Origin of the sequence: Georgenia soli, assembly GCF_002563695.1 — a bacterium.
In the GTDB taxonomy this organism is placed as follows: domain Bacteria; phylum Actinomycetota; class Actinomycetes; order Actinomycetales; family Actinomycetaceae; genus Georgenia; species Georgenia soli.
The window spans coordinates 1,881,552-1,996,894 of sequence record NZ_PDJI01000004.1 but is presented as its reverse complement, the minus strand read 5'-3'; the positions used below and the strand labels follow the sequence as shown (position 1 = coordinate 1,996,894).

General features: G+C 71.6%; 93 protein-coding genes, 3 rRNA genes, 1 pseudogene and 1 riboswitch (2 of these 98 cut by a window edge). Of the genes and pseudogenes, 64 read left to right on the top strand and 33 right to left on the bottom strand.

All coding sequences use genetic code 11. The annotated features are described in order from the left end of the window. Nucleotides 1-214: the 3' portion of a hypothetical protein gene (locus tag ATJ97_RS10305; protein WP_143426987.1), read on the top strand. Its footprint begins 380 nt before the window's first position; only the last 214 of its 594 coding nucleotides appear in the window; the start codon falls outside the window, past its left edge; the stop codon is at nt 212-214. A 9-nt stretch (nt 215-223) separates the two neighbouring features. Continuing rightward, nucleotides 224-928: a PspA/IM30 family protein gene (locus ATJ97_RS10300; protein WP_098483667.1), complete on the top strand. Its 705-nt coding sequence runs from the start codon at nt 224-226 to the stop codon at nt 926-928. Between the two features lie 27 nt (nt 929-955). Here the strand turns inward: ATJ97_RS10300 and ATJ97_RS10295 are convergent, their stop codons facing one another. After that, nucleotides 956-1,684 (bottom strand): alpha/beta fold hydrolase, encoded by a 729-nt coding sequence (locus ATJ97_RS10295; RefSeq protein WP_098483666.1) that lies wholly within the window; start codon nt 1,682-1,684, stop codon nt 956-958. On the opposite strand from ATJ97_RS10295, the gene ATJ97_RS10290 reads away from it, so the two are divergent. Together ATJ97_RS10290 and ATJ97_RS10285 are read left to right on the top strand one after the other, a co-directional pair. Beyond that, complete coding sequence (locus ATJ97_RS10290) at nt 1,683-2,780, top strand: metallophosphoesterase family protein (RefSeq protein ID WP_098483665.1); 1,098 nt, start codon at nt 1,683-1,685, stop codon at nt 2,778-2,780. The two genes, ATJ97_RS10295 and ATJ97_RS10290, sit on opposite strands and share 2 nt — an antisense overlap. A gap of 102 nt (nt 2,781-2,882) precedes the next feature. After that, a complete protein-coding gene (locus ATJ97_RS10285) occupies nt 2,883-3,662 on the top strand; it encodes an alpha/beta fold hydrolase (RefSeq protein ID WP_098483664.1) in 780 nt (259 codons plus the stop codon). Between the two features lie 54 nt (nt 3,663-3,716). Here ATJ97_RS10285 and ATJ97_RS10280 read toward each other — a convergent pair whose 3' ends face one another. Further along, on the bottom strand, nt 3,717-3,989 hold the full coding sequence (locus tag ATJ97_RS10280; RefSeq protein WP_245862831.1) for a dihydroxyacetone kinase subunit DhaK: 273 nt from the start codon (nt 3,987-3,989) through the stop codon (nt 3,717-3,719). Between the two features lie 189 nt (nt 3,990-4,178). After that, a complete protein-coding gene (locus ATJ97_RS10275) occupies nt 4,179-4,724 on the bottom strand; it encodes a DoxX family protein (protein ID WP_098483662.1) in 546 nt (181 codons plus the stop codon). 265 nt (nt 4,725-4,989) lie between these two features. Between ATJ97_RS10275 and ATJ97_RS10270 the strand changes: the two genes are divergently transcribed. After that, nucleotides 4,990-5,745 carry a ZIP family metal transporter gene (locus ATJ97_RS10270; RefSeq protein ID WP_098483663.1) on the top strand — a complete coding sequence of 252 codons (756 nt, stop codon included), beginning with the start codon at nt 4,990-4,992 and terminating at the stop codon, nt 5,743-5,745. A 137-nt stretch (nt 5,746-5,882) separates the two neighbouring features. Here the strand turns inward: ATJ97_RS10270 and ATJ97_RS10265 are convergent, their stop codons facing one another. Continuing rightward, nucleotides 5,883-6,428 carry a DoxX family protein gene (locus ATJ97_RS10265; protein WP_098483662.1) on the bottom strand — a complete coding sequence of 182 codons (546 nt, stop codon included), beginning with the start codon at nt 6,426-6,428 and terminating at the stop codon, nt 5,883-5,885. 343 nt (nt 6,429-6,771) lie between these two features. Here ATJ97_RS10265 and ATJ97_RS10260 point away from each other — a divergent pair, with 343 nt between their 5' ends. The 5 genes from ATJ97_RS10260 (at nt 6,772) to ATJ97_RS10240 (ending at nt 13,504) form a co-directional block, all read left to right on the top strand. Continuing rightward, entirely contained in the window at nt 6,772-8,727 is a 1,956-nt protein-coding gene (locus ATJ97_RS10260; protein WP_245862367.1) for a glycoside hydrolase family 3 protein, read from the top strand. A 249-nt stretch (nt 8,728-8,976) separates the two neighbouring features. Beyond that, nucleotides 8,977-10,365, top strand: coding sequence for an exo-beta-N-acetylmuramidase NamZ family protein (locus ATJ97_RS10255; RefSeq protein WP_098483660.1), 1,389 nt, complete (start codon nt 8,977-8,979; stop codon nt 10,363-10,365). A 3-nt stretch (nt 10,366-10,368) separates the two neighbouring features. After that, on the top strand, nt 10,369-12,156 hold the full coding sequence (locus ATJ97_RS10250) for a serine hydrolase domain-containing protein (RefSeq protein WP_098483659.1): 1,788 nt from the start codon (nt 10,369-10,371) through the stop codon (nt 12,154-12,156). A 124-nt stretch (nt 12,157-12,280) separates the two neighbouring features. After that, nucleotides 12,281-12,949 carry a LysE family translocator gene (locus ATJ97_RS10245; protein WP_098483658.1) on the top strand — a complete coding sequence of 223 codons (669 nt, stop codon included), beginning with the start codon at nt 12,281-12,283 and terminating at the stop codon, nt 12,947-12,949. Between the two features lie 144 nt (nt 12,950-13,093). Then, nucleotides 13,094-13,504 carry a VOC family protein gene (locus ATJ97_RS10240; protein ID WP_098483657.1) on the top strand — a complete coding sequence of 137 codons (411 nt, stop codon included), beginning with the start codon at nt 13,094-13,096 and terminating at the stop codon, nt 13,502-13,504. A gap of 9 nt (nt 13,505-13,513) precedes the next feature. On the opposite strand, the gene ATJ97_RS10235 is transcribed toward ATJ97_RS10240, so the two are convergent. Beyond that, nucleotides 13,514-14,428, bottom strand: coding sequence for a cation diffusion facilitator family transporter (locus ATJ97_RS10235; protein WP_245862364.1), 915 nt, complete (start codon nt 14,426-14,428; stop codon nt 13,514-13,516). 162 nt (nt 14,429-14,590) lie between these two features. Here ATJ97_RS10235 and ATJ97_RS10230 point away from each other — a divergent pair, with 162 nt between their 5' ends. Both ATJ97_RS10230 and ATJ97_RS10225 read left to right on the top strand, forming a co-directional pair. Further along, a complete protein-coding gene (locus tag ATJ97_RS10230; protein WP_211287163.1) occupies nt 14,591-14,872 on the top strand; it encodes an ArsR/SmtB family transcription factor in 282 nt (93 codons plus the stop codon). A gap of 19 nt (nt 14,873-14,891) precedes the next feature. Beyond that, nucleotides 14,892-15,266: a VOC family protein gene (locus ATJ97_RS10225; RefSeq protein ID WP_098485378.1), complete on the top strand. Its 375-nt coding sequence runs from the start codon at nt 14,892-14,894 to the stop codon at nt 15,264-15,266. 4 nt (nt 15,267-15,270) lie between these two features. Here ATJ97_RS10225 and ATJ97_RS10220 read toward each other — a convergent pair whose 3' ends face one another. Then, complete coding sequence (locus ATJ97_RS10220) at nt 15,271-15,975, bottom strand: helix-turn-helix domain-containing protein (RefSeq protein ID WP_098483654.1); 705 nt, start codon at nt 15,973-15,975, stop codon at nt 15,271-15,273. An 89-nt stretch (nt 15,976-16,064) separates the two neighbouring features. On the opposite strand from ATJ97_RS10220, the gene ATJ97_RS10215 reads away from it, so the two are divergent. Beyond that, entirely contained in the window at nt 16,065-17,327 is a 1,263-nt protein-coding gene (locus tag ATJ97_RS10215) for a vWA domain-containing protein (RefSeq protein WP_098483653.1), read from the top strand. A 326-nt stretch (nt 17,328-17,653) separates the two neighbouring features. Next, a complete protein-coding gene (locus ATJ97_RS10210; protein WP_098483652.1) occupies nt 17,654-19,126 on the top strand; it encodes an ADP-ribosylglycohydrolase family protein in 1,473 nt (490 codons plus the stop codon). On the opposite strand, the gene ATJ97_RS10205 is transcribed toward ATJ97_RS10210, so the two are convergent. From ATJ97_RS10205 to ATJ97_RS10180, 6 genes are all read right to left on the bottom strand, one after another. Further along, nucleotides 19,113-20,141: a proline racemase family protein gene (locus ATJ97_RS10205; RefSeq protein WP_098483651.1), complete on the bottom strand. Its 1,029-nt coding sequence runs from the start codon at nt 20,139-20,141 to the stop codon at nt 19,113-19,115. The genes ATJ97_RS10210 and ATJ97_RS10205 overlap by 14 nt on opposite strands. Beyond that, nucleotides 20,138-21,616, bottom strand: a complete 1,479-nt coding sequence (locus tag ATJ97_RS10200; protein WP_098483650.1) for an aldehyde dehydrogenase (NADP(+)) — start codon at nt 21,614-21,616, stop codon at nt 20,138-20,140. Before ATJ97_RS10200 ends, ATJ97_RS10205 begins: the two co-directional genes overlap by 4 nt. Then, nucleotides 21,613-23,130 carry an FAD/NAD(P)-dependent oxidoreductase gene (locus ATJ97_RS20565; RefSeq protein WP_098483649.1) on the bottom strand — a complete coding sequence of 506 codons (1,518 nt, stop codon included), beginning with the start codon at nt 23,128-23,130 and terminating at the stop codon, nt 21,613-21,615. The genes ATJ97_RS10200 and ATJ97_RS20565 overlap by 4 nt, the downstream gene beginning before the upstream one ends. After that, entirely contained in the window at nt 23,123-23,380 is a 258-nt protein-coding gene (locus ATJ97_RS10190) for a (2Fe-2S)-binding protein (RefSeq protein WP_098483648.1), read from the bottom strand. The genes ATJ97_RS20565 and ATJ97_RS10190 overlap by 8 nt, the downstream gene beginning before the upstream one ends. Beyond that, complete coding sequence (locus tag ATJ97_RS10185) at nt 23,377-24,516, bottom strand: NAD(P)/FAD-dependent oxidoreductase (protein ID WP_098485377.1); 1,140 nt, start codon at nt 24,514-24,516, stop codon at nt 23,377-23,379. Before ATJ97_RS10185 ends, ATJ97_RS10190 begins: the two co-directional genes overlap by 4 nt. Before the next feature lie 79 nt (nt 24,517-24,595). After that, on the bottom strand, nt 24,596-25,597 hold the full coding sequence (locus ATJ97_RS10180) for a proline racemase family protein (RefSeq protein WP_098483647.1): 1,002 nt from the start codon (nt 25,595-25,597) through the stop codon (nt 24,596-24,598). Nucleotides 25,598-25,665: 68 nt separating this feature from the next. Between ATJ97_RS10180 and ATJ97_RS10175 the strand changes: the two genes are divergently transcribed. The 7 genes from ATJ97_RS10175 to ATJ97_RS10145 all read left to right on the top strand — a co-directional run bounded on the left by ATJ97_RS10175 (nt 25,666) and on the right by ATJ97_RS10145 (nt 32,625). Continuing rightward, a complete protein-coding gene (locus ATJ97_RS10175; protein WP_245862361.1) occupies nt 25,666-26,397 on the top strand; it encodes a GntR family transcriptional regulator in 732 nt (243 codons plus the stop codon). A 173-nt stretch (nt 26,398-26,570) separates the two neighbouring features. Next, on the top strand, nt 26,571-27,752 hold the full coding sequence (locus ATJ97_RS10170; RefSeq protein ID WP_098483645.1) for a branched-chain amino acid ABC transporter substrate-binding protein: 1,182 nt from the start codon (nt 26,571-26,573) through the stop codon (nt 27,750-27,752). A gap of 103 nt (nt 27,753-27,855) precedes the next feature. After that, complete coding sequence (locus ATJ97_RS10165; protein ID WP_098483644.1) at nt 27,856-28,749, top strand: branched-chain amino acid ABC transporter permease; 894 nt, start codon at nt 27,856-27,858, stop codon at nt 28,747-28,749. 128 nt (nt 28,750-28,877) lie between these two features. Then, complete coding sequence (locus tag ATJ97_RS10160; protein ID WP_483866846.1) at nt 28,878-29,915, top strand: branched-chain amino acid ABC transporter permease; 1,038 nt, start codon at nt 28,878-28,880, stop codon at nt 29,913-29,915. Continuing rightward, nucleotides 29,912-30,769 carry an ABC transporter ATP-binding protein gene (locus tag ATJ97_RS10155; RefSeq protein WP_098483643.1) on the top strand — a complete coding sequence of 286 codons (858 nt, stop codon included), beginning with the start codon at nt 29,912-29,914 and terminating at the stop codon, nt 30,767-30,769. Before ATJ97_RS10160 ends, ATJ97_RS10155 begins: the two co-directional genes overlap by 4 nt. Next, nucleotides 30,766-31,479 carry an ABC transporter ATP-binding protein gene (locus ATJ97_RS10150; RefSeq protein WP_098483642.1) on the top strand — a complete coding sequence of 238 codons (714 nt, stop codon included), beginning with the start codon at nt 30,766-30,768 and terminating at the stop codon, nt 31,477-31,479. The genes ATJ97_RS10155 and ATJ97_RS10150 overlap by 4 nt, the downstream gene beginning before the upstream one ends. Nucleotides 31,480-31,680: 201 nt before the next feature. Then, on the top strand, nt 31,681-32,625 hold the full coding sequence (locus tag ATJ97_RS10145; protein WP_098483641.1) for a dihydrodipicolinate synthase family protein: 945 nt from the start codon (nt 31,681-31,683) through the stop codon (nt 32,623-32,625). A gap of 361 nt (nt 32,626-32,986) precedes the next feature. Here ATJ97_RS10145 and ATJ97_RS10140 read toward each other — a convergent pair whose 3' ends face one another. Both ATJ97_RS10140 and ATJ97_RS20560 read right to left on the bottom strand, forming a co-directional pair. Further along, nucleotides 32,987-34,123: an MFS transporter gene (locus ATJ97_RS10140; protein WP_098483640.1), complete on the bottom strand. Its 1,137-nt coding sequence runs from the start codon at nt 34,121-34,123 to the stop codon at nt 32,987-32,989. Between the two features lie 80 nt (nt 34,124-34,203). Continuing rightward, nucleotides 34,204-35,079 carry a DUF4870 domain-containing protein gene (locus ATJ97_RS20560; protein WP_098483639.1) on the bottom strand — a complete coding sequence of 292 codons (876 nt, stop codon included), beginning with the start codon at nt 35,077-35,079 and terminating at the stop codon, nt 34,204-34,206. A 224-nt stretch (nt 35,080-35,303) separates the two neighbouring features. Here ATJ97_RS20560 and ATJ97_RS10130 point away from each other — a divergent pair, with 224 nt between their 5' ends. Together ATJ97_RS10130 and ATJ97_RS10125 are read left to right on the top strand one after the other, a co-directional pair. Beyond that, nucleotides 35,304-36,200 carry a universal stress protein gene (locus ATJ97_RS10130; RefSeq protein ID WP_098483638.1) on the top strand — a complete coding sequence of 299 codons (897 nt, stop codon included), beginning with the start codon at nt 35,304-35,306 and terminating at the stop codon, nt 36,198-36,200. A 169-nt stretch (nt 36,201-36,369) separates the two neighbouring features. Continuing rightward, entirely contained in the window at nt 36,370-36,588 is a 219-nt protein-coding gene (locus ATJ97_RS10125) for a hypothetical protein (RefSeq protein ID WP_098483637.1), read from the top strand. Nucleotides 36,589-36,630: 42 nt separating this feature from the next. Here the strand turns inward: ATJ97_RS10125 and ATJ97_RS10120 are convergent, their stop codons facing one another. Continuing rightward, entirely contained in the window at nt 36,631-37,251 is a 621-nt protein-coding gene (locus tag ATJ97_RS10120) for a hypothetical protein (RefSeq protein ID WP_098483636.1), read from the bottom strand. Further along, nucleotides 37,251-37,847 (bottom strand): dihydrofolate reductase family protein, encoded by a 597-nt coding sequence (locus ATJ97_RS10115; protein ID WP_098483635.1) that lies wholly within the window; start codon nt 37,845-37,847, stop codon nt 37,251-37,253. Before ATJ97_RS10115 ends, ATJ97_RS10120 begins: the two co-directional genes overlap by 1 nt. Before the next feature lie 266 nt (nt 37,848-38,113). On the opposite strand from ATJ97_RS10115, the gene ATJ97_RS10110 reads away from it, so the two are divergent. Together ATJ97_RS10110 and ATJ97_RS10105 are read left to right on the top strand one after the other, a co-directional pair. Beyond that, nucleotides 38,114-39,013, top strand: a complete 900-nt coding sequence (locus ATJ97_RS10110) for a universal stress protein (protein WP_170037363.1) — start codon at nt 38,114-38,116, stop codon at nt 39,011-39,013. A 193-nt stretch (nt 39,014-39,206) separates the two neighbouring features. Continuing rightward, the gene (locus ATJ97_RS10105) at nt 39,207-40,118 is read left to right on the top strand and encodes a universal stress protein (RefSeq protein ID WP_098483634.1); all 912 of its coding nucleotides are present in this window, start codon (nt 39,207-39,209) and stop codon (nt 40,116-40,118) included. Between the two features lie 66 nt (nt 40,119-40,184). On the opposite strand, the gene ATJ97_RS10100 is transcribed toward ATJ97_RS10105, so the two are convergent. After that, complete coding sequence (locus ATJ97_RS10100; RefSeq protein ID WP_143426983.1) at nt 40,185-44,552, bottom strand: beta-galactosidase; 4,368 nt, start codon at nt 44,550-44,552, stop codon at nt 40,185-40,187. A 381-nt stretch (nt 44,553-44,933) separates the two neighbouring features. On the opposite strand from ATJ97_RS10100, the gene ATJ97_RS10090 reads away from it, so the two are divergent. The 6 genes and pseudogenes from ATJ97_RS10090 to rrf all read left to right on the top strand — a co-directional run bounded on the left by ATJ97_RS10090 (nt 44,934) and on the right by rrf (nt 56,859). After that, the gene (locus ATJ97_RS10090) at nt 44,934-48,200 is read left to right on the top strand and encodes a DEAD/DEAH box helicase (RefSeq protein ID WP_211287158.1); all 3,267 of its coding nucleotides are present in this window, start codon (nt 44,934-44,936) and stop codon (nt 48,198-48,200) included. Between the two features lie 125 nt (nt 48,201-48,325). Continuing rightward, nucleotides 48,326-50,325 (top strand): annotated as a pseudogene (locus ATJ97_RS10085) (APC family permease). Between the two features lie 209 nt (nt 50,326-50,534). Continuing rightward, nucleotides 50,535-50,720 carry a hypothetical protein gene (locus ATJ97_RS10080; protein ID WP_098483632.1) on the top strand — a complete coding sequence of 62 codons (186 nt, stop codon included), beginning with the start codon at nt 50,535-50,537 and terminating at the stop codon, nt 50,718-50,720. A 968-nt stretch (nt 50,721-51,688) separates the two neighbouring features. Continuing rightward, nucleotides 51,689-53,217 (top strand): 16S ribosomal RNA (locus tag ATJ97_RS10075). Nucleotides 53,218-53,526: 309 nt separating this feature from the next. After that, nucleotides 53,527-56,634 (top strand): 23S ribosomal RNA (locus tag ATJ97_RS10070). A 108-nt stretch (nt 56,635-56,742) separates the two neighbouring features. Beyond that, nucleotides 56,743-56,859 (top strand): 5S ribosomal RNA (rrf, locus tag ATJ97_RS10065). Together the 16S, 23S and 5S rRNA genes form the textbook arrangement of a ribosomal RNA operon. 238 nt (nt 56,860-57,097) lie before the next feature. Here the strand turns inward: rrf and ATJ97_RS10060 are convergent. Continuing rightward, entirely contained in the window at nt 57,098-58,084 is a 987-nt protein-coding gene (locus ATJ97_RS10060; RefSeq protein ID WP_098483631.1) for a diaminopimelate dehydrogenase, read from the bottom strand. A gap of 139 nt (nt 58,085-58,223) precedes the next feature. Between ATJ97_RS10060 and ATJ97_RS10055 the strand changes: the two genes are divergently transcribed. From ATJ97_RS10055 to recD, 4 genes are all read left to right on the top strand, one after another. Further along, complete coding sequence (locus ATJ97_RS10055) at nt 58,224-58,979, top strand: ArsR/SmtB family transcription factor (protein WP_098483630.1); 756 nt, start codon at nt 58,224-58,226, stop codon at nt 58,977-58,979. Nucleotides 58,980-59,132: 153 nt separating this feature from the next. After that, entirely contained in the window at nt 59,133-62,510 is a 3,378-nt protein-coding gene (recC, locus tag ATJ97_RS10050; protein WP_098483629.1) for an exodeoxyribonuclease V subunit gamma, read from the top strand. Nucleotides 62,511-62,563: 53 nt separating this feature from the next. After that, nucleotides 62,564-65,911, top strand: coding sequence for a UvrD-helicase domain-containing protein (locus ATJ97_RS10045; RefSeq protein ID WP_098483628.1), 3,348 nt, complete (start codon nt 62,564-62,566; stop codon nt 65,909-65,911). Beyond that, nucleotides 65,908-67,881: an exodeoxyribonuclease V subunit alpha gene (recD, locus tag ATJ97_RS10040; RefSeq protein WP_170037360.1), complete on the top strand. Its 1,974-nt coding sequence runs from the start codon at nt 65,908-65,910 to the stop codon at nt 67,879-67,881. Before ATJ97_RS10045 ends, recD begins: the two co-directional genes overlap by 4 nt. Before the next feature lie 48 nt (nt 67,882-67,929). On the opposite strand, the gene ATJ97_RS10035 is transcribed toward recD, so the two are convergent. Together ATJ97_RS10035 and ATJ97_RS10030 are read right to left on the bottom strand one after the other, a co-directional pair. Further along, nucleotides 67,930-68,454, bottom strand: a complete 525-nt coding sequence (locus tag ATJ97_RS10035) for an MSMEG_6728 family protein (RefSeq protein ID WP_170037357.1) — start codon at nt 68,452-68,454, stop codon at nt 67,930-67,932. Then, complete coding sequence (locus ATJ97_RS10030) at nt 68,454-69,224, bottom strand: Fpg/Nei family DNA glycosylase (protein WP_098483626.1); 771 nt, start codon at nt 69,222-69,224, stop codon at nt 68,454-68,456. Before ATJ97_RS10030 ends, ATJ97_RS10035 begins: the two co-directional genes overlap by 1 nt. A 258-nt stretch (nt 69,225-69,482) precedes the next feature. Between ATJ97_RS10030 and ATJ97_RS10025 the strand changes: the two genes are divergently transcribed. From ATJ97_RS10025 to ATJ97_RS10000, 6 genes are all read left to right on the top strand, one after another. Next, nucleotides 69,483-70,676: an NAD(P)/FAD-dependent oxidoreductase gene (locus ATJ97_RS10025; RefSeq protein ID WP_098485373.1), complete on the top strand. Its 1,194-nt coding sequence runs from the start codon at nt 69,483-69,485 to the stop codon at nt 70,674-70,676. Nucleotides 70,677-70,860: 184 nt separating this feature from the next. Then, nucleotides 70,861-71,382, top strand: a complete 522-nt coding sequence (locus ATJ97_RS10020) for an SRPBCC domain-containing protein (RefSeq protein WP_098483625.1) — start codon at nt 70,861-70,863, stop codon at nt 71,380-71,382. After that, the gene (locus tag ATJ97_RS10015) at nt 71,379-71,885 is read left to right on the top strand and encodes a TetR/AcrR family transcriptional regulator (protein ID WP_098483624.1); all 507 of its coding nucleotides are present in this window, start codon (nt 71,379-71,381) and stop codon (nt 71,883-71,885) included. Before ATJ97_RS10020 ends, ATJ97_RS10015 begins: the two co-directional genes overlap by 4 nt. 225 nt (nt 71,886-72,110) lie before the next feature. Beyond that, nucleotides 72,111-72,953: a siderophore-interacting protein gene (locus ATJ97_RS10010; RefSeq protein ID WP_098483623.1), complete on the top strand. Its 843-nt coding sequence runs from the start codon at nt 72,111-72,113 to the stop codon at nt 72,951-72,953. 260 nt (nt 72,954-73,213) lie between these two features. Then, on the top strand, nt 73,214-74,128 hold the full coding sequence (locus tag ATJ97_RS10005) for a sugar phosphate isomerase/epimerase family protein (RefSeq protein WP_098483622.1): 915 nt from the start codon (nt 73,214-73,216) through the stop codon (nt 74,126-74,128). 123 nt (nt 74,129-74,251) lie between these two features. Then, nucleotides 74,252-74,548, top strand: a complete 297-nt coding sequence (locus tag ATJ97_RS10000) for an antibiotic biosynthesis monooxygenase family protein (RefSeq protein ID WP_098485372.1) — start codon at nt 74,252-74,254, stop codon at nt 74,546-74,548. Here the strand turns inward: ATJ97_RS10000 and ATJ97_RS09995 are convergent. The 3 genes from ATJ97_RS09995 to ATJ97_RS09985 all read right to left on the bottom strand — a co-directional run bounded on the left by ATJ97_RS09995 (nt 74,545) and on the right by ATJ97_RS09985 (nt 76,599). Next, nucleotides 74,545-75,210, bottom strand: coding sequence for a TetR/AcrR family transcriptional regulator (locus ATJ97_RS09995; RefSeq protein ID WP_098483621.1), 666 nt, complete (start codon nt 75,208-75,210; stop codon nt 74,545-74,547). The two genes, ATJ97_RS10000 and ATJ97_RS09995, sit on opposite strands and share 4 nt — an antisense overlap. A 115-nt stretch (nt 75,211-75,325) precedes the next feature. Beyond that, a complete protein-coding gene (locus ATJ97_RS09990; protein WP_098483620.1) occupies nt 75,326-75,886 on the bottom strand; it encodes an SRPBCC family protein in 561 nt (186 codons plus the stop codon). Between the two features lie 119 nt (nt 75,887-76,005). After that, entirely contained in the window at nt 76,006-76,599 is a 594-nt protein-coding gene (locus ATJ97_RS09985; protein ID WP_098483619.1) for a thymidine kinase, read from the bottom strand. An 85-nt stretch (nt 76,600-76,684) separates the two neighbouring features. On the opposite strand from ATJ97_RS09985, the gene ATJ97_RS09980 reads away from it, so the two are divergent. Continuing rightward, the gene (locus tag ATJ97_RS09980) at nt 76,685-77,260 is read left to right on the top strand and encodes a GNAT family N-acetyltransferase (protein ID WP_098485371.1); all 576 of its coding nucleotides are present in this window, start codon (nt 76,685-76,687) and stop codon (nt 77,258-77,260) included. 61 nt (nt 77,261-77,321) lie between these two features. Here ATJ97_RS09980 and ATJ97_RS09975 read toward each other — a convergent pair whose 3' ends face one another. Beyond that, the gene (locus tag ATJ97_RS09975; protein WP_170037354.1) at nt 77,322-78,377 is read right to left on the bottom strand and encodes a NosD domain-containing protein; all 1,056 of its coding nucleotides are present in this window, start codon (nt 78,375-78,377) and stop codon (nt 77,322-77,324) included. Between the two features lie 146 nt (nt 78,378-78,523). Between ATJ97_RS09975 and ATJ97_RS09970 the strand changes: the two genes are divergently transcribed. From ATJ97_RS09970 to ATJ97_RS09915, 12 genes are all read left to right on the top strand, one after another. Next, the gene (locus tag ATJ97_RS09970; protein WP_211287156.1) at nt 78,524-79,300 is read left to right on the top strand and encodes an ABC transporter ATP-binding protein; all 777 of its coding nucleotides are present in this window, start codon (nt 78,524-78,526) and stop codon (nt 79,298-79,300) included. Nucleotides 79,301-79,448: 148 nt separating this feature from the next. Beyond that, nucleotides 79,449-80,189, top strand: coding sequence for an ABC transporter permease (locus ATJ97_RS09965; protein ID WP_211287154.1), 741 nt, complete (start codon nt 79,449-79,451; stop codon nt 80,187-80,189). A 28-nt stretch (nt 80,190-80,217) separates the two neighbouring features. Continuing rightward, on the top strand, nt 80,218-81,306 hold the full coding sequence (locus tag ATJ97_RS09960) for an ABC transporter substrate-binding protein (RefSeq protein WP_143426981.1): 1,089 nt from the start codon (nt 80,218-80,220) through the stop codon (nt 81,304-81,306). A 28-nt stretch (nt 81,307-81,334) separates the two neighbouring features. Continuing rightward, nucleotides 81,335-82,495, top strand: a complete 1,161-nt coding sequence (locus tag ATJ97_RS09955; protein WP_211287152.1) for an FAD-dependent oxidoreductase — start codon at nt 81,335-81,337, stop codon at nt 82,493-82,495. Next, a complete protein-coding gene (locus ATJ97_RS09950) occupies nt 82,492-83,085 on the top strand; it encodes an amino acid synthesis family protein (protein WP_098483617.1) in 594 nt (197 codons plus the stop codon). Before ATJ97_RS09955 ends, ATJ97_RS09950 begins: the two co-directional genes overlap by 4 nt. A gap of 34 nt (nt 83,086-83,119) precedes the next feature. Beyond that, nucleotides 83,120-83,860, top strand: a complete 741-nt coding sequence (locus ATJ97_RS09945; protein WP_098483616.1) for a class II aldolase/adducin family protein — start codon at nt 83,120-83,122, stop codon at nt 83,858-83,860. A 64-nt stretch (nt 83,861-83,924) separates the two neighbouring features. Beyond that, complete coding sequence (locus tag ATJ97_RS09940) at nt 83,925-84,857, top strand: 3-hydroxyacyl-CoA dehydrogenase NAD-binding domain-containing protein (protein ID WP_098483615.1); 933 nt, start codon at nt 83,925-83,927, stop codon at nt 84,855-84,857. A 6-nt stretch (nt 84,858-84,863) separates the two neighbouring features. Beyond that, nucleotides 84,864-85,724 (top strand): alpha/beta fold hydrolase, encoded by an 861-nt coding sequence (locus tag ATJ97_RS09935; protein ID WP_098483614.1) that lies wholly within the window; start codon nt 84,864-84,866, stop codon nt 85,722-85,724. A gap of 12 nt (nt 85,725-85,736) precedes the next feature. Further along, nucleotides 85,737-86,180 carry a YbhB/YbcL family Raf kinase inhibitor-like protein gene (locus tag ATJ97_RS09930; protein WP_098483613.1) on the top strand — a complete coding sequence of 148 codons (444 nt, stop codon included), beginning with the start codon at nt 85,737-85,739 and terminating at the stop codon, nt 86,178-86,180. A gap of 35 nt (nt 86,181-86,215) precedes the next feature. Continuing rightward, nucleotides 86,216-87,004 (top strand): IclR family transcriptional regulator, encoded by a 789-nt coding sequence (locus ATJ97_RS09925; protein WP_211287150.1) that lies wholly within the window; start codon nt 86,216-86,218, stop codon nt 87,002-87,004. 29 nt (nt 87,005-87,033) lie between these two features. After that, a complete protein-coding gene (locus tag ATJ97_RS09920; protein WP_098485366.1) occupies nt 87,034-87,417 on the top strand; it encodes a carboxymuconolactone decarboxylase family protein in 384 nt (127 codons plus the stop codon). A 31-nt stretch (nt 87,418-87,448) separates the two neighbouring features. After that, complete coding sequence (locus ATJ97_RS09915) at nt 87,449-91,087, top strand: hydantoinase B/oxoprolinase family protein (RefSeq protein WP_098483611.1); 3,639 nt, start codon at nt 87,449-87,451, stop codon at nt 91,085-91,087. Nucleotides 91,088-91,658: 571 nt separating this feature from the next. Here ATJ97_RS09915 and ATJ97_RS09910 read toward each other — a convergent pair. Both ATJ97_RS09910 and ATJ97_RS09905 read right to left on the bottom strand, forming a co-directional pair. Then, entirely contained in the window at nt 91,659-94,772 is a 3,114-nt protein-coding gene (locus tag ATJ97_RS09910; RefSeq protein WP_098483610.1) for a DEAD/DEAH box helicase, read from the bottom strand. A gap of 77 nt (nt 94,773-94,849) precedes the next feature. Next, nucleotides 94,850-95,482, bottom strand: a complete 633-nt coding sequence (locus ATJ97_RS09905) for a nuclease-related domain-containing protein (protein WP_245862345.1) — start codon at nt 95,480-95,482, stop codon at nt 94,850-94,852. Nucleotides 95,483-95,958: 476 nt separating this feature from the next. Here ATJ97_RS09905 and ATJ97_RS09900 point away from each other — a divergent pair, with 476 nt between their 5' ends. From ATJ97_RS09900 to nhaA, 3 genes are all read left to right on the top strand, one after another. Next, nucleotides 95,959-96,249: a hypothetical protein gene (locus tag ATJ97_RS09900; protein WP_143426979.1), complete on the top strand. Its 291-nt coding sequence runs from the start codon at nt 95,959-95,961 to the stop codon at nt 96,247-96,249. 92 nt (nt 96,250-96,341) lie between these two features. Then, nucleotides 96,342-97,085, top strand: a complete 744-nt coding sequence (locus ATJ97_RS09895; RefSeq protein WP_098483608.1) for a DUF4386 family protein — start codon at nt 96,342-96,344, stop codon at nt 97,083-97,085. 26 nt (nt 97,086-97,111) lie between these two features. Continuing rightward, complete coding sequence (nhaA, locus tag ATJ97_RS09890) at nt 97,112-99,001, top strand: Na+/H+ antiporter NhaA (protein ID WP_245862342.1); 1,890 nt, start codon at nt 97,112-97,114, stop codon at nt 98,999-99,001. Between the two features lie 34 nt (nt 99,002-99,035). Here the strand turns inward: nhaA and ATJ97_RS09885 are convergent, their stop codons facing one another. Both ATJ97_RS09885 and ATJ97_RS09880 read right to left on the bottom strand, forming a co-directional pair. After that, on the bottom strand, nt 99,036-99,491 hold the full coding sequence (locus ATJ97_RS09885; RefSeq protein WP_098483607.1) for a YbhB/YbcL family Raf kinase inhibitor-like protein: 456 nt from the start codon (nt 99,489-99,491) through the stop codon (nt 99,036-99,038). A 27-nt stretch (nt 99,492-99,518) separates the two neighbouring features. Then, nucleotides 99,519-99,755, bottom strand: coding sequence for a hypothetical protein (locus ATJ97_RS09880; protein WP_098483606.1), 237 nt, complete (start codon nt 99,753-99,755; stop codon nt 99,519-99,521). A gap of 377 nt (nt 99,756-100,132) precedes the next feature. Between ATJ97_RS09880 and ATJ97_RS09870 the strand changes: the two genes are divergently transcribed. Further along, nucleotides 100,133-101,716, top strand: a complete 1,584-nt coding sequence (locus tag ATJ97_RS09870; protein ID WP_143426977.1) for a metallophosphoesterase family protein — start codon at nt 100,133-100,135, stop codon at nt 101,714-101,716. A 13-nt stretch (nt 101,717-101,729) separates the two neighbouring features. Here the strand turns inward: ATJ97_RS09870 and ATJ97_RS19485 are convergent, their stop codons facing one another. Next, nucleotides 101,730-102,212, bottom strand: a complete 483-nt coding sequence (locus ATJ97_RS19485) for a DivIVA domain-containing protein (RefSeq protein WP_143427092.1) — start codon at nt 102,210-102,212, stop codon at nt 101,730-101,732. A 337-nt stretch (nt 102,213-102,549) separates the two neighbouring features. Between ATJ97_RS19485 and ATJ97_RS09860 the strand changes: the two genes are divergently transcribed. Next, nucleotides 102,550-104,478, top strand: coding sequence for a metallophosphoesterase family protein (locus ATJ97_RS09860; protein ID WP_098483604.1), 1,929 nt, complete (start codon nt 102,550-102,552; stop codon nt 104,476-104,478). Nucleotides 104,479-104,530: 52 nt separating this feature from the next. After that, entirely contained in the window at nt 104,531-105,061 is a 531-nt protein-coding gene (locus tag ATJ97_RS09855) for a UDP-N-acetylmuramate dehydrogenase (RefSeq protein ID WP_098483603.1), read from the top strand. A 169-nt stretch (nt 105,062-105,230) separates the two neighbouring features. Here ATJ97_RS09855 and ATJ97_RS09850 read toward each other — a convergent pair whose 3' ends face one another. Further along, nucleotides 105,231-105,707, bottom strand: coding sequence for a hemerythrin domain-containing protein (locus ATJ97_RS09850; RefSeq protein ID WP_170037351.1), 477 nt, complete (start codon nt 105,705-105,707; stop codon nt 105,231-105,233). A 297-nt stretch (nt 105,708-106,004) separates the two neighbouring features. Between ATJ97_RS09850 and ATJ97_RS09845 the strand changes: the two genes are divergently transcribed. Next, on the top strand, nt 106,005-106,856 hold the full coding sequence (locus ATJ97_RS09845; RefSeq protein ID WP_098485363.1) for a cation diffusion facilitator family transporter: 852 nt from the start codon (nt 106,005-106,007) through the stop codon (nt 106,854-106,856). A 54-nt stretch (nt 106,857-106,910) separates the two neighbouring features. Here the strand turns inward: ATJ97_RS09845 and ATJ97_RS09840 are convergent, their stop codons facing one another. Continuing rightward, complete coding sequence (locus ATJ97_RS09840; RefSeq protein WP_098485362.1) at nt 106,911-109,703, bottom strand: cation-translocating P-type ATPase; 2,793 nt, start codon at nt 109,701-109,703, stop codon at nt 106,911-106,913. Between the two features lie 178 nt (nt 109,704-109,881). Here ATJ97_RS09840 and ATJ97_RS19480 point away from each other — a divergent pair, with 178 nt between their 5' ends. Continuing rightward, a complete protein-coding gene (locus tag ATJ97_RS19480; RefSeq protein WP_170037348.1) occupies nt 109,882-112,272 on the top strand; it encodes a glycoside hydrolase family 65 protein in 2,391 nt (796 codons plus the stop codon). 98 nt (nt 112,273-112,370) lie between these two features. Here ATJ97_RS19480 and ATJ97_RS09820 read toward each other — a convergent pair whose 3' ends face one another. Both ATJ97_RS09820 and ATJ97_RS09815 read right to left on the bottom strand, forming a co-directional pair. Further along, nucleotides 112,371-112,997 carry an MBL fold metallo-hydrolase gene (locus tag ATJ97_RS09820; RefSeq protein WP_098483600.1) on the bottom strand — a complete coding sequence of 209 codons (627 nt, stop codon included), beginning with the start codon at nt 112,995-112,997 and terminating at the stop codon, nt 112,371-112,373. 35 nt (nt 112,998-113,032) lie between these two features. After that, nucleotides 113,033-114,127, bottom strand: a complete 1,095-nt coding sequence (locus ATJ97_RS09815) for an S-(hydroxymethyl)mycothiol dehydrogenase (RefSeq protein WP_098483599.1) — start codon at nt 114,125-114,127, stop codon at nt 113,033-113,035. A gap of 162 nt (nt 114,128-114,289) precedes the next feature. Continuing rightward, nucleotides 114,290-114,370, top strand: a riboswitch (TPP riboswitch). Between the two features lie 74 nt (nt 114,371-114,444). Here ATJ97_RS09815 and ATJ97_RS09810 point away from each other — a divergent pair. Both ATJ97_RS09810 and ATJ97_RS09805 read left to right on the top strand, forming a co-directional pair. Next, nucleotides 114,445-115,107 (top strand): YkoF family thiamine/hydroxymethylpyrimidine-binding protein, encoded by a 663-nt coding sequence (locus ATJ97_RS09810; protein WP_098483598.1) that lies wholly within the window; start codon nt 114,445-114,447, stop codon nt 115,105-115,107. Between the two features lie 11 nt (nt 115,108-115,118). Beyond that, on the top strand, nt 115,119-115,343 hold the 5' portion of the coding sequence (locus ATJ97_RS09805; protein ID WP_245862340.1) for an ECF transporter S component. 405 nt of this gene lie beyond the right edge of the window; 225 of the gene's 630 nt are visible here — the first part of the coding sequence; its start codon is at nt 115,119-115,121; the stop codon falls past the right edge of the window.

The following is a 115,343-nucleotide window of genomic DNA, read 5'->3' as shown; positions in this document are numbered from 1 at the left end:
CGACCTCGAGCTGAGGCGGATGTGGCTGAGCTGGCTGGAGGACCAGGTCACCGAGCACCACCGGTTGTGCGCCGACCTGCGCCGTTCCGTCCTCGACGCCACCATGGCCGCCGGGCCGGACCCGTACCTGGCCCGCACCGGCGACCACCTGATGCTCGAGGCCCAGGCGCTCGAGGCCTGGGGCACCAGTTACCGCGCGCGCCGCGCCGCCTGAGGAACCGCGTTGTCGATCCGCAACCGCCTCGGCCGTGTCGTCCGGGCCAACCGCGCCGAGCGCGCCGCCAGGCGACAAGGCCCGGCCGACCCCGTCCAGGCCGTCGAGGCCGCGTACGCCCAGCAGGTCGCCCGCCTTGACCAGGCCCGCCGCAGCGTCGCCGACCTCGCCGCCAACCGACGCCGCGTGGAGGTGCTCGGCCAGCAGGCCCGGGCCGAGGTGGAGCACTGGGACCGGCAGGCCGAGGCCGCCGTCGCCATGGGGCACGACGCCGGAGCCCGGGAGTATCTGCGCCGCTCCATCGAGGCCGGCAAGCGCCTGGAGGGCCTGGCGGCCCAGCACCGCACGATCGACGAGCAGGTGCGCCGGCTGGAGCAGGACCTCGTGCGGCTCGACCACCAGGTGCACGACTCCTTCGTCCGGTTCCAGGCCCTGCGCGCGGACCACGGCGCCGCCCAGGCCGCGCTGCAGATGCGCGAGGCCACCGCTGCCGCCGGCCAGCAGGCCGCCGGTGCCCAGGCCGCGGCGCTGGAGGCCGAGCGGGAGGTCCGCCGGCTGCAGGCGCGGGCGGCCGCGTACGACGAGATCGCCGGGACGGACCCCGACTCCGCGCGGGTGCGCGAGGCTTTCGAGCAGCTCGAGAGCGAGGGCGAGGTGCGCGCCCGCCTCGAGGCGCTCGAGCGGCGCAGGGGCATCGAGCGCCCGCGGCAGTAGGACTCGCCGCCAGCTGCGTCCGGTGCGTCAGCGCGCCGCGAGCTTGATCGCCTCGGCCAGGTCGACGGGCCGGCTGAACATCGGCCAGTGCCCGGTCGGCATGTCGACGTACTGCACCTTGAGCGCCGCCAGCTCCGCCGCCCAGGCCTCGCCGCCCTGCGCCGCCGACTGGAGCACGGCCGCCGGGGCGCTGGTCGAGATGACCGTGACGGGGACCCGCCTCCGCGACTCGTTGCTCACCTGGGACGGCGTGGACGCCACCCGCGCGGGCGTCGGCACCGCACGCTCGCGGAACCGCTGCAGCCCCTCCTCGTCGATGCCCTCGAGGCTGGCCTGGTAGTCCGACTCCAGCTGCTCCCACGTGGGCAGCGGGACGTCGATCTGGTCGGGTGGCAGGTCGGAGAGGACCGCCATACCGGCCGGGAGCGGGAAGGCGTCGACGTAGACGGCGGCGGAGATCCGCTCCGGGACCGCGTCCACGACGGCGCTGACCACCTCCGCCCCGCCGCTGTGCCCGACCAGCACGACCTTCCCGTCCAGGTCCTCGACGAGGGAGCGCACCGCCTCGACGTGGTCGGCGAGGGTGATGTCGCGACGGATCTCCGAGGGCGACCCCATGCCCGGCAGGGTCACCGGGTGGGGCACCAGCCCCGCCTGCTCCAGGGCGGGGACGACCTCGTCCCAGGCCCAGCCGCCGAGCCAGAAGCCGGGGACGAGGACGACGTGGACGGGCTTGTGGTGCAGCACGGGTGTCATGGCTCACAGCCTGCACGTGACCGGTGACATCGGCACCCGGTTCGACGCGGTGGCCCGTCCCGTGCTCCGAGACGAGGAGGCGAACCGGCCACCGCGGCGCCGGAACGCGGTGGACCATGAGGTCATGACGCGACGGCGCACGCTGGTGGCCGTCCTCGTCGTGCTCGTGCTCGTGACGGTGGCCACCGTCTGGGCCCTCGCCACGGGCCTCGGCGCCCCGGGCCGCCCGGCGGGCGACGACGGTGCCCGGCCCGCGCCGTCGGCCGTGGGGACCGCGCCGCCGACCGCCGGGACCGTGCCCTCCGCCGGCCCGACCGGCCCACGCTCGCCGAGCGCCCCCGAGGCGCGGATCGCCGTCGCCGGTGACACCGGCACGGGCGACCAGGAGATCCGGGAGACCGTCGACGCGATGGTGGCCCGGGAGGACCGCCAGGGCCCGTACGACGCCCTGGTGCTGCTCGGCGACATCGTCTACGACGACGGCGACGCGTCCCAGGTGGACGAGCGCGTCACCGATCCCTTCGCGCCCGTCCTGGACACCGGTGCCGAGCTCGTCCCGGTGCTGGGCAACCACGACGTCGCGAGCGGTGAGCAGAACCAGATCCTGGCCGACCTGGGCCGGTCCCGCGGCTGGTACGTCCAGGAGGTCGGCCGCGTGCGCATCGTCGTGCTCGACTCCAACCGCGTGGACGACGCCGGGCAGACCCGCTGGCTGGAGAAGACGCTCGCAGCGGACGTCCCGCCCGGGACCTGGACGGTCGTCGCGCTGCACCACCCGCCGTTCTCCGCGGGCGAGCACGGGTCGGACATGGCGGTGCGCGAGGAGTGGGTGCCGCTGTTCGAGAAGTTCGGCGTGCCGCTCGTGCTCGCCGGGCACGACCACGACTACCAGCGCTCGCGGCCGATCGACGGGGTCACCTACGTGGTGTCCGGCGGCGCGGCGAAGCTGCGGCCCACCGGGCGCGAGGACTTCACCGAGGTGAGCACGTCCACGCGGCACTTCCTCGACCTGGCGGTCTACGGCGACCGGCTCGTCGGCCGGGCAGTGGACCAGTCGGGCAGGGTGCTCGACGAGTTCACGATCCCCGGCCCGTGACCGCTCCACCACCCACCTGCCCGCCGACGTCGAGCTCGCACCGTAGAGTCCGGGGGTCGGTGACGGGTCGGTGCGGACCCGCAGGATTGCCGGGGGGCGAGGGTGCTGCAGGTCGAGGAGAGCGGGGACCGGCGTGGCCCGGCCGTGGTGCTCCTGCACGGCATCGGCACGGCGGGGTGGATGTGGTGGCACCAGGTGGCGGCGCTCGGCGACCACCACTGCCTCGCCGTCGACCTGCCCGGCCACGGCCGCAGCAGTGCCGTTCCCTGGGTGTCCCTCGACGACACCGCCGCGCAGGTCGCGGAGCTGATGCGGCGCCGCACCGCCACGGCGCGCGCGCACGTCGTCGGCCTCTCGCTCGGCGGGCAGGTCGCGCTCAGCCTGCTCGAGCGGTGGGCCGACGTGGCGGAGCGCGTCGTCGTCAGCGGGGTGACCGCGCAGCCGTGGGGGCCGCGGGTCCTGGTCGAGGCGCAGCTGCGGCTCACGGCGGCGATGCTTCGCAGTCCTCGCGCGGTGGACGCGCAGGCGCGGGCGTACGGGCTCCCGCCCGCGCAGCGCGACGCCCTCGCCGAGAGCCTGCGCGTGATGTCACCCGCCACGTACCGCCGGATCGGCCGGGAGGTGTCCCGCTACCGGCTGCCGCCCGCGCTCGCGTCCGTCCCCACGCCCACGCTCGTGCTCGCCGGCGGCGACGAGTCCGAGCTCGTCCGGCGAGCTGTCGCCGACGTCGCGGCGGTGCTGCCCGCCGGCGAGGGGAGGATCGCGCCCGGGCTCGGGCACGGGTGGAACGTCGAGGCGCCCGACCTGTTCGACGCGACCGTCCGTGCGTGGATCTCGGGCGCGCCGCTGCCGGCACGTCTGCTGCCCGTGGGAGGACGCTGAACGGACCCCGCCCGGGCGGGTCCGCCGGCGTCCAGGGTCCGGGCGGCGGGTGCCTCAGAACACGCGGATGGCGATCTCCGCGGGCTCCTCGAGGAGCTTCGTGATCTCGTCGTCGAGCCTGACGAGGGTGAGCGAGGCGCCGGCCATCTCGAGCGAGGTGCAGTACTCGCCGACGTAGCTGCGCCGGACGTTGATGCCCTGGGCGGTGAGCTTCTCGTGGGCGATGCCGTAGAGCAGGTACAGCTCGCTGATCGGGGTGCCGCCGTGCCCGTTGATCATCAGGGCGACGTCGTCCCCGGAGGCGTAGGGCAGGTCGGGCACCAGCACTGACAACTCGGCATCTGCGACTCTAGGCAGGTCCGGCAGGCCCGTCCAGAGAACCGCGAACCGATGTGGGTGCAGCCTGGGGCCGGGCAGCTTCGCGCGCACGGAAAGACCCCGGTCCGACGTCGGACCGGGGTCTGTCGTTGCGAGGGTCGAGCAGTCCGGGGTGCCGGGCGGTCGGCCTTGCGGTGGTCAGCGGAGCCAGCTGTTGCCGACCTTGCCGGCCCACCACTTGCCCAGGCCCCAGGTGTCGCCGGAGAGGGTGACGGCGGAGATGATCAGGACCATGGCCTCGATCCAGTGGCTGTCGGTGATGGGGTTGGTGCCGCCGACGGCCGCGGGGATCATCGCGAGGTACATGAAGAGCATGAGGAGGGAGCCGGTGACGGCGGCGATCTTCAGGCCGGCGCCGGTCATCATCGCCACGCCGATGCCGAGCAGGCCGGCCATGAACAGGACGTCGCCGAAGGGGTTGGCGAAGATCTGGAAGAACCCGGCGAAGGGGCCCTCGATGCCGCCGATGAAGCCCTGGGCGGGGGTGCCGCCGTTGATCCAGGCGCGCTCGGCGGGGGTGGCGAAGCCGAGGCCGAAGAGCTTGTCGACGAAGGCCCACAGGAAGGTCCAGCCGATGATGATGCGGCCGGCGGCGAGGGCCTTGCGGGCGGTGCCGGAGGTGACGATCTGGTCCTGGTAGACGGTGGTCGTGGTGGTGGTCGGGGTGCTGGCGGTGGTGGCCATGACGCTCTCCCTTTTGGGGTGTTTGTGAACTTCTTCGTTGCTACAAGCATCCCGGCCCTATATGTCCAGTTCCTGGGGCTAACGTCCTGACGCCGGCGGGGGCCGGATGTGACCTGGGCCACCCGACGCGCTCGAGCGTCATCTCCGTGGACCCGTCGGTCGGGGCGCTCCGGGTCGGTCCGGTCCGGGCCGGTCCGGTGGCCCGAGGTGCCGCCCAGGGGCATTCCTGGGACCGTCTTGCCATGCCCTCGCTGAGGAGCGGGTCGTGAGCGGGGCCGTCGAGGCGGGCGTATGGGGAGCGGTCGGCGGGCTGGCCCTCGTCATCGGCGCCGCGGTCGCCTGGTTCGTCCGCGTCCCGGCGCAGGTCGTCGCGAGCGTGATGGCGTTCGGCTCCGGGGTCCTGATCTCCGCGCTGGCCTTCGACCTCATGGACGAGGCGGAACAGATCGGTGGACTGCTCCCGGCGGCTGGCGGGTTCCTCGCCGGCGCGGTGGTGTACATGGCGGCCAACGCCCTCCTCGCACGCCGGGGCGCGAAGCACCGCAAGCGCTCTCAGGACCAGCAGCCCTCGGAGGCCGAGCAGAGCGGCAGCGGCCTGGCCATCGCGCTCGGAGCCCTGCTCGACGGCGTGCCGGAGTCGGTGGTGCTCGGTGCGAGCCTGCTCGGCGGTGGCGGGGTGAGCACGGCGGTGGTGGCCGCGGTGTTCATCTCCAACGTGCCCGAGGGGCTCTCCAGCGCTGCGGGCATGAAGAAGGCGGGACGCAGCGCCGGGTACGTCTTCGGGGTGTGGGGCGCGATCGCAGCCGTGAGCGCCCTCGCGGCCGCGGCCGGGTACGCCTTCCTCGGTGCCGCGCCGCCCGAGGTGACGTCGGTGATCACCGCTGTCGCCGCCGGGGCGATCCTGACGATGGTCGCCGACACGATGATTCCCGAGGCGTTCGAGCGGACCCACATGCTGACGGGACTGATCACCTCTGCCGGCTTCCTCACCGCCTTCACCATCAGCCGGACGGGCGGGTAGCGGCCCGACCTGCGCCGGCCCACCGTCATGCTGAGAACGACGAGAACCCCCGGCCCTGGTGGGTCGGGGGTTCTCGGGGGGTGCGGCCCCGCGTAGGGGGTCGCGGTGCCGCGGGGGTCAGGGGGGCGTCCCGGTGGTCAGCGGAGCCAGCTGTTGCCGACCTTGCCGGCCCACCACTTGCCCAGGCCCCAGGTGTCGCCGGAGAGGGTGACGGCGGAGATGATCAGGACCATGGCCTCGATCCAGTGGCTGTCGGTGATGGGGTTGGTGCCGCCGACGGCCGCGGGGATCATCGCGAGGTACATGAAGAGCATGAGGAGGGAGCCGGTGACGGCGGCGATCTTCAGGCCGGCGCCGGTCATCATCGCCACGCCGATGCCGAGCAGGCCGGCCATGAACAGGACGTCGCCGAAGGGGTTGGCGAAGATCTGGAAGAACCCGGCGAAGGGGCCCTCGATGCCGCCGATGAAGCCCTGGGCGGGGGTGCCGCCGTTGATCCAGGCGCGCTCGGCGGGGGTGGCGAAGCCGAGGCCGAAGAGCTTGTCGACGAAGGCCCACAGGAAGGTCCAGCCGATGATGATGCGGCCGGCGGCGAGGGCCTTGCGGGCGGTGCCGGAGGTGACGATCTGGTCCTGGTAGACGGTGGTCGTGGTGGTGGTCGGGGTGCTGGCGGTGGTGGCCATGACGCTCTCCCTTTTGGGGTGTTTGTGAACTTCTTCGTTGCTACAAGCATCCCGGCCCTATATGTCCAGTTCCTGGGGCTAACGTCCTGACCCGCCCCGGAAACAAGAAATGGCTCGACGGCGGAGGAGTGCGGGGCCGCGCCGTCGTCGGCCGGGTGAGTCCGGAGAACGTGTGAAAACGCTTTGCATCGCCTAGGACCTTCTTGGAAGGTCTTGACGCCACCATGGTGTCCCCCTACCGTTCCCGGCAAGACGTAGCCGGGCGAGGTCGCCCGGGTGCGAGGAACTGCCGGGGGGCACAGTTTCCGACCGTCCCCTTGGCGGCACAGAGCAAGGGGACACTGTGAATCTGACCCGTTCCACGTCGGCCCGCGCAGGGCTGACCGTCCTGGCGGCGGGAGGGATGATCCTCGCCGCCACCACCCCCGCCCAGTCCGCCGTCGCCGCACCGCCGCGCGCCGCGGCGCCCGTTGCCACGCCGGCCGGCACTCCCACCGCCGCCGAGATCGACGCGCTCGTCGAGGACATGACGCTCGACGAGCTCATCGGCCAGATGACCTGGACGCACGTCTACGGCTCCTCGGCGCACGACACCTCGATGAAGGCCAGCAACCAGGCCCGCTACGGCGTCGACACCCCCGCCCAGGTCGTCGAGAAGTACGACCTCGGCGGCGTCCTGTACTTCGCGTGGTCGGGCAACACCAAGGAGCCCGACCAGATCGCCGCGCTGTCCAACGGGCTGCAGGAGGCGGCCCTGGGCGACGGCGGACCGGGCATCCCGCTCGCCGTCACCATCGACCAGGAGGGCGGCATCGTGGCTCGCGTCGGCCCGCCCGCCACCGTCCTGCCGGGCAACATGGCCCTCGGTGCGACCTTCGACGCGGACCTCGCCCACAAGCAGGGCCAGATCCTCGGCTCCGAGATGCGCGCCATGGGCGTCAACGTCGACTTCGCACCCGTCCTCGACCTCAACTCCAACCCGGACAACCCGGTCATCGGCATCCGTTCGATGGGCGAGGACCCGGACACCGTCAGCGAGCTGGGCGTGGCCCAGATCCGCGGCATGCAGGAGCACGTGGCCGCGACGGCCAAGCACTTCCCCGGCCACGGCGACACCAACGTCGACTCCCACTACGGCCTGCCCGTCGTCACCTACGACCGCGCCACTCTCGACAAGCACCTGCAGCCGTTCCAGGCCGCCATCGACGCCGGTGTCGACATGGTCATGACCGCCCACATCATCGTCGAGGCGATCGACCCCGACCTGCCAGGCACCCTCTCGCACGACGTCCTGACGGGCCTGCTCCGCGACGACATGGGCTTCGACGGCCTCGTCACCACCGACGCCCTCGACATGGCCGCGATGGCCGCGCACTGGAGCCAGGAGGAGATCGCCGTGAAGACGATCCAGGCCGGCTCCGACATCCTGCTCAACTCCCCGGACGTCGACGCCTCCTTCGCGGGCGTGCGCCAGGCCGTGGCCGACGGTGAGCTCACCGAGGAGCGGCTCGAGGAGTCCGTCCGCCGGATCCTCACCTGGAAGGCCGAGCGCGGCATCCTCGAGAACCCCTTCGCGGACGTCGACGCCGTCGACGACGTGGTCGGCGACGCCGAGCACCTCGCCACCGCGGCCACCATCGCCGACCGCTCCGCCACCCTGCTGCGCAACGAGGCCCGCACCCTGCCGCTGGCCGGGGACGAGACGGTGCTCGTCGTCGGCTCCGGGTCCGGCTGGCCCGAGCGCGTCGGGCCGATGCTCGCCGAGCGCGGCATCGACGTCGTCGCCGACTACGAGAACGGCACCTCGCCGTCGGCCGCCTACCGCGCCCGGGCCGTCGCCCGCGCCTCGCAGGGCGACGTCGACGCCATCGTCTTCACGTCCTACAACGCCACGTCGAACACCGCGCAGCAGCAGATGGTCGCAGAGCTCGCCGAGACCGGCGTGCCCGTGATCGTCATCGCCACGCGGAACCCGTACGACATCAGCGTCTTCCCCGGCGCCGACGCCGTGGTCAACAGCTACGGGTGGAACCTGGTCAACTTCCAGGGTGTCGTCCGGGTGCTGCTCGGGGACATCAACCCCGCCGGTCGCCTCCCCGTGGACATCCCGACCGCCGACGGCGAGGGCATCCTCCTGCCCCTCGGGTTCGGCCTGTCCTACGCCGGCCCGCCCCAGCACGCCGGCCCGCCGGAGCACGCCGGGCCCAAGGACGGCTCGGGGGCCCCGGAGCACGCCGGTCCGCCCGAGCACGCCGGCCCCGCCGAGGGCAACCAGCACGCGCGCGGCCCGAAGGGCTGACCCAGCGGTCCGGCCGGTCGCCGTCGTGGCGGCCGGCCGGGCTGCCCGGGACCGACGTCGCTCGGGCGCGTCCGGTCCTCACGCGCTGTGCCCCACGTACCCGGGCGTCCTGCCCGCACCCGGCGGCTCCCTCCCCGCCGACCCGAAGGATCCGCCGTCGCCCACAAGGGCGGCGCCCCGCCCGCGCCCCCGCGCGCCGGGCCCGACCCGTCCGCGCCCCGCGGGCGGACCACAGAGGAGAGAGCGGTCATGACCGTACGCAGAAGTTCACGGACGGCGGCGCTCGCGCTGGCCGTCTCCGGCGTCGTCGGCGTCAGCGGCGCCCTGGCGGCCACCAACCCCGGCGAGCGTCCGGAGACCCCGCCCGGGCTCGACCAGCAGCTGCAGCTCGGCGTCGAGGTCCTCGTGGAGGACCAGATCGACATGCTCGAGGGCAAGCGTGTCGGCCTCATCACCAACCCCACCGGCGTCACGAGCGACCTCACGCACACCATCGACGCCCTCATCGCCGGCGAGGAGGCCGGCGACTACGAGCTCACCGCCCTCTACGGCCCCGAGCACGGCGTGCGCGGTGGCGTCCCGGCCGGCGCCTACGTCGAGAGCTACACCGACGAGCGCACCGGCCTGCCCGTGTACTCGCTGTACGGCCCGACCCGGAAGCCGAACGCGGAGATGCTGGAGAACGTCGACGTCCTCCTCTTCGACATCCAGGACATCGGCGCCCGCTTCTACACCTACATCTGGACGATGTACTACGCCATGGAGGCCGCCGCGGAGAACGGCAAGACCTTCGTGGTCCTCGACCGGCCCAACCCGCTCGGCGACCGGATGGACGGCCCCGTCCTGGACTACCCGCAGATCAGCTCCTTCGTGGGCCTGCGCGAGATCCCGCTGCAGCACGGCCTGACCGTCGGTGAGCTCGCCACCCTCTTCAACAACGAGTTCCTCGAGACGCCCGCCGACCTGACGGTGATCGAGATGGAGGGCTACGACCCGTCCTCCATCATCGAGGACTGGGACCTGCCCTGGGTGCTGCCCTCGCCCAACATCCCCACCCGCGAGACGGCGATCGTCTACCCCGGCACCGGGCTCATCGAGTCGATCAACGTCTCCGAGGGGCGCGGCACCACCACGCCGTTCCTGTGGTTCGGGGCGCCGTACATCGACGAGACCGAGTCCTACGCGCTCGCGCAGGACCTCAACTCGCGCGGCCTCGAGGGCGTGACCTTCCGGCCCATGTCCGCCACCCCCAGCGCCAGCAAGCACTCCGGGCGCTTCTCCGGCGGCGTGCAGATCCACATCCTCGACGAGGCGGCCTACGAGCCGGTCCGCACCGGCCTGCACGTCCTCGACGCGCTGTTCGACCACATCGACGAGGTCGACTGGCGCGAGGGCGCGAAGTGCCGCACCGAGGCGGACCTGTGCTGGATCGACCAGCTCTCCGGCACCAAGGACGTGCGCGCCCAGCTCGACGCCGGCGTGGACCCCGACGAGATCGTCGCCGGCTGGGCGGAGGAGCTCGCTGCCTTCGACGAGCTCGCCGACGAGTACCGCCTCTACGACGACGGACCCGGCCGGCCGGACCACGCGGGCAAGCCCGACCACGCCGGCAAGCCCGGCCAGGGCCGGAACGGCTGACCGGTGCGCAGGACCCTGACCGCCGCGGCCCTCGGGGCCGCCCTCGTGGGGGCCGCCGTCGTCCCCGCGGGGGCGGCCACCCCGCCCGGCGCCCCCACCGCCATGACTGCCCGCACCGTGCCCGCCGACGCCGGAACCGGGCGCTCCGCCGTCGCCACCGCCGACCCGTGGGACAGGACGACCTCGCCGCCGCGCACGCTCAAGGACGGCAGCCCGAGTCAGGCCGGCCTCGACGCCGCGGCGCTCGCCGCGATCGAGCCCGCGCTGACCGCCGGGCTCACCACGCGACCGAACCCGGTCTACCCGGGGGCCGTCGCGCTGGTCGCCTCGAAGGGCGTGGTCGCCGAGCGCACGGCCGTCGGCCACTCGCTGCGGTGGGCCGACCCGACGACGGAGCTGCCCGCGTCCGAGCAGGTCGAGATGCGCACCGACACGATCTTCGACCTCGCGTCCATCTCGAAGCTGTTCACCGCCGTCGCGGTGATGCAGCTCGTCGAGTCGGGCGAGGTGTCGCTCGAGGACCGGGTGGCGGACCACATCCCCGCGTTCGCCGCGAACGGCAAGGCGGACGTCACGGTGGAGCAGCTGCTCACCCACACCGGCGGGCTGCCCGCCTGGATCCCGCTGTACACCCAGCCGGACCTCGAGTCCCGGCTCGCCGCGGTCTACGCGGTCAGGCCGGCGTACGAGCCCGGCACGGGCTACGTCTACAGCGACCTCGGGCTCATTACCCTCGGCGAGATCGTCGAGACGGTGTCCGGCCAGCGGCTCGACGAGTACGTCGGCGAGCACATCACCGGCCCGCTCGGGATGAGCGACACCATGTACAACCCGCCCGAGGAGCTGCTGCCGCGCATCGCAGCCACCGAGTACCAGCCCGCGCTCGGCCGCGGCCTCGTCCACGGCGAGGTCCACGACGAGAACGCCTGGTCCCTGGGGGGCGTCGCCGGCCACGCCGGGGTGTTCTCCACCGCCGACGACCTCGCCGTCTTCGCCCAGATGCTGCTGAACGGCGGCCGCTACGGGCAGGCCCGCATCCTCGAGCCCGCCACGGTGCAGGAGATGATGCAGGACCGCACCGGCGACATCAGCTCCAACCACCGCGGGCTGGGACCGGAGCTGGAGGCCTGGTTCTACCACGACGCCCTGACGAGCCCGGGCAGCGCCGGCCACACCGGTTACACCGGCACCTCGCTCGTCATCGACCCGTGGACCGAGACCATCGCGATCCTCATGACCAACCGGGTCCACCCGAGCCGGGACTGGGGCAGCCCGAACCCGCAGCGCCGCGCGGTCGCCCGCGCCGCGGGCCTCGCCGCCGCCGACCACCGGTTCACGCAGGGCCAGGCGTGGCACTCCGGATCGGGTGACCGACTGAGGAACACGCTCTCCCTCGACGTCACGGTGCCCGACGGCGGGGCCGAGCTGGCCCTGGACCTCTGGTTCCACACGGAGGAGACGGACCGTCTCGTCATCGAGGCCTCCGACGACGGCGGCGCCACCTGGCAGCACCTGCCCGGCACCCTCGTGGCCGGGCCGGAGGAACGGGCGAGCGACGGCGTCGTCTCGGGCTTCGGCGACCACCGGTGGTGGGACGCCACGTTCCCGCTCGACGGCCTGGCCGGCGACGTCACCGTCCGGCTCAGCTACGTCACCGACGCCCTGTACAGCGGGCAGGGCGTGTACCTCGACCGGGTGCGGGTCGACTCCGACCGTGGTCCTCTGTTCGACGACCGGCGCCCGGCGGACCGGGAGCGCATGGTCGCCGAGGGGTGGACGCTCGCCGAGTGACGCGGGAGCGCCGGGGCTGCCGTGCCGCTCGTGCGGCGCGGCGGCCCCGGCGGTGTCCTGACCGGCCGGTACCTGTGCTGCTGACGTACCCGGCCGGGTCGGCGACCTCTTCTAGTCTGGGTCGGTGACGGTACTCGACGCCCTCCTGGGCTTCGCCGTGGTGGCAGGACTCCTGACCCTCGTACCGGGGCTGGACACCGCCCTGGTGCTGCGGTCCTCCCTCACCCGTGCGCGCCCGTACGCGTGGGCGACAGCCCTGGGGATCGCGACAGGGGCGATGGTGTGGGGCGTCGCCGCGGCCGTCGGGCTCTCGGCACTCCTGGCGACGTCGGAGGTGGCCTACCGGGTACTGACGCTGGCCGGTGCCGTGTACATGCTCTGGCTCGGCGGTTCGATGCTGTGGAAGTCGTTCCGGGACGGCGCTCCTCGGGCCACGGACGACGCCCCCGTGACGGCGGGTGCGCCGTCGGCGCGGCAGGGATGGCTCATCGGCGTCGGCACCAACCTGCTCAACCCGAAGGTCGGGGTCGCCACGATCCCGCAGTTCCTCCCCGACGGCGCGTCACCCTTGCTGATGGGCGCCCTGCTGGCCGGCGTCCACGGCGCGTTGTCGTTGACCTGGTTCGCCGCGCTGATCGTCGGGGGCGCCTACGCCCGTCGCTGGCTGGCCGACCCGCGGTGGCTCGCGGTGATCGACCGGGCCACCGGCCTCGTCCTGGTCGCCTTCGGCGGCAAGCTGCTCGGGGATGCGCTGCCCGTCGGGCCGTCGGCCGTCCTGCCGGCCCGGGCCTGAGGGCTCACTGCCGTCGTCCGCCGCCGGTGCGGGGCGCGGTGCCGCCAGCTGCGTCGTCGTCGCCCCCACGACGCTCGTCGACGGTCCGGCGGTCCAGCCAAAAATCGCGTGCGTGCTGGTGCTCGTCGCGGCAGATTGACCCCGGTGACCTCTTTTGTTTCGCACACCACCGTCGACTGCGCCGACGCCTACGGGCTGAGCACGTGGTGGAAGGAGCTCCTCGGCTACGTCGACCTTGCCGACGACCCGAACAGGCCGGGCGACGAAGAGTGCATGATCGTCGACCCGGACACCGGCCACCGGCTGCTGTTCATCGAGGTGCCGGAGGGGAAGGTCGTCAAGAACCGGATCCACCTGGACCTGCGGCCGCGGGCCGGCACCCAGGAGGACGAGGTACGACGCGTCCGGCGGATGGGCGCCCGGGAGGTCGCGGACCGGCGTGGCGAGTACGGCCCCGGATCGGGATGGGTCGTCATGGCGGACCCGGAGGGGAACGAGTTCTGCATCCTCCTGTCCGTGCCCGAGCGGGACGCCGTGCTGGCGGGCCACGAGTAAGTCGAGTGGTCACCGACCGGGGGCGTGGTCCTCGGCCCGGGACACGGTGAGCACGGCCTCGAGGACCAAGGGGCTCTGCTCGAGCCGGCGCTCCAGCTCCCGCAGGCGGGCGGCGACGCTCGACTCCGCCTCGTCGCCGCTCAGGTCGACGCCCGCGACCAGGTAGACCGCCCGGGGCCCGACGAACTCCATGTGGAGGTAGTTGACGCTGGCCACGCCGGGCAGGGAGCTGAGGTGCTGGAACATCTCCTCGCGGGTGGTCGGGCTGACCTCCACCCCGACGAGGTAGCGGCGGTTGCGGTCGATGAGGACGACGGCGACCACGCCGAGGAGCACCCCGACCACGATGGACCCCACGGCGTCCGGCACCGGGGAGCCGGTCAGGTCGTGCGCGAGCACGCCGGCGAACGCGATGACGATGCCGATCAGGGCGGCGGAGTCCTCGGCGAAGACGGCCCGCAGGGTCGGGTCGGACGTCTCGAGCGCATGCTCGAGCAGGCTGCGCCTGGCCCGCCGGGCCTCGTGCCTCGTCTGCCGCACCGCCTGGAGGAAGGAGATGCCCTCGAACACGAACGCCGCCGCCAGCACCAGGTAGGCGACCGTGAAGTTGGAGGCGGGCGACGGGTGCGCGAGCTCCTGCACGCCGTGGGTGATGGAGACGGCGGCGCCGGCGACGAACAGGCCGAGGGCGGCGAACATCGACCACACGTAGGCCTCACGGCCGTACCCCAGCGGGTGCGCGGCGTCGGGGCGGCGTCGGGAGCGGCGGTCCGCGATCAGCAGCAGGACCTGGTTGCCGGTGTCCGCCCAGGAGTGCGCCGACTCCGCCACCATCGACGCCGAACCCGTGAAGAGAGCCGCGAACGTCTTGGCCAGGGCGACGAGGGCGTTGGCCGCGAGCGCGACGACGACGGTGAGGTTCACGCGCCGAGGATGGACCCGCCGACCGGTCGTCGCACGTCGGCGGGTCTTGCCGTCGGCTGGCCTCCCTGTCGGACGGTGCTCCCGCGGCCGGGTGCGGGGCGCAGCCCCTTTCCCCTCCCGTTCCGCTGACATGCAAGCAGCGCCTTGCGTATGGTGGTGCCCGTGGCAGACGTCTACAGGGCGCTCGCGGACCCGACGCGTCGCCTCATCCTCGACGAGCTTCTGCTCCGCGACGGGCAGACGCTGTTCGAGATCTGCGGCCGGCTCACCATGCGGCACGGGAGCACCTCGACGCGGCAGGCGGTCTCCCAGCACCTCGCGGTGCTCGAGGACGCCGGGCTGGTGCGCTCGCACCGTGACGGCCGCACCAAGATCCACCATCTCGACACGGAGCCCCTGCGCGCGATCATCGAGCGCTGGCCCCTCCACCGAACAGGAGAATGACGTGCCCAGGATCCACGTGATGAGCGTCTTCGTCGACGACCAGCAGAAGGCGCTGGAGTTCTACACCGACACGCTCGGCTTCATGCCCAAGAACGACGTGCCCGCCGGGGCGTTCCGGTGGCTCACGGTGGTCGGCGCCGACGAGCCCGACGGCGTGGAGCTGCTGCTCGAGCCCGACGAGCACCCCGCGGCGAAGGCGTTCAAGGCCGCCCTGATGGAGGACGGAATCCCGGCGGCCTCGTTCGCCGTCGACGACCTCGACGCCACCTACGAGGAGCTGACCGCCAAGGGTGTGCGCTTCACCCAGGAGCCGACCCCGATGGGGCCGGGCCTGAAGACCGCCGTGCTCGACGACACCTGCGGGAACCTCATCATGCTGTCGAGCATGGCCTGAGCGGTCACCCCTCGGTCGCGCGCCGGACCTGCTCCTGCACCATCTCCGCCATCAGCCGGGACTGGACGAGCGCCAGCGCGTCGAGCCGGCTCTGGGGCGGCAGGCGGTGCAGGAGGGTCGCGACGTCGTCGGCCACGGCCTCCAGCTCGCCGGGGCCGGTACGACGGCGTGGCGCCGCGGCCGCGGCTGCGAACGCCGCGCCGGGGACGTGGCCGGCGCCGCCGAGCAGGCTCAGGGGGTCCCGGTCGGCGGGGGCGTGGGGTGCGGCGCGGCGCAGCGCCGCAGTCTCGACGTCGCCGGTGGTGTCCCCGGGCTGGGCGGTGGCCGCGGCGAGGTCCGAGGGCGCCGCTGCGCCGTCTTGCATTATGCCGTCCGAATAGGCGGGGTTGCGGAAGTGTCCCGCTGGGGCGGCCCGCCGCGCGGGAGTCGAGGGCTCGGGCGACCCGGTGAGGTCGCCGCCCGCTGCCCTGACGACCTCCTCGACGGGCAGGTGCAGCGCGTCCGCGAGCTTGCGCGCCGACCCCAGGGACGGCGCGCGATATCCGCCCTCCAGCTGGGACACGTAGGGGTAGGACAGCTTGGTGCGCGTCACGACGTCCCGGCGGGACAGCCCGAGCTCCTCCCGGCGGCCGCGGAGCAGGCGTGCCAGCCCGGAGTAGCGGTCCTTGCTGTTCCGGGAATCGCCGCCCGGTGACTCTTCTATGCCCATGGCATTGACACTCCTATGCAGCCAGCCCTATGCTCTGTGCATCATAGGTCGGTCGGACCCGGTCCGGCCAGGGCACGAAGGAGTTCCTCATGCACCTCACCACCCACCTCGACGTGGACGTCGTCGCCGTCGAGACGGACTCCACCCTCTCCATGCTGCTCGAGATCGCCGCGCCCGCCCCGGACGCCGACGCCGAACGTGCCGCCGCCACCCTCCAGGTGGTCCTGGACCGGAGCGGCTCGATGCACGGCGCCCCCCTCGAGGGCGCCAAGCGGGCGCTGATCGAGCTCGTCGACCGGCTCGACCCGCGCGACCGGTTCGGCCTCGTCGCGTTCGACGACGAGGCGCGCGTCGTCGTCCCCGCCGGACCCGTGACCGACAAGGCGGCGATCCGGAGCGCCGTCGCCGCCATCCACGCCGGCGGGTCAACGGACCTGGCCGCCGGATACCTGCGCGGCCTGAAGGAGGCGCGCAGGGCCGCCACCGCCGCCGGTGCGACTCTCGTGCTGATCAGCGACGGCCACGCCAACCACGGCGAGACCCGGCCGGACGTGCTCGGGGCCGTCGCCGCGAAGGCGCGCACCCAGGGCGTGACCACCTCCTCCCTCGGCTACGGCCTCGGCTACGACGAGCGGCTCCTCTCCGCGCTCGCCCGCTCCGGCGGCGGCAACGAGAGCTTCGCCGAGGACCCCGACGCCGCCGCGCAGGCCATCGCCGCCGAGGTCGACGGGCTGCTCAGCCAGGCCGCCCAGGCGGCCACGCTGCTGGTGACGATGTCGCCGCAGGTCCGTGGGCTGCAGGTGCTCAACGACCTGCCGGCCAATCTCGTGGAGCAGGGCGTGCAGGTGGAGATCGGCGGCCTGTACGCGGGGGAGACGCGCAAGCTCGTGCTGACCTTCGACGTCCCCCGGCTGCCCGTGCTCGGGCTGCTGCAGGTGGCCGAGCTGACGCTCGACTGGGTGGAGCTGCCGAACCTGGAGCAGCACACGGTCACGGTGCCGGTGCACGTCAACGTGGTGCCGGGCGACGTCGCGGCCGGACGGGTCCCGGACCCGGTGGTCCGCACCGAGCTCGCGTACCTCGAGGCGCAGCGCGCCAAGCGGGAGGCCTCGACCCTCCTCAGCGACGGCGACATCGCAGGTGCGCTCCGGCACCTCCAGAGCGCGGGCGGGACGGTCGCCGCGGCGATGGCCAGTGCACCGATGTCGATGCGCGCGAGCCTGCACGAGGAGTCGGCCGTCCTGTCCGAGCTCATCGGGAACGTGCGCGACGGCGCCCACTCCCGGGCCGCCAAGTACACCTCCGCGGACGCTCGCCGGAAGTCCAGCTACTACGGGCGCGGGATGTCCTGACCGGCGCTCGGTCGCCCGTCAGTGCCCCTGCGGTAGGTAAGTCCGCCTGGGACGACTGATCCGCCCAGGTTCGACTTACGCCTCAGTCCTCCGGCCACCACCCACTCGGCGTGTAGTGCGCCTCGCCTCCCGTCAGTGCCCCTGCGGTAGGTAAGTCCGCCTGGGACGACTGATCGACCGAGGTTCGACTTACGCCTCAGCGCCCTGGGCGTCACTGTCGACGGTGCACGCCCGACCCTGACCGACCCGACCCCCGACAAACCCGACCCCGACCGGCTCGCCCTCCGACTTCCGGACCGCGTGCAGCCCCCACGAACGGAGAACGCATGAACCCAGCAACCCTTGACCGCGCCGCAGGCGTGCTCAAGGCCCAGGCGGCCGGCGACGCGCTCGGCGTGCCCTACGAGTTCGCCACCCCGCCGGCCGGTGACGCCGAGATGGCCGGCGGCGGCCTCGGTCCCTACGACCCAGGTGAGTGGAGCGACGACACACAGATGGCGCTATGCATCGCACAGGTGGTCGCCGATGGCAGCGACCCGCGCGATCGTGCATCTCTCGACCGCATCGCCGAACGCTTCCTCGGCTGGCGCCGCGACGGGGCCAGTGACATCGGCATCCTCACCAGCCAGGTCCTCGGCGCCGCCGACCGTGCAGCCCCCGGTCCCTCCGGTACCGGAAGGCCGGCCGAACGCCTGGTTCGGGCGGCCCGCGACTATGACCGCCGCACCGGTCGGTCGGCGAGCAACGGCGCGCTGATGTGCACCGCCGTCGTCGGGCTCACCCACCTGCGGGACAGGGAGGCGACGGCGGAGTCCGCCCGCGCCGTCGCCGAGCTGACCCACACGGACCCGCTAGCCGGGGACTCGTGCGTGCTGTGGTGCGAGGCGGTCCGCGTGGCCGTCAGCGAGCGTCGCCTCGACGTCCGCGCGGGCCTGGACCTGCTCCCGTCCGGGCGGCGCGCCCGGTGGTCGACCTGGATCGACGACGCCGAGCGCCCCGACGCCGCGGCCGACCTGGGCGACAACGGCTTCACCGTCACCGCGTTGCAGGCCGCCTGGCACGCGATCGCCACCACGCAGGTCCCCACCGACGACCCCGGCGCCGGCAGCCACCCCTGCCAGCACCTGCAGCACGCCATGCACGCCGCGGTGCGGATCGGCGGCGACACCCACACCGTCGCCGCCATCGCCGGCGGGCTCCTCGGGGCGTACTGGGGCGCGTCGGCCGTGCCGGCCGCATGGCGGCGCGTGCTGCACGGCTGGCCCGGCCTCCGGGCCCGCGACCTCGTCCGCCTCGGGGTCCTGACGGCGACCGGCGGCCGCTCGGACCTGCGCGGCTGGCCGGCGGGGGACCGGGTGGAGCACCTCTGGGTGCCCGTCGCGCCCGGGGTCGCGCACCCGCTGGACGACGGCGTCGTGCTCGGCACCACCGCCACCGTCGACCCGGCGTGTGACGCCGTCGTCTCCCTGTGCCAGCGCGGAACCGCGCAGGTGGCGGTCGGCGGGGTCGCGCCCGGGGACCACGTCGAGGTCTGGCTCATCGACTCCGACCGCCCCGAGGACAACCCGAACCTCGACTTCGTCCTCGCGGACACGGCCGCCGTGGTGGCCGAGCTGCGCGCCGAGGGCCGGCGTGTGCTGCTGCACTGCGTCGCCGCGCAGCAGCGCACGCCCACTGTCGCGGTCGCCTACGGCGTGCACCTGGGCGCGACGCACGAGGAGGCGGCCCGCGCGGTGCTGGAAGCCTTGCCCGGCGCGCGGGCCCACGGACTGCTGTGGGACAGGGTCAGCGCAGGGTGAACCCGGTGCCGACCTCGTCGTCGTGCCGGAGGACGAACCGGTGCTCCCCGGTCATCGAGGCCCGCCCGGTGACCTCGGGGACGACGGCGGAGCGTCCGGCCACGTCGACGCTCTCGCGCACGCGGGCGGTGAACCGCGTCCCGACGATCGAGTCGTGGGTGAGCGTCTCGTCCTCGCCGAGCAGGCCGTCCTCGACGAGCAGCGGCAGGCGCGCGCTCGTCCCGGAGCCGCACGGTGAGCGGTCCACCTCGCCGTCGGCGAAGACGGTGACGTTGCGCTGGTGCGGGCCGTCCGGGGTGCGCCCGAGGTCGTCGTAGAGGATCGTCCCGTAGATGCCGGAGAGGCGCGGGTCGTCGGGGTGCTGCGCGGCGGGGGAGTCGTTGAGCGCCCACTTCACCGCCCGGCCGGCGGCGATGAGCTGGCCGTAGTGCTCGGGCGTCACCTCGAGCCCGAACGCCGAGGCCGGCACCGAGGCGTAGATGGCGCCGCCGTAGCTGACGTCGGCCTCGACGGTGCCGAACGGGGTCTCGACCGGAAGCTTCCGGGCGACCACCCAGGACGGGACGTTGACGAAGGTCGCCCCGACGACGGCGCCCTCCCGGCACGTCACCGTGGCGCGCACGCGCCCCGACGGCACGTCGATGACGACGTCGGTCTCCCCGTCCGGGTCCGCGAGCACCACCCGGTGCTCGACCGCCCACACCCCGAGCGCGATGGTGCCGTGCCCGCACGCGGTGGAGTAGCCGTCCTTGTGCCAGAACAGGACGCCGAGGTCGGCGTCGGGGTCGTCCGGCGGCACGAGGAAACCGCCGTACATGTCGGCGTGCCCGCGCGGCTCCTGCACCAGCAGCCGGCGGTAGTGGTCGATCTCCGCGTCCGACATGGCGTACTCCCGGCGCTCGGGCACGGTCTCGCCGGGGATCTCGGGCAGCCCGTCGGTGACGATGCGGAACGGCTCACCGGCCGTGTGGTAGTCGACGGTGGAGACGGTGGTCTCGAAACCTGAGGTGCTCACGCCGGACCCTCGACCTTCCCGTCCACGCGACGCGGGATCCCCAGCGGGTTGTCGTCACGCAGCGCCGCCGGCAGGAGCTGCTGTGGCAGGTTCTGGTAGGCCACCGGGCGCAGGAACCGCGAGATCGCCGCGGTGCCGACCGAGGTGGTGGCAGGGGCGGTGGTGGCGGGGTAAGGGCCGCCGTGCTGCTGGGCGTAGGTCACGGAGACGCCGGTGGGCCACTGGTTCCACAGCACCCGCCCGGCGCGGCCGGCGAGCGTGGTGACCAGCTCGGCGACGTCGTCGTCCTCGGTGCCCTGGACCGTGGCGGTGAGCTGGCCCTCCAGCGACGCTGCAAGGCCCGGCAGCTCGGCGACGTCGTCGTACTCGACCACGAGGGCGGCCGGGCCGAAGCACTCGGCCGCCAGCTCTGCCGTCGCCGACCGGAAGTCCTCCGCGGTGGTGCCGAGCACGGTGGGCCCGGGACGCTCGCCGGCCGGGTCCGCCCCCTCGGCCAGCACCCGCACGGCCGGGTGGCCGCGCAGCTCGTCCAGCCGCTCGACGTATCCGGCGCGGAGGCGGTCGTTGAGCATGCGGGAGCCCGCCGGCAGCTCGGCGGCGGCGAGCCGCTCGGGCAGGCCGGAGCCGCTAGGCACGAAGAGGATGCCGGGCTTGGTGCAGAACTGCCCGACCCCCATCGTGAACGAGGCGACGAACCCGGACGCGATCTCCTCCGCGCGCTCGGCGGCGGCGGCCGGGGTCACGAACGTCGGGTTGACGCTGCCGAGCTCGCCGTAGAACGGGATCGGCTCGGGACGGGAGCTGGCGATGTCGAACAGGGCGCGGCCGGCGTGCTGCGAGCCGGTGAAGGCGGCGGCCTTGACGAGCGGGTGGCGCAGCGCCGTCGTCCCGGCGTCGACGCCGTGGAGGACCGCGAAGGTGCCGTCCGGGGCGCCGGCCGCGCGCAGCGCGTCGACGACGATCTTGCCCGTGCGGCGGGACAGGACCGGGTGGCCCGGGTGGGCCTTGAGCAGCACCGGGCAGCCGGCCGCCAGCGCCGAGGCGGTGTCGCCGCCGGCCACGGAGAACGCGAACGGGAAGTTCGACGCCGCGAAGACCAGCACCGGCCCGAGCGGCTCGTTGACGCGGCGCAGGTCCGGGCGGGCGGCGCCCATCGGCCACTCGGGGTCGGCGTGGTCGATCCGCGCGTCCAGGTAGGCGCCCTCGGTGACGACCTCGGCGAAGAGGCGCAGCTGGAAGGTCGTGCGCCGCAGCTCGCCGGTCAGGCGCGCCTCGGGCAGGTGGGTCTCGGCCTCGGCGAGGGGGACCAGCTCGTCACGGGCGGCGTCGAGCGCGTCGGCGACGGCGGTCAGGGCCGCGGCCCGGTCCGCGGGGGTGGACGCGGCCCAGGCGGGCGCGGCCGCCGCTGCCGCGCGGACGAGGCCGTCGACCTCGGCGGCGGTGGTGTCGGCGGGGGCGATCGTGTCGGTGCTCATGCGAGGGGTACCTCCTGGTCGTCGGCCGCGCCGTCCAGCGCGGCGAGGGCGCCGAGCGTGACGGGTGCGGCCAGGGGACGCCGGCCGGTGGCCAGCAGGTCTTCTTCCGTGACGTCCCGGCCCGTCCGGTCCGCGAGGATCGCGGCGGTGGCCCAGCCGCAGACCCGGCCCTGGCACCGGCCCATGCCGGCGCGCGTGAGCGAACGGGCCTCGCGCGGGTCCTCGGCGGCGAGATCGCGGCACGCGCGGGTCAGGTCGCCGGCCGTCACCTCCTCGCACCGGCACACCAGCGTGCCCGGGGTGGTCCACCGTGACCACTCGGCGGGCACCGGGTAGACGTCGTGCATCGCCCGCGCGAACGCGCGGTGGGCCAGCACGGCCCGGCGGTGGCGCGGGTCCGGCTCACGGCCGGCCGCCGCGGCTCCGGCAACCAGGCCCTCCGCGACGGCGAGGCTCGCGCCGCCGATGCCCGTGGCCTCACCGGCCACGAGCACGCCGGGCACGGACGAGCGCTGGTCCGGGTCCACGCGCACCACCAGGCCGCCGTCGGCGCCCATTGCGGTCTCGGTCCCGAGCATCAGCGGCAGCTCGAGCTGAGGGGTGAAGCCCCAGCCGAGGGCGACGGCGTCCGCCGGCAGCACCGGCCCCTCGCCGGCCACCCGGCCGCGCCCGTCGACCCGGCCGAGCCGGACCGCGGTGACCCGGTCCTCCCCGAGGATCTCGGTGACCACGGTGCGGGTGCGCAGCCGCACCCCCCGCCGGGCCAGGCGCGCGGCGTACTCGCCGGCCTGCAGCAGCTTGGGCCCCTGCCGGGCAGCGGCGGGCAGGTGGCGTGCCCACCGGGACGGATGCGCGGCCTCGCACAGCGCGACCACGCTCGCCCCGGCGTCCGCGAGCCCCGTGGCGACGGGCAGCAGGAACGGCCCCGTGCCGGCGACGACGACGCGGCGCCCGGCGAGCACCCCGTGCCCCTTGAGCAGGGCCTGGGCCCCGCCCGCCGCCATGACGCCGGGCAGGTCCCAGCCCGGCACCGGCAGCTGACGGTCGTAGGCGCCCGGGCACAGCACGAGGCGCCGGGCCACGTGGGTGGAGTCCCGGGACGACGTCGGAGCCTCCCGCGCGGCCCCGGTGGCACCTGCGGACCGGGAGGTGTCGGAGCAGAGTCCGAGCCGGGGGGCCGGGGAGCAGCCGACCGTCGGCGTCGTCCGGAGACGGAAGCCGGCACCTGCTCGCTCGAGGAGCCACACCGAGGTGCCGGGCCGGTAGTCGATCCGGCCGGCGGTCATGGCGGCGCGCAGCCGCGCGCGCAGGTCGGTGAAGACGGACCAGTCGTGGTGGCCGCGCGGGTCGTCGGCGTGGGTGGTCTCGTCGCGGTGGCGCCAGTACTGCCCGCCCGGCTGGGTGGCGGCGTCGAGCAGCAGCACCTGGGCGCCCGCCTCGGCGGCTGTGACGGCCGCCGCGAGCCCGGCCGGCCCCGCGCCCACGACCGCGACGTCATGGATGTTCTCAGCCACGGCCGTCCCCGCTCTCCAGCACCATCCCCGGTGTCAGCGGGACGAGGCAGGCCCGCTGGTTCGGGACGCCGTCGACCGTGACGAGGCAGTCGTGGCAGATCCCGATCCCGCAGAACAGACCGCGCGGCCGCCCGCCGCGCCGGGTGGTGCGCCACGAGGTGATCCCGGCGGCGGTGAGGGCCGCGCCCACCGACTGGCCGGGCTCGCCGGCCAGCGGGGCGCCGTCGAAGGTGGCGTGCAGCGTCGTCATCCGAACCTCTCCGGGGCGAACGGGGTGAGGGGCAGCGCGGTCTCCCGGCCGGTGAGCGCCTGGACGAGCAGCGCCCCGGTCCCGGCGGACAGCCCGATGCCGGCGCCCTCGTGGCCGCCGGCGTGCCACAGCCCGGGGGCGCGCGGGTCGGGCCCGATGACGGGCAGGTGGTCGGGGCAGTAGGGGCGGAACCCGTGGTAGTGCCGCATGGCCGTCACGCCGGCCAGGACGGGGAAGAGCCGCACCGCGGCGGCGGCCATCCGGGCCAGCGCGGGGACGGAGACGGTGGCGTCGAAGCCGACGCGCTCGCGGGTGGACCCGATGAGCACCGTGCCGCCGGGCGTGCCCTCGACGACGGGGGAGGACTGCAGCGCGGCGTCGCCGCTCGCGACGTCGCTGACGTACTCCGCGGCGTAGACCTTGTGCCGCACCGTCGGCGGCAGCGGCTCGGTCACCAGCACGAAGCCGCGGCGCGGCGCCACCGGCAGGTGCACCCCGGCCAGCGCGGCGACGTCACCGGCCCAGGGGCCCGCGGCGTTGAGCACGGCGCCGGCGGGCAGGTCCCCGGCGTGGGTGCGGACCCCGGTGACCCGGTCGCCGTCGCGGAGGAAGCCCGTCACGGCCGTGCGCGGCAGCACCCGCGCGCCGAGCTCGCGGGCGAGGCGCAGCAGGTGGGCGACGGCGAGCATGGGCATCAGCTGCGCGTCCTGCGGGTAGAGCACGCCGCCGGCCAGTCCCGGGGCCAGGTGCGGCTCGAGGTCGGCCAGGCCGTCGGCGCCGACCGGTTCCGCCGCGATGCCGGCCGAGCGCTGGTGCTCGGCCAGGCGCAGCAGCGCCTCCAGGCTCGCCGCCGTCGAGGCGACGACCACGCCGCCCTTGGGCTCGAGCTCCCACAGGTGCCCGGCGTCGAGGAGCTCGGTGCGCCAGACCTCGTTGGAGTACAGGGCGAGGTCGAGCTCGGGGCCGAGCTCCTTGTCCGAGACGAGGATGTTGCCCTCGCCGTGCGAGGACGTGCCGGCGCCGGGGACCCCGCGGTCGACCACGGTGACCGCCAGCCCGGCGCGGGCCGCGAGGTACGCCGTCGCGGCGCCGACGATGCCGGCGCCGACGACGAGCAGGTCGGGGTGCCGGGTCACCGTGACCTCCCGCCGCACGCCCGGCGCCGGGGCGCCGGGCTCCTCCCGCGGCGGCCCTGGCTCCGCCGTCGTCCGGGTCTCACAGGAGGAAACCGGCGGGGAACGGGTCGGTGGGGTCGAGGAAGTACTGGGCGGTGCCGGTGATCCAGGCCCGTCCCGTGATCGCCGGCACGACGGCGGAGCGGCCGCCCACCTCCGTCGCCTCCAGCAGCCGGCCGACGAACCGCGTGCCGATGTACGACTCGTTGACGAACTCCTCGCCCAGGGCCAGCTCGCCCCGCGCGTGCAGCTGCGCCATCCGCGCGCTGGTGCCCGTGCCGCAGGGGGAGCGGTCGAACCAGCCGGGGTGGATCGCCATGGCGTGCCGGGAGTGCCGCGCGTCGGAGCCGGGCGCCTTGAGGTAGACGTGGTGGACCCCCCGGATGTCGTCGCGCTCGGGGTGGACAGGCTCGCCGTCGGCGTTGATGGCGTCCATGATGTCCAGCCCCGCCCTGAGCAGTCGGTCCTTCGCGGCGCGCTCGTACGGCAGGTCCAGGGACTCCAGGTCGACGATCGCGTAGAAGTTCCCGCCGAAGGCCAGGTCGTACGACACGGGACCGAGGCCGGGAACCTCGACGCGGCCGTCGAGGGTGTGGGCGAAGGACGGCACGTTGCGGATGGTGACCGCCCTGGCCCCGCCGTCCTTGACCTGGACGTCGGCGACCACGAGCCCGGCCGGGGTGTCCAGCCGCACGGTGGTGACGGGCTCGGTCACCGGCACCATGCCCGTCTCCACCAGCACGGTGGCGACACCGATGGTGCCGTGCCCGCACATCGGCAGCAGGCCCGAGACCTCGATGTAGAGGACGCCGTAGTCGGCGTCGGGGCGAGTCGGCGGCTGGAGGATCGCACCGCTCATCGCGCTGTGCCCGCGCGGCTCATACATGAGCAGGGTGCGGATCTCGTCCATGTGCTCGGCGAAGAAGACCCGCCGGTCGGCCATCGTGGCCCCGGGGACGACGCCGACCCCGCCCGTGATGACGCGCGTCGGCATGCCCTCGGTGTGGGAGTCGACGGCGTGGAAGACCCTGCTCGTGCGCATCGTTGCCTCTCAGCGAGCGTTCCTGGAGATGTCGGGCAAAAAGCCCGCCATCGCGGATACAGTGTGACATGTTACAGATCCGCCCCGGTGCGGAAACCCCGATCACCACCCTTTCGGAGGCCGACATGTCGACGCCGTTCGCCCCGGTCGTCCACGCGGCCAGCCTGCGCAGCCACGTCGAGGACTCCGTGGCCGCCGCGATCATCTCGGGGCAGCTGCCCCCGGGGGAGCTGGTCTCGGTCCCGGGCCTGGCGCTGAAGTTCGACGTCTCCGCCACCCCGGTGCGCGAGGCCATGATCAACCTGCAGCAGCGCGGCTTCGTCGAGCCGGTCCGCAACAAGGGTTTCCGGGTCACCGACGTGTCCCGCAAGGACCTCGAGGAGCTCGTGCAGCTCCGCCAGCTCATCGAGGTGCCCGTGGTCCGCGACCTGGCGCACGACTTCCCCGAGCCGCCCCGCGACGCGCTGCGCACGCAGGCCCGCGGGATCGTCAGCGCCGCCGGCGAGGGCGACCTCCCCGCCTACCTCGCGGCGGACATCGACTTCCACCGCAACCTGCTGGCGCTCAGCGGCAACACCCGGCTCGTGACCCTGGTGACCGACCTGCGCCGCCAGACCCGGCTGACCGGGCTGTCCGGGATGATCGACACGGAGCAGCTGCGCGAGTCGGCCCGGGAGCACGAGCGCCTCCTCGACCTGCTCGAGGCCGGGGACGGGCCCGCGGTCGAGGCGCTCATGCACCGGCACATCGGGCACGTGCTCGGGTGGTGGTCCGGGAACCCGGAGCCCGACGCCGGCTGACGGGCCGCCGTCGGCTCTTGGTTCGCTTTTCCGGACGAGAACCGCCCGAGTCACAAACAGGTCTCGGGATCGACAAAGGCCGTTGCGGTCCTGTCGGCGGTATGTAATGTGTGACACCCCATCGCCCGGCGGGTCCGGGTGACAGACATAGGCGTCTTCGGAAGGACTCGACAATGACCAACCTCTCCCGGCGGGGTCGATCGCGGCTCCGCATCCTTTCACTGGGCGCCGTCGCGGCCCTCGCTCTGAGCGCCTGCTCCGGTGGCGTGACGGGAGGCGGCGGCGACGAGGGCACCGAGGAGGGGCCCATCCGTCTCGGCATGCTCGCACCGTTCTCCGGCTCGGAGGCCGCCTTCGGCCCGTACATGAAGAACGGCGCCCAGATGGCGATCGACGAGATCAACGAGGCGGGCGGCGTGCTCGGTCGGGACCTGGAGCTGGTCACCGAGGACGACGCGTGCGACGCGACCAGCGCGACCGCCGCGGCCAACAAGCTCATCACCTCCGGCATCGTCGCCTCGGTGGGCGGCTACTGCTCCGGCGCGACGCTCCCGACCCTGCCGATCTTCTCCGGCGCCGGGGTGCCCATGGTCATCCCCGCGGCCAACTCCAACCAGCTGGTCGACGCGGACGAGAACGGCGTCTTCCTCATCAACGGCACCGGTGACCAGCAGGCCCAGGCCGCCCTGAAGTGGGCGGAGAAGCAGGGCGTGAAGCGCCTGGCCCTCGTCGACGACAACACCGACTACTCCGCCGACCTCGCCGACGCGGTCGCGGAGCAGGCGGACGGCACGGGCATCGAGGTCGTCCTCGAGGAGTCCGTGACCGCCGGGGAGTCCGACTACTCGGCCAACGTCAACTCGATCCTCTCGGCCGACCCCGACATGGTCTACTGGACCGGCTACTACCAGGAGGGCGGCCTCATCGCCGCCCAGCTGGCGTCCGCCGGCTACGACGGCGAGCTGCTGGTGGCCGACGGCACCGTCGACGCGAAGTTCTCCGAGATCGCCGGCGCCGCCGCCCAGGGCGTCGAGGGCACCTTCACCCAGACGCCGGACATGCTCGAGGGCGCCGACGACTGGATCTCCAAGTACACCGAGCTCTACGGCGAGGGCCCCGGCCCCTACTCGACCCAGGCCTACGACGCCGTCCGCGTCGTCGCGGAGGGCATCAAGCAGGCTGACAGCACCGACTCCGAGGCGGTCATCAAGGCCATCCAGGACATCGACGGCCTCGAGCTGTTCTCCGGCCCGCTGAAGTTCACCGAGGACGGCACGCTCTCCGAGGGCGGGTTCGCCATCGTCGAGGTCGGCCCGGACGGGGCGTTCGTCCTCAAGGACGACCTCCAGAGCTGACCGCAGACCCCGGGGGCGGTCGCCGTACGCACCGCCCCCGGGTCCGCGGACCCTGCGCCCGCAGCTCCCCGCCCGCCCGCAGCCCTCCCGGGAGGACAACGTCGTGCTCCAGCTCGTCGTCGACGGCCTGTTCGTCGGCTCCTTCTACGCACTCGTCGCGCTCGGCTACTCGATGGTCTACGGGATCATCAAGCTGCTGAACTTCGCCCACGGTGACGTCTACATGGTCGGCGCGTTCGCCGGCTACGTGCTCTTCTCCACCGCCACGGGCCTCGCCGCCAGCGGCGGTCTCATGTCGCTCCTGCTCGTGCTGCTCATCGCCATGATCTTCACCGGCCTGCTCGGGGTGTTCGTGGAGCGGGTGGCCTACCGCCCGCTGCGCGGCAGCCCGCGGCTCGCGGTGCTCATCACGGCCGTGGGCGTCTCCTTCATCCTCGAGTACGGCGTCCGCCAGATCATGGGGCCGAACCCCCGCGTCTACCAGGTGCGGCTCTCGGGGGAGACGTTCAACCTCCTCGGCGCGCGCATCACGCTGCCGCAGCTGATCCTCTTCGCCGTCGCCGCCGGGCTGATGGTGGCGCTGAACTTCCTCGTCATGCGCTCCCGCGACGGGCGCGCGATGCGAGCGATCGCGCTCGACCCGCAGGCGGCCAAGCTGATGGGCGTCAACGTGGACCGCGTCATCTCCCGCACGTTCTTCATCGGCTCCGCGCTCGCGGGCGCTGCCGGTGTCATGGCGGGCGCCTACTACGGCACGATCGACTTCCTCATGGGGTTCGTCATCGGGCTCAAGGCGTTCACCGCCGCCGTCATCGGCGGCATCGGCAACCTCTACGGCGCGATGCTCGGCGGCATCCTGCTCGGCCTGCTGGAGTCGTTCGGCACGAACTTCCTGGGCGGTCAGTGGCGTGACGTCTTCTCCTTCGCCTGCCTGATCCTCTTCCTCTCCTTCCGACCCACGGGCATCCTCGGTGCCCGCGTCGTGGAACGGATGTGACCGCCATGGCCACCGGAACCACCCAGGGCACCCGCACCGTGAACGGGCTGACCTACCGCATCACGCCGCCCGCCCCCACGCGCGAGCGCCCCGCCCCCGCACGGGGCCTGCGGCAGCCGCGACGGTTCATGTCCCTCGTCGGCGGCCTGCTCCTGCTGCTGGCGTTCGCCCTGCCGTTCATCGACGCCTCGCCCTACACGATCTCCGTCGCCACCTCGGCGTTCATCTACATCATGCTGGCGATGGGCCTGAACATCGTCGTCGGCTACGCGGGCCTGCTGGACCTGGGGTACTACGCGTTCTTCGCGGTCGGCGCCTACACCTCCGGCGTGCTCGCCACCAACGACATGCCGCTGGTCTTCACGGTCCCGTTCGTCATCGTCGCCTGCATCGGCGCGGGCATCATCATCGGCGGGCCGACCCTGCGGCTGCGCAGCGACTACCTCGCCATCGTGACCCTGGGCTTCGGCGAGATCATCCGGCTCACCGCCAACAACCTCGACATCACCGGCGGCCCGTCCGGCATCAGCGGCATCCCCACGTTCGGGCTCTTCGGCTGGACCTTCCGCGACGGCCTGGACCTGTTCGGCATCCACTTCAGCGGCAACATCCTGCTGTACTGGACGGCCGTGCTCGCCGGCGGCGGCTTCACGGTGCTCGCCGTCACCCGGCTCGGCCGCGGCCGCCTCGGCCGGGCCTGGCGCGCGATCAAGGACGACGAGGACGCCGCCGAGGCGATGGGGATCAACACCTACCTCACCAAGCTCGCGGCCTACATCCTCGGCGCCATCTTCGGCGGGCTCGCCGGCATCCTCATGGCCGCCCACCAGACGGCGATCAGCCCGACCTCCTTCATCTTCCTCAACTCGGCGCTGCTGCTCATGGCGGTGGTCCTCGGCGGCATGGGGTCGACCCCGGGCGTCATCATCGGGGCGCTCGTGATCTGGCTGGCGCCGGAGCTGCTGCGCGACTTCGCCAACTGGCGCTACCTGATGTTCGGGCTGCTCCTGGTGCTCGTCATGATCTTCCGCCCGCAGGGGCTGTGGCCGTCGACGGCGGTGCTGCCGTTCCTGCACTTCCGGGAGAAGGGCCGTTCGCCGCGCGAGGGGTTCACCGACCACAGCGAGCCCGTCGAGAACGTCGACCGGTCGGAGGAGCTGGCATGAGCATCGAGAACCAGGGGGGTGCCGCCGCCGTCGACACGGCGGTGGCGTCGGCCGAGTACCGGGCGCGCAAGGGCGAGGAGCAGCCGCTGCTGTCCGTCCGCGACCTCAAGCTGCGGTTCGGCGGGGTCAAGGCGGTCGACGGGCTGACCTTCGACGCCTACGCCGGCGAGATCATCTCCGTGATCGGCCCGAACGGTGCCGGCAAGACCAGCGCGTTCAACTGCATCACGGGGTTCTACCGCCCGACCGAGGGCGACATCCTCTTCGACGGCGAGAGCATCATCCGCAAGCTGCCCTCCTCGATCGTCAAGCTCGGTCTGGGCCGCACCTTCCAGAACGTGCGGATGTTCAAGGAGATGACGGTCGTCGACAACGTCAAGACCGCGATGCACGCCCGGATCAGGCAGAACGTCTTCGACGCCATCCTCCACACCCCGCGCTACCGGCGGGTGGAGGCGCAGTGCCTGGAGGACGCGCGCGGCTGGCTGGACTTCGTCGGGTTCTCCCTGGACGAGGACCTGCTCGCCTCCCAGCTGCCGTACGGGGAGCAGCGCCGCGTCGAGATCGCCCGGGCGCTGGCGACGCAGCCCAAGATGCTGCTGCTGGACGAGCCGGCGGCGGGCCTGAACCACAGTGAGAAGCAGGACCTCATCGCCCTCATCCGCCGGATCCGGGACCTGGGCATCGGGGTGGTCCTCATCGAGCACGACATGGGCCTCGTCATGAACATCTCCGAGCGCGTCATCGTGCTGAACTTCGGCCGCGAGATCGCCGACGGCACCCCCGCCGAGGTCAAGAACAACCCCCTGGTCATCGAGGCCTATCTCGGGGCGGACGAGGAGGGCGAGTCATGACGACGACGGAGCTCGAGCTGCGCGACGTCGACCTGTTCTACGGACGCGTGCAGGCGCTGCGTCAGCTGACCCTCGACGTCGGCGAGGGCGAGATCGTGGCGCTGCTCGGCAACAACGGCGCCGGCAAGACCTCCACGCTGTCGATGCTCTCCGGGCTGTACCGCCCGCGCAGCGGCACCATCACCTGGCGCGGCAAGGACATCACGCGTGCCAAGCCCTGGGACCTCGTCCGCGACGGCCTGATCCAGGTGCCCGAGGGGCGCCGGATCTTCTCCACGATGACCGTGCACGAGAACCTCCAGCTCGGCGGGTACCAGACCGGTGACCCGAAGGCCCTCGCGGCGCGCATCGACGAGGTCTACGAGAGGCTGCCGCGCCTGGCGGAGCGGCGGGCGCAGCAGGGCGGCACCCTCTCGGGCGGGGAGCAGCAGATGCTCGCGATCGGCCGGGCCTACGTGGGCAAACCGCAGCTCCTGCTCCTCGACGAACCTTCGATGGGGCTGGCCCCGCTCGTGGTCAAGCAGGTCATGGAGATCATCAAGCGCATCAACGACGGCGGCACGACGATCCTCCTCGTCGAGCAGAACGCGCGGGCGGCGCTGCGGATCGCCGACCGGGCGTACGTCATCGAGAACGGCCGGGTGTCCCTCTCCGGGCCCGCGGCCGAGCTCGCCCAGGACCAGGCGATCATCGCGGCCTACATGGGCTGACCGGCGGCGGTGGGGCTCGCGACCGTCGCGCGACGCTCGCTGCCCCCGGCCGGACCGGCGCGTCAGGCTCAACCGACCACCTGGTCGGCGCCGACCCAGCAGAAAGAAGGGCGGAGACCTGGTGGCACAGCTGCATCACAGTGTACGGTGTGACATATTACTGTCGGGCAAGGTGGCCCGGCACGGACGAAAGGTGTTGGCATGGCACGAGAGCTGAACCTCGGCGGGGTGGTCGTGGCCACGGCGCTGCCGTACCGGGAGGACCCGTCGGCCCCGGCCGGGCTCGAGGTCGACTACGACCGGTTCGCCGAGCACTGCGAGTGGCTGGTCGACAACGGCTGCCGCGGCGTCGGGCCGAACGGCTCGCTGGGGGAGTACTCCTCCCTGACCGACGAGGAGCGCCGCCGCGTCGTCCAGACCGCCGTCCAGGCCGTGGGTGACCGGGGCGTCGTCGTCGCCGGCGTCCACGGCGCCGGGTGGCACCAGGCCAAGCACTGGGCCGAGGTCGCGGCCGAGGACGGCGCGAACGGGGTGCTGTGCCTGCCGCCGACGATGTACCGCTCGGACCGCCGCGGCGTCGTCGAGCACTTCGAGAAGGTCTCCGAGGCCGGCCTGCCGATGATGATCTACAACAACCCGATCGACACCAAGGTCGACCTCACCCCGGACCTGGTCGCCGAGCTGGCGGGCATCGAGAACGTCGTCGCCGTCAAGGAGTTCAGCACCGACGTGCGCCGCGCCTTCGCGATCGCGGACGCGTGCGAGGCGGCGGGGACGAGCATCGACGTCATCGCCGGCGCGGACGACGTCCTCTTCGAGTGCATGGTCGACGGCGCCGTCGGCTGGTTCGGCGGGTACCCGAACGTCTTCCCCGCCGAGACCGTCGCCGTGTACAACCACATGGCCGAGGGCCGGTACGCCGAGGCCCGCGAGATCTACCGCAGCCTCATCGCGGCCTTCCGCTGGGACTCCAGGACCGAGTTCGTCCAGGCGATCAAGCTCGGCATGGACATGGTCGGGCGCTACGGCGGCCCGTGCCGCCCGCCGCGCACCGCCCTGAGCCCGGAGATGGAGGCGCAGGTGCGCGCCGACACGCAGCGCGCCCTCGAGGCGCTCTCCCAGCTCACCGCCACCACCGTCTCCTAGGCACCAGGCCACCGTCGTCGCCTGCCCGACGGCGGAACGAGACACGCCCCGGCACGGACCATTGGGGATCCGTGCCGGGGCGTTCCCACGACATGCCCCGCCAGCTCGGCCGGCCGGCGGCCACCATCTGGCACTCCGGCAGCTCGGCCGGGCGTGACCGGTGCCAGGGTGCGGGTGCCGGCAGGGCCGGTCCCTGCTGCATCCCCACCGAGGCGCTCGCGCAAGGGTGCTGAGGGCACGGTGGCGCCGACGAGGTTGTCGTTCTGGTTCGAGATCAGCCGAATGCTCGCCATTTTGGCCATCTCGTCGGCGGTTGCCGTCCAGCGACTGGGCTCCCGGAAGCCGTGGGCCCGGCGAGCGCTCAACTACGTCGAGTCGTGCGAGGCGCTCCGGCACCCAGCGGCCGCCGCGGCAGCCCGGCCGCGGCCGCACCGGCGACGGCGATGATCACCAGCGCGGCGACGGCGGTGCCGCCCCACGCGCCGACCTCCCACGCCTGCCCGAGCAGGACGCCCCCGACCGACGAGCCGAGGTAGTACGCCAGCGTGTAGCGGCCGGCAGCCGCGGACGGACGCGGAGCCACCCCGGCGACGGTGGAGCTGGCCACCGCGTGCGCGACGAAGAACCCGCCGGCCAGCAGCAGCAGCCCGACCCAGATCGCCCACAGCGGGGTCGCCAGCGTGACCAGGACCCCGGCCGCGCAGGTGGCCAGACCGAGCAGGACCGTTCCCCGCACGCCGGCACGGGCGGTCAGCCGCCCGGCCTGCGCGGAGGTGAGCGTGCCGGCCGCGTAGGTCAGGAAGAACATCGACCCGAGACCCACGCCCAGCGAGTACGGCTCGGCGTGCGTGCGGTAGACGATCACGTTGTAGATGCCGACGAACATCGCCATCCCCAGGCCGCCCACCGCGTACAGGCGCAGGCGGGTCGCACGGTAGGGGTCGCCGTCGTCCGGCAGGGCCGTGGGAACGACGCGCCGGCCTCGGTGGCGCGACCGAGGCAGCAGGGCCAGGGCCGCGGCTGCGAGGGCGGTGGAGATGAGGGCGACCGTGAGCAGGGCGCCGCGCCAGCCCCACAGCTCCGCGGCACCGCCCGCAAGCAGGCGGCCGCCCATCCCGCCGATGCTCGTCCCCGCGATGTAGAGACCGCCGAGCTGCGTCACGGCCCGCGGGTGGACCTCCTCGGCCACCCAGGCGAGCGCGGCGGCGGGCACCGCGGCCAGCGCCGCCCCCTGCAGCGTGCGCAGCGCGAGGACCGCGGGCCAGCTGCCTGCGAGCACCAGACCGAGGCCTGCGACGACGGCGAGTGCCAGTCCCGCTCCGATCACCCGGGCCCGGCCGAACCGCTCCGAGAGCCGGGCCAGCGGCAGCACGGCGGCGGCGAGGGCCGCCGTCGCCGCGGACAGCAGAAGGCTCGCCTCGGTGGCGCTGACGGAGAACTCCTGGCCGATGAGGACGAGCAGCGGCTGCGCGGACCACAGCAGCGCGAAGGTCGCCATCCCCGTGCCGAGGAGGGCGACCTTCGCGCGCCGGTGGGCGGGTGTGCCGGGCCGGAGCAGCGTCCCGTCCGCGGACGAGGTCAGTTCACCAGGCGGATCGTGAGCGGGTAGCGGTAGCGCTCGCCGCGGTTTGCGGCGACAGCCGCCAGGATGATGAAGATCAGCGCGGCGACGTAGTAGAGGTACAGGATCGCCCCGAGCCCGAGCGTGATCACCGAGACGATCGTGATGACGACGCCGATGAGCGTCATGGTGATGTTGAAGTTCAGCGACTCCTTGGTCTGGTCCTCGACGAACGCGCCGCGCTCGCGGAGCACCAGCCAGGCGACCAGCGGGCCCAGCAGCGGGAAGATCAGCGCGCTGAGGTGGGTCAGCGTGGACCAGAGCCGCTGGTCGCTGTCGCTCATGACGGGGGCGTGGGGCTGGTAGCCGGGCTGGCCGTAGCCCGGCTGGCCCTGACCGTACCCAGGGGCCGCGCCTGGCTGGCCGTAGCCGCCGGGCTGTCCCTGGGCGTAGCCACCCGGCTGGCCGTAGCCCCCGGGCTGTCCCTGGGCGTAACCACCGGGCTGGCCGGAGTTGTAGCCCGCGCCGGGCTGACCGTAGCCACCGGGCTGCCCCTGGCCGTAGCCGGCGCCGTAGCCCGCGTCGTACCCACCCGACGCCGGAGCCTCGCCCGGTGCCCCGTACCCCGGGTGCCCGCCGTAGCCGGCCTGCGGGTCCTGCCAGCTCTGCCCGGTCGACGCGGGCGGCGGCGGAACGGCGCCCTGGCCGTACGGTGCCTCGCCGGAGGTGGCACCGGCCTCACCGGGACCAGGCTGGCCGAAGGCGGGCTCGCCGGGCTGGCCGTAGCCCGGGCTGTCGGGACCGTGAGGCGGCGGGGTCTGCTGTGCGCCGTCGTCGCCGGAGCGGTCCGGGGTGCCTGCCGTGCTCGACCCCTCGGGGTAGTTGGTCGTCATCTCGGTTCACCACTTCTGCCGTCGTGACCGGTGACAAGCACCGGTGTTCTCAAGGATTCCAGGCCCTTCGGGCAACGTACAGGCAAACCGGCTCGCGGAGGCCCCGGCGCAGCGGAAACCTTCGGATCCGCGTCCGGATCTGCACGGCCTGCCGACGCCCCCGAACCGGCCACGTGCTCCGGGCCTCCCTGCCACCATGGGACGCGACCTGAGGAAGGGCGGCCATGAGCGAGGAGCTTCAGGTGCCCGCGGGCGCCGTCGTCGTCGGTGTCGACGGGTCCCAGCGGTCCGTGCGCGCGGCGGAGTGGGCGGCCGACGAGGCGCAGCTCTGGGGAACGCCGCTGCACCTGCTCTACGTCCTCGAGTGGCCGGCCGTGGCGGAGGGGGACGACCCGGGCGTCACGGCCGACGTCCGGACCGGTGCCGAGCGGCTCCTGGCGGAACAGGTCGAGCGGCTCACCGGCGACCACCCGGGGCTCGAGGTCACCGGCCAGGTGACCGTCTCCCAGCCCGCGGTGGCGCTGGTGGAGGCGTCGAGGTCGGCGGCGGTCGTCGTCGTCGGGGCACGAGGTCTCGGCCGCTTCACCGGTCCGCTGCTGGGGTCGGTCTCGCAGAAGGTCGCCGCCCACGCCCACGGCCCCGTCGTTGTGGTGCGGGAGCAGGTCGGTGAGCTGCCCGGGCCCGTGGTGGTGGGCGCGGACCCGCTCGACCCGCCCACCGAGGCGCTGCACCTGGCGTTCGAGGAGGCACGACGGCGCGGCGTCGGCGTGAGGGTGGTCAAGGGGGCGGGGCGCCGGTTCGCCGGCGGGGCGCAGGCCCCGGACTCGGCGCGCATGAAGCTCGCCCGGCAGCTCGAGGAGGCGCACGAGCGTCTGCGCCAGGTGGTCGACGAGGTGGCGGCCGAGTTCCCCGGCGTGGACGTCGAGCTCACGGAGAGCACGTCCTACCCGGCCGACGCCATCGTGGAGGAGGCCGGGGCGGAGAGCCTCGTGGTTGTCGGGAGCCGCGGTCGCGGTGGGCTCGCCGGCGTGCTGCTCGGGTCGGTCAGCCGGGGGGTGCTGCACCGCGCCGTCGCGGTCCTGGTGGTGCGGGTGGAGCCGTCGCGGTCCGGGGCGACGTAGAGGTGGCTCCGGCTCCGGGCGCGAAACGCCAGGCGGCGTCAGGGACGTTCGCCCCTGGCGCGTGACGCGGACACGGCGCCAAGGTTGAGGTGCCGGCAGGGAAGGTTGAGGTGCCGGTAGGTCTGCAGCGATGCGGGCCGTGGCCGGCAGGGAGGACGGAGGAGGAGCGATGGAGAAGAAGCGGTGGAGCGACCTGAACAAGCATGAGAAGGCGGCCCTTCTGGGGCTGGCCTCGCTCCAGGCCTCCCTGGCCGTCTCCGCCTGGACCGACCTTGCGGTCCGGAAGTCGGAGCAGGTCCGGGGCAGCAAGGTGAAGTGGGCGGCGATCATCGCCGTCAACTTCGTCGGCCCGGTGCTCTACTACTCGCGGGGGCGGATCACTTCCTAGCCCGGCGCCGAGGCCCCGGGGCCGTTGCACCTGCCGTGCCGCTCATCGGCGCCCGGTGTCGCTCCGGCGCAGCAGCGACGCCCCCATGCCCATGAAGGCGGCGTCGCGGACGGCCGCCGCCACGAGCTGCGCCAGCGGCGACAGCCCGGAGGCGACGGCGACCATCACCATCCCGAGGGCCAGGGCGTAGCCGGTCCACCGCGGCAGGAGTCCCGCCCGGACCACGGCAAGCCCCAGGCACAGGCCGGAGACGACCATGACGACGCCGTGCACCAGGATCCAGGGGCTCAGCTGCGCCTGGAGGGCCTGCCAGCTGGGCACCTCCGCCGCCAGGGCGTACAGCACCGTGCCGGGGAAGAACACGAAGGAGTACGCGTACCCGAGCGCGCCGGCGAGGCCGAGCCGGCCGATCCGCGGGCGCTGCGCGGCGTAGAGGCCGAGCACGTACAACGGCACCGCGGCCTCGGCGACGTAGGTGAGGTACAGCTGGGCCTCCGACAGGCCGCCCTGTACGAACTCCACGACGTCCGAGACGAGGTAGAGGAAGGAGAAGACAACCGCCGCCCCACCGACCAGCGCAGGACTGACGACGGCGCCGGGTGCGTCCGCCGCAGTCTCGCCGAGCTCCTCGGGGAGCCCACTGCCCTCCGGCGCGGCGGTCATCAGCCGGGGGACCCCGCCGACCCGCCGCCCGCCCGGACCACCTCGTAGCGCAGCTGGACCACCCCGTTGCCGAAGGTGTGCGTCCCGGTGAGGCGCAGGGGGGTCCGCACGTCCGTCGTCGGGAAGAGGGGCCGCCCCCGGCCGATGAGGACGGGATGGACGTAGATTCGGTACTCGTCGATGAGGTCCAGCGCGGCGAAGGACGCGGCGAGGTCCGGCCCGCCCACCACGAGGTCGCCCTCCGTGCGCTCCTTGAGCGCCTCGATCTCCTCCCGGTCGACCTCGCGCCACACCACCGTGTTCCACTGCGCGCGCTCGTCGAGGGTGCGGGAGAACGCGATCTTCGGCATGTCCACCCAGATCTGCCCGAACTCCTTCTCCACGGGCGTGACCGAAGGGTCCTCCCCGGCGCGGGGCCAGTAGCCGGCCATGAGCTCGTAGGTGATGCGTCCCTCGAGGAAGGCGCCGGCCTGGCTCAGCCAGTCGTTGAAGTGCTGGTGCAGCTCCTCGTCGACCAGATGCCAGTCGATCTCGCGGTCGGGTCCCTCGTAGTACCCGTCCAGGGAGACGGAGATGGACAGGACGATCTTCCCCACGGTCGGCCTCGCCTCGTCGGAGGTCGCGGGAGGCGACCCTTTGGCCCCAGTGTGCCGGGTTCTCCCGCGCGCGTCCGTGCGGTCGGGCCGTGTCGCCGCCGGCTGCCGCACGGCCTTCCACCCTCCCCGGCCGACGGCGGGGGCGGGTGGGGCCAAGGTCGGTCGCACCGGCCGCTCCAGCCGGGGATCATCGAAGGACCGGGTCGGCCGCGACGCGGCCGGGCGCCTCCGGGGCCGGAGGTGCGCTCCCGGCGGAGGAGGTGGCGGTGTTGGAGGCACGGATGGACGTCCCCTCGGGGGCGGTCGTCGCGGGGTTCGACGGTTCGGCACGGTCGCGCCGGGCCGTGGACTGGGCGGCCGGCGAGGCGGAGCGGCACGGCGCCCCGCTCCTGGTGGTGGCCGCGGTGCGCCCGCCCCCGATGGTCGAGGGCGGTGTGTCGCCCGTGACCGAGGACGACGTGCTCGCCCCGGCCCGCCGGGAGGTCGAGGCAGAGGTCGCGCGGGTGCGGCGGGAGCACCCCGGCGCCACGGTCGACGGCACGGCCGTCACCGGCAGTCCCGCCGTCGTCCTGGTCCGGGCCTCGGAGCGGGCCGGCCTGGTCGTCGTGGGCGCTCGCGGCCACGGACCGTTCGCCGGGTCCCTCCTGGGCTCGGTCTCCCAGAAGGTCCTCGCGCACGCGCACGGACCGGTGGTCGTGGTCGACGAGGAGGCGCCGTCGCAGCTTCCGGGGCCCGTCGTCGTCGGTGCCGACCCGGCCGACCCGCCGCTCGAGGCCCTGCGGTACGCGTTCGACGAGGCCCGGCGCCGCGGCGTGGGCGTCGTCGTGGTCAGCGCCGCCGAGCGGACGCGGACGGCGCACCCCTACTCGCCCCGGGTGAGCGAGTTCTTCGCGAGCCAGGCGGCGGAGGACCAGGAGGCGCTGCGGCGTCTCGTGGAGGAGATGGCGCGCGAGCGGGGGGTCGAGGCCGAGATCCGCCTGCTGCCGGGGCACCCCGCCGACGCCATCCTGGGCGTCGCCGGGACGGAGAGCTTCGTCGTCGTCGGCAGCCGTGGGCACGGCGGGCTCGCCGGCCTGCTGCTCGGCTCGGTGAGCCGGGAGGTGCTTCTGCGGGCGCCCGTGGCCGCCGTCGTCCGGGTCCGGGACCGGGACCGCGCTGAGGAGTGATCCGGGCCCGGCGCTCCCGGGCGCCGAGGGGCGTTCGGGCGGGGGAGCGACGGCCCGCGTAGCGCGACGACGGCGGGACGAAAGGCATGCCCCGACGGTGCGGTTCCTGGCACGATGGAGGGGCACCGGTGGGCCGCGACGTGGCCGCCCTCCGGCCCGTGGAGGCGCCTGACGGCCGGTGCGGAGGTGCGAGATGGCTGCACAGCTGCAGGTGCCGTCCGGCGCCGTCGTCGTGGGGGTCGACGGGTCCGACAGATCCGTGCGTGCCGTGGACTGGGCCGCGGCGGAGGCGGAGCGCCGCGGTGCCCCCCTCCACCTCGTCTACGCCTTCGAGTGGCCGGCCCTGACGGAGGGCTACGAGCCGATGTCCTCCGACGAGATGCTGCAGCCCGGCAACCGCATGGTCGAGGAGCACGTCGCACGCGTCCGCGAGACGCATCCCGGGCTGGCCGTGTCCGGCCAGGCGGCGCTGGGACGCCCCTCCGTCGTCCTCGTCGAAGCCTCGCGGCGCGCCGCGGTGGTGGTGGTCGGGGCGCGGGGCCTCGGGCGGTTCACCGGGCCGCTGCTGGGCTCGGTGTCGCAGAAGGTCGCCGCGCACGCCCACGGGCCCGTCATCGTCGTGCGCCAGCAGGTGGCGGACCTGCCCGGGCCCGTGGTGGTCGGCGCGGACCCCGAGGACCCGCCGCGGGAGGCGCTCACGTACGCGTTCGAGGAGGCGCGCCGCCGCGGCACCGGGGTCCTGGTCGTGGCGGTCAGCCACGAGCTGCCCTTCCGGGCGGAGTACCCGGAGGCGGCGCTGCTGCGGATGTCCCAGCAGGTGGAGTGGGCCGAGCGGCACCTGCGCCAGATCGTCGACGAGCTCGCGGCCGAGCACGACGGCGTCCCGGTCGACCTCCGGATCTCCAACGCCTACCCCGTCGACGCGATCGTCGAGGCCGCCGGCACGCAGAGTCTCGTGGTCGTCGGGAGCCGTGGGCACGGCGGGCTGGCGAGCGTCCTGCTCGGTTCCATCAGCCGCGGCGTGCTGCACCGCGCGCCCGTGGTCGCCGTCGTCCGGGTCTTCCACGAACCGGTGGTGGAGACGGCGGAGACGGCCGGGACCTGAACGAGACTGCCGATATGGCCGCTCGTGGCGACCACATCGGCAGTCTCGGCAAGCTGGGGCCGGGTGTCAGGCCCGGCCCTCCTGCCCCGGCGGCGTGCCGCCGTGCCCGGGCGGCAGCACCGCGTGGGAGACCTCGACCGTGGTCTCGGTCCGTGCCAGCTCCGCCCCGCCGACGGCGTCGCGCACCACCACCGTGACCGGGTAGGTGCCGGCCCTGGTGAAGCGGTGCTCCGCCTCCACCTGGGTGCCGCTCAGCACCGCCGGCTCGGTGCCGTCGCCCCAGTGGACGCTCACCTCGACCAGCGTGCCGCTCGCGAGGGCGGGCAGCTCGACGGCTCCGGCGAGGGTGACCGTCTCGCCACGCCTTGCCTCGGTGAGGTCCGTCGACGCCGTGACGGCGACCTCGGGGAACGACGGCGCCTCGTTCTGGTCCGCCGGGACACCGCCGGTCATGCTGCCCACCTGGACGAGGGAGACGGCGTCGGGTCCGTGCCCGGCAACCTCCGCCGTGACGGCGACGGCGATCTCGTTCGTGCCGTCCAGGTCGAGGAACCCTGACGGGATGGTGAACCGCGTCTGCGGGCCGACGTTCCCGACCCAGGTGCCCACGTTCCAGCCGTTGACGAACATGACGGTGCGTGCCCTGTCGGACCGCCCGGCGTCGAACCGCTCGGAGCGGACGTCGAGCGCGAACGAGGTGTCCTGCCCGGCGGGCACGTCCAGGTCGAAGGACGTGCGGTACCAGTGCACCCCGGGCTCGGGCGCGTGCAGGTCGGTCGCCCCGGCCCAGGCGTCGTCCGGGTAGCCGGGCAGGTGCCAGCCGGCGCGCTCGCCGTACAGCCCGCCGTTGTTGTACAGCGTCCGGGCGGTGTCGAGCGGGGTGTCGGCGTCGCGGGCGCCCTGGAGCTTCCAGGTCACCTCGCCGGCCGCGCCGAGGTCGGCGTCGTACAGGCCGCGGTTCTGCTTCGACAGGCCGTCGTCGGACCAGTCCAGGTTCTGGCCCTGGTTGCGCACGAGCACCGAGACGACGACCTCCTCGCCCGGGACGGTGGCCCCGGCCGGGACCTGGAAAGTCTTCGCCCGGCCCTCCGCCGCCGCGGCGCCCGCGTAGTGCCCGTTGACCCAGACCAGCATGTTCGCGGAGTTGCGCCCGTGCCCGGGACCGCCGGTGCCGCCGTTGCCCGTCAGGGAGATGGTGGTGGCGTCGGTGGCGGTGTAGCGGGCCCGGTACCAGACGTCGCCCTCGAAGAAGCGGTAGTGGTTGGAGTCGAGCACCACGCCCTGGACCGGGCCCGGGCCCTGGCGGCGGTTCGCGGCCGACGTCGAGTCAGCAACCGTCCACGCGGCGTCGTCGAACGCGGGGTCCGCCTCAGGGTTCTCCGCCGCCGTCTGCCACTCCCGGAGCACCGGGGTCTCGACGGCGGCCGGTCCCGGCACGCTGCCGGTGACCTCGCCCGCCGGCCCGGTTCCGGCGTCGGACAGGGCCTCGCCGTTCCAGGTGACCTCGCTGACACCGGGCGGCAGGTGCACGGCGATGTCGCCGGCCTCGGTCATCGAACCGGTCAGGTGGGCGGTCGCGCCGTCGAAGGTCACGGTGCGCAGCAGGTGCGCGCCCGTGACGAGCACCTCGGCGTTCGGGCCGTCGGTGGCGCCGTCGTGCGCGCCGGCCACGGACCACAGCTGCGCCATGTCCTCCCGGGTGGTCACCTTGAGGAGCAGCGGCTCCTCCGTGCCGCCGCCGGAGATCCGGTAGGTGGCCGCGCCGTGGCTGTAGTTCAGGCGCAGCGTGCCGTTCTCGGCGTCCCAGACCGTGGTGGGCGCCTCGCCGTCGAGCGTCTCGACCCGCGGCTCCTCCGCGTAGTGCAGCACGGTCTCGCCGGCGTCCCCGGCCACGCCGGTGACGGTGAGCAGGCGGGCCCCCTCGACGGGCATGTCCTTCACCGGCTGGGACGTGGAGTAGTAGACGTCGTGCTCGCCGACCCTGAGGTCGGCGGCCAGCATGAGGGCGTCGCGGCCGTGCAGGGTCAGGTAGGTGCCCTCCTGCTGGGGGATGCGCTCGAAGGTCGGGCCGGTCGGCTCGGCCTCGGCGGCGTCGTCGGCCGGGGTGAGGACGTTGAAGGCGTCGACGGAGACGAAGGCGCCCGGCTCGGAGCTCGTCGCCGAGCCCACCTCGCCGGTGACCTCGACGCGGATGGTGTGCTCGCCGTCGGGCAGGCCGCGGGTCTCGAACGCCACGTGCTGCTTGGCCGCGTTCTGCGGCGGGCTGTACGTGGTGAAGGTCCCGGCCTCCTCGCCGTCGATCAGCACCCGCGCGACGCCGTGGTTGGCGGACTGCGGGGCGATGACCTGGATGCCGGTGCCGGTGAAGGTGTACTCGACGTAGTCGCCGGCGTTGTCCGAGAACGTCTCGGTGTCGAGGTAGTTGCCCTGTGTCCACGCCTGGCCGGACGCGGTCTCCCACGGGTCGGCCGGGTCCGTGGAGTGGTAGGTGAGGAGGCCGTCGCCGGGCTCCGCCGAGCGCTGGGAGTCGTCCACCGTGTACAGCGGCGGCGTGATCTCGAAGGCGTCGACGGCGACGAAGGAGCCGGGCTCGACGTTGCCGTCCGGGCAGCCCACCTCGCCGGTGACCTCGATGCGGATGGTGTGGGGGTTACGCGGGTCCAGGCCGTTCTTCTCGAACGCGACGGTCTGGTACTCGTTGGCGTAGCCGCCGGCCGCCAGGCAGGTGCTGGTCCGGCCGACCTCCTCGCCGTCGATCAGCACGCGGCCGACGCCGTGGTTGTTCGCCCTCGGCGCGATCACCTTGATGCCGGTGCCGGAGAAGGTCAGCTCGACGGCGTCGCCCGCGACGTTCGAGAAGGACTCGTCGCCGCCGTGGTCGCCGGCCGTCCAGCCCTGGCCGGAGGCGTGCTGCCAGCCCGTGCCGGTGTAGGTCACGGCGGGGTCGGCGTCGTTCACGCGCTCCACGGTCCGCGGCTCGGCCTCCTCGCCGAGCGTGAGCGACGTGGTGAACCGGGTCGCGGTGGTGCTGTTGGAGTCGTTGAGGCGGAAGCCCAGGTAGCGCGTTCCGTTCCCGGTGGCGGAGGACTCGAGATCCTCGGTGGCCACCCGCTCGTAGCCGTTGACCGGGGCGCCCTCGAGCTCGGCGATCTCCGGGGAGGGCAGCGGGCGCATCGACGCCAGCTGCGGGACGGCGGCCTGGAAGTAGCCGATCTCCTTCTGGGCCGCGAGCTTGTCGGTCAGCTGCCGGTTCTCGTCGATCGCGGCGCCGTAGTCATAGGAGGTGTAGCCGGACGACGGCGAGCCGGTCCAGCCCCAGTTCGTCCCGCCGAACGCCATGTAGTAGTTGAAGGCGGTGACGCCGTTGCCGATGTTGTTGGCACCCCACTGCCGGGTGAAGTCGGGGTCGACGAACTCCGCGCAGGTGTCGAACCCGAAGGACGCGCCCCACGGGCTGAACGCGCCGCCCTGCGCCTCGGAGATGAACTGCGGGAAGTCGGGCGAGATGGTGCGGTAGGTCGCCTCGGTGTCGGTGATGCGGTTGCGGCCGGCGGAGCAGTTGAAGCCCAGCGGGTAGGAGTCGTAGGCGTAGAAGTCCAGGCCGACGTCGCCCGCGGGGCCGTCCTCGCCGGGCACGAACCGGCCGCCGAGGTTGTAGTCGTTGTGGAACAGCGGGACGGAGATGCCGTCGTCGCGGACCTTCTGGCTCAGCGCCCGCATGAACGCCACCCGCTCCGCGCTCTCGCTGAGCATCTCGTTCTCGATCTGGTACATGATCACCGAGCCCTTGCCGGTGGTGACCTCGTGCTCGAGAACGATCCGGTCGAAGGCGTCGATCCAGTCGAGCGAGTCGGCGAGGTTCTCCGGGTCGGTGGTGCGGAGGCCGGGTCCACGGTTGGTCAGGTACGCCGGCAGGCCGCCCATCGAGATCTCGGCGTTCACGTACGGGCCGGGCCGGGCGATGACGTACAGCCCCTCCTCGGCGGCCATCGTGAGCAGGCGGTCGATGTCCTTGACGCCGGAGAAGTCGAACTCCCCGCCCGACGTGGTCTGGTGGAGGCCCCAGAAGAAGTAGAGCGAGACGGCGTTGAAACCGTTCGCCTTGATCTTCTGCAGCAGGTCGCGCCAGTGGTCCGGGCTCGGCAGGCGCCAGTAGTGGAACTCTCCGGACCAGACGTTGAGGCGCTCGCCGTCGACCATGAAGGACTTCTCGTCCCAGGTGACCCTGTGCGGACGGCCGTCGTTGCCGGGGAAGATCTCCGTGCTGTGGACGGCCTGTTCCGTAGCGGCGACCGCCGTGGGCTCGGCCGCGGCGGGCGGCGAACCGGGGACGACGGCGGCGCCGGTGAAGGCCAGCGCCAGGACGCCCGCCGTGGCCAGGAGGCGGCGTCGAGGCCGACGACGGTGCTCGGCTCTCCGATCGGGCTGGGGCATCGGTGGACTCCTTCGTCTGGCACCGGCCGCGCTGAGGCCGGTGGGCGGCGCCGCCGCTGGCAGGGACGGCGCCCCGAGGCGCCGGCGCCACAGCGGGCGCAAGTCCGGACCATAGCGACATCGCTGAGCGATTGGAACGGGGATTGTTCGGAAATGTCCGGCCATGGCAGCACGCTGCCAGCCTCGCGTGGCGGTTTGTGTGCGAACCCTGCCGGCGTGACCCGACGGCAACGACCCGGCGTGTCCGCCACCAGGGTGCCAGCCGGCAGCGTGCCAGCCGGCAAGGTGCCTCACCGGGCTCCGGGCGCGGACGAGCTGCCCCGGACCCCGGCCGCGTGGACCGGCCGGGCGATGTCGGCGGCTCCGCCTACGCTGGTCGACGTGGCCCGACGCCCCGCACTCGCGACGCTCCGCACCTGGCCAGACCTGCCGGGTGAGGACGAGATCATGCTGGCCGTCGGCGCCCAGACCTTCGCCCGCGGCGTCGGTTACGCGAAGTCGGGCAAGGTCAGCTGGCTGACGTCGGACCCCGAGCGCCGCGTCCTGTACGCCGAGGTGCAGGGCACGGACCCCCACCCGTACCAGACCCTCGTGCAGGTCGGCGACGCCGAGGGCAGGCGCCTGAGCACCGGCCGCTGCACCTGCCCCGTGGCCGTGGACTGCAAGCACGTCGCCGCCGTGCTGGTGGCCGCGCGCGACGAGCTCACGCCGCTGAGCCGCACCGCGCACCCGTGGGAGCGCCTGCTCGCCGACGTCGTCGAGGACGAGCGGGCCGACGGCGGTGAGGTCCCGATCGGGCTGCAGCTCGAACCCGTCGTCGAGCCCGGCTGGCGCGGGGAGCCGGAGACCCTGCGCATCCGCCTGAGACCCGTCGTCCCCGGGAAGAAGAGCCCCTGGGTGCGCACCGGGATCGGGTGGCGCGACCTGTCCTTCCGGTGGGGCGCGCACGGCCGCGTCGAGGCGCACCGCGAGGCCCTGCACGCGATCTGGATGGCCCACCAGCCCTCCGCGTACTCCTACAACGACACCGCGGTCTACCTCGACGAGTTCGGCCCGGCCGTCTGGCCGCTGCTGCGCGCCGCCGTGGACGCCGGCGTGCCGCTCGTCCCCGCGCGGCCGTCCGCCGGCGCCGTCGTCCTCGCGGACGCCCCGGCCACCGTCTTCCTCGAGCTCTCGCGCCAGGACGAGGGCGGAGTCGTGGCCGCCCCGGTCGTCGAGGTCCCCGGGCACGACGTCGCCCCGGCGGGCACCGGGCCCACCTCTCTCTCGTTCGTCGGCCGGCCCGCGCACGGGGTGGTCCTCGACCGGGAGCCTCACCCCCCGGCCGGCTCCGCCGTCGGCCTCGTCCTCGCACCGCTCACCCGGCCGCTGACCACCAAGGGGACCAACCTGCTGGCGGCGGGCGTGCTGGAGGTGCCGGAGGAGGACGTCGAGCGGTTCCTCGCCGAGTACTACCCCACGCTGCGCCGGCTGCTGCCGGTGCGGTCCTCGGACGGAACCGTCGAGCTGCCGACCGTGGCGGCCCCGCGGCTCGGGCTGACGCTGACGTACGAGCCGGACCATCACCTCAGCCTGGAGTGGGCGTTCCTGTACGACGTCGGCGGCTCGACGCGGCGGGTGCCGCTGGACGCCGGCCGCGGACCGGGGCGGGACCGCTCCGCCGAGCAGCGGCTGCTGCGCGAGGTGGACCTGCCGCCCGCCCTGCAGGCCGGTGCTGGGACGGTCGGTCCGGCGAGCACCGTGCGGCTCCGCGGCGTGGAGGCCGCGGTGTTCGTCGAGGAGACGCTGCCCCGGCTGCGGGAGCAGGGCGTCGAGGTCAGTGTGGTCGGGGAGCCGGTCGAGTACCGCCGCTCCGACGCGGCGCCCGTCATCCGGATCTCCGCCACCGACTCGGGGGAGGGGGACTGGTTCGACCTCGGCGTCGCCGTCGAGATCGACGGCGAGCACGTCCCCTTCGAGAGCCTCTTCATCGCCCTGGTGCGCGAGGACAGCCACCTGATCCTGCCGTCGGGCACGTACTTCCGCCTCGACCGCCCGGAGCTCGACGAGCTCCGGCGCCTCATCGAGGAGGCCAGCCAGCTGCAGGAGCGCCCGCCCGGCAGCCTGCGCCTGACCAGCTACCACGCCGGGCTCTGGGAGGAGCTCGCCGCGCTCGGTGTGGTCGAGGAGCAGAGCGAGCGGTGGGTCCGGTCCGTCGACAGGCTGCTCGCGGGCGAGGGTGCCGATCCGCCGGCAGTGCCCGCCGGGCTGCGGGCCACGCTGCGCCCGTACCAGCTCGAGGGCTTCCGGTGGCTGAGCTACCTGTGGGACGCCGGGCTCGGCGGGATCCTCGCCGACGACATGGGTCTGGGCAAGACCCTCCAGACGCTCGCGGCGCTGCTGCGCGCCAAGGAGGCCGGCACTCTCTCCGCGCCGGCGCTCGTGGTCGCGCCGACGTCGGTCGTGGCCGGGTGGGCCGAGGAGGCGCGGCGGTTCGCGCCCGACCTCAACGTCGTCGCCGTGACGGAGACGGAGAAGAAGTCGGGCCGGAAGCTGGCGGACGACGTCGCCGGGGCCGATCTCGTCGTGTCCTCCTACGCCCTCTTCCGCATCGACGAGGCCGCCTACCGCGGGCTGGAGTGGAGCGGTCTCGTCCTCGACGAGGCCCAGTTCGTCAAGAACCACCAGGCCAAGACGTACCAGTGCGCGCGGCGGCTGCGGGCGCCGTTCAAGCTGGCCATCACCGGCACGCCGCTGGAGAACAGCCTCATGGACCTGTGGTCCCTGCTGTCGATCGCGGCGCCCGGGATGTTCCCCGACCCCAAGGTCTTCGGCGAGCTCTACCGCAAGCCGATCGAGCGGGGCACCCGGCCCGAGCTGCTCGAGACGCTCCGACGGCGGATCCGGCCGTTCATCCGCCGTCGCACCAAGGAGCAGGTGGCCACCGACCTGCCGCCCAAGCAGGAGCAGGTGCTCCACGTCCAGCTCAACCCGCGCCACCGCAAGGTCTACGACACCCACCTCCAGCGGGAGCGGCGCAAGGTGCTCAGCCTGCTCGACGACGTCGAGAAGAACCGCTTCACCATCCTTCGGTCCCTCACCCTGCTGCGCCAGCTCAGCCTCGACGCGTCGCTGGTGGACGAGCAGTACGCCAAGGTGCCCTCCTCCAAGGCCGACGTGTTCATGGAGCAGCTCGAGGAGGTCATCGCCGGCGGGCACCGGGCGCTGGTGTTCAGCCAGTTCACCAGCTTCCTCGGCACGGTCCGCGACCGGCTCGACGCCCAGGGCATCGACTACTGCTACCTGGACGGGCGCACGCGCGACCGTGCCCGGCGGGTCCGGGAGTTCAAGACCGGTGACGCGCCGGTGTTCCTCATCAGCCTCAAGGCCGGCGGGTTCGGGCTCAACCTCACCGAGGCCGACTACTGCTTCGTGCTCGACCCGTGGTGGAACCCGGCCGCCGAGGCGCAGGCCGTGGACCGCACGCACCGCATCGGCCAGGACAAGCACGTCATGGTGTACCGGCTGGTCGCCGAGGACACGATCGAGGAGAAGGTGCTCGCCCTCCAGGCGCGCAAGCGGGACCTGTTCGACAAGGTCATCGACGAGGGTGGGACGCTGTCGGCCCCGCTGAGCGCCGCGGACATCCGCGAGCTGCTCACGGTGTAGCCCCCGCGGCCGACCCGGGCCGCGGGGAGGCGCGGCGCCCGCTTCTCGCTCACAATGAGAGCGCGAGGAGCGACGCGACGTGCTGACAGGTCCCCACGCGCGGGCTCGTCAGATCGGCAGAGACGATGACCCTTCACAAGGCGGTCGCGATCCCTTCCACGGTGCCCTCACCGGTGCCGCCCGCCGAGCCCAGATCGCCGCTGTCCCGGTGGCTGCTCGAGCACCGCGTGCAGCCCGTGGGGCCCCAGGCCACCGAGGAGCACGTCACCCCGCACCCGTGGTGGAAGGTCATGTGCCTGACCGGCGTCGACTACTTCTCCACCATCGCCTACCTGCCCGGCATCGCCGCGCTGGCGGCGGGTGCCCTCTCCCCGCTCGCCACCCTGCTCATCGTCGCGCTCACGCTCTTCGGCATGCTTCCCATGTACGGCCGCGTCGCCGCCGCCAGCCCGCACGGGCAGGGCTCGGTGGCCATGCTCGAGAACCTGCTGCCGTTCTGGCGCGGCAAGATCTTCGTCCTCGTCCTGCTCGGCTTCGTGGTCACGTCCTGGATCATCACCATCACGCTCTCCGCCGCCGACGCCTCCGTCCACGTCCTCGAGAGCCCCCTGTTCCCCGAGGCCCTCCACGGCCACGCGGTCGGCCTGACCCTGTTCCTGCTCGTCGTCCTGGGCGGAGTGTTCCTCCTGGGGTTCCGGGAGGCGATCGGCGTCGCGATCCCCGTGGTCGGCCTCTTCCTCGTGCTCAACGCGGTGGTCGTCGTCAACGGTCTGCTGGGGGTTTTCACCAGCGGGACGGCGTGGTCGACCTGGGTCACGGCCCTCACCGCGCAGGGGGGCGGCCTCGGCGGCGTCATCGGGCCCGCGGTCCTGGCCTTCCCGCTCCTCGTCCTCGGCCTGTCGGGCTTCGAGACGGGCGTCAGCATGATGCCGCTCATCGCCGCGGAGGGACGCGACCGCGAGGAGGTGCTGCGGGCGAAGGTCCGCAACACCCGCAGGCTGCTCACCACTGCGGCGGTGATCATGTCGGTGTACCTGATCAGCACCACGCTCGTGACCACGCTGCTGATCCCGCCGGAGGAGTTCGAGGCCGGCGGCGCCGCCAACGGGCGCGCCCTCGCATACCTCGCGCACCAACGCCTCGGGGAGACGTTCGGTACCGCCTACGACGTCAGCACCATCCTCATCCTGTGGTTTGCCGGAGCCTCCGCGATGGCCGGGCTCATCAACATCGTGCCGCGCTACCTGCCCTCCTACGGCATGGCGCCGGAGTGGGGGCGGGCCGTGCGGCCGGTCGTGCTCGTCTACACGACGATCGCCGTCGTCATCACGATCGCCTTCGGGGCCGACGTCAACGCCCAGGCGGGGGCCTACGCCACCGGCATCCTGGCGATGATGGTCTCCGGCGCCGTTGCCGTCACCATCGCCGCCGCCCGCCACCGCCAGCGGGCCGCCACCGCCAGCGGGGCGCCGCCGTCGGCTTCGGGATCCTCACCGTCATCCTGCTCTACGCGCTTGTCGACAACGTCCTGGAGAAGCCGGACGGCATCACGATCTCGTTCTTCTTCATCCTCGGGATCATCGCCGTCTCCCTCATCTCGCGGGCGTCGCGCACCACGGAGCTGCGGGTCGACGCCATCGAGCTCGACCCCGCCGCACGGCGGTTCATCGCCGACTCCCTCGCGCGCGACGGCGGCCTGAACATCATCGCCAACAAGCGCCAGGGCGGAGACGTGGCCGAGTACTCGATGAAGGAGCGCGAGCAGCGCGGGATGAACCCCGTGCCCGGCGTCGCCCACGTCCTCTTCCTCGAGATCGACGTCGACGACCCGTCCCGGTTCAGCGGCGTCCTGCACGTGCGGGGGACCGAGGTGGGCGGCTACCGCATCCTGCGGGTCGCCAGCCCGGCGGTCCCGAACGCCATCGCGGCCCTCCTCCTGGGGCTGCGCGACGCGACCGGTGTCCGGCCGCACTGCTACTTCGAGTGGTCCGAGGGATCGCCCGTGTTCCATCTGCTCCGCTATCTCTTCCTCGGCCAGGGCGACACCCCGCCGGTCGTCCGGGAGATCATCCGGAAGAGCGAGCCCGACCCGGCACGACGGCCCGGCCTCCACGTCGGCGGGTGAACCCGCGATTTCGCGCGCCGCGGGAAGGGGCCTCTCGGGCTCGGACAGGTTGACGCACCGGCCGGCGGCGCGCCGAGAGCGTGTTTGAATCGGGGCAGAAGCGTCCCCTACTGTGGGGACCCGGCACGCATGGGGGAGTGTCGGACCGAAGGTTGCGACTCAGCGCGGGTGATGACGCCCGCGCACGACCCCCGAGGAGGCTGGCGGCGATGGCCACCACCACCACAGAGCAGTCCACGCTGACGTACGCCGAGGCCGCGTACCTGATGTGGCTGGAGTGGGAAGAGGAACGCCACCGCGACGGCGCCCCCCAGATGATGCCGTGGGACGAGATGTCGGAGTCGTTCCGACGGCTGCTCGTGACCGGGAGGTACGGCCACCGCCTCGCAGTCTGAGCCGCTCACCGGCGCAGCCCGTGCTGACCACAAGCACCCCGAAAGGGGATCGGCTTCGGCAGCCCCCTTGCGAGCTCGGGCAGGCCAGCCTGGCCCACGGGCACGGGCACGGGCAGTCAGCCGTCGGCCGGCCCCGGCGGGCACCCGTCGCCAGTTTGCGCCGCGGGCATCGGCAGTTACCCGTCGGTACCTCGCGGGGACTGGTTGCACGGTGTCGTCCAGTGAGTGACGGCGACCCGCTCCCCGTCACGGAGCCCCGCACCCCGTGCGGGACGTTGCAGCCCGCGACAGCGCCCGGCGCCCCCGTCGGGGCCGTTGCCGACGGCGGAGCCCCAGCGCGCCGGTGAGGGCTGCGAAACGGCGGATCCTCAGGCCGCGTGAGCTGCTCCAGGCCGCCAGAACGTTGTGATCGGGGTCATGGGTTGGTGGTTTGACCGTGGGTTCTGGGGCTGCTTAATATTGGTGAGCCCTGCCAGGGAGGCACGGACACCGTGAGGGTGGCCGGTCCCGGGGGAGTCCTGGTTCTGATGCGTGGTTTTGTGCTGCGTGGGGTGCTGGGGGATGCCTGGCCGGTTTGTCGGTCTCGTCGGATGTGTTCCGGATTACTCCGGAGTGATTTGGTGGGGCGGGCGCGGATGGGTTAGGTTTGAGAGGTTGCCCCGGTGGGGGTTCGGGACTGAAGGGTTCCGGGTTTCTGCGGTGTGTGTCTGTTCTTTGAGAACTCAACAGTGTGCCAAGTTTTTGATGCCATTTGAATTCTGGGTGTCATGGCTGGTCCGGCCGTTCTGGTCGGGTCTGGTTGTGGTGTCTGGGGTTTTGTTTTGTTTTGGTTTGCGTGCCTGGTCCTGCTCCGTCGGGTCTGGGTGCGTTGGCCTGGATTGACTCCCTTGTCCTGCTTTTTGGGTGGGTGGGGGGTTCTCCGTATGGATTGTCGGGGCGCGCCTTCGGGTGTGGTTCGGCGTTTGTTTTTAACGGAGAGTTTGATCCTGGCTCAGGACGAACGCTGGCGGCGTGCTTAACACATGCAAGTCGAACGATGATGGCCCGGGCTTGCCCGGGTCTGATTAGTGGCGAACGGGTGAGTAACACGTGAGTAACCTGCCCCTGACTTCGGGATAACCGCGAGAAATCGTGGCTAATACCGGATATGACGTCCCGCCGCATGGTGGGGTGTGGAAAGACTGTGTCGGTTGGGGATGGGCTCGCGGCCTATCAGCTTGTTGGTGGGGTGATGGCCTACCAAGGCGACGACGGGTAGCCGGCCTGAGAGGGTGACCGGCCACACTGGGACTGAGACACGGCCCAGACTCCTACGGGAGGCAGCAGTGGGGAATATTGCACAATGGGCGCAAGCCTGATGCAGCGACGCCGCGTGAGGGATGACGGCCTTCGGGTTGTAAACCTCTTTCAGTAGGGAAGAAGCTCTTCGGGGTGACGGTACCTGCAGAAGAAGCGCCGGCTAACTACGTGCCAGCAGCCGCGGTAATACGTAGGGCGCAAGCGTTGTCCGGAATTATTGGGCGTAAAGAGCTCGTAGGCGGTCTGTCGCGTCTGCTGTGAAAACGCGGGGCTCAACCCCGCGCCTGCAGTGGGTACGGGCAGACTAGAGTGCGGTAGGGGAGACTGGAATTCCTGGTGTAGCGGTGGAATGCGCAGATATCAGGAGGAACACCGGTGGCGAAGGCGGGTCTCTGGGCCGTTACTGACGCTGAGGAGCGAAAGCATGGGGAGCGAACAGGATTAGATACCCTGGTAGTCCATGCCGTAAACGTTGGGCACTAGGTGTGGGACCCATTCCACGGGTTCCGTGCCGCAGCTAACGCATTAAGTGCCCCGCCTGGGGAGTACGGCCGCAAGGCTAAAACTCAAAGGAATTGACGGGGGCCCGCACAAGCGGCGGAGCATGCGGATTAATTCGATGCAACGCGAAGAACCTTACCAAGGCTTGACATACACCGGAAACGTCCAGAGATGGGCGCCCCGCAAGGTCGGTGTACAGGTGGTGCATGGTTGTCGTCAGCTCGTGTCGTGAGATGTTGGGTTAAGTCCCGCAACGAGCGCAACCCTTGTCCTGTGTTGCCAGCGGGTTATGCCGGGGACTCATGGGAGACTGCCGGGGTCAACTCGGAGGAAGGTGGGGATGACGTCAAATCATCATGCCCCTTATGTCTTGGGCTTCACGCATGCTACAATGGCCGGTACAAAGGGCTGCGATGCCGTAAGGTGGAGCGAATCCCAAAAAGCCGGTCTCAGTTCGGATTGGGGTCTGCAACTCGACCCCATGAAGTCGGAGTCGCTAGTAATCGCAGATCAGCAACGCTGCGGTGAATACGTTCTCGGGCCTTGTACACACCGCCCGTCACGTCACGAAAGTCGGTAACACCCGAAGCCGGTGGCCCAACCCTTGTGGGGGGAGCCGTCGAAGGTGGGACTGGCGATTGGGACGAAGTCGTAACAAGGTAGCCGTACCGGAAGGTGCGGCTGGATCACCTCCTTTCTAAGGAGCTCACTCACACCGCCCCCTCCTTCGTGGGGATCAGCTGGTGGTGTGCAGGTGGCCGCGCCCGGGCCGAACGTGTCCGGGGTGGTTCGCTCACGGGTGGAACGTCAGAGACTTGTGCATGCTGTTGGGTCCTGAGGGAACAGGCCCCCGCCGCCGGTCTTCGTGCCGGCGGGTCGGGGAACCGAGTTTCGCTCTGGTGGCCGCTTCCTGGCCCTCCCGCCGAGTTGTTCGGTGGGGTGGGCGGGAGAGTCGGTGCGTAGCTTGAGAACTGTACAGTGGACGCGAGCATCTTTGATCTTTTGTGGTCAAGTTTTTAAGAGCATTCGGTGGATGCCTTGGCACCAGGAGCCGAAGAAGGACGTTGTAGCCTGCGATAAGCCTCGGGGAGCTGGCAAACGAGCTGTGATCCGAGGGTGTCCGAATGGGGAAACCCGGCCAGAGTCATGTCTGGTTACCCGCGCCTGAATATATAGGGCGTGTGGGGGGAACGCGGGGAAGTGAAACATCTCAGTACCCGCAGGAAGAGATATTCCGTGAGTAGTGGCGAGCGAAAGCGGATGAGGCTAAACCGGGGGTGTGTGATAGCCGGCGGGCGTTGCACCTTCGGGGTCGTGGGACCTGCTGACCAGTTCTGCCGGGCTGGTGAGGAGTGAGAAAGTCGCGGTGTAGTCGAACGGTCTGGGAAGGCCGGGCAGAGTGGGTGAGACCCCCGTAGACGAAACGTCGTGGCCTCCTTGCAGGTATCCCGAGTAGCACGGGGCCCGTGAAATCCCGTGTGAATCTGCCAAGACCACTTGGTAAGCCTAAATACTACCTGGTGACCGATAGCGGACAAGTACCGTGAGGGAAAGGTGAAAAGTACCCCGGGAGGGGAGTGAAATAGTACCTGAAACCGGATGCTTACAATCCGTCGGAGCCTCCATGGCTGGGGTGACGGCGTGCCTTTTGAAGAATGAGCCTGCGAGTTAGTGGCATGTGGCGAGGTTAACCCGGGTGGGGAAGCCGTAGCGAAAGCGAGTCCGAACAGGGCGATTCAGTCGCGTGCTCTAGACCCGAAGCGGAGTGATCTACCCATGGGCAGGTTGAAGCACGTGTAAGAGCGTGTGGAGGACCGAACCCACTTAGGTTGAAAACTGAGGGGATGACCTGTGGGTAGGGGTGAAAGGCCAATCAAACTCCGTGATAGCTGGTTCTCCCCGAAATGCATTTAGGTGCAGCGTCATGTGTTTCTTGCCGGAGGTAGAGCTACTGGATGGCCGATGGGCCCTACAAGGTTACTGACGTCAACCAAACTCCGAATGCCGGTAAGTGAGAGCATGGCAGTGAGACTGCGGGCGATAAGGTTCGTAGTCGAGAGGGAAACAGCCCAGACCACCGGCTAAGGCCCCTAAGCGTGTGCTAAGTGGGAAAGGATGTGGAGTTGCACAGACAACCAGGAGGTTGGCTTAGAAGCAGCCACCCTTGAAAGAGTGCGTAATAGCTCACTGGTCAAGTGATTCTGCGCCGACAATTCAGCGGGGCTCAAGCACACCGCCGAAGCCGTGGCATCCGCGCATACCCCAGCGTCCCCTCGAGGGACGTTCAGGGGCGCGGGTGGGTAGGGGAGCGTCGTGTGGGAGGTGAAGCTGCGGGGTGACCCAGTGGTGGATCCCACACGAGTGAGAATGCAGGCATGAGTAGCGAATGACGGGTGAGAAACCCGTCCGCCGAATGACCAAGGGTTCCAGGGCCAGGTTAATCCGCCCTGGGTAAGTCGGGACCTAAGGCGAGGCCGACAGGCGTAGTCGATGGACAACGGGTTGATATTCCCGTACCGGCGAAGGACCGACCATGCCGAGGCCGGTGATGCTAACCACCCAAACCCGTCCTCCCTCCTTCGGGAGGGATCTCGGGGGCGCGTGGGACCCGATCCGGTAGTAGGTAAGCGTGTTAACAGGGGTGACGCAGACAGGTAGCCACCGCGTGCTTAATGGCAATGCACGTCTAAGGATGCAGGGCGGGGTGCAGGCAAATCCGCACCCCACACAGCCTCAGGTCCGACAGTGACCCCGTATGGGGGAAGCAGGGTGATCCTATGCTGCCGAGAAAAGCCTCGACGCGAGGGACTAGCCGCCCGTACCCGAAACCGACTCAGGTGGTCAGGTAGAGAATACCAAGGCGATCGAGAGAATCGTGGTTAAGGAACTCGGCAAAATGCCCCCGTAACTTCGGGAGAAGGGGGGCCTGAGAGGTGAGGCCACTTGCTGGCTAGCCTTTTCGGGCCGCAGAGACCAGGGAGAAGCGACTGTTTACTAAAAACACAGGTCCGTGCGAAGTCGCAAGACGATGTATACGGACTGACGCCTGCCCGGTGCTGGAAGGTTAAGAGGACGGGTCAGCCGCAAGGCGAAGCTCAGAATTTAAGCCCCAGTAAACGGCGGTGGTAACTATAACCATCCTAAGGTAGCGAAATTCCTTGTCGGGTAAGTTCCGACCTGCACGAATGGCGTAACGACTTCTCCGCTGTCTCGACCGCGAACTCGGCGAAATTGCACTACGAGTAAAGATGCTCGTTTCGCGCAGCAGGACGGAAAGACCCCGGGACCTTTACTATAGCTTGGTATTGGTGTTCGGTACGGCTTGTGTAGGATAGGTGGGAGACTGTGAAGCATTCACGCCAGTGAGTGTGGAGTCATCGTTGAAATACCACTCTGGTCGTACTGCACATCTAACCTCGGTCCGTGATCCGGACCAGGGACAGTGCCTGGTGGGTAGTTTAACTGGGGCGGTTGCCTCCTAAAATGTAACGGAGGCGCTCAAAGGTTCCCTCAGCCTGGTTGGCAATCAGGTGTCGAGTGCAAGTGCACAAGGGAGCTTGACTGTGAGACTGACAGGTCGAGCAGGGACGAAAGTCGGAACTAGTGATCCGGCGGTGGCTTGTGGAAGCGCCGTCGCTCAACGGATAAAAGGTACCCCGGGGATAACAGGCTGATCTTGCCCAAGAGTCCATATCGACGGCATGGTTTGGCACCTCGATGTCGGCTCGTCGCATCCTGGGGCTGGAGTAGGTCCCAAGGGTTGGGCTGTTCGCCCATTAAAGCGGTACGCGAGCTGGGTTTAGAACGTCGTGAGACAGTTCGGTCCCTATCCGCTGCGCGCGCAGGAAACTTGAGAAGGGCTGTCCCTAGTACGAGAGGACCGGGACGGACGAACCTCTGGTGTGCCAGTTGTTCCGCCAGGAGCATGGCTGGTTGGCTACGTTCGGAAGGGATAACCGCTGAAAGCATCTAAGCGGGAAGCCTGCTTCAAGATGAGGTTTCCACCACCCACGGGTGGGAAGGCCCCCAGCAGACCACTGGGTTGATAGGCCGGACGTGGAAGCGCGGTAACGCGTGGAGCTGACCGGTACTAATTGGCCGACAACTTGCCACAACACCAACACGTGTTGGAAGAAACGAAGTATTGCTACGCGTCCACTGTGCGGTTCCCGAGATACGCACCACCCGTCGTCCTCGGCGGGGGCTGATATCTCCATAGAGTTACGGCGGTCATAGCGAGGGGGAAACGCCCGGTCCCATTCCGAACCCGGAAGCTAAGCCCCTCAGCGCCGATGGTACTGCACGGGAGACTGTGTGGGAGAGTAGGACACCGCCGAACACCCATTCCAGAAATGGCCCTCACCACCAGGTGAGGGCCATTTCTGCATTCCTGGGGACTTTTCCCAGAGAGATGTGCTCTGACGACGCTCAAGTCATGGCTTTCCGCGCGGTCTTGAGGCGTCGGCGGCATCGAGCAGGTGTCCATCGTCAGTGCCGCGGCAACTGGCCCCGGCGGTGCCCGTGGTGGACTACCGCCGAGGCGGGGCGGCGCTCAGGCGACGGGGTGTGGGCGCTCCTCAGAGAAGCTCGGCGCGCAGCTCGTCGGGCGACTTGGGGGAGAGCAGCCCGGGCGGGACGTCGAAGACCGTCTTCGCCCCCACCTGGCCCTCAGCGTTGAGCCGGTGCACCGCGCGCGCGTAGGCGACCAGCACGCTGGCGGTGAACTCGGGGTTGCTCTCCAGCTGCAGCCGGTACTCCACCACCTGCGCGTGGCTGCCGCCGGTGGTGCCGGAGCGGATGACGAAGCCGCCGTGCGGCATCGCCCCGTGGTCGCGCCGGAGTTCCTCGGAGCTGATGAAGTGCACCTCGGTGTCGTAGTCGGCGAAGTAGTGGGGCATCGTCACGATGGCCTCCTTCACCGCGTCGGCGTCGGCACCCTCCTCGAGGACGACGTAGCACTCGCGACGGTGCTTCTCCCGGGTGCTGAGCTCCGGGTGTCGCCCGCTGCGCACGGCGTCGATCGCCTCCTCCGAAGGGACGGTGTACTGCACGCCGGCGGCCACGCCGGGCACCCGCCGCACGGCGTCGGAGTGACCCTGACTCAGCCCCTTGCCCCAGAAGGTGTAGGTCTCTCCCTCCGGCAGCAGCGCCTCCCCGTACACGCGGTTGAGGGAGAACATGCCCGGGTCCCAACCGGTGGAGATGAGCGCCGTGCGCCCCGCCGCCCGAGCCGGTGCGTCGACCGCGGCGAAGTACTCCGGGATGCGGGCGTGGGTGTCGAAGCTGTCGACCGTGTTGAAGCGCGCCGCCAGCGTAGGGCCCTGCTCGGGCAGGTCGTCCTTGGACCCGCCGCACAGGATCAGCACGTCGACGTCGTCGCGGCCGTCGTCCAGGCTGTCGAACGACAGGACCGGTGTGCTCGGGTCCGGGGCCTCGATGTCGCCCGGCTGACGGCGGGTGAAGATGCCGACGAGCTCCATGTCGGGGTTCTGCGGCACCGCCAGCGCGACGCCGCGCCCCAGATTGCCGTACCCCACGATGCCGATGCGGATCTTCTCGCCCATGCCCCTGCCTTCCCGTCTGTGTGCAAACTTCGACGATGACGCTAGCCCGGACCGCGGCCCCCGTGCGGCTCCGGCCACGGACCGATCTGTTCCAGGACCCACCCCTTGACACGTGACCGTTCGGTCACACAATGGAGATGTGGACGAGGTCTTCAAGGCCCTGGCCGACCCCACGCGCCGGCAGCTCCTCGACGAGCTCTTCCGCCAGGACGGGCAGTCCCTGAGCGCGCTCGAGCAGCACTTCGAGATGTCCCGCTTCGGTGTGGCGAAGCACCTGAAGCTGTTGGAGGAGGCCGGCCTCGTCGTCACCCGGCGGCGCGGCCGCGAGAAGCTCCACTTCCTCAACCCGGTTCCGATCCGCCTCATCCACGACCGGTGGGTGAGCAAGTACGCCGAGCCCTGGGCGGCGACGCTGAGCGGGCTCAAGAGCAGGCTGGAGACTCCGATGGAGAAGGTCTTCGAGATCTACATCCGCACCACTCCCGAGCGCCTCTGGGAGGCGATCACCGACGGCGAGACCCGCGCGAAGTATCAGTTCGGGGCTCACGTGTTCTCCGACTGGTCGGTCGGTTCCACCGTGACGCTGAGGCACCCCGCCGGCGGCGGGCTGGTCCTGACGGAGGGGGAGCTGCTCGAGGTGGACCCGGGGCGCCGCCTCGTCCACACAATGCGCGCGCTGTGGAGCGATGACGTCGCAGCCGAGGGAGTCTCACGCGTCACCTGGGAGATCGAGCAGGTGCAGGACTCTTGCCGCCTCACCGTCACCCACGACCAGCTGCGCGACGGCGCGAGCGAGGAGCTCTACGGGGGCTGGCCGATGATTCTCTCCGGCCTGAAGACGTGGCTGGAGACCGGGAAGACGCTCACGACCCCGGGGTCGCTCATGTACGCCTGACTTCCGCCGGTGCGGCTTACCAGGCGGGTGCTGCCTCGTGGCCGCTGGCCGTCTGGCCGTCTGGGCGGTTCGGGCACGGGAGAGTCCTATATCGGGTCTGGTGTCGGTGGGCCGTCATAGAGTGGCGGCAGACCACACCGGGGAGGGACGCCCGTGCTCCACCTGCACCGCTCCGAGCGCGCCGATGCGCTCGTCCCGCCGCTCGCTGCCGTGCTCGCCGACCCGCCGGACGACCCGTTCACGCCCGACGTCGTCGCCGTGCCGACGCGCGGCGTCGAGCGCTGGCTGGCCCAGCGCCTCTCGCACCACCTCGGGGCGGGTCCTGCCGGCGAGGCCGGCATCTGCGCCAACGTGACCTTCGGCTCCCCGCTCCGCCTCGTCGGCGAGGTGCTCACCGCAGCCCTGGGGCTGGACGCCGACGACGACCCGTGGCAGCCCGAGCGCCTCGCGTGGCCGCTGCTCGAGGTCGTCGACGCCACCCTCCACGAGCCGTGGGCCGCCCCGATCGCCCGGTACGTCGGCGACGACGGCGACGAGGTCCGCCGCGGCCGGCGGCTTGGTCTGGCCCGCCATGTGGCCCGCCTGTTCGCTGCCTACGCCTCCCAGCGCCCCGACCTCGTCGAGGCCTGGGCGCGCGGGCTGGACGAGGACGGCGGCGGCGGGCCGGTGGACTCGGACCTGCTCTGGCAGCCGCACCTGTGGCGCCGGCTCCGCGACCACGTCGGCACCGCGAGCCCGGCCGAACGCCTGGGCGAGGCCCTGCGCACGATCGTCGAGCGGCCCGACGCCGTCGACCTCCCCGACCGCCTCTCCGTGTTCGGTCCCACCCGCCTGCCCGAGGACCAGCTCCGGCTCCTCACAGCCCTGGCCGAGCACCGCGACGTCCACCTGTGGCTGCCGCATCCGTCGCCGGTCCTGTGGGACCGGGTCGCCGCCGTCAGGACCACGTCCCGACGGCGCAGCGACCAGCCCGCGGTCGCCGAGCACCCCATGCTCGCCTCGATGGCGCGCGACTCCGTCGAGCTGCAGCGTCGCCTCGGCACATCCGCCGTGGGGTCCTCCTCCACGTCGGACCCGGCGGTCCACCACCACCCCGCCCCGGCGCCCGCGGGCACCCTGCTCGGCGCGCTGCAGGAGCGCCTGCGCGACGACGCGCCGGACGCCCCGCCCCATGCCCTCGCGCCCGGCGACCGCACCGTCCAGGTGCACGCCTGCCACGGCCGCACCCGGCAGGTCGAGGTGCTCCGCGAGGTCCTCGCCGGCCTGTTCGCCGACGACCCCACCCTCGAGCCGCGCGACGTCATCGTCATGTGCCCCGACATCGAGGCGGTCGCCCCGCTGGTCGCCGCCACCTTCGGTCTCGTCGCCGACGACGCCGACCACCGGCACCTCGTCCACCCCGGCCAGTCCCTGCGTGTCCGCCTGGCAGACCGCTCACCCGGGCGCACCAACCCCGCGCTCGGCCTGCTCAGCTCCCTCCTCACCCTCGCCGACGGCCGGGTCACCGCCTCGGAGGTGCTCGACCTCGCCGCCAGCGAGCCGGTCCGCCGCCGCTTCCGCCTCTCCGACGACGACCTCGACCGCATCCGCGACTGGTCGGTCGCCGCCGGAGTCCACTGGGGCGAGAACCTCGACCGCCGCGCGCGCTTCGACCTGCCCACGCTGCGCCAGGGCACCTGGGACCTGGCCCTCGACCGCATCCTCCTGGGCGCCGCCATGGCCGAGGAGGGCTACCGCTACGTGGGCCCCGCGCTGCCGATGGACGACGTCGACTCCACCGACATCGACCTGGCCGGCCGCCTCGCCGAGCTGCTCTCCCGCCTCACCGACGTCCTCGCCACCCTCGACGGCACCCACCCGCTCGGACACTGGCTCGACGCCCTCGACCGCGCGCTCACCCTGCTCGCCGACACCACACCGACCGACTCCTGGCAGCTCGTCCAGGCCCGCTGGATCCTCGCCGACGTCCGCGACTCCGGCGAGCACCACGACGCCGTCCCCCTGCGCCTCCCCGACGTCCGCGCCCTGCTCGCGGACCGCGTCGAGGGCCGCCCCACCCGCGCCGGCTTCCGCACCGGCGCCCTGACCATGTGCTCGATGGAGCCGATGCGCGCCGTCCCGCACCGCGTGGTCTGCCTCCTCGGCGTCGACGACGGGGTCTTCCCCCGGGGCACCTCCGCCGACGGCGACAACCTCCTCCTGCGCGACCCCTGCCTGGGCGAGCGCGACCGGCGCAGCGAGGACCGTCAGCTCTTCCTCGACGCCGTCACCGCCGCCTCGGACCACCTCGTCGTCCTCTACTCCGGCGCCGACGAGCGCACCGGCGCCGCCCGCCCGCCCGCCGTGCCCGTCGGCGAGCTGCTCGACGCCCTCGACGCCGCCGCGACGACCGGCGACGACCGCCCTGTCCGCGAGCACGTCGTCGTCCACCACCCCCTCCAGGTGGTCGACGAGCGTAACTTCACCCCGGGCACCCTCGGCCGCCCAGGCCCGTTCAGCTTCGACACCGTCGCGCACCGCGCCGCCCTGGCCGGCCGCGGCGACCGGACCGGAGCGACGCCGTTCCTCCCCGAGCCCCTCCCGGCCCTGGAGGCGCCGCTCGGCATCGACCTCGACGACCTCGTCGCCATGCTCGAGCACCCGGTGAAGTGGTTCCTGCGCCGCCGCCTCCAGCTCTCCCTCGCCGGGGAGGTCGAGGACGTCGAGGACCGCCTGCCGCTGAGCCTGGACGGGCTCGGCACCTGGCAGATCGGCGACCGGCTGCTCGCCGCCCGGCTCGCCGGGGTCGACCAGCGCCAGGCGGTCAACGCCGAGTGGCGCCGCGGCGAGGTGCCGCCCAAGGAGCTTGGCCGGGCCACGCTCCTCGACGTCGACACCAGGGTGGCCCCCATCGCCGGTGCCGCCTCGGGCTACGCGCTCGGTCCGGCCACCGCCGTCGACCTCACCGTCCGGCTGGCCTCCGGCACCGTCCTGACCGGCACCGTCCCCGGCGTCCACGGCACCACGGTGGTGCGCACCGTGTTCTCCCGGCTCGGGCCGAAGCACCGCCTGCGCGCCTGGGTCCAGGCCCTCGCCCTCGCGGCCGGCCACCCGGGCCGCGACTGGTCCGCTGTCACGATCGGGCGGCCGAGGCACAACCGCCCCGGCGCCGTCGTCTCCAAGCTCGCGGCACCGTCCCAGCAGGAGGCGCTCGAGCTCCTCGAACAGCTCGTGCACCTGCGCTCCCTCGCGGCCCGCGAGCCGCTGCCGATGCCCGTCCCGGTCTCCTGCTCCTACGCCAACAGTCGGTACGGCGGGGACTCCGAGGCGATGGCCCTGGAGAACGCCACGCGCGAGTGGAACGGCGGCTTCGACCGGGACGACGAGCACCACGTCGTCTGCTGGGGCGAGGGAGCCGCCCTCGCGGACATCCTCGGCACCCCCACCCCGGCCGAGCAGGCGTGGTGGCCCGAGGACCGCACCCGGCTGGGCGTCCTGGCCCGCCGCGTGTGGGAGCCCCTGCTCGCCCACGAGGAGACGGAGATCCCGTGAGCCCCAGTGCCACCCCCGACGCGCGCGAGCTGTCCCGAGAACAGCGAGATGTCATGAGGTCACCCTCCGTCTTCGACGTCTGCGGCCCGCTGCCCACCGGCACGACCGTCCTCGAGGCCAGCGCCGGCACGGGCAAGACGTTCACCATCGCGGCGCTCGCCACCCGGTACGTCGGCGAGGGGGTCGCCGAGCTGTCCGAGCTCATGCTCGTCACCTTCGGCCGCGCCGCGACCTCCGAGCTGCGCGACCGCGTGCGCGAGCGCCTCGTCTCCGCCGAGCGCGCCCTGCGCAGCCCGGACGCGCGCACGAGCGACGACGCCGTCGTCGCCCACCTGGCCGCCGTCGACGCCGCCGAGCTCGAGGTCCGTCGTCGGCGCCTGACCCGGGCCCTGTCCCAGTTCGACGCCGCCACCATCACCACCACGCACGGTTTCTGCCAGCAGATGCTCAGGACCCTGGGCGTGGCCGGGGACGTGGACGCCGACGCGACCTTCGTCCCCGACATCGCCGACCTCGTGGAGGAGGTCGTCGACGACCTCTACCTCCAGCGCTACGCCGACAGCCAGCAGCCGATGCTGACCCCGGCCGACGCCCGCGGCGTCGCCAAGGCCGCCGTCAGCGACTACCAGGCGAAGCTCGAACCGGCCGGCGCCGACCCCGACACCCTCGCCGGGCACCGCTACGCCTTCGCCCGCGACGCCCTCGCCGAGGTGCTGCGCCGGAAGCGCGAGCGCCACCTCATGGACTACGACGACCTGCTCGTCCTCCTGCGCGATGCCCTCACCCATCCCGAGCACGGCCCTGCCGCGGCCGAGCGGGTGCGTTCGCGCTACGCCGTCGTCCTGGTCGACGAGTTCCAGGACACGGACCCCGTGCAGTGGGAGATCCTGCGGACCGCCTTCCACGGCCGGCGCACCCTCGTCCTCATCGGCGACCCCAAGCAGGCGATCTACGCCTTCCGCGGCGGCGACGTCGTCACCTACCTCACCGCCCGACGGGACGCGACCACCACCGCCACCCTCGGTCGCAACTGGCGCAGCGACGAACCCCTCCTGCGCGGCCTCGAGCAGGTCCTCGGCGGCGCGGCGCTGGGCGATGAGGCGATCGTCGTGCGGCCCGTCGACGCCCAGCACACCGGCCGCCGGCTCGACGGCGGCGCGCCGCTGCGGCTGAGGCAGGTCACCCGCGAGCCGTTCCGCGTCAAGGGCACCAAGACCCCCACGGTCGGGAAGGTCCGTGAGCTCGTCGCGGCCGACGTCGCCGCGGACGTGGTGCGCCAGCTCGGCCGCACCAGGCTTCTCGACGGCGGAGCCTGGCGTCCCCTCGAGCCCGGCGACGTCGCGGTGCTCACGCGCCGCAACGCCGACGCGGCCGCCGTCCGGGACGCGCTCGCGGCCGCGGGCGTGCCCGCCGTCGTCTCGGCGCTGGTCAGCGTGTTCGCCCAGCCCGCCGCCAAGCAGTGGCTCACCCTCCTCAGCGCCCTGGAGCAGCCCGGTCACGCCGGACGCACCGCGGCCCTCGCGCTGACGCCGTTCGTCGGGTGGGACGCCGCCCGGCTCGCCGGCGCGGGTGACGCCGAGCTCGACGAGCTCTCCGACCAGGTCCGCACATGGGCGCGGCTGCTCTCCGAGCGTGGCGTCGCGGCCCTGCTCGAGGCGGTCAGCGTCGGCGGCGTCGCCGAGCGCCTGATGAGCACCGACAGCGGCGAGCGGGTGCTCACCGACCTCCGCCACATCGGCCAGTCGCTGCACCTGGCCGCCACGGCCGACCGTCTCGGGGTGGCCGCCCTCACGGACTGGCTGCGCCGCCGCATCACCGAGGCCGAGCAGGACTACGCCGAGGAGCGCAGCCGCCGCCTCGAGACCGACGCCGCCGCGGTCCAGGTGGTCACCACCCACGCCAGCAAGGGCCTGGAGTTCCCGGTGGTCTACGTGCCCTTCGGCTGGGACCGCTACGAGTCGCGCACCCCGCCGATCCTGCGCTTCCACGACGACGCCGGCACCCGCCTGCTCCACGTGGGCGGCAAGGAGGACGACGGCTACGACGCCGCGCGCGAGCGCCACCTCGCGGAGGAGCGGGGGGAGGACCTGCGCCTGCTCTACGTGGCGCTGACCCGGGCCGCCACCCAGGTGGTGGTGCACTGGGCGCCGTCGTCCAACTCCGCCGGCGGGCCGCTCTCACGCCTGCTCCTGGGTGCCTTCGCGCCCGGCGAGCTGCCGCCCGACCGGGTCTCGGTGGCTGCCGACGACGTCGTCGCCACCGCCCTTGCCGACCTCGCCCGGCGCTCCGGCGGGGCCATCGCCGTCGAGCAGGTCACCGAGCACCCGGTGCCCGCGCACTGGTCGCCGCCCGACCGCGGCCGCCCCGGCCTCGCCGTCGCGCGGTTCGGCCGGACCCTCGACCACTCCTGGCGGCGCACCTCCTACACCGGGCTCACCGCCGCCGCGCACGCCGAGGGCGTCGCGAGCGAGCCGGAGACCACCGGCGTCCAGGACGAGGCCGAGGTCACCGTCGCCGGCAGGCTCGCCGACGACGGAGCCGACCTCGCCCGTCGCCTGCCGTCCCCGATGGCGGACCTGCCCGCCGGAGCCGCCTTCGGCACGCTCGTGCACGAGATCCTCGAGCGGGTCGACACCAGCGCCGCCGACCTCGGCGCCGAGCTGCTCGCCCGCACCCACGAGGCCGGGACCGCCCGCGTGCCCGGCGTCGCCCCTGAGCTCCTCGCGGCGGCGCTCGGGCAGGTGATGGCGACACCGCTCGGCCCGCTCGCCGCCGGTGCCACGCTCGCCGACCTCGCCCCCGGTGACCGGCTGCCCGAGCTCGAGTTCGAGCTCCCGCTCGCCGGCGGGGACGACCCGAACGGGCCCGCGTCGACCCTCGCCGATCTGGCCGACCTGCTGCGCCGCCACCTGCCGGCCGACGACGTCTTCGCCCACTACGCTGACCACCTCGCCGCCCTCGGCGAGGCGCAGCTGCTCGGCTACCTCACCGGAAGCATCGACGCCGTGCTGCGGCTGCGGGCCGCGCCCGATGCCGCCGGGAGCGACGCGGGTCCGCGCTACCTGGTCGTGGACTACAAGACCAACCGGCTCGGCAGCTTCGACGAGCCGCTCACCGTCTGGGACTACCGCCCCGCCGCCCTGGCGGAGGCGATGATGCAGGCCCACTACCCGCTGCAGCTGCTCCTCTACCTCGCGGCCCTGCACCGCTACCTGCGCTGGCGCCAGCGCAGGTACGACCCCGAGCGCCACCTCGGCGGCGGGCTGTACCTCTTCGTCCGCGGCATGTGCGGGGCGGAGACCCCCGTGGCCGACGGCGTCCCGTACGGCGTGATGTCGTGGCGCCCGCCCGCCGCGCTCGTCGTCGAGCTGTCCGCACTGCTCGAGGGGAGGTCCCGGTGACCGGCCTGACGCTTTCGCTCGACACTCCCGACCGTTCCGCCGACGCCCGCCTCGCCCTGCACGCCGGCCCGCTGCTCGCGGAGTTCAACGCCGCGGGCGTCCTCGCCGCGGCAGACGTCCACGTGGCCGAGCGTCTCGGCCGGCTCACGGGCGAGGGCGACGAGCGGGTGCTGCTCGCCGTCGCCCTAGCCGTCCGTGCGGTGCGCTCGGGCTCGGTGTGCGTGCGGCTCGACGACCTCGACGCCCTCGCCGTCCCGGAGGGCGAGGACACCGTGCCCGTCGGTCCGCTGCCGTGGCCAGAGGCGGACGCCTGGGCAGCGGCGGTGCAGGCGAGCCCGGTCGTCGCCGTCGGCGTGGACGGACCCGCCGACCGGCCCGCCCGGTGGGTCGACGGACGCCTGTACCTCGACCGCTACTGGCGCGACGAGCTGCTCGTGCGCCGCGAGGTGGACGCCCGGCTCCGCACGCCCGTCGCCGGCGTGGACGACCAGCGCCTCGCCGGGGCCGTCCGACGGCTCTTCCCCGACGCCGGTGACGACCGCCAGCGACTCGCCGCGGCCACGGCGGTGCTCAGCCGGCTCACGGTCCTCACCGGTGGCCCGGGCACCGGCAAGACGACGACCGTCGCGCGCGTCCTCGCGGTCCTCCAGGACGTCGCGGGCCCCGACCTGCGGATCGCGCTCGCCGCCCCGACCGGCAAGGCCGCCGCACGCCTGCAGGAGGCGGTGCGCGAGGTGGTGGCCCAGTTCGCCGACGAGCCCGACCGGGTGCGGGTGGGTGCGCCCGAGGCGACCACCGTGCACCGGCTGCTCGGCTGGAAGGCCGGCAGCTCGACCCGGTTCCGGCACGACGCCGAGCACCACCTCCCGCACGACGTGGTCGTCGTCGACGAGACGTCGATGGTCTCCCTGCCGCTCATGGCCCGGCTGCTCGAGGCCCTGCGCCCGGAGGCCCGGCTCGTGCTCGTCGGCGACCCCGACCAGCTCGCCTCCGTCGAGGCCGGCGCCGTGCTCGGCGACCTCGTCGCCCGCCCGCCCGTGGCCGAGGTCGTCGAGCGGGCCGTCGCGCCCTACGAGCCCGCCGGTCTCACGGAGCCGGAGCGGAGGCAGCTGCGGGGCAGCGTCGTCCGGCTCACCACCGTGCACCGCCAGGAACGGGACAGCCAGATCCTGCCGCTGGCGGCCGCCATCCGCGACGGCGACGCGGACGCGGCGCTCGCGGTGCTGCGGACCGGCGGACCGTCGGTGCAGTTCGTCGAGGTCGCCGGCGACCGCCTCACCGAGGACGAGATGCGGTCGGTCCGCGAGGACGCAGAGGAGGCCGGCGCCGATCTCGTCATGGCCGCCCGCGCGGGCGACGCGGCACGCGCCCTCCGGGCGCTCGAGGCGCACCGTCTCATGCTCGCCCACCGGCGCGGACCGTTCGGCGTCGCGCACTGGGCCGGGCTCGTCGAGCAGTGGGTGACCGAGGCCGCCGGGCCCGACCGCGGCACCGGCACCGGCACCGGCACCGGCACGGACGGTCGCACCCCGGGCCGGGGCGCGACGGCGCACCCGCGCGGACCTGCCACGTCGCCCTGGTACCCCGGCCGGCCGCTGCTGGTCACCGCCAACGACCGCGAGACCGGGCTGTACAACGGCGACACTGGCGTGGTCGTCGCGGACGGCGACGGTGGCGTCGTCACCGTCTTCGGCGACCCCCGCGAGCCGATGCGCGTGCGCCCGCACCGCCTGCCGCCCGTGGAGACCGTCCACGCGATGACCGTCCACCGCGGGCAGGGCAGCCAGTTCGGCAGGGTCTCGCTGATCCTGCCGGCGGCGACGTCGCCGCTGCTCACCCGTGAGCTGCTCTACACCGCCGTCACCCGTGCGCGGAATTTCGTTCGCGTGGTCGGCACGGAGGAGTCGGTTCGCAAGGCCGTCAGGACGCCGGTGCGCCGGGCGAGCGGGCTGCGCGAGCCGCTGTCGTAGCCACCGCCTCCGGGTACGAACCGTCGGGGCCGGTCCTGGTCGAGGAGGTCAGGTCTCGGAAGGCCGACGTCGGCGCTCGGCGTTCTCCAGCTTCCGACGCTCCCGCTCGAGCACGGCCGGCGAGCGCACCGGCCAGACGTAGGGCAGGTCGTCGGGGATGTCGGGGAAGAGCGGTCGGTAGTGCTCCGGGTCCTTGCGGAGCAGGTTGGACCGGTGACTGCGGAGCAGGGCGGCGTCGAAGAGCCAGCCCGGCAGCGCGCCGTCGTCGAGCAGCACCTGATAGCCCCGGATGGTCGGCACGCCGGCGGTGGCGAGGTCGGTGGCGATCGTCTCCGCGCAGGTGTCACCGTAGCCCCGCGCCGTCCAGGTCTCGCACATCGTCAGCCCGTAGCGCCCCAGCGCCTCCTCGTACCCCTTCCACATGAGCACGGCCGGGTGGGACTTCCAGGCGTAGTCCGGCCACGTCAGGGCGCGGACGATCTGGAAGACCTCCACCCGCTGCTTGCCCAGCCGCTTGTCGTCGAGCACCTGCGCGGTGGCCGCGAAGTCGCTGTACGGCACGAAGGTCTGCATCAGCGCGCCTGGCAGCGGGGGCAGGAGTACGAGGTGCGGCCGCCGATCTCGGTCACCTCGATGGGGGTGCCGCAGTCGTAGCAGGCCTCCTGCTTGTACACGCGGCGGGCGCGGTCCTCCGGCACGGCCAGGTGGTCCTCGGCGTCCACGGTGACGATCCGGCCGTCCTCCACGGCGGTCGCCATCATCCGGGTCAGGGTCGACCACAGACCGTCGAGCTCGTCGCCGGTCAGGTCGCCGGCACGACGGTCCGGCGCGATGCGGCAGGCGTGCAGCGCCTCGGCGCGAAAGACGTTCCCGACCCCTGCGATCACGCCCTGGTCTAGCAGCGCCGCACCGATCGGACCTCGGAAGGCCGCGATGCGCCGTCGCGCCTCCGCGGGGTCGGCGTCCGGGCGCAACGGGTCAGGGCCGAGCCGGCCCACCAGGTTGTCCCGCCCGGCGGGGTCGAGGACCTCGCAGACGCTGGGGGCGATGAGGTCCCAGGCGACGCCGTCCGTCGCCAGCCGCAGCCGGACCTGCCGCATCGGCTCCCCGGTGACCGGGGAGAACCGCAGCCACTTGCCGCGCATCCCGAGATGGACGTGGACGGTGCGGTCGCTCGAGGTGTCGATGAGGAGATGCTTGCCGGCGGCATCGACGTCCACGACCGTGTCCTGGTCCACCGCCTCCGCGGAGAAGCGGCGCTGCGGCGACGTCGCGGTCACCCGCCTGCCGGCGAGCTCGGCCATGTCCCGGGCGAGCCGGTGGATGGTGTGTCCCTCGGGCATGGGCACTCCTTACCGCGGCTGCGCCTGCACCGCTCGCATCGCCTCGCCCGACCGCGCCGGCTCGGCAGAGTTCGACGCCTCACGGAGGACTTGACGTCTCATGGAGGACTTGACCTCTCGACGGTAAGCGGGGCGGGGTCATCCGGCACGCGCTGGCGCGGCCCGACGCCGGCACCTCACCGTCACCGCGCGCGACGGCGCCACGGCCCCTAGCGTGGGCGGCCAACCGTTCCCCACCGCCCGGAGCGTGATGTGGTCATGAACGCCCCTCGTCACCACGACGTCGTCATCGTCGGCGGCGGCAACGCCGGCATCTCGCTGGCCGCGAAGCTGCAGCGGATGGGCTGCCGCGACGTCGCCGTCGTCGAGCCCAAGAAGACCCACCACTACCGGCCCCTGCTGAGCTTCGTCGGCGGCGGGATGGCCACGCTCGACGACCTCACCCGCCCCCAGGAGAGGTGCATCCCCGACGGCGCCCACTGGTACGCCGAGGAGGCGACGGCGATCGACCCCGGCCGGTCCGTGGTGACGCTCGCGGGCGGCCGGGAGCTGCACTACAACGACGTCGCCGTGTGCCCCGGCTCCCGCATCGACTGGGACGCCGTGACCGGCGCCGAGGAGGCCGTCAACACGCCCACGGCGGCCACCAACTACCTGCCGGACATGGCCGAGAAGACCTGGGCCATGCTGTCGTCCCTGACGTCGGGCCGCGCCGTCTTCGTCATCTCCGACCGGCACGTGCCCTGTGCCCCGGTCGGCCTCAAGCCCCTCTTCATGGCGGCGGACCACTGGCGCCGCACGGGCGTGCTCGGCGACGTCGACATCGAGCTCCTCGTCGAGGCGGACAGGCTCGTCAACCACGACGAGGCCGACCGTGAGCTCCGTGCGGCCGCCGACCGGTACGGCGTCCGCGTCCGGACCCGCGCCACCGTGGAGGCCATCTTCGCCGTCTCCCGGACGATGCGCGTGCGCACCCCCGAGGGGACCGACGACCTGACCTACGACGCGCTGTACCTCGCGCCCCCGCACCGGGCCCCGGACTGGATCGCCGACAGCGACCTCAGCACCGAGGACAGTGGCGCGTTCGTCGCGGTCGACCCGCGCACCCTGCGGCACGAACGGTTCCCGCGGGTGTGGAGCCTCGGCGACGTCGCCACCGTCGACACGCTCCCGTCCGGCGGGGCGCTGCGCAAGCAGGTCCCCGTGGTCGCGCACAACATCGCCGCCCAGCGCGCGGGACGGAACCTGCGCCACTACGACGGCTACTCGGTCGCCCCGGTCACCACCAGCCGCCGCGAGCTGCTGCTCGCCGAGTTCGACCGCGACGGGCGGCCGGAGCCGTCCGTCAGCACCCCGGATCTGGCGAGGCCGCGGCGCAGCACCTTCCTCTTCGACCGCTATCTCGAGCCGCAGATCTACTGGCACCGCCTGCTCAAGGGCAACGTGAGCTGACCGGGCGGACGGCTGAACTCCGCGCCCGAGAGCCGACCGCGCCGCGCGACGCGGCGGCGGTTCGGCAGCGCGGATTGCGCGGCTCAGCGGCAGGTCGCGGTTCGGTGCAGCCAATCTCTTGACGGCGGCTAATGACGTTAGCCATACTGGCTAACACCATTAGCCGACCGTCCTGGAGCCCGCCATGAGAACGCTCAGCGTCATCACCGAGATCGGCGCCCCGCCGCACGTCGTGTGGGCCGCGCTCACCGACCTCGCCGCCTTTTCCGAGTGGAACCCGTTCATCACCAGCGCCGACGGCGAGCTCAAGCTCGGCTCACGCCTGGCGATCCGCATCCAGCCCCCCGGCGGGCGCCCCATGACCTTCCGCCCCTCCGTCCGCGTGCTGGAGGACGGGCGCCGGCTGGAGTGGCTGGGTCGCCTCGGCGTCCCCGGCATCTTCGACGGCCGGCACTCCTTCGAGCTGACCGCGCTTCCCGACGGCGGTACCCGCCTCGTCCAGGCCGAGACCTTCTCCGGGGTGCTCGTGCCCCTCCTGGGCCGGACGCTCGAACGCACCCGGGAGGGGTTTGCGCTGATGAACGAGGCCCTGCGCGAGCGGGCGGAAGCTGCCGCGGCCGACGTCGGGACGGCGCCGACCGAGCCCGCGGGCATGGCCGGCACGGGTGGCGTCACCGCGACGGCACCGGAGCGCCTCGGGGCATGAGCCGTCGGGACGAGATCGTCGAGGCCGCGGTAGCCGTCCTCGAGGCGGAGGGCCTGGACGCGGTCAGCATGCGCCGCATCGCCACCGAGCTCGGCATCCAGGCACCCTCCCTGTACAAGCACGTCGGCGGCAAGGAGGACATCGAGGCCGCGCTCCAGGAGCGGGCGCTGGAGGGCATGACCACCGCGCTCGTCGCCGCCGGTGACGACCTGGAGCGGCTCGGCCTCGCCTACCGGCGCTGGGCGCTGGACAATCCCGGCCTCTACGAGGTCGCGACCCGACGCCCGCTGCTCCGCGACCGGATCCGGCCGGGGGTCGAGGAGGCCGCGGCCGCTCCGATCGTCCGCGTGGCCGGCGGGGACGAGCACCTGGCCCGCGCGCTGTGGGCGCTGGCCCACGGCCTCGTCGACCTCGAGCTGCGGCACCGGTTCCCACCGGGGGCGGACCTGGACGCCACGTGGCGCACCGCGCTCGGGCAGCTGGGCGGGCCCGCGGTCAGGTGAGCCGTGTGATCTCCACGCAGCGTGGCCCGCAGGTGGTCCTGGATGATGGAACGGCGGCCCAGAGGTGCGGCGAGATGGACGTTCTGGTTCGCCCGAGCCGAATCTCGAACCAGAACGACGACCTCGATCGACGGCGACTTCGCTGAGACAATTGTGGGCAGACGCCCACCCCGATCGAAAGGAGAACGGGGACAGCCGACCACGGCGACGCACCCCTGACTTCCGATGAACCTCACCTCACCCACGCTCACCCGCGAGCGGGTCCGTCACGAGTTCGCCGTCCGCCCGATGACGGTCACCGGCTGGCGCGACATCACCCCGCGCATGCGCCGCGTGACGCTCGCCGGCCCCATGGAAGGCTTCGTCAGCACCGGCCCCGGCGACCACGTCAAGGTCTTCTTCCCCCACCCCGTCACGGGCGAGCTCCACGCGCCGCGGGTGGCGCCCGACGGCGGCATCGAGCGCCCCCAGGGCGTCGAGCTGATCAGCCGCGACTACACGCCGCTCGTCAACGACCGTGGCGAGCTCGAGCTGGACTTCTTCCTGCACGGCGACGGCGGACCCGCCGGCGACTGGGCCGCTCGCGTGAGCGAGGGCGACCAGATCGACGTCGCAGGCCCGCGCGGTTCCAAGCTCGCCCCGACCGGTGCCGACTGGTTCGTGCTCGGTGGTGACGAGTCCGCCCTGCCTGCTCTCTCCCGCTGGCTGCGAATCCTGCCCGAGACGGCCGACGTCACCGTGCTCGCCGAGGTCCATGACGCCGACGACGAGGCCTACCTCGCCCACCTCGCCGGTCAGAACAGGCGGATCACCTGGCTCCACCGGGGCGACGCCCTGCCCGGCACGACGGCGCTCCTCGAGGACGCCGCGCGCGCCGTCGCGCGCCCCGGAGGGGTCGGGTTCTTCTGGTTCGGTGGCGAGGCCGGCACGCTGAAGCCGGTGCGGCGCTACCTGCGCCGCGAGCTGGAGCTGGACGCCTCGACCGTCGAGTGCAGCGGCTACTGGAAGCGCGGCGAGGCGAACCACGACCACCACGCCCCCGTCGACCCCGAGGACCCCGAGGCCTGAGTCGGTCGGCGGCCGGGCATCGGCGGCCAAGGTCCGCCGGGGCTCTGCGCGGCTGCCGACGGGTCTCTGCCTGACCGCCGACGGGGCTCCGCCCAGTCACCCGGCCCCACGAAAGTCGGCACCGGCCCACCCGAATGTCGGCCCCCGACCCCGGGAAATCGGTGCAGATCGGGCAACAGGTGGCAACCATTGGGCAGGACGTGTCGTATGGCACAGGCTGAGCGGAGACACTGACCCGACGCGCCCGCAGAGGCTTCACGATGACGACCCGAACCACCCGGCCACGCCTGGCCGTCAGCACCCTGGGCTACCTGTGGGGCACGGTCGACGCCACGCCCCTGGAGCAGATGGCCCAGGCCTACGCCGACCTCCACGACATCGGCTACACCGCCGTGCGGGTGGACGTGCCGGACGACCTGCCGCTCGACGACTACGCGCACTGGCTCGGCGTGTACCAGCTGACGCCCGCCACCGGCATCTTCGCCGCGACGTTCGACGGCGAGGAGTCGCTGGCCTGCATCCTCGAGCGGGCCCGCCGCACCGCCGCGCAGCACACTGCCCTCGGTCTCGACCGGGTCATGCTCATCCCGGACCCCGTCCCGGCGCGCGTGGCCCGCCCGGCCGTCGGCGCCGGGCACGACCGCGGCACGCTCGACCGCGCCGTCGACGAGATCGGCGAGGCGGCCCGCGTCCTCGGGGCGGAGGGGCTGCGCCCGCTGCTGCACCCGAGGGTCGGCGGGCTCGTCGAGACCGAGGCCGAGATCGTCGCCGCGCTGGACACCCTGGGCCCCGACGTCGTCGGCTTCGGCCCGGACACCGGGCACCTGCGCTGGGCCGGCACGGACCCGGCCGACATCATCGCCCGCTACGCCGACCGCGTGGGGGCCGTCCACCTCTCCGACGTCTTCGAGGACTACGCCCAGCCCACCCGCCGCGGCCGCGGCCAGGACTACCACACGCTCGTCGCCACCCAGCGGGTCTGGGCCGAGCCGGGCCTCGGCGTCGTCCCGTTCGACCGCGTCCTCGCCGCGCTGCCCGAGTGCTTCGACGGCGACCTCATCGTGGAGATCGAGCGGCCCAGCATCCTCTCGGTCTACCAGTCGTACCTGGAGGCGTACGAGTGGGCCGGGCACGTGCTCGAGCCCTTCCTCACCGAGCCGCAGCCCCTGCGGTAAGCCGCTGCGTCGGCGCACCAGGCGGTGGGGTGGCGCACCGCCCGGCCGGCGCCGCCGCCGGTTCCCCTGCTCCTCACGACGGCGCACAATGGCCGCGCGACGTCGTCGTCGGAGGTGGTCGGCATGGCCGTATACACGCTCGGCATCTGGACCGTGAGGCCAGGGCACGAGGAGGAGTTCGTCGAGGCGTGGCGGTCGTTCGCCGCCGCCACGGCGGTGGACCATCCCGGCGCGTCGGCCACGCTCCTGCGTGACCGGGACGCGCCCAACCGCTTCATCAGCTCCGGGCCGTGGGAGTCCCTCGAGCAGATCGCCGCCTGGCGCGCGTCGGCGACGTTCGCGGACGGGCTGGCCCGCATCCGCGGCACGCTCGAGGGCTTCGAGGCCCACACGCTCGACGAGGCGGCGTCCGTAGGCTAGGAGCTCCGCGCGCCGGCGGCCTGCAGGGCGTTGTCGACGAGCGACGCGGCGTAGCGTGCGAGGTCGGCGCCGAGCTCCTCGCGGCTCGCGCCGCGCGGCGAGATCAGCAGGTGGAAGACCAGGGCGCCCTCGATCATGTCGAGCAGCTGGCCGCCGTCGACGTCCTCCGGCAGCTCGCCCTCGGCGACCGCCCGCTCGATCCGCCCCACCACGGGCAGGATGCCCTGGCTGATGCTCTCCTCGCGGATCTCCTGGAAGTCGTCGGGGTTGGCCATGGCGGCGGAGACGATGTTGAGCATCGTCGGGCCGTGCACGCCGAGCAGCAGGCGGCCGCGGGCGACGGCGTACTCGACGAGGTACTCGCGCAGCGGCTGGCCCTCGTCGGCGGGGCTGACGTGCCGGTTCTCGAAGTCGCGGACCGCGTCGAGCAGCAGCTCGCGCTTGGTCTTCCAGCGCAGGTAGATCGAGGACTTCCCGATGCCGGCGTGCGTGGCGACGGCGTCGAGGGTGAGACCGGACCAACCGTGCTGCCCGAACAGCTCGAGGACCGCCTCGTAGCTGCGGGGCTCGACGTCGGTGTGCCGCGGCCTGCCCGGGCCGCGCCGGGCCGGCTGCTCGGGGGTGGTGTGCTCGGCGGCGGTCTCCGTCAGCTGCTGTGTCATGTCGGGCCCCTCGTTCAGGGATGAAGTGGCTGTGCGCCGGGCTGAACATTACGGTCGATCGGGGCGGATCGCGCTGCAAATGCGTCGGCCTGTGGACCGCGCGTCCCAGACGCCGCTACCGCCGGGCGGGGTGGAAGTCGGGGCTGAAGCGCGCGTCCGGCCGACCGTCAGGAGCAGCCGGGTAGGGCGTCCAGGAACTCTCCGCCACCTGCCTGACCCGCTGGACCAGCACGTCGATGAGCTCCTGGTGGTGCCGTTCGAGCGCAGCGCGGGCCACGCCCGGCGGGACGGTGAACCGCTCGCGCTGCTCGAACCGGCAGCCGCCGGGGATGTCGCTGAGCGCGTACGTCGAGCGAGAGGCGTCGTCGAGGGAGCCGAGCACGCGCGTCACCGCCAGCTGCCCCGGGACCTCGGCCACCAGCTCGATGCCCACGAGGTGCTCGCGGCCGTCGTGCACGGTGATGAACCCCTGAATCTCGCCGACGCCGTCGGGGGTTCCGGGCACGTGGAAGCCGCGCACGATGTGGGGACTGAGCAGCGGCCCGTTCTCCGCCGGCTTGATGAGCGACCAGACGTCTTTCCGGCTCGCGCGGATCTCGACCGACGCCGACACCTCGACGATCTCGGGCCCACCGTCCAGCAGCGGGTGGTAGTCGCGCTGGAACCATTTCCTCATGCGGGCAAGTATTTGGGACGGCCGCTCCCGGCGGGGTGGTTTTGGCGTCGGTTGTTGACGAGCGACGTCGGGCGCGAACCTCGGAGCGGTACGGGAAGGGCCGCCGCCGGTCCGGCGGTTCAGGCGCGGATCTCGAGGTGGCGCCGGCACCGGGCCTGGTACGTCTCGATGCCGCCGACGTGCTCGGCGGTCGCCGCGCGGGCGTCCGCGACGCCGTCGTCCGGAAGTTCGCCCTCCCGGACCCGCTGGTGGAATGCGGCGTCCTCGCCGCAGACCGTGCACACCGCCGTCAGCTTCGTGACGTCCTCGGCGATCGCCATGAGGGAGGGGAGCGGCTCGAAGGGCCGGCCGTCGAACGTCACGCACAGCCCCGCGACCACCACGGTCACCCCGCGGAGCACCAGGTCCTCGACGACGGCGACGAGGTCGTTGCCGAAGAACTGGGCCTCGTCGATGGCGAGCAGGTCGAGCCGCTGTTCGGCCACGAGCTGCACCAGCCCGGCCACGTCGGGCACCGCGTGGGAGGGGACGCTGAGCCCGGAGTGCGAGGCCACGTGGCCGACGCCGTGGCGCTCGTCGAGCGCGTGGTTGACGATCTCGACGGCCAGCCCGGCGAGCTGGGCCCGGCGCACCCGCCGCAGCAGCTCCTCCGACTTCCCGGCGAACATCGGCCCGCAGACCACCTGCAGCCGCCCCAGCCCGTCCTTGCGCATGGCCGCAGCGTAGTGGGAGCGCCTGTCCCGCTTGCCGACGGCGGCACGCCATCATGGACCGGTGACCGAAGCCGAGAAGTCGACGATGACCTTTGAGACTCACCCCGTGACACCGGACCGCTTCGACGACTTCGCCGACGTCATCAACCCCAAGCGCCGAGAGACACACTGCTGGTGCCTCTCGCACCGGCTGCGGGCCAAGGACATCGAGGAGCTCGGCGGGGGAGACCGCGAGCAGGCCATGCGCGCGCTGTGCGAGCGGGAGAACCCGCCGGGCGTGGTGACCTACCTCGACGGCGTCCCGGTCGGCTGGTGCAACGTCGGACCGCGGGCGGAGATCCCGCGGCTCGCGGGTTCCAAGCTCATCCGCCCGATCGACGACGTGCCGGTGTGGAGCATCATCTGCGTCGTCGTCCGCAGCGGGCACCGGAAGAAGGGCGTCACCCGGCCGCTCATCGAGGGCGCCGTGGAGTACGCCGCCTCGCGGGGTGCGCCTGCCGTCGAGGCCTACCCTGTTGACCCACCCGGTCGCATGGACCTGACGATGGCGTTCGTCGGCACGCGCCCGATGTTCGAGAAGGTGGGCTTCCGGGTCGTCGGCACCACCGACGCTGTCGCGAGCAAGATGCCGCGCATCATCATGCGGCGCGACCTCTCGTAAGCCGGTCGTCAGTCCGGGGGACGTCGTCACAGTGACGACGTCCCGCAGGGGAGTCTCCAAGTCAGGCGAGCCCCGCCAGGAGATCCCTGACGTTGCCGACGAGACGAGGCAGGTTCGCCGCGCCGTTGGCCTGGGTGCCCACGAGGTGGATCCCCGGACCGCCGGTGCTGCTGACCGTCAGGTTCGACAGGGTGCAGCCGGAGAGAAGCCACGGTGTCCCGACGAGGTCCTTGGCGCCGATGTCGGTGTACCAGAGGGTGTTGCCGGTGAAGGTCGGCGGCAGCAGTCCTTGGACCACCACCCCGGGGCCCGGGTCATGGACCGACCCGCCGACGGGGAACTCGAGATGGGTCGTCCAGCGCTCGGCGGTGCCGCCGTTGGAGTGGTTGAACGTGTTGCCGACGACCGTGCCATGACCCCAGTTGTCGGAGGTGAGCTGCCCGTACGGGCTGCTGGCCGCGATCGAGTAGTAGGCGCCGTGGCACCCGACGACGTCGTTGCCGGTGAGGTTCCAGTTGCCCGACGAGTTCCAGATCGCCAACCGGCAGTAGGCGAAGCTGTTGTCGTGGGCGATGGAGTACTCGCTCCTGTCGGCCAGTGACACTCCGAGGTAGCAGCGGACGAACGCGTTGCCGAGCAGCTTGACCCGGTAGCCGAAGTAGTCATCGGTCCGCGAACCTGTCACCGCAACGCCCGCCCCGCGCCAGCCGCTGAAGTCGCAGTCGAGGATCCGTACGTTGGTGCTGCGGTCGAGGCGGACACCCACATGGGCGAAGACGGGCGCCAGGTCGACCGCGCCCCCGGGGCGCCCGACGAAGCGCACGTCGCGGATCGTCACGTCCTGTCGTGCCGTGACCGCGAGGGCGCCGTACGAGTCCTCCGCCACGGTAACGGTCGCGCCGTTGCCGAGGATGACGCACCCGTCCGGGAGCTCGACCGTCCCCGGGAGCACGTAGGTCCCGCCGGGCACGAGCTGGACCTGGGGAGTGCGCGTGAGAGTGGCAGCCCAGTCCTCACCGGGCTTCTGCCGGCCCGCGGCGGCCCTCCATCGGCAGGGGACGGTGCGGGGCGCGATGGCTGCGCCCCGTGAGACGGGTCTGCGCGCATACGGCGCCAAGCGCTCCGATAGTGCTTGACCCCGTGCTCCGCCTGGGCCTAAGGTCCTGTCCTTAATAGCGCGTTATCAGATGGTGAGAACACTTGCCGAGGCGGAATGGGCCGCCAGACACGCGCCGGACTGGTCGGTCTCAGCGAGGAGGCTTCATGCGAACGGGCGGAATCAGCGCACGTGGCGTCGAGATGCGCTACGGCTACGACGACGGGCCTGCGGTGCTCGAGGACCTCGACATCGACATCCCGTCCGGCAGCTTCACCACGCTGCTCGGTCCCTCCGGCTGCGGAAAGAGCACGCTGCTGAAGATCCTCGGCGGGATCCTCGAACCCACCGCGGGAGACATCGTCATCGACGGAGCACCGGCAGCGGCCGCTGTGAAGAACCGGCAGATCGGGCTGTGCCCGCAGCGACCGGCGCTGCTGCCCTGGAAGTCCGCGCTCGAGAACGCCCGGATGCTGCGGGAGATCGCCACCGGCAGTCGCAACTCCGAGAGCCGTGAGGCCGCCGAGCACGCCCTGGAGCTGGTCGGGCTCGGGGCGGCCCGGCACAAGCTGCCGCACGAGCTGTCGGGCGGAATGGCGCAGCGGGTCTCCATCGCCCGGGCGCTCGCCATGGACCCCGCGATCCTGCTGATGGACGAGCCCTTCGGGGCGCTGGACGCGATCACCCGAGACGAGATGAACGAGAAGCTCGCCGAGATCTGGGCGGCCACCGGAAAGACGATCGTCTTCGTCACCCACTCGATCTCCGAGGCGGTCTTCCTCTCCGACGTCGTGCACATGATGGGCACCAGTCCCGGCCGGATCGTCGAGACCGTCGAGATCGACCTCGACCGCCCTCGGACGTCAGAAGTCTTCGAGAACCCGCACTTCGGCGAGTACGTCGCGCACCTGCGAGACCAGCTCGAGCCGACGGCGGTGGCCTGACATGTCGATCAAGACGGAGGCAAACATGCCCGCACCCGAAACTGTTCGGAGCCGTCCAGCCGCTCGGAGGCCACGGCAGGCGCCGGCGAGGCCAGCCAGGAAGCCGAACGGTCTGTCGAGATCCTTCCGGCGCACGTGGCCCAGTGTCGTGCTCTTCCTCGGGCTGTTCCTGCTCTGGGAGGTTGCCGTCGAGCTCCTCGAGGTCTCGAGCTTCGTCATCGCCAAGCCCAGTGAGTTCATGGCGGAGATGTGGACCTCGCGAGAGCTCCTGCTGAGCGGGACGTGGGTGACGTTGCAGGAAGTGATCTACGGCTTCCTCATCAGCATCGTCGTCGGCGTCCTCCTCGCGGTCTTCATCGTCCGGTTCCACTGGGTGGACCGCGCGGTCTACCCCCTGGTGGTGCTCTTCCAGGTCGTGCCGAAGGTCGCCCTCGCGCCGATCTTCATCCTCTGGTTCGGCTACGGCATGGCACCCAAGCTCGTGCTCATCGTGGTCATCGCGTTCTTCCCCATCACGCTGAACATGATCGTCGGGCTCAAGAGCGTGGACAGCGACCTGCTGCTCCTCATGCGGTCCGTGGGCTCGAGCCGCAACCAGATCCTCACCCGGATCCAGATGCCCACGTCGTTGCCGTACCTCTTCGCCGGCCTCCGCATCGCGATCACCTTCGCCGTCATCGGCGCCGTCGTGGCCGAGTTCGCCGGCGCCTCCGCAGGGCTCGGCTACCTCATCCAGTTCGCCTCCACGCAGCTGGACACGCCCCTGATGTTCGCCGCCCTGACCCTCATCTCCGTCCTGGGACTCGCCCTCTACTACGGCATGTCCCTCGTCGAGTACCTCCTTCGAGGCAAGTTCCCGCACATCCACTCCGAGACCGCCAAAGCCTGACCCCCCGAACGAACGACAGGAGACAAAGATGTCGACATCGCGCAGTTCCGTCCTCGCGGCCACGTCCGCCGCAGCTCTTCTCACCCTCGCCGCCTGCAGCTCCGGCGCCACGGCCGGCGCCGGCGGCGCCACCGCCGACGGCGCCGCGAACGGCAGCGGCCAGTCCGGCGAGCTCGACACCGTGACCGTCCAGCTCGACTACCAGGTCCGTGGCAACCACGGCATGTTCTACGTCGCCCAGGAGAAGGGCTTCTTCGAGGACGAGGGCATCGAGGTCGACGCGATCAACACCGGCAGCGGCTCGCCCGACACGCTGCGCCTCGTCGGGTCCGGCGGCGCGGAGTTCGGCTTCGCCGACCTTCCCTCGCTGGTCACGGCGCGCTCGCAGAACGTGCCGGTCAAGGCGCTCGCCGCCGTGAACCAGGTGACCCCGCTCGGCCTGTGCACGCTGCGTGACAACGTCGAGCTCGCCGACGTCAAGGAGCTCGAGGGCCTGACGATGGGCGTCCACCCCGCCGGGTCGACCTTCATCTTCTACGAGGCGCTGCTCGCCGCCAACGACGTCGACCGCAGCGCCATCAAAGAGGTGACGGTGACGCCGCCGTACGAGAACTACCTCATCCAGAAGCAGGTCGACGCCGTCGTCTGCTACATCGACGCGGAGGTCCCGCTGCTCGAGGACGCCGCGGGTGGCGAGGGGTCGCTGAGTATCCTCCTCGGCTCCGAGTACGGCTACGACGCCTACGGCTCGGGTCTGTTCACCACCGACGAGATGATCGAGCGGAACCCCGACCTCGTGCAGCGGTTCACCAACGCCTACCTCCGGGCCTTCGAGTTCGTCCAGGAGAACCCCGAGGAGACCGCGAAGATCCTCACCGAGGCCTCGGCGGAGCTCGCCGGCAAGGAGCAGCTGTTCACGCGTCAGCTCCAGGCGGACATCGACCACACCTTCACCAGCCCCGCGACCGAGGCCGGCGGCCTGGGAGCCATGGAGGAGGAGATGTGGCAATCGACCATCGACATCCTCGCCGAGCAGGGCGTGCTCGAGGGCGAGCCGCCCGCCGCCAGCCACGTCTTCGACAGCACCTTCGTCGACACCTTCAACTCCGGCAGCTGACCGGACCAGCTCGGGGAAAGGAAAGCAGTTGAGAAGCATCGTCGAGCCGAACGGCCGTCATGCAGAGGTCTCCGGCGCGGGGTTCGCCGGCCTGACCGCCGCGACAGCGCTCGCGCAGCGCGGCTGGAGCGTCACGGTCCACGAGAAGGGGCGGGAGCTCCGCGAGCAGGGCGCCGGGATCGTGCTCTGGCACAACGGCCTGCGGGTCCTGGACGCGCTGGGCGCCACCGAGGCGATCATGGCGAACTCGATGACGCCGCCCTACTACGAGACGCGGAAGCAGGGGCAGAGCGTCTCCCGGGAGGACTTCGGCGGGCTGCCCTGGCGGACCCTGACACGCCCCTACCTGCACAAGGTGCTGCTCGACGCCGCGCTCGCCGCCGGTGTGGAGATCAGGACCGGGTCCGAGGTCGTGGCCGCGGACCCGTCCGGGGCCATCACCCTGGCATCCGGCGAGGTCCGGCGCGCCGACCTCGTCGTAGGTGCCGACGGCGTGAAGTCGCAGGTGCGGGACTCGATCGGCTTCGAGCAGGAACGCCTGAAGTCTCGCGACGGCATCACCCGGTTCCTCGTGCCCCGGCACAAGGCTGAGCTCGGGCCCGGCGAGTGGGACAACGTCATCGACTTCTGGAACCTCGAGCCGCGGTACCTCCGGGTGCTCTACGTGCCGTGCAACGACGACGAGCTGTACATCGCCCTCGGCGCGCCCCGGGCCGACGAGGAGGGGAGCCGGACCCCCATCAACCTCGAGCTGTGGACCTCGGCCTACCCGGAGCTGGCGCCAGTGCTGCGCTCGGCGGCCGTGGCCGAGGACCCGAAGTACTACGGCTACGAGACGACGATGCTGGAGAGCTGGACGGCCGGCCGGGTCGCCCTCGTCGGGGACGCGGCGCACGCCATGTGCCCTGCGCTCGCGCAGGGGGCAGGGTGCGCGATGGCGAACGCCTACACGCTGGCCGCCGCGGCCACCGAGGCGGACGCCGGCGGCATGGAGGACTCGCTCCTGGAGTGGGAGCGCCTCGAGCGCCCCTACACCGACCGGTGCCAGCGTCGCTCCGCCGACTACGCCGCCAACCGCCAGATGTCCGAGGGCAACCAGTTCACCGACGTCCCGGAGAACCTCGAGACGGCGAAGTACGACCCCACCGACCCCCACCGTCACGCACGAACGCAGGAGCTTGTCCCATGAGCCTTTCCGACTTCCAGGTACGCCGCTTCGTCGGGGTGGTGGAGGAGACGCTGCACGACGGCGGCACGCCGCTGGACGAGCCGCTGCTCAAGGCGGCCGCCGGCGTCGTCATCAAGAACCCGTTCAGCGGCACCTACAGCGAGGACCTCTCCTCCCTCACGGTGAGCAGCCCGGCCCTCGGCACGGAGCTCGGCCGACGCGCGATCCGGCTCCTCGGCGGGCGCCAGGTGCAGAGCTACGGCAAGGGCGGGATCGCCGGCCTCGCCGGCGAGCAGGAGCACGTCGTCGCCTGCGTCACCACGGTCTTCGGGGACGCGTTCCGCGAGGCCGTGGGCGGTGGGAGGGCGTGGATCTCCTCGGTGACGAAGACGGCCGCCGCCGGCACGCCGCTCGACATCCCCCTCGCCTTCAAGGACGAGGTGTACGTGCGGTCGCACTACGACGCGATCACCCTGCGGCTCGAGGACGCCCCCCGCGCCGACGAGCTGCTCATCTGCGTCGCCGTGGCGACCGGGCCCCGCGTTCACCACCGGGTCGGCGGGATGACCGCCGCCGAGGCGAGCAGAGAGCTCGCCGGGAGCAAGAACTAGGACTTGGCAGAGCGCCAGAGATGAAAGGAGCGTCGTGACTCACAGCGACGTCATGTACAACCAGGACGACTCGATCGAGAACGTGCTCGAGAACGTCGCCCGGGCCCACCGGATCCTGGAGATGGAAGGCCACGGCGACATGTCCATGGGCCACCTGTCGTTCCGCGACCCCTTCGGGCGGGGCCTGTGGCTCAAGCGCGGGAACCTCGGGATGGAGGAGGTCCAGGGCAAGGACTTCATCCTCATCGACTTCGACGGCAACGTGCTGGAGGGGCAGGGCCTGCGTCACCTCGAGTGGCCGCTGCACACCGAGATCATGCGGGCCCGTCCGGACGTCAACTTCGTCGGGCACTCCCACCCGTTCTACGCGACCGTCTTCGCCTCCACCGAGGCCGAGCTCGGCGCCTACAGCAACGAGGGGGTCTGGTTCGCCGAGCACGGCGTCCCGCGCTTCACGCTGACGAGCAACATCATCACGACGCCGGAGCTCGGCCGGGAGCACGCCGACGCTCTCGGCCAGGCCGAGGCTCTACTCCTGCGCAACCACGGCGCCTCGTACGTCGGGAAGACGGTCAAGGACGTGACGCTGGCCGGGATCTTCCTCGAGAAGGCCGCGAAGTTCCAGCTCACCCTCGCCACGTCGGGGCTGCCGTACCAGCTGCCGCCGGACGAGGAGACCCAGGAGAAGATCGAGACCATCTACCCGGAGCGAGCCCGGAACAACTTCTGGATGTACTTCAACCGGAAGCTCGACCGGCTCGAGGCCACCTCCTGAGCGCGGCGCTCGCCGCCCCCACTCCGCACCGAAGCAACGAAGCAACGAAAGCGAGTTCCTTTCCATGAGCATGCCCAAGATCTCCGCAGTGATCGGTTCCGGAAGCATGGGGCCGGGCATCGCGGCCCTCCTCGCCCGGTACGGGTCCCAGGTCCGCCTCAACGACATCAGCGAGGAGGCTCTCGCCCGCGCCGAGCAGGTCTGCGCCGGCGCCACGAAGGCCCTGGACCAGCTCGACGTCCCGGTCACCCCCGGCGGGTCCGTCACCTTCGAGCTCGACCAGACCAAGGCCCTCGAGGGCGCCACCCTGATCATCGAGGCGATCCCCGAGCGGATCGACCTCAAGAAGCAGGTCCTGAAGCAGATCGAGGCGGTCGTGGCACCCGACGCCATCATCGCCACGAACACCTCCGGCATCCCGATCTCCGACATGGCGGTCGAGATGGAGCACCCCGAGCGGTTCATCGGCATGCACTGGTCGAACCCGCCGCACCTCATCCCGATGATCGAGCTCATCAAGGGCGAGAAGACCAGCGACGCCGTCCAGGACGACCTCATCGAGATCGTCAGGGCCTTCGGGTACGAGGCGGTCGTCGAGAAGGAGATCGCCGGCTTCGTGGAGAACCGCGTACTCTACGCGGTGCTGCGCGAGTGCATGGCGATGCTGGAGGAGGGCATTGCCACCCAGCAGGATCTCGACACCTGCGTGAAGTGGGGCGTCGGGTACAAGCTGGCGGTCATCGGCCCCATGCGACTGGTCGACATGGCCGGTCTCGACATCTACGAGGCCGTCGGCAGCTACCTCAACGCCCAGCTGTCGAACGACGCCGAGGTGTCGCCGCTGGTCACTCGCCTGACCCAGGCCAACAAGCTCGGGATGAAGACCGGCGACGGCCTGTACTCCTACGACAACGGCGAGGTGGCCGAGAAGCGGGCCGACATCATCCAGGGTCTCATCGAGGTGCGGAAGACCCTCTCCTCGATCAAGCCCATCTGATCAGGCATGACGGACGGACTCGAGCTGCAGCAATGCGGAGACCTCCGCCTCTGCATCCGTGACCGCGGCGCGGGGAACGCCGTGGTGCTGCTGCACGGCACCACGGCGAACCTGGGGGTGTGGGACGACGTCGTCGAGCTGCTCGGCGACGGCGTCCGCACCGTCGCCGTCGACCAGCGCGGCCACGGCCGCAGCGGCAAGCCGCTCACCGGGTACGGGGCCGGCGAGTACAGCGACGACGTCGCGGCCCTCATTCGCACGCTCGGACTTGCCCCGGCTGTCGTCGTCGGGCACTCGCTCGGCGCGCGGAACGCCGTCGTCCTCGCGGCCCGTCACCCGGAGCTCGTCGCCGGGGTGGTCGCCGTCGACTACACGCCGTTCGTCGAGGGGGAGGTGCTCGACGACCTCAAGGCCCGGGTGGCGGCGGGAGACCGAATCTTTGAGACCCGCGCCGAGGTGGAGCGGTACCTGCGCAAGCGGTACCCGCTCATCACCGAGCAGGCCGTCGCCCGCCGGGCCGCTTACGGGTACACCGCGACGGCGGCCGGCTACCGGCCGCTCGCCGACCCGGCCGCCATGGCGCAGACGGTCGACGGACTGCGGACCGACTTCGTCGACGAGGCGTCGTCGGTAGAGGCGCCCGTGACCCTCGTCCGCGGTCGTCTCAGCCGCATCGTCTCCGACGACGCCTTCCGACGGACTCGCGAGCTCAGGCCGGACTTCCGGGCCGTCGAGCTGCCGGAGGTCGACCACTACGTCCCTGAGGAACGGCCCGACATCGTCGCCGACGAGATCCGACACCTGCTTGCCCGCACCCTCGGCAGAGACCTCGCAGCAAGCACCACAGAAGAACCAGCCACCACCTGAAGGAGCAGACCCTTGGGCCTGAACATCCGTGACCTGTCCATCCACTCGCCCGACATCGGGGCCGGGGAGCGCATCCCCGACGTCCACGCCGCCGACCACGGCAACGAGCCTCCCCGGCTCGCCGTCGCCGGCGTCCCGGACGGCACCGAAGAGCTCGCCGTGATCGTCCACGACCCCGATGCCCCGCTGCCGCACGGCTTCACGCACTGGGTCCGCTACGGTCTGTCCCCGGAGGACGGCGAGCTGGACGGCGGACGGGTGGGGCCGCACACCATGGGCGAGCACGCCTACACCGGTCCGCAGCCGCCGCCCGGCCACGGGGTGCACCACTACTACTTCTGGGTGTACGCACTGAACAGGGCTGTCGACGGTGAGCCGTCCCGCGAGGAGTTCCTCGCGACGTACGCCGACAGCATCATCGAGCAGAACCGCTTCGTCGCCACCTACTCCGCCTGACGGAGCAGCGACGTAAACGGCAGGGGGAGGAACTGGTGGCCAAGGAAAAGGGACGGACGCCCGGCGTCGACAGCGCCCGACGCGTACTTAACGTCCTCATGCTCTTCGGCGGCGAGAAGCCGTCGCTGAGCGTCGAGGAGATCGCGGAGCAGGTCGACGTGTCCGTGCCGTCCGCCTACCGGTTCCTCTCCCTGCTGCGGGAGCTGGAGCTCGTGGAGGAGAACGGGAACGGGACGTACTCGCTGACACCGCGGGTGTTCGCGCTCGCCAGCAGCGCGGAGCGGGCGTTCGAGATCGGGGCGGCGCTGCGGCCCGTGCTGCACGACCTCTCGCGGAGGACGGGGGAGGCGGCGCTGGTCATGCGGAGGGTCGGGGACCATGCGACCTGCGCGGAGATGGTGGAGACCGAGCACGCCGTCCGGCTCTCCTTCGCCCCGGGGTTGATCATGAGCCTCCATCGGGGAGCCGGCCCCAAGACGTTGCTCGCGAGCATGAGCGACGTCTGGGCCGACCGGTACCTGCAGCGCTCCGGCGTGGACGACGCCGAGCGTGCCCGCCTTCTCACCGAGCTCGGGAAGATCAAGGAGCAGGGCTGGGCCGTCAGCTCCGCGGAGGTCGACGAGGGGGTCTGGGCGGCGTCCGCACCGATCGTCGTCGGCGGCCGGACGGTTGCGGCGCTGTCCGTGGCCGGGCCGAGATACCGGATCGGCCCGGACCGCGAGGCGGAGATCCTGGAGCACGTGGTCGCCAGTGCGCGGGGTGTCTCAGAGAGCCTCACCCGGTCCGGCCTCGTCACCGTGGGAAGCGAAGGAGGGGCATCGTGAACGACGACGCTCAGGAGTACGTGGACAACATGGCGCGGGAGCGCGGGTACGTCCTCGACTATCACAAGGTGATGGCGAAGCAGGATTTCCCCGTGCTGCAGGCGGCCAACAACCTCGTCTCGGCCGCCTACCTCGAGCAGCGGACGCTGGACCGGCGGACGAAGGAGCTCATCTTCATCGTAAGCCTCACCGTGATGCGAGCGTCGAAGGGCCACATCCAGAGCCACATCCGCGTGGCGCTGGACCTCGGCGTCACCCCGCGGGAGATTCTCGAGGCCATCGAGATCGCCCTGCCCGAGGCGGGGGTGGTGGCGTTCCAGGTCGGGTTCGAGGCCTGGCGCGAGGTCGTGGGCGCCGACGGGCTGGAGCCGCGGGTCGCGGTCCACGACGGCGGCTCGGGAGCCGGCGACTAACTGACTGTCGCCCGACCACTAGGTTCCCACCATGACCGGGTGGCAGTTCTGGATCGACCGCGGTGGCACGTTCACGGACGTGGTCGCCCGCCGCCCCGACGGCACGCTGGTCACCCACAAGCTCCTCTCCGAGGATCCGGCCCGCTACCGCGACGCCGCCGTCGCCGGCATCCGCCACCTCCTCGGCGTCGAGCCGGACGCACCGATCCCCACGGACCAGATCGACGTCGTCCGCATGGGCACCACCGTCGCCACCAACGCCCTCCTCGAGCGCCAGGGCGAGCCCACGCTCCTGGTCATCACCAAGGGGTTCGCCGACGCCCTGCGCATCGCCTACCAGGAGCGCCCGCGCATCTTCGACCGGCACATCGTCCTGCCCGAGATGCTCTACGACCGCGTCGTCGAGGTCGACGAGCGCGTCACCGCCCAGGGCGAAATCCTCAAAGCCCCGGACCTCGACGCCCTCGAGCACGAGCTCCGCAGAGCCAGGGTCGACGGGATCGACGCCGTCGCCGTCGTCTGCCTGCACAGCCACCTCTACCCGGCGCACGAGAACGCCGTCGGCGACCTCGCCCGCCGGCTCGGCTTCGGCCAGGTCTCGCTCTCCTCCGAGGTCAGCCCGCTGATGAAGGTGGTCCCGCGCGGCGACACCACCGTGGTGGACGCCTACCTCAGCCCGATCCTGCGCCGCTACGTCGACCAGGTGGCCGCCGAGCTGCCCGGCGTGCGGCTGCTGTTCATGCAGTCCAACGGCGGCCTGACCGAGGCTCGCCACTTCCGCGGCAAGGACGCGATCCTCTCCGGCCCCGCGGGCGGCATCGTCGGCATGGCGGCGATGTCCGCCGCCGCCGGCCTCCGTGAGGTCATCGGCTTCGACATGGGTGGCACCTCCACGGACGTCTCCCACCACGCCGGCGAGCTCGAGCGCGTCTTCCACACCGAGATCGCCGGCGTCCGCCTGCGCGCCCCGATGCTCGCCATCCACACCGTCGCCGCGGGCGGTGGGTCGATCCTCCACGTCGACGGCGACCGCTACGTCGTCGGCCCGGACTCCGCCGGCGCCGACCCCGGCCCCGCCTGCTACCGCCGCGGCGGCCCGCTGACCGTCACCGACGCCAACGTCATGCTCGGCCGCATCCAGCCCGCGCACTTCCCGGCCGTCTTCGGGCCCGACGGCGACCAGCAGCTCGACGCCGACGTCGTCCGGGAGCGCTTCGGCGAGCTCGCCGCCCGGCTGCGCGAGGAGACCGGCGACGACCGCACTCCCGAGGAGGTCGCCGAGGGCTTCCTCGCGGTCGCCGTCGCCAACATGGCCAACGCCGTCAAGAAGATCTCCGTGGCCAAGGGGCACGACGTCACCACCTACGCCCTGACCACCTTCGGCGGCGCCGGCGGCCAGCACGCCTGCGCCGTCGCCGACGCCCTCGGCATCCGCACCGTCCTCGTCCCGCCGCTGGCCGGCGTGCTCTCCGCCCTGGGCATGGGCCTGGCCGACGTCACCGCCATGCGCGAGCAGTCCGTCGAGGCCGAGCTCGACGGCGCCGTCGTTCCCCGACTCGAGGCCGTCGCCGCCGGGCTCGAGGCCGTCGCCCGCACCGAGCTGGACGACGGCGCCGCCTCCCGCGGCGTGGACGTCGACGTGGTGCGTCGCGCCCACCTGCGCTACGAGCGAACCGACACCGCCGTCCAGGTCCTCCTCGCCGACCCGGCCGCGATGCGGGCGGAGTTCGAGGCCGCGTACCTGCGCACCTACTCCTTCCTCATGGACCGCCCGCTCGTCGTCGAGGCGGTCTCCGTGGAGGTGGTCGCCCGCGCGCCACGGCCGGCGGTCGCCGTGGCCGCGGAGGCCGGGGACGACGGCGGGGCGGAGGTGACCGTCCACCTCGGCGGGCGGGCGCGGAAGGTCCCGCTGCGCCGTCGGGAGCACCTGCCCGCCGGGACGCAAGTGACCGGGCCGGCGATCGTGGCCGAGGCCAACGCGACGACGGTGGTGGAGGGGGGCTGGTCCGCCGTCGTCCTGTCCGACGGTGCCCTGCGGCTGGACCGCACCGGGGAGCGTGAGCGGCCCTCGGCGACGACCGAGGCGGACCCGGTGCTGCTGGAGATCTTCAACAACCTCTTCATGTCGGTCGCCGAGCAGATGGGTGCGCGGCTGGAGGCGACCGCGCAGTCGGTCAACATCAAGGAGCGGCTGGACTTCTCCTGCGCCCTGTTCGACGCCGGCGGGCACCTCATCGCCAACGCCCCGCACATGCCGGTGCACCTGGGCTCGATGGGCGCGACGGTGCAGGAGGTCATCCGCCGCCGCGGGCAGGAGATCCGGCCCGGCCAGGTGTACGCGGTGAACGACCCGTACCACGGCGGCACCCACCTGCCCGACGTCACCGTGGTCACGCCGGTCTTCGACGACGACGGCGCCCGGGTGCTCTTCTTCGTCGCCTCCCGCGGGCACCACGCCGAGATCGGCGGGCTCACGCCCGGCTCCATGCCGGCGTTCTCCACGACGCTGCCGGAGGAGGGCGTGCTGTTCGACAACTGGCTCCTGGTCGACGGCGGACGGTTCCGCGAGACGGAGACCGAGGAACTGCTCACCACCGGGCCGTACCCCTCGCGCGACCTGGCCACCAACCTCGCCGACCTCCGCGCCCAGGTGGCCGCGAACGCCAAGGGCGTGGATGAGGTGCGGGCGATGATCGACCACTTCGGCCTCGACGTGGTGCAGGCGTACATGCGGCACGTGCAGGACAACGCCGAGGAGGCGGTCCGGCGGGTGATCGACCGGCTTGACGACGGGGCGTACGACTACGAGACCGACGCCGGCGCGCACATCCGGGTGCGGGTGTCGGTGGACCGAGAGGCGCGGTCGGCGACGATCGACTTCACCGGGACCTCGGGGCAGCTGGGCACGAACCTCAACGCGCCGTCGGCGGTGACGACGGCGGCGGTGCTGTACGTGTTCCGCACCCTGGTGGACGCGGACATCCCGCTCAACGACGGCTGCCTGCGGCCGCTGCGGATCGTGCTGCCCGAGCCGTCGATGCTGGCGCCGGAGTACCCGGCGGCGGTGGTCGGCGGGAACGTCGAGACCTCGCAGGGCGTCACCGGGGCGCTGTACGCGGCGCTCGCGGTGATGGCCGAGGGGTCGGGAACGATGAACAACGTGACGTTCGGCAACGAGCGGCACCAGTACTACGAGACGGTGGCGTCGGGGTCGGGCGCCGGGCCGGGGTTCGACGGGGCCGACGTGGTGCAGACGCACATGACGAACTCGCGACTGACCGATCCCGAGGTGCTCGAGTGGCGCCTGCCGGTGCTGCTGGAGTCCTATGCCATCCGCCGCGGCAGCGGGGGAGCGGGCCGCTGGCGCGGCGGCGACGGTGGTGTGCGGCGGATCCGGTTCCGTGAGCCGATGACCGTCAGCCTGCTGACGAACCATCGGCGAGTGCCGCCGTACGGGATGGCGGGTGGGGAGCCGGGGGCACTGGGGCGGAACTCGATCGAGCGGGTCGGGGGTGACATCGTCGATCTTCTGGGTAGCGACGTGGCGGAGGTCCAGGTCGGTGATGTGCTGGTGGTCGAAACGCCGGGCGGTGGCGGGTTTGGTGAGGCTCAGCGGAATGAGCAGACAGCCCCGGCCGTTATTGCCAGCGAGATAAGACCCGACCAATAATACGGTCGGTCACTGTGATCTCACCTCGCTCGAGAAGGCCTTTTCTCCTTTCACGTTCTTCCAACCAATTGTCCAGGGGTGCGACCTCGCCCGACCACTGACCGTGCAGCTCCGACCGGCCGAGCCACCGAAGGACGTACTGCAGGTAATCGACTGAGGTGTCTTGCCAGTCCTGAGTCGGATTAATGAAACGTCGAAAATTCGCCAACTGAGGCACCCGGTGCGCTCTACCGACCGGGCCCAATTGCGTGGCGAGCACATCCGCGACGCTTCGGTCAATGTGTCGTGCGGATCCCGGAAGCCATTCCACCCAGCGTTCGAGCGCTAAGCGCCAGGCGTTCAAGGCGTCGACAACCTCCCGAGGCGAGGCAGCACCCGCGGGCGGCGCTAACTCAGCGGCGTCCCGCACAGCGGCTAAAGCACGGTGCAACTCGCTGGCGGCAACTCGTACCTGGTCACGCCGGTCAACACGACGCTGCTGCCGTCGCCCCCAGAGCGCTGCAACGACGGCGCCGAAACTGGCGCTCAAGACACCGATCGCGAGTTCCCCGAGATAGTCCATGACTAACCACTAGTTCGCGACGGACGCCACCTGGAAGAGGTCGGTCGGCAAAGCGCGTCCGAGCCGCCAGGTGATCGCCATTGGTCGCTCACCTTCGTGAGTGACGTAGTGAGCGTCGGCAAGAAGCATGTACGGCGCTGTCCCGAGTGCGTCCTTCTTGGCTTCGCGCGCGAAGAGGAGGACGTTCGTTCCGCGCTCCCGGTGAGTGATGTAGCGCTGACCCGTCGGTGAGGAGACTGTTGTTCGCGACTGGGACTCCCAGTGGAAGAGTTCAGGGCTGATCGCGTAGTCGTTGTACATCGTCGTCGGCGAGTAGTCCTGCTCGGATTTTCTGAGCGTCACGAGGAACGCATCGGACTGCCACGGCTCCGAGAAGAACACTCCCTCACGGAAACTGTTGGGCAACCGATCGAAGCCGGCATAGTCGAGCGCGACGACGATCTCTTCACGGGTGTAGTGCGCGTGCGACCTCAGACGAGTCGCGGCGAGCGAGCCCTCGAGCCCGCGCGGGACGTGGCGGATGTTGCTGAGTCCAAGCTCGATCAGCTGGCTGAACTCGCGACGGGCGGCGGCCTCGAGCCGAAGAGCTCCTAGAGCGTTCTCGAAGTCGCCGTGGCCACCACCGTCGGGCCAGAGGCTGAACACGAGCATGCGTGCATAGCGCTGCTCGCGCTCATCCAGCTCTCGGTAGTGAGGGGCGTCGTCGCTCAGGAGTCGGAGGTAGGCGTTCCCGCGCTCCATGTCATCTACGTGTGCGAGTGCGCGTCCGCGACGGATCAGCGAGGCGTGCAATGGGCCCTTCACTGCGACCGGGAGACCGGCGTCCTCGCGAAGGCGGGTCCAGTTCTTGTTGTTCTTCAGCACATCGGCGAGCTCGAGATCCGTCTCTTTGAGGAACGTGCCAAGCGAGACATCGCCCTGGCGCTTCGCGAGCAATTTCAGCTCGCCAACGAGGGTCTTCCACGTCGGGTTCAGCTGGCTCTTGATGTTCTCGAGCACGGCGTTCTGGCTCTCCCGGTCGAGGACGATCTGTGAGCCCGACGGGAGGAACGGAAAACCGTACTCCACCTGTTGTCTAAGCCCCGCACGAGAGGCGCCGGTCATTGCGCGGAAGCGGCGGTCAAACCGGAACTCTTTGCGCTGGTGTCCGACGAAGTCGAGCGCAGTCAGCACCGCCTTGTCGCGTGTTTGACGGAGGCCCCTACCGAGCTGCTGCAGGAATATCGTCGCGCTCTCAGTGGGGCGGAGGAACAGGACCGTGTCGACGTCGGGCAGGTCCAGGCCCTCGTTGTAGAGATCGGCCGAGAACAAGATGTTGACCTTGCGGTCGCGAAGGTCGAGGAGTGCTTGTCGTCGAGCCTCCGGGTGGGTGTCGCCCCACACGGCTCGGGCGGGAATCCCGGCTGCGTTGAACACGTCAGCCATGTACTGCGCGTGGCGCACTCCGACGCAGAAGCCGAGGGCGCGCATCTGCCGTACGTCGGCGACCTTGTCCCGCAATTGCCTGAGGATGATCCGCGTTCGTGCGTCGTTTCCGGTATAGACGTTCTCCAGTTCCGCCCGGTCGTACTGGCCGCGACTCCACCGGACTGAGCTGAGGTTGACCGTGTCAGCGATGCCGAAGTAGTGGAAGGGGCTGAGCAGCTCTGCCTCAAGCGCGTCCCAGAGCCGGATCTCGGCGGCCGTGCGACCGTCGAAGAATTCCTCGGCGACGTCGATGCCGTCTGCGCGTTCAGGTGTTGCGGTGAGTCCGAGAAGTTCCCTCGGCTTGATGTGGGCTAGTAGTCGGCGGTAGCTGGCCGCCTCAGCGTGGTGGAACTCGTCGACGACGAGGATCTCGTACGCGTCGGGACTGAGGGCGTCGGCGCCAACGCTGTCGAGCGACTGGATCGTCGCGAAGACGTGGTCGGCAGAGGTCGGGCGGAATCCTTGACCCCAGAGCTCACCGAAGGACCCGTCGGCGAGCACGTCGCGATAGGTGCGAAGCGCTTGCTGGAGGATCTCGATCCGGTGCGCCACGAAGAGGAGGCGTGGGTAGCGGCCTGCAGCACGTGCGAGGTCCCGGTAGTCCAGGGCGGCGATCACCGTCTTGCCGGTCCCGGTGGCGGCAACCACGAGGTTGCGGTGTCTGTCGTAGACGGTCCGTTCGACGTCGAGCTGTTCGAGGATCTCCTTCTGGTGCGGGTACGGCGTCACCTCCAGCCCGGAAAGCACCAGGGTGGCCTCCGTCCCCCTGCCGCGGCCGGCGGCGCTGGCCAGGGATCTGTTGAGCAGGTCAGCGTCGCGGTCAGGGTCGTACGGCAGGTACGAGGGGTCATTCCAGTACGTCTCGAATGTCGCCTCGAACTTGTGCAGCAAGGATGGCGTGGCGACCGCGGACAGCCGAACGTTCCATTCCACCCCGTCGAGAAGCGCTACGTGGGAGAGGTTGGAGGAGCCGACATAGGCGGTGTTGAAGCCGGTATGCCTGTGAAAGAACCACGACTTTGCGTGAAGGCGAGTCCTCGCGATCTCGTACTGGATCTTCACCTCGGCGCCGAAGTCACGCACAAGCCGGTCGAGCGCGCTTCTCTCGGTCGCGCCGATATACGTCGTCGTGATGACCCGAAGGCGTCCTCCACGCTCGGTGAAGCGCCGGAGTTCTCGCTCGAGGACACGCAGGCCGGTCCACTTCACAAAGGCACAGAGCAGGTCCACCTGCTCAGCCGACTCGAGCTCAGCCCTCAGTTCGGCGCCGAGGCTCGGGTCCCCCTTGGCGTTGGTCAGGAGCGCGGCATCGGCGAGCGGCGTTCGCGGTCGGTGGGCGTACCGAGAATCGGTCGCGACGCCGTCCGGCTTCTCAAGGGACAACAGCTGACGAGTCGGTGGGCTGACAGCCTGGTCGACTTGTTGGATGAGCCCAAGGATCTCGTTGACGAGTTCGACCCTCTTGCTTTCGTTCCTCGTGTCTCGAAGGACGCGCGCCACCTCGCCTGCGACATGTCGTGCCAACACGTCCGGTTCGTCGGCGGCGTCGACCGCTTCGAGGCGAGACCGGTGACCGGGTAGTCCGGCCAGCTTCCGCTCGAGCGACGGCGTCACCAACGATTCGTACAGGCCGTCATGGAGCGCGTCGTGCTGCATGAGTGACAGCTTGGCGTATTACGGATGAAGGCGGACCTGAATCGGAACTTCTTTTGGCTCGTCCCAGCTGGCCGGAATCAGGCTGGGAGGAATCTGGCCGCCACGACGTTGGCCACTGCCGCGACATCGACTCCGCCGTCAGGCTGCCCTGCGAGCATCCTGGCAAGTCGTCTGAACCACAGAACCTCAACGCCTCGGGTGGTGAAGGAGCCGCCTATGAGGGGCCAGTCGGCTTCGACGAAGCAGAGCGCTCCTCTGACGGGCACTTGCCCGACGTGCTCCTGCACGAGTTCGACCTGGTTGAGGACACCGTCGACAAGTCTTGTGCAGTCGCGCCGACCGACGAGGAGCTTCTCGGTGCGAGGACGAAGGATCCCACCTTCAACCCTTAGTTCGGGGCGGCGGCCCCTGTAGCGCTTGGCATCGATGACCCAGATCCCGGCACGCGTGACGACGATGTGGTCGATGTTCGCGCGTGAGCCTGGGATACGCCGGTCGTGCAGAACGACAACCTCGTCTGAGGCAAGTGCGTCGAGTCGAGCTCCGAGGCGTTCCTCGCCGACCGCTCCTCCGTCCCAGGCCTGCGTGGTCTGCCGCTCATCCGACAGCGCGACCGCGATTCCTCCGAACCGGCCCCATTTTGCGCGAAGCCGCTCCTCGTCCTTCGCCTTCCGACGTTCGTGCTCGCGACGAGCTGATGCGCCTGCCACGCCATGCTCGAGAGTCGCTGGAGGCGGCGGGGTAAAGAACTGTTCAGCGGGTTCATTGGCCGGAGCTGAGGTGGTCTGGCAATCGACGCACCGGACAGTCTTCGTTGATCGTTCGTAGATCGCCTCGGACTTTGCAGCTAGTTCTGCTCCGCATAGGCGGCATCGGCCGGCATAGCGGAGCCGCATGCGCTTGTCCGGCATGTCCACGTCCTTGGCGTCTGGCTCCAACCTGTACTCCCTGCCGACGTCTGTGGTGCGCTATCGCGGACTCGGCGAGTATCCCGCGCAAGCGAGTCCGAATCCGGGGATCGGTGGTCCTCTCTTCTGAACGTTTGCCCGTGCCGGTTACCGCTGGCGGTTCGTCGACCACGGGGCACGCGGCGAGATATTGGAAGGCGGGGATCAGCAAGACTCCGTTGTGCTTTACCAGACGGGTCCAGGTTGCCTCCGACTTCGGGGCGAGGACCATGGCGCTCATGGAGACGTTCATCGTTCCGGTGATCTTCCCGGACCTCGACACGGCGAAGACGGACTTCCGCATCGTGCTCGAGGCCCTGCGCACGGCCGGTCTTCACGCAGAAGCGGCCAACGAAAGTGACCTGGTGGACCGCGGCGATGACGCGGACCGGCCCGACCCGGGGCCGACCACCCGGGAACTCCACGTCCACGGCCAAGGGCCGGACGACGTCCGCCGTCGGGTGCTGGAAGTCGTTGACGGCCAGTACCCGGAAGGAATGGTGCTGCTCGGAGACGTCACGCTGCTCTGACCCCGGGCGGACGTAGACGCACGATCCTCCCGAGCGCACACTGCCGGTGACGGGCATGGCCGACGTTGGCTGCGCCGTCGGGAGGTCCCGCCATGAGCAAATCGCAGGCAGGTGATGTGGGCCCACGTCCCACGCAGGTGCAGACGGAGGTCGGGGAGGACCGTTCGCTGCTCCGGCTCGGCGCGGTGTCGATCGTTGTCGGACTCGTGCTGCAGTTCGTGATGGGGCTGCTGCACCCCTCGCGGGCGGACCCGAATGACTCCGCCGCCGCGTTCGCGGAGTACGCCCGGTCGGACGCCTGGACCGCCGTTCACATGGGCCAGTTCGTCGGCACCCTGCTCATCGTGATCGGCCTCGTCGCGGCCAGCCGCCACCTGGCGCGGCAGGTAGATGGTGCCGGCGCGGCCGCGGTCGTCGCGGGACTCGCCGCCGTGCTCGTCGCGGCGGTCTTCGCGGTGCAGATGGCGGTCGACGGCGTCGCGCTCAAGGGCGCCGTGGACACGTGGGTCGGTGCCGCGGAGGCGGACCGACAGGCGGCCCTCCTCGCGGCCGAAGCGGTCCGGTGGACCGAGAAGGGGCTGAGCGCGTTCTTCCAGCTCCTCAACGGCGTCACCCTGCTCATGGTCGGTCTGGCCATGGTGCTCGGACGGCTGTTCCCGCGATGGCTCGGCTGGGTCGGGGTGATCGCGGGGCTCGGTGAGCTACCGGGCAGCGTCGTCGTCGCGTACACGGGCTTCTCGCCGACGGCGGCCCTCGTTCTGCAGCCGGCGGCCGTGCTCGGCGCGGTCTACCTGATCGGCACGCGGTGGTCATGTGGCGCAAAGGACGAGCGTTGACGACCGGCCGTGTCTAGCGTGATCCGGTGACCGCGATCGCCTCAGGCACGCAGACCCGTCGGCGGGAGCTCTCGGGGCAGCTGTCCGTCCAGCTGCGTCGGTACCTCGACACCGAGTCGGCCAGTGCGCTGCTGCTCGTCGGCGCGACCGTCCTCGCCCTCCTCTGGGCGAACTCCTCGTGGTCGGACACGTACGAGAACATCTGGAGCGCCACCGCCTCAGTGCGCATCGGCGACGCCGCGCTCTCGATGGACCTCGACCACTGGGTCAACGACGGCCTCATGGCCATCTTCTTCTTCGTCGTCGGGCTCGAGGTGCGGCGCGACCTCGCGGTCGGTGAGCTGACCGACCGAAGACGCGTGGTGCTCCCAGTCCTCGCCGGCATCGGCGGCATGCTTGTGCCCACGCTGCTCTACCTGCTCATCGCGCCGTCCGACGCCGCGCACGGCTGGGGCGTCGTGATCGGCACCGATACGGCGTTCCTGCTCGGCACGCTCGCACTCGTCGGGCCCAACTGCTCCACGCAGCTGCGGATCTTCCTGCTCTCCCTCACCGTCGTCGACGACTTCGTGGCCGTCAGCGTCATCGGCATCGTGTACTCGGACGAGATCCACCTGCCCGCGGTGCTCGTGGCGGCCGCGGGGATCCTGGCGCTGGTGGTGATCGGGCGCCTGGGGGTCTGGCGGACCTGGGCGTACGTGTGGATCGCCGTCGTCGTCTGGATCGCGACCCTCGCCTCGGGGCTGCACGCCTCCATCGCCGGCATGCTGGCCGGGCTGCTGATCCCGGCGTACCGGCCGAGCCGGCACGTCGTCGAGGGCGCGGCCAGGCGGGTCCGCGCCTTCCGCCAGTCGCCGATGCCCGAGGTGGGGCGCTCCGCGCAGGAGGCGCTCACCCGGGCGGTGTCCGTGAACGAGCGGCTCCAGCTCGTGCTGCACCCCTGGACCAGCTACGTCATCGTGCCGGTCTTCGCGCTCGCCAACGCCGGGGTCGACCTGCGCGGGGGAGTGCTGGCCGACGCCCTCGCGTCGCCGGTGACGTGGGCGGTGGTGGTCGGCCTCGTGGTGGGCAAGTTCCTCGGTATCGGCACCTTCGCACTCGGCGGTGCGCGGCTCGGGGCGGGGCGGCTCCCGCAGGGCGTCGGCCCGGGGCAGATCCTCGGCGGCGCCGCGCTGTCCGGCATCGGGTTCACGGTGGCGCTGCTGATCATCCACCTCGCGTTCGACGACCAGCGGCTCCAGCAGGAGGCGACGGTCGGGGTGCTGCTCGCCGTCGTCATCGCGACGGCGCTCGGCTGGGTGGTCTTCCAGCTGGCCGCTCGGTTGCACGGCGAGACGACGGCGTCCCTGCCGATCCGGCTCGCGCGCCCCGTCGACCCGGACCGCGACCACGTCCGGGGCCCGGTGTCGGCGCCGCTGACCCTGGTGGAGTACGGGGACTACGAGTGCCCGTTCTGCGGCCGCGTGACCGGTGCGCTGCGAGAGGTGTTCCAGCACTTCGGGGACGACCTGCGGTACGTCTTCCGCCACCTGCCGCTGCCGGACGTCCATCCGCAGGCCGAGCTCGCCGCGGCGGCCGCCGAGGCCGCCGGTGCCCAGGGGCGGTTCTGGGAGATGCACGCCGTGCTCTTCGCCCACCAGGACGAGCTCGAGCTCGAGGACCTCGCGGGCTACGCCGGCAAGCTCGAGCTCGACGTCGAGGACTTCCTCCGCGACATCGACGAGCAGCGCCATGCCGTCCGGATCCGCGAGGACGTGGCCGACGCCGAGGCGAGCGGCGCCCGCGGGACGCCGACCTTCTTCGTCGGCGAGCTCCGGCACACCGGGCCGCACGACGCGCGCAGCCTCATCGCTGCGCTGGAGGCGTCACGCGGCCAGGTGTGGCCCGCTCCGCCGTCGTCGCGGTGGGGCGGCTGAGGACCTGGGCTGAACGGGCGGCGGAAGGCTGGGTTCAGCGTCTCTGGAACGTCCCGGTGAGCGTCGCTGAGGCGAGCGCCCGCCGCCCGGCGGCCTCGGCGACGCGGCCCGCGCCGTCGCCACGGTGGACGGGCAACCTCTCTTCGGGGAGCGCGAAGAGCGTGAAGACGTACCGGTGCGGGCGGCCGGGCGGCGGGCACGGCCCGCCCCAGCCGGACGACCCGAAGGAGTTGTCGCTCTCGACCGCCCCGTGCGGCAGCGGCCCACCCTCGGGCAGGCCGTCGACGTCGGCAGGGATGTCGTGGACCGCCCAGTGCCACCAGCCGCGCGCGGCGTCCGGGTCGAAGCACGTCAGGACGAAGCTCCTGGTGCCCTCGGGCGAGCCCGACCACGAGAGGGCCGGACTGAGATTCTGACCGCCGCAGTCAGGCCAGGCGTGCCGCCGGTCGATCGAGGCGCCGTCGCCGAACGCGCCGCTGCGCAGCTCCATGAGGAGAGGGTAGGCCGGGGGACGGGGCTAGTGGTCCTTGCCGCCGGCCTGAGGGAAGTCGTCCTGCCGCCCCGGCTCGGCCGGCGCGAGATAGGTGCGGCCGTTGCTGTTCCGTCGCAGGACCCAACCGGTTTCGGCGCGCACGGGCGCGTGCTTGACGGGGGAGCGTTCCGACTCGAGTCGCGTGACCTGGGCAGGGCCGAAGACCTTGAGAAGCCCGTTGTAGATGCGGTCGTTGAGCGGAGGCTTCGCCTTCTTGGCCATGTGGGTCACTTTCGGTGTCCGCCCGGCCACCGAAAGTGTCGGCCGCCGAACGGGTGTGGACGCGTTGCACGCAATTCTGTTGTGCGCAACTGAATCGTACGGTCGGGCTTTGCGGCAGCGGGCGGAGCAGGTGCCGCACGAGATCGTCCGCCGGCTCGGTCTCGTGGTGGAGGAGCTCGCCGCCCTGCGTCACGCCTTGACCCGCGTCATCGCAGCCGCCACGTCCGTGGGGGTGAGCCCCAATGCATACCCGGTCCTCAACCTGTCCGGCCTGAAGGGTGCCGCGCCCTCGGGACACCGGGCGGTCATGTCCAGGTCACTCGCGCTGCCTACGTTGCCGATGCAGTCCTTCACATCGGCACCACAGGCAGGAAATCATGCGTCAGCAGCACCGCAGACTCGTCGTCACCCTCTCCGCCCTGGCCCTGGTGGGCCTCAGCTCTTTCACGGCCGCCAGTGCGGAACCCGGCAGGGGCGCTGAGCGGTTGGGGAAGGACGCCGTCCCCCTCACGCGCACGACCCTGTGGAGCGAGAACTTCGAGTCCGTCCAGACGCCGACAGGCTTCACCCACAACGCGCCGCGCGGCTGGTCCATCCATAACTCCGACTTCACCACCGGCGAGGCACGCTGGGCGGGCTGGGCGTTCACCAACGTCCGCGACTGGACGTGGGCCGTCGGGACCGACCAGCGGCACTACTTCACCCGCGGCCACAGGACCTTCGCCGTCGTCGAGAGCCAGCATCAGCGCCTGGCCGAGCGTGACCGGATGACGACCGCACTGCGCTCGCCCGAGATCAGCGTGCACAAGCACGATGTCGTCGAGCTGCGCTTCGACTCCCACTACCGCCAGGGTGAGGCGCCGCAGCACGCCGCCGTCAGCGTCTCCTTCGACGGCGGGTCCGCGCAGGAGCTCTCCCGCTACACCGCGGACAAGTTCAGCTCGCACGAGGTGCTCGCGGTCGAGGTGCCGGACGGGGCCCGCAAGGCCACCTTCAGCTGGTCCTACAACGACTCCCAGAACGACTGGTGGTGGGCCGTCGACAACATCGAGGTGGCCGAGCCGATGGGCGAGGTCCAGGGTGAGCCCTACGCCGCCGTCGACGTCATCAGCGACGTGCAGGGCGCGATCGAGGAGTACAAGTCCGCGGTCGGACAGCTCAACGCCATGCCGGACCCGGCGGGCGCCATGGTCGTCAACGGCGACTACGTCGACCTCGGCACCGAGGAGCTCTACGACGAGTTCGCGGACGCCGCGCAGGAGGTGCCGCACGCCTCCGGCCGCACGTACTACACGATCGGCAACCACGAGATGTACGGCCCCGAGGGTTCGGAGACCTACATCGACCGGTACCTGGAGTTCACGGGGCAGGAGAACGTCTGGCGCGAGGAGGTCGTGGACGGCGTCCCGATCATCCTCGTCAACACCGAGTACTACAGCGACGTCGACCGCGGCGGCGTCGAGCCCTACGTCAAGATCTCCGACGAGCAGCTCGGCTGGCTGGACTCGCGCCTGGAGCACTGGGCCAAGCAGGGCACCCCCGCCCTGGTGTTCAACCACCAGATCCTTCCGGACACCGTCTCCGGCAGCTACAGCTCCTGGAACCAGAACGACTACTACGACCTCGAGGCCTTCGCCGAGGTGGTCGGCAAGTACTCCAACGTCGTCTTCTTCACCAGCCACACCCACATGTCCCTCGAGCTCGAGGACTGGTGGGGCCGATACCGCGCGGACGGCACCGACAACCGGCTCGGCTTCCCGGTGGTCAACTCCGGCGCCATCACGTACAACGCCGTGCCCAACGGCGGTGACCACCAGGGCAAGCGCCTCGAGGGGGAGCACTCCACCGGCCTTCGGGTGAAGGTCTTCGAGGACCGGGTGCGCGTGGAGGCCTGGGACTTCGTCGGCGGCGAGATGATCAAGTACGTCGACTTGCCGACGCCCGCGAGGAACCGCGCCTGATCAGCCGCACCGCCTACATCGCGAACATCCACACCATCAGTGCCACGATGCCGACGGCAGCCGCGACGACGAGCCCGAGAGCGATGGCCGGCAGCTTCCGGGTCGTGGGGTACTCGCCCGGCCGATGACCCGGACCGGTGGTGCCGACGTCGAACGTCGGGACGGTCCGGCCACTCACCGGGGCAGCGCCGGCGGTTCCGGCCGGCGCCTCGGCGGTGCGGCCGGCAAGCGCGAGGAAGCCCTGCTCGAGCTGGGCGAGGAAGTCGTCGACCTGATGCTGGTCGTACCCCTCGCGGAACTTCGTCGGCTGGAAGCGGGCGTTGCGGCACAGGTTCACGGCCGCGGACGCGTCGATGCGCTCGCCGCTCTCGTGGGACCGGAGGATCGACGTGATGGTGTCGAGGAAGTCGTCCACCTCCTCCTGGTCATAGCCCTCACGGAACCGGGTGGGCTGGAAGCGCGCGTTCAGCACGCCGTCGGCGGTCAGGCTCGTCATCGGGCATCCCAGGTCGTCGGGGGTGGTGGTCGGGACCGTCCCGGCCGCTGGCTGTCCCGATCGTGGCACCGAGAGCCACGCGCGACCCGGGTTTTGGACGGCGATCGCACAGTTGTCCCATCAGGACGGGCGCCCCGGGCCGAGACTCTCGGGCACTCGAGATCGGGCATGGTGGCAGCCACCCCTGGTGCGTACGCGGGAATCACGCCATCCTGGTCCGCATCGTTCACCGAGCGTTCCCCGGCCGGCAGACAGCGATGTACGCCGAGGTCATCTCGGTCGGCTGGGGTGGCGGGAGCACCGACGCTCCCGCGGGGGCACACGATCAGGAGACGTCATGAGAAGACTCGTCCGCATCGCCGTCGTCGCCGGGATGGCGACCCTTCCGCTGGGGGCGGGCGCCGTCGCCGCCCCGGCCGTCCCGTCCGCCGTCGACGCCGCGCCCGCGCCGCAGCCGGGCTTCCGGGTGCTGCCGTACCTGCAGCAGCCCGGCGAGGACACCATGACGCTGAGCTGGGTCTCCGAGACCGACGAGCCCGGCACGGTCACGGTCAGCGGCCCGGGGCTACGCGGGAAGACGACGCTGACGTCCGAGCCGCGCTACCTCGACCTCATGGAGTACACCGAGGCCGAACTGGCGCAGGAGATCCGCGGCCTCGAGCAGGGGTCGTGGCTGCTGGCGAACAGCAGCTACAAGCACACCGTCACCCTCGACGGCCTCAAGGCCGACCACACCTACCGCTACACCGTCGAGCAGGGCGACGAGCAGCACACCGCCTCCTTCACCACGGCGCCGACGGCGGAGCGGTGGAAGGACCTGCGCCTCATCGCCTTCTCCGACACCGAGACCGAGCCCTACGGCGCCGTCGAGCACCGCGAGTGGGAGCTGCACCCGCAGACCGGCTACGCCGAGGGCTCCGCCGAGCGCCCCGGCCCCGGCTCGCTGTGGGCGGAGAAGTACGGCTCGACCACCCGCTACGGCGAGTTCACGCTGCGCTACCCGATGGACCAGCAGCGGGCGCTGATCGAGAACACGCAGTGGATCGAGAAGGCAGACCCCGATCTCATGCTCATCGCCGGCGACCTCGCCCAGGGATCGGGCTACCAGCCCGCGTGGGACGAGTTCTGGCGCCACTTCGCCGGCGAGTACGGCAACCTGGCGACCCACACCCCGCTGATCACGGCGCTCGGCAACTGGGAGACCTACGCCGCGCTCAACGGCGGCTACGGCACCGACGAGGACCGCACCCCGGCCGTCATCGCCCGCAACCGGTACCACGAGTACTTCGACACCGCGGGCGACGCCGCGAACCCGCAGTTCGAGGACTCCTACCACCGCGTCGACTACGGCCCGCTGACCGTCCTGACGCTCGACTCCACCAACGGCCTGCCGGACGAGGACGCCGACACCGGGATGCTCTCCGGCGAGGTCTACTCCGGCGACGACACGAACCTCACCGAGGCCCGAAAGACGACCGACACCCAGGGCGAGTTCACCGCCGAGAACTACGACTCCGCCTTCACCCAGCTCTTCCCCGGCACCACCGCCGAGGACTCGGACCTGCCCAACTTCAACCCCGGCACCGAGCAGTGGGCCTGGGCCGAGAAGCAGCTCGCCGACGCGCGCGAGCAGGGGCAGATCGTCGTCGTGCAGTTCCACCACGCTGCGTACTCCAACGGCGTGCACGGCACCCCGCCCAACCACGAGCACGCGGACAACCAGTCCGGCGTCGCCATGCGCGTCTACACGCCGCTTTTCGAGAAGTACGGGGTCGCGGCCGTCATCTCCGGGCACGACGAGATGTTCGAGCGCTCCTGGGTGGACGAGGACGGCGACGGCGTCGGCTTCCACTCCTACGACGTCGGCGTCGCGGCGGACGGGCTGCGCGGTGAGCAGCTGGCGAAGAACGCGGACGGTGAGTACGTGCCGATCCGGTACAACAGCCACTCCGAGTGGACCGCGGCGGCCGACGAGCCGGAGCTGTGGGAGGTCGACGCCAACGGCAACCCGCAGCTCCTCGACGGCGGCCTGCACTACGGCCACCTGCAGATGGACCTGACGAACACGAGGTGCGGCGCCGAGATGACCCTCAGCCCCGTGTACCTCTTCCCGGTCCTCGACGAGAACTACGACCTCGTCCGCACCGAGCGCCGCGTCTACGACGACGTCGTCACCGTGACGCTTGCCGACGACGGCACCCCGGTCGCCGGTGCGCCCGAGTGCCAGCCGGGCCGGGGCACCGCGCCGGGGCAGCAGGGCAGGTAGTCCGGTCCGTCGACATCTTGCGGGAGCTCGGGGCGCGGCGTGTGATGGAGGGATGAGCGACAGCGCCTCGATCTCCGCGCGGCGGACCCGGATCGCCGTCGACGCGTCGGCGTGCGAGATCGACGACCTCGCGCCGTGCGGAGGCGTCGACGTGAGAGTCGGCGGCGACCTGGACTGGGGCGAGTTCGTCGAGCGTGCGGTGGCCTCCGGCTGGCCCGGGGTCGAGCGGCTCGGGGGCGTGCCGGGCACCGTCGCAGACGTCGTCCGCGTCAACGCCGAGGCCGACGGGCAGGCGGTGGCCGACGTCGTCGCATCCGTGGGTACGTGGGACCGGGCCACCGACCGGGCGCGGACCTTCTCGTACGTCGAGTGCGAGTTCGGGCCGTCAACCTCGCGGTTCGGGGAGCGGCTGCCCGACGGGCAGCACCGCTACGACATCGTCGACGTCTCGTTGCTCTTCAAGCAGGGGGACCTGACGGCCCCCATCCGGGACGCGGAGCTCGCGATGCTTCTGGGGATAGCGCCCGGTGGCAGGCTGCCGCTCACCGAGTACGCCCTGCGCCGGGGACGGGCCGGCGACTGAGCACAGCGCCCGCTCACGACTGGCGCGGCGCGCTGCTGCCCCGGCTCACCATCGAGCTGCCCGGCTACCCTGACCGGTCGGAGCGGGCGATGGCCGAGACACTCGCCCGGCTTGCGCGGCTGGTCGAGCAGGAGTGACCGGCCGACAGCTGGGGCGCGTCCGTCGTCGTTCAGTGGTGATGGTCGTGCGAGCCGGCCAGGAGCTCGGTCAGAGAGACTGACGGGTCGTCCACCAGCAGCGGCAGGATGTGGTCGTTCTCCTTGCGCTGGTGGCTCGCGAACGTCTCGAACAGCGCCCGCGCGTAGGCGCCGGCCGCTGCGGGGTTCTCGGACCCGGCGACCATCCCCGCGAAGTGCCGGATCAGCTCGTGCTCGGCGAGCATCGCCGCGATGAGCAGGCGCCCCTCCGCCAGCCGGGCGGCCGCCGGGTACGTCGTCTCCTCCTCGTGCGCGGCGTGCGGGACGAGCACCGTGCCGATCCACTCCTGCAGCGCCGCCCTCTCGGGGCCGGTGTCGGTCCCGGCGTCCGCCGCCCCGGCGAGCGCGGCGCTGAGCCGGTCGAGGTCGGCCACCATCACCGCATGGTGGCGACGGATCTCCTCGGCGGTCTCGACGTCGGCGTCGTGCCGTTCCATCGTCTCGCTCACGGCGCACCTCCAGGGTCCGCGGTCACCTCCACCGTGATCCCGCGGGGGCCGGTCCCACATGGGTCGAAGGTCCCGGGCGCCCGCCGCAGGGGGGGCGGGAGGGTGCGCCGTCGCCCGGGACGTGCGCCCTCAAGGTCGCGGGACCGCCGTGCTCGGCAGGGGATAGCGTGCAGCCATGCGTCCCGGTCAGGTCGCCGCCGAGGGCAGTCGGTTCGCCCGTGCCGTCACGGGAGCCCGGCCGTGAACGCTCCGGGCCGCCCGGCAGAGAGGCGGGAGCACGACCTGCTCTTCCGCTACATGCTGCTCTCCGTCGCGGCCGCGGTCGTGACGATCGGGCTCAAGACGGGAGCGGCGATCGTCACCGGGTCGGTGGGGTTCCTCTCCGACGCCATGGAGTCGGGCGTCAACCTCGTCGCCGCCGTCGTGGCCCTCATCTCGCTGCGCGTGGCCGCCCGCCCGGCCGACGCCAGCCACCACTTCGGGCACGGCAAGGCCGAGTACCTCTCCGCCCTCGTCGAGGGCGCCATGATCTTCGTCGCCGCCGCGGCGATCGTCTGGACGTCGGTGCAGCGGCTCCTCGAACCCGCCCCGCTGACCCAGCCCGGCATCGGGCTCGCACTGTCGACGGCGGCCTCGGTCCTCAACCTGGCGGTGAGCCTGGTACTCACGCGGGTCGGGCGCGCGCACCGCTCACCCACCCTGATCGCCGACGGCAAGCACCTCATGACCGACGTGTGGACGTCCGCCGGGGTGCTCCTGGGCATCTTCCTGGTCGCGGTGACCGGGTGGCACCAGCTGGACCCGATCGTCGCGCTCGCCGTCGGGCTCAACATTCTGGTGACCGGCTACCGCCTGCTCCGCGGGTCGGTGAGCGGGCTGCTCTCGGCCGCGCTGCCGGCCGAGGACATGCGCACGCTCGACGAGGCGCTCTCGCGCTACAGGCAGCTCGGCGTCACCATCGCCCCGCTCCGGACCGTCGAGTCCGGGCGGCAGCGCTACGTCTTCGTCGTGGCCACCCTCCCGGGGACGTGGACCGTCGCCGCCGCGCACGAGGTGGCGGACCAGATCGAGTCCGACGTCGACACGGCCCTGCCGGGCACGGAGACGTTCGTGCACATCGAACCGGACGGCCCACGAACGCTTCGCTAGCCCGTCAGGAAGCTGCGGCCCGTACTCGGCCGCCGACGACAGCCTGTCCAGGTCTCACGCGGGTGGTTGCCCGTCGCTGCGGCGCAGCCGCCAGCGCCATGCCTCGTCGGCGCCCCAGACGAGCAGGGGCAGCGGGAGCAGCGCGGCCAGGAGCACTGTGGGCGGCGGGGCCGTGCCGAAGACGAGCTGCAGCGGCTCGACCCACACGAGCGCCGCCGCGAAGACGATCTCGAAGAGGATGCCCCAGAGAAGCAACGGGTTCGAGAGAAGGCCGATCTGGCGAAGCGACGCACGCTGGCTGCGTGCCGCCATCGCCGTGCCGATCTGGCACGCGACGATCCCGAGGAAGGTCATCGTCGTGGCCTCTCGCCACACGTGGTCCGCTGCTGCGTCGTCGGGGGACGGCGTCCAACCACCGACGGCGAGCGTCGCGAGGAACAGCCCGGTGACGAGCACCGCCGAGACGCCCCCGAGGAGGGCCCAGGCCCGTGCCAGCATCGCGCCGTCGATGACGTTCTGGGCCCGGCGCCGCGGCGGCCTGGCCATGATGCCGGGCTCGGCCGGCTCGCGTCCGAGGGCGAGGGCGGGGAGGGTCTCGGTGCCCAGGTCGATGGCGAGGATCTGCATCACGGTCAGCGGCAGGGGGATCCGGCCTCCGGAGAGGGCGTAGAGGAGGAACGGGATCACCTCCGGGGTGGCGTGGGCGAAGATGTAGACGATGAACTTCCGGACGTTGTCGTAGACGCGGCGCCCAGCCGCCACGGCCGCCACGATGGTCGCGAAGTTGTCGTCCGTGAGCACCATCGTCGCTGCTTCCCGGGCGACGTCCGTGCCGGACCTCCCCATCGCCACGCCGATGTCCGAGCGTCGCAGCGCCGGTGCGTCGTTCACGCCGTCCCCGGTCATGGCCACGACGTGGCCGAGGTCCTGCAGGGCGTCGGTGATGCGGAGCTTGGCCTCGGGGGAGGTGCGCGCGAAGACGATCTCGTTCTCGCCCGCGAGGAGGTCGTCCAGCTCACGCTCGGTCATGGCGTCGAGCTCCCTGCCGCTGACCACGGGCATGGCCGGCCCGCCGATCCCCACGCGGCCGGCGATGCTGCGGGCGGTCATGCCGTGGTCGCCGGTGACGACGACGAGGCGGATCCCCGCGCTGTGACAGCGGGCCACGGCGTCGGCGACCTCGGGCCGCGGCGGGTCCTCCATGGCCACGATGCCGAGGAGGGTCAGGTCATGCTCGACCGCGTCCCGGTCGAGCGTCTCGACGGCGGGGCCCGGGGCCTCGCTGATCGTCCTGTCCGCCACCGCGAGGAGTCGGAGGCCCTCGCCGGCCCACCGGCTCACGAGCTCGGTCAGCTGGCTGCGCGTGGCCGGGTCCAGCTCCCGCTCGTCGGACGCCCCGGTGGCGATCCGTGCACAGCGCGGGACCACCTCCTCGGGTGCGCCCTTGGTGGCGACGTAGAGACCCGCCGGCGCCCGGTCGACCGTGGACATCCGCCGGAGGGCCGGGTCGAAGTGGAGCTGGAGGAGCCTGCTGTCGTGCCCGCCGCCGACAGGTACGCCGACCCGGGCGGCGGCGCGCAGCAGGGCGATCTCGGTGGGGTCGCCCGCCTCCTCGCGGCCGTCCCCGCCGAGGGTCGCGTTGCTGCACGTCGCAGCGGCGCGCGCGAGCCGGCGGACGACCTGCCCGGCGTCGGTCCTGTCGCCCTCCGTGCCGGCCCCGTCGGTCCACTCCCCGGGACCGGTCCAGCACCGCACCACCCGCATCCGGTTGAGGGTGAGCGTGCCCGTCTTGTCGGTGCAGATGACGCTCGTGGAACCGAGGGTCTCCACAGCCGAGAGCCGTTTGACGACCGCGCCGCCGCGGGCGAGCGCGCGTACGCCCACCGCGAGGGCGAGCGTGATGGTCGGCAGGAGTCCCTCCGGGACGTTCGCCACCAGCAGCCCGATGGCGAAGTTGAGGGTGTCCGGCACGGGCAGGCCCGCGAGGAGCGTGCCGAGGGGGATGAAGGCGGCGCCCATGACCACGGCGACGACCGCGATGACCCGTGCCACGCGCTTGACCTGCAGCTCCAGGGGGCTCGGGTCGTGCCGCACCCGCTGGGACAGCGCGGCGATCCGTCCCAGCTCGGTGCTCATCCCGGTGGCGAAGACGACGGCGGTCGCCTCCCCTCCGGTGCAGGTCGTGCCGCTGAACAGCAGGTCCTGCGCCTCGAGCAGCGGCCCGTGCTCACCCCCGACGGGGGACCGCAGCACCTGCCGCGACTCCCCGGTGAGGGCGGAGAGGTCCATCTCGACCGATCCCGACATGATGCGCACGTCGGCGGACACGGCGTCGCCCTCCGCGACGACGATGACGTCACCAGGAACGAGGGCACGGGCCTCGACGTGCCGGCGCTCTCCCTCCCGGACGGCCGTGGCCTGAGCGGGGAGGTAGCCGGAGAGCGCCTCGACGGCCCTCTCCGCGTGGCGCTCCTGCGCGAACGCGAACAAGGCGTTGACAGCGACGACGGCGACGATGGCCGCGGCCAGCGCGCCCGTCCCACTCACCCACGCCAGCACCGCGGCGCCCCACAGCACCACGGCCAGAGGGTGGACCAGCTGGTCGAGCAGCTGCCGGGGCCACAGCCGCCCGCCGCGCCGCTGCAGGGTGTTGGGCCCGACGACGGCGAGCCGGCGGGCGGCCTCACGGTCCGACAGCCCCTGGCGGCTGCTCCGCAGGTCCCGCAGTAGGCGGTGGAGAGCCGCCTCAGGGTCGACGTGCGCCCGGGTGATTCCCGCGGTCTCGTCGATGAGGCCCTCAGCGAGCCCGGCCGACGGCGCGGTACGTGTGCTGTCTGGTCCGTCCATCTGCACGACAGGTCCACCTCACCGTGGAACGCCCGCCCGGGGCGGGTCGGTCGCGCCGGGCCGCCGAACCTCTCCAGCATCCCTCCGCCGGGGCGGCCGCGCCAGGGACCTTCGGTCACAGCCCGGTCGGACCTCCGTTCGTGACGGCGCCGCCGGCCGGCCGGCGTACCTTGACCGTATGCTCCGGCGGGACATGGCCGTGCTTCCCGAGCACATCTACCCACGCGACCCGTGGCGACTGGTCGAGCGGGCCTACGACGAACGCTTCGCCGACCGTGCCGAGACGATCTTCTCCCTCGGGAACGGCTACCTCGGGGTCAGGGGCATCCAGGACGAGGGGCGCCCCAGCCTGGGTCCGGGCACCTTCATCAACGGCTTCTACGAGACGTGGCCGATGGTCCAGCCCGAGCCCGTCTACGGACTTCCGAGCGTCGGGCAGACCATGGTGAACGTTCCTGATGCCGCGCCGCTCGCTCTCTACGTCGACGACGAGCCCTTCCTGCTCTCGGCGGCGCGGATCCGCGACTACAGCAGGGTGCTCGACATGCGCACCGGCACGTTGGTCAGGGAGTTGGTGTGGTCCACGCCGAGCGGGAAGCATGTCCACCTGCGGTCCCAGCGCCTGATCTCCTGGGAGCACCGCCACCTGCTCGCGCTCCGCTACGAGATCACGCTGCTGAATCACCCGGCGCCCGTGGTCGTGAGCTCCCTGCTGCTCAACCACCAGGACCGGCCCCAGCCCGCACCCGCTCACGGTCGCGGCCTGCTGGACCCGCGCCTGGGCAAGGTGTTCACCCACCGGGTGCTGAACCTGGAGCGGCACCGGGAGGAGGGAGCACGGCTGCTGCTGAGCTACCGCACCTCCCGGAGCAGGTTGTCGCTGGGTGTGGGCGTCGACCACGTCATCGACCTCCCGTACGAGTACCGGCTCAGCTCCGCCGTCGAGGCCGACCGCAGCGAGGTGGTGGTCGAGGCCGACGCCCGCCCCGGGGTACCCCTCCGGATCACGAAGTTCGCTGCCTATCACACCGCCGCCGAGTCACCTTCGGAGGAGCTGATCGAAAGGTGTGCACGGACGCTGGACCACGCGAAGCGCGACGGTTTCGAGGCCCTGCTCGCCACCCAGCAGGCGCAGGTGGACCGGTTCTGGGAGCGAGCAGATGTCCAGGTCGAGGCACGGCGGGACAGCGGGCAGCTGCAGCAGGCCCTGCGGTGGAACCTGTTCCAGGTCGGTCAGGCCACGTGGCGGGCGGAGGGCACCGGCGTGCCGGCGAAAGGGCTCACCGGCCAGGCGTACGACGGTCACTACTTCTGGGACACGGAGATCTACCTGCTCCCGTTCCTGTGCTACACCCAGCCCCGCATCGTGCGGAACCTGCTCCGGTTCCGGTACGCGCAGCTGCCGCAGGCCCGGGCACGGGCGCGCGTGCTGGACCTGGAGGGAGCCACGTACCCGTGGCGGACCATCAACGGCGAGGAAGCCTCGTCCTACTACCAGGCGGCGACGGCACAGTTCCACATCAACGGAGACATCGCCTACGCGATCCGTCGCTACGTCGACGTGCGCGGCGACGTCGGCTTCCTGGCCGAGGCGGGGGCGGAGATGCTCGTCGAGACGGCGCGGTCGTGGGCGGACCTGGGCTTCCTCGGCGAGGACGGCCGGTTCCACATCCACGGCGTGACGGGACCTGACGAGTACACCACGGTCGTCAACGACAACACCTACACGAACCTGGTCGCCCAGCTGAACATGCAGTACGCCGCCTCGGTCGTCGAGTCGCTCCGGAAGGACCGGCCCCAGGACTACGTCACCCTCGTGGACAGGACGCACCTGCGCGAGAGCGAGGTCGAGACCTGGAGGAGCGCGGCGGACGCGATGGCGGTCCCCTACGACGTCGAGCGCGGCGTCCACCCGCAGGACGACGTGTTCCTGAGCCGGCAGCGTTGGGACCTGGCGAGCACGCCCGCGGAGAACTTCCCGCTGCTGCTGCACTACCACCCGTTGGTGATCTACCGGTACCAGATCATCAAGCAGGCCGACGTCGTCCTGGCCATGTTCCTGCTCGGGGACCAGTTCACCGCGGAGCAGCGGAAGCGCAACTACGACTACTACGAACCTCTCACCACCGGGGACTCGTCGCTGTCCGCCAGCGTGCACGCGATCATGGCCGCGGAGACCGGGGAGGAGGAGGCGGCGCTGGACTACTTCCGCTACGCGCTGATGATCGACCTCGCGGACGTCGCCGGCGACGTCTCCGACGGCGTGCACATCGCCTGCGCAGCCTCCACCTGGATGACTCTCGCGTACGGCTTCGCCGGCATGCAGGACTTCCACGGGAAGCTGAGCTTCGACCCGCGGCTGCCGACCGGGTGGACGCGGCTCTCGCTGCCGCTGCGTTTCCACGACCGGCAGCTCAGGGTCGATCTCACGCACGAGGGGGAGACCTACAGCCTCGTCGAGGGCGAACCGGTCGAGCTGACGATTCGTGGCCGGAGGCATGTCCTCGCCCCAGGTTGCCCGGTGGTCATCCCCACCACGGCCCACCGGGTCGGCACCGCCGCGAGCTGAGACGGGTCATCCGCCGCACGACGAGGCGGCCGCGCCCTGGCCCGGAGGCCGGCGCGGCCGCTGTCGCGAGCTCCGCCGTCGTCAGCCGGACGACGGGTCTAGACCTTCGCCTCCCACTCGGGAAGCGACGGCTTCTCGGCCGCGACGGACGTGTCGTCCCCGTGCCCGGTCTTGACCACGGTCTCCTCGGGGAGGGTGAGCAGCCGGTCGCGGATGGACCTCACGATCGTCGGGTAGTCCGAGTAGGACCGGCCGGTCGCGCCGGGGCCGCCGTTGAACAGCGTGTCCCCCGTGAACACCACGCCGAGGTCCTCCGCGTAGAAGCTCGTCGAGCCGGGGGAGTGGCCGGGGGTGTGGATCGCGACGAGCGTCGTGCCGGCCACCTCGAAGCGGTCGCCGTCGGAGATCTCGTGGTCCGGGGCGCCGTCGGGGTAGACCGCGTCCCACAGCATGCGGTCCTCGGGGTTGAGATGCACCGGGGCCCCGACGAGGTCCCGGAACTCCGCGACCGCGCGGATGTGGTCGTCGTGGCCGTGGGTGAGCAGGACGGCCTTGACGGTGCGGCCGGCGACGGCGTCGGCGACCGCCTTGGCGTCGTGGGCCGGGTCGATGACGATCACCTCGGCGTCGTCACCGACGATCCACACGTTGTTGTCCACGTCCCAGGTTCCGCCGTCGAGCGAGAACGTCCCGGACGTCACGAGGTTGTCGATGCGGGCGACCATGGCGCCTCCCTTTCTGCTGTGCGGATGACGAGTCGTCAGTACTTCACGACGGAGCGCAGGACGCTGCCGTCGTGGATCTTGCCGAAGGCCGCCTCGATCTGGTCGGCGGAGATCGTCTCGGTGACGAACTTGTCCAGCGGCAGCCGGTCCTGGAGGTAGAGGTCCACGAGCATGGGGAAGTCGCGCTCGGGCAGGCAGTCGCCGTACCAGGAGGACTTCAGGGACCCGCCGCGGCCGAAGACGTCGAGGAACGGCAGGGTCAGCTCGGCCTTCGGGTGCGGGACCCCGACGAGGACGACGCGGCCGGCGAGGTCGCGGGCGTAGAACGCCTGCCGGTAGGTCTCGGGGCGCCCGACGGCGTCGATGACGACGTCGGCGCCGAACCCGCCGGTGAGCTCCTGGACCGCCGCGACGACCTCCTCCTCGGAGAGGCCCTTCGTGTTGATGGTGTCGGTGGCGCCGAACTCCTTGGCGCCCTCGAGCTTGGCGTCGACGACGTCGAGCGCGATGATCTTCGACGCCCCGGCGAGCTTCGCCCCGGCGATCGCCGCGTCGCCGACGCCGCCGCAGCCGATGACGGCGACGGACTCGCCGCGCTTGACCTCGCCGGTGTTGATCGCGGCGCCGATGCCCGCCATGACGCCGCAGCCGAGCAGGCCCGCGACCTCGGGTGCCGCCTTCTCGTCGACCTTGGTGCACTGGCGCTCGTGGACGATCGTCTTCTCGATGAACGCGCCGATGCCGAGCGCCGGGGTGAGCTCGGTGCCGTCGGTCAGCGTCATCTTCTTGCTCGCGTTGTGGGTGGCGAAGCAGTACTTCAGCTCGCCGCGCCTGCACGCCCGGCACTCCCCGCAGACCGCGCGCCAGTTGAGGACCACGTAGTCGCCGACCTCGACGTGCGTGACGCCCTCCCCGACGGCGGAGACGCGCCCGGCGGCCTCGTGGCCCAGGAGGAAGGGGAACTCGTCGTTGATGCCGCCGTCGCGGTAGGAGAGATCGGTGTGGCACACCCCGCAGGCCTCGACGTCGACGATCACGTCGCCCGGGCCCGGGTCGGGCACCACCACGTCGACGATCTCGACCTCGGCGCCCTCGGCCCGGGCGATGGCTCCCTTGACGGTGTACGGCATCGTTCCTCCTCGGCAGTCATGACGGAGCCACGGAAATCGGCCCCGTTCCCCGCTCCAACCTAGGTGGTCGGCGTGGCCCCGGCCACGGCCGCCAGTGTGTGGACGCCGGGCCCGGGCGTCTGGACAAGCCCGCGGCACCTGGCTAGGTTTCGGGGCGAACCCCCGGGGAGCGCCGAGCGGCGCTGAGAGTGCGGACAGTCCGCAGACCCGTTTACCTGATCCGGTTCGTACCGGCGTAGGGAGCAGGGCACCCGCCCGGCGCACGTGTGCGCCGGCGTGGGTCTCGAGGTACCCGCGGGCCCAGAGAAGGGACCGTGATGAGCACGAAGACCGATCCGACGACGGCGCCGGCCGCCCCGACGCCGGCCGAGCTCGGCGTCGGGATGCGGTTCAGCATCCACCCGCACACCGACGACTTCGTCGGCGTCATCCTCGGCGCGCTCGCCGACGCCGAGGCGGCCGGCCTCACAGACGGCCTGGCGATCCGCACCGACGAGGTCAGCACCTACGTCGGTGCGACCACCGTGCCGGCGGAGCAGCGGCTGGCCGCGTATCTCGCCGCCGTCGTCGCGGCGGCGTCGCGCCGCTCCGGCGGCGGGCACGTGGTCGCGCACGTGCTGCTCTCCCGGGGCTGCCCCGGCGAGGTCACCTGCGACCTCGGCGTCACCGGACTGCCCGGCGCCGCGGCGGTCGAGCTCGAGCCCACCGGTATCCGCGCCGTCGCGCACTGGTCGCTCTACCCGCTGCTCGACGGCGGGTCCGACGCCGGCGACCACATGACCCACATCGAGGCCGCCATCGCCCGGGCCACCGCCCGGGGCGTAGCCAGCCCGGCCCACTACGCCACCAAGCTGGTCGGCGACGTCGCCGAGGTGCTCGCCACCGCCGTCGACGCCTGGGCCGAGGTGGGCGCCGTCGTCCCGCACGTCGTGACGCACCTGACCGTCTCTGTCGGCTCGCCGAGCCGGGCCACGAACTGAGGGAGACGGACGTGACCACCACCGACCGCACCACCGACCGCACCACCGACCGCACCGCAACGACCACCCGTCCGCGCTGGGCCATGAAGGACCTCGTCCTCATGGTCGTGCTCGGCGTCGTCTTCGGCTTCGCCTACTGGGCGCTCGTGCAGGCCTGGAACGGCCTGGCCATCCTCATGGGCCCGGCCGGCGACATCGCCCAGCACGTCCTCTTCGGCGGCTGGCTGCTGGTGGCC

Coding starts and splice junctions, on each gene's coding strand:
- ATJ97_RS09855 (WP_098483603.1), top strand. CDS start 104,531: ATGAGCGACAGCGCCTCGATCTCCGCGCGGCGGACCCGGATCGCCGTC.
- ATJ97_RS10010 (WP_098483623.1), top strand. CDS start 72,111: ATGAACCTCACCTCACCCACGCTCACCCGCGAGCGGGTCCGTCACGAG.
- ATJ97_RS19480 (WP_170037348.1), top strand. CDS start 109,882: ATGCTCCGGCGGGACATGGCCGTGCTTCCCGAGCACATCTACCCACGC.
- ATJ97_RS10160 (WP_483866846.1), top strand. CDS start 28,878: ATGTCCCTCGTCGGCGGCCTGCTCCTGCTGCTGGCGTTCGCCCTGCCG.
- ATJ97_RS09810 (WP_098483598.1), top strand. CDS start 114,445: ATGAGCACGAAGACCGATCCGACGACGGCGCCGGCCGCCCCGACGCCG.
- ATJ97_RS10220 (WP_098483654.1), bottom strand. CDS start 15,975: ATGGGCATAGAAGAGTCACCGGGCGGCGATTCCCGGAACAGCAAGGAC.
- ATJ97_RS09940 (WP_098483615.1), top strand. CDS start 83,925: ATGAGCATGCCCAAGATCTCCGCAGTGATCGGTTCCGGAAGCATGGGG.
- ATJ97_RS10000 (WP_098485372.1), top strand. CDS start 74,252: ATGGCCGTATACACGCTCGGCATCTGGACCGTGAGGCCAGGGCACGAG.
- ATJ97_RS09985 (WP_098483619.1), bottom strand. CDS start 76,599: ATGCGCAAGGACGGGCTGGGGCGGCTGCAGGTGGTCTGCGGGCCGATG.
- ATJ97_RS09990 (WP_098483620.1), bottom strand. CDS start 75,886: ATGAGGAAATGGTTCCAGCGCGACTACCACCCGCTGCTGGACGGTGGG.
- ATJ97_RS10035 (WP_170037357.1), bottom strand. CDS start 68,454: ATGCAGACCTTCGTGCCGTACAGCGACTTCGCGGCCACCGCGCAGGTG.
- ATJ97_RS10155 (WP_098483643.1), top strand. CDS start 29,912: ATGAGCATCGAGAACCAGGGGGGTGCCGCCGCCGTCGACACGGCGGTG.
- ATJ97_RS10265 (WP_098483662.1), bottom strand. CDS start 6,428: ATGGCCACCACCGCCAGCACCCCGACCACCACCACGACCACCGTCTAC.
- ATJ97_RS09815 (WP_098483599.1), bottom strand. CDS start 114,127: ATGCCGTACACCGTCAAGGGAGCCATCGCCCGGGCCGAGGGCGCCGAG.
- ATJ97_RS10125 (WP_098483637.1), top strand. CDS start 36,370: ATGGAGAAGAAGCGGTGGAGCGACCTGAACAAGCATGAGAAGGCGGCC.
- ATJ97_RS10215 (WP_098483653.1), top strand. CDS start 16,065: ATGCACCTCACCACCCACCTCGACGTGGACGTCGTCGCCGTCGAGACG.
- ATJ97_RS10105 (WP_098483634.1), top strand. CDS start 39,207: ATGGCTGCACAGCTGCAGGTGCCGTCCGGCGCCGTCGTCGTGGGGGTC.
- ATJ97_RS10190 (WP_098483648.1), bottom strand. CDS start 23,380: ATGACGACGCTGCACGCCACCTTCGACGGCGCCCCGCTGGCCGGCGAG.
- ATJ97_RS09935 (WP_098483614.1), top strand. CDS start 84,864: ATGACGGACGGACTCGAGCTGCAGCAATGCGGAGACCTCCGCCTCTGC.
- ATJ97_RS09860 (WP_098483604.1), top strand. CDS start 102,550: ATGAGAAGACTCGTCCGCATCGCCGTCGTCGCCGGGATGGCGACCCTT.
- ATJ97_RS09950 (WP_098483617.1), top strand. CDS start 82,492: ATGAGCCTTTCCGACTTCCAGGTACGCCGCTTCGTCGGGGTGGTGGAG.
- ATJ97_RS10180 (WP_098483647.1), bottom strand. CDS start 25,597: ATGCGCACGAGCAGGGTCTTCCACGCCGTCGACTCCCACACCGAGGGC.
- ATJ97_RS20560 (WP_098483639.1), bottom strand. CDS start 35,079: ATGACGACCAACTACCCCGAGGGGTCGAGCACGGCAGGCACCCCGGAC.
- ATJ97_RS09845 (WP_098485363.1), top strand. CDS start 106,005: ATGCTGCTCTCCGTCGCGGCCGCGGTCGTGACGATCGGGCTCAAGACG.
- ATJ97_RS10120 (WP_098483636.1), bottom strand. CDS start 37,251: ATGACCGCCGCGCCGGAGGGCAGTGGGCTCCCCGAGGAGCTCGGCGAG.
- ATJ97_RS09870 (WP_143426977.1), top strand. CDS start 100,133: ATGCGTCAGCAGCACCGCAGACTCGTCGTCACCCTCTCCGCCCTGGCC.
- ATJ97_RS10045 (WP_098483628.1), top strand. CDS start 62,564: ATGAGGTCACCCTCCGTCTTCGACGTCTGCGGCCCGCTGCCCACCGGC.
- ATJ97_RS09840 (WP_098485362.1), bottom strand. CDS start 109,703: ATGGACGGACCAGACAGCACACGTACCGCGCCGTCGGCCGGGCTCGCT.
- ATJ97_RS09820 (WP_098483600.1), bottom strand. CDS start 112,997: ATGGTCGCCCGCATCGACAACCTCGTGACGTCCGGGACGTTCTCGCTC.
- ATJ97_RS09995 (WP_098483621.1), bottom strand. CDS start 75,210: ATGACACAGCAGCTGACGGAGACCGCCGCCGAGCACACCACCCCCGAG.
- ATJ97_RS10275 (WP_098483662.1), bottom strand. CDS start 4,724: ATGGCCACCACCGCCAGCACCCCGACCACCACCACGACCACCGTCTAC.
- ATJ97_RS10150 (WP_098483642.1), top strand. CDS start 30,766: ATGACGACGACGGAGCTCGAGCTGCGCGACGTCGACCTGTTCTACGGA.
- ATJ97_RS10170 (WP_098483645.1), top strand. CDS start 26,571: ATGACCAACCTCTCCCGGCGGGGTCGATCGCGGCTCCGCATCCTTTCA.
- ATJ97_RS10140 (WP_098483640.1), bottom strand. CDS start 34,123: ATGGCGACCTTCGCGCTGCTGTGGTCCGCGCAGCCGCTGCTCGTCCTC.
- ATJ97_RS09915 (WP_098483611.1), top strand. CDS start 87,449: ATGACCGGGTGGCAGTTCTGGATCGACCGCGGTGGCACGTTCACGGAC.
- ATJ97_RS10060 (WP_098483631.1), bottom strand. CDS start 58,084: ATGGGCGAGAAGATCCGCATCGGCATCGTGGGGTACGGCAATCTGGGG.
- ATJ97_RS10005 (WP_098483622.1), top strand. CDS start 73,214: ATGACGACCCGAACCACCCGGCCACGCCTGGCCGTCAGCACCCTGGGC.
- ATJ97_RS09970 (WP_211287156.1), top strand. CDS start 78,524: ATGCGAACGGGCGGAATCAGCGCACGTGGCGTCGAGATGCGCTACGGC.
- ATJ97_RS10020 (WP_098483625.1), top strand. CDS start 70,861: ATGAGAACGCTCAGCGTCATCACCGAGATCGGCGCCCCGCCGCACGTC.
- ATJ97_RS10175 (WP_245862361.1), top strand. CDS start 25,666: ATGTTACAGATCCGCCCCGGTGCGGAAACCCCGATCACCACCCTTTCG.
- ATJ97_RS19485 (WP_143427092.1), bottom strand. CDS start 102,212: ATGACGAGCCTGACCGCCGACGGCGTGCTGAACGCGCGCTTCCAGCCC.
- ATJ97_RS10100 (WP_143426983.1), bottom strand. CDS start 44,552: ATGCCCCAGCCCGATCGGAGAGCCGAGCACCGTCGTCGGCCTCGACGC.
- ATJ97_RS10145 (WP_098483641.1), top strand. CDS start 31,681: ATGGCACGAGAGCTGAACCTCGGCGGGGTGGTCGTGGCCACGGCGCTG.
- ATJ97_RS09980 (WP_098485371.1), top strand. CDS start 76,685: ATGACCTTTGAGACTCACCCCGTGACACCGGACCGCTTCGACGACTTC.
- ATJ97_RS10025 (WP_098485373.1), top strand. CDS start 69,483: ATGAACGCCCCTCGTCACCACGACGTCGTCATCGTCGGCGGCGGCAAC.
- ATJ97_RS10030 (WP_098483626.1), bottom strand. CDS start 69,224: ATGCCCGAGGGACACACCATCCACCGGCTCGCCCGGGACATGGCCGAG.
- ATJ97_RS09900 (WP_143426979.1), top strand. CDS start 95,959: ATGGAGACGTTCATCGTTCCGGTGATCTTCCCGGACCTCGACACGGCG.
- ATJ97_RS10295 (WP_098483666.1), bottom strand. CDS start 1,684: ATGACACCCGTGCTGCACCACAAGCCCGTCCACGTCGTCCTCGTCCCC.
- ATJ97_RS10080 (WP_098483632.1), top strand. CDS start 50,535: ATGGCCACCACCACCACAGAGCAGTCCACGCTGACGTACGCCGAGGCC.
- ATJ97_RS09920 (WP_098485366.1), top strand. CDS start 87,034: ATGGCGCGGGAGCGCGGGTACGTCCTCGACTATCACAAGGTGATGGCG.
- ATJ97_RS10015 (WP_098483624.1), top strand. CDS start 71,379: ATGAGCCGTCGGGACGAGATCGTCGAGGCCGCGGTAGCCGTCCTCGAG.
- ATJ97_RS09960 (WP_143426981.1), top strand. CDS start 80,218: ATGTCGACATCGCGCAGTTCCGTCCTCGCGGCCACGTCCGCCGCAGCT.
- ATJ97_RS10290 (WP_098483665.1), top strand. CDS start 1,683: ATGGCTCACAGCCTGCACGTGACCGGTGACATCGGCACCCGGTTCGAC.
- ATJ97_RS10255 (WP_098483660.1), top strand. CDS start 8,977: ATGACCGTACGCAGAAGTTCACGGACGGCGGCGCTCGCGCTGGCCGTC.
- ATJ97_RS09895 (WP_098483608.1), top strand. CDS start 96,342: ATGAGCAAATCGCAGGCAGGTGATGTGGGCCCACGTCCCACGCAGGTG.
- ATJ97_RS09910 (WP_098483610.1), bottom strand. CDS start 94,772: ATGCAGCACGACGCGCTCCATGACGGCCTGTACGAATCGTTGGTGACG.
- ATJ97_RS10200 (WP_098483650.1), bottom strand. CDS start 21,616: ATGAGCACCGACACGATCGCCCCCGCCGACACCACCGCCGCCGAGGTC.
- ATJ97_RS10130 (WP_098483638.1), top strand. CDS start 35,304: ATGAGCGAGGAGCTTCAGGTGCCCGCGGGCGCCGTCGTCGTCGGTGTC.
- ATJ97_RS09885 (WP_098483607.1), bottom strand. CDS start 99,491: ATGGAGCTGCGCAGCGGCGCGTTCGGCGACGGCGCCTCGATCGACCGG.
- ATJ97_RS10210 (WP_098483652.1), top strand. CDS start 17,654: ATGAACCCAGCAACCCTTGACCGCGCCGCAGGCGTGCTCAAGGCCCAG.
- ATJ97_RS10225 (WP_098485378.1), top strand. CDS start 14,892: ATGAGCGTCTTCGTCGACGACCAGCAGAAGGCGCTGGAGTTCTACACC.
- ATJ97_RS09880 (WP_098483606.1), bottom strand. CDS start 99,755: ATGGCCAAGAAGGCGAAGCCTCCGCTCAACGACCGCATCTACAACGGG.